Origin of the sequence: uncultured Ellagibacter sp. (assembly GCF_934643285.1) — a bacterium.
Classification (GTDB): Bacteria; Actinomycetota; Coriobacteriia; order Coriobacteriales; family Eggerthellaceae; genus Ellagibacter.
Window position 1 is genome coordinate 1 of record NZ_CAKUBT010000002.1, and the last position, 115,343, is coordinate 115,343.

Genomic DNA, 115,343 nt, shown 5'->3' on the forward strand with positions numbered 1-115,343 from the left:
CGCTTCCGCACTCGCAACCTTGCCCATGAGAACCTCTTTTCGCCATATATTGCAATACGCAGTATATGGCGATTCGCAATATATGGCAACATCGCTTGCATTTTTGCCCATGATTTCGAAAAATGACGGCGATAAGCGCACGTACGGAGAAAGCCTACGCTACAATCAGGGGAAACACGGTCACGCCACGTTACCCACAAACGCAGCCTAAACGAAACGAGGACCCCATGACCGACCTACGGATGAAAATCATCTCCATCGCGTGCGCGCTCGCACTTGTTGCCGGGTGCATGCCCGCTGTGGCGTTTGCGCAGGAAGAAAGCGCGACCGCCCCGTCCCCTGCGCCCACCCGCATCCCCATCGACAGGCAGGCATTTGCCCAGGCAGAAGATGAGGGCGTCACCCTGCAAAGCGTCAACCTCAACGCGACCGTCGCACCGCACGACGCGTTCTCCGACGAATTCCTCTACTTCACGAAATACGAGAGCGGCAACAGGCTCACAAGCGGCGAGGGCTACGACATGCTCCTCTCCGCGGGCGACAATTACCACGCCATGGGCTGCTACCAGTTCGACAACCGCTACGGCCTGCAGGATTTCCTCGTCGCCTGTTACAACTACAGCCCGACACGCTACTCCATGTTTGCGTGGTTGAAGGACGCAAGCGTGGACATCTCGAACGTGAAACTCTACGACTCGAACAAGAAGGCCTTAACCGACACGGGCAAGAGGCTGAACGATTCGTGGTCCGCTGCCTACCAAGCGAATCCCGAGGAATTCTCGCGCCTGCAGGACGGCTGGTTCTATCAGGAATACGTCGAATACGCGCTGCGCCTGTGCAACAACAACGCGCACAACTTCAATATGGACAACCGAAGCGATTGCGTGAAAGGCCTGGTCAGCGGCATTTGCAACCTGTTTGGATCGGGCGGCATGCAGTTCTTCGTCGGCGGCACGCTCTACGGGAAACACTACGACGGTGCGGGTCTCTCCGGCACGATGAGCGACCGAGAGTTCGTCACCACGCTGTGCAACTACATCGTCGACCACGTGGCGGAATTTCCCTACGTAAACAGCCAGTACGTGTCCAGCTACCAGAATCGCTACCGAAACGAGCTCGCCGACTGTCTCGCCTACCTCGACAGCAAGCCTGAGCCCAGCAACCCGACGCCGACGCCCGGCGGCTCCACCACCCCGACACCCGAGCCCAACAAGTCGTTCAGCGATCTGGAAGACGGCGCCTGGTACCTGCAGGCCGTCGAGTACGTGTCGAGCCGCGGCATCATGAAAGGCTACGATAACGGCACGTTCGGGCCCAACGACACGCTTTCGCGCGGGCAGCTCATCACTATGCTGTGGCGCCTTCAGGGTTCCCCGCAGGCGGACATGTCTACGACAGCGTTCGCCGACGTCGACTACGACAGCTATTACGGGGACGCCATCCGATGGGCGCGCGCGACCGAGATTGTGAAGGGCTATGGCGACAGCAACGACTTTCGCCCCGACGCATCCATCACGCGCGAGGAAATCGCCGTCATGTTGGCGAACTTTGCCAAGCGGATGGACGGGAAGAATCCCACGAGCGACGGCGTGAAGCTTGGGCAGTTCCCCGACGCCAACGCGGTCGATTCGTGGGCAAAAACGGCCCTGAGCTGGACTGTCGACAAGGGAATCATCTCAGGCAAGATCGACGCGAACAACAAGGCATGGCTTAACCCGATCGACAACGCGACGCGCGCGGAGGCGGCGACCATCCTCATGCGCTACCTGCAAAACCGCTAGAAGGCGATAGCGGGCTCACCTGCTACGTGCTGGACCTGGGACAACGCAAGCGCCGCAAGGCCGAGCCCCTCATCGGCAGCAGGGAGCGAATCCAACCCGGATACAAAAAGCGGGCGACCATCCCAATCGCCCGCTTCGCTTCCAGCTATAAGGTTGTTCCGCTAGGAAGGAAAGCCCCCCTAGCACGCCATCTGGATTTCGGGTTCGCCGTCCCCGAAGAGCAGCTCGCGCTCGGGACCGGAAAGCGCCGCACGCGCCTGGTCGCGCAGGTTGTTCATGCCCGAAAGGAACTGGCGATACATGACAAGGGTCAGGTAGCGACCCTTCGTCGTCAGCGTGAGCTCGTCGTCGTTGTCGATTGCGAACGACCTGTTCGCGCGCATGAACGCCAGCTCGATCGGCAGCGCCAGCTCAAGCGGCTCGCCGAATTCGCGCTCGAACGCGCGCTTGTCGAGATGCAGCTGGTAGAGATGCAGAAGGAAGTAGTAACGCTCCAAATCGCGCTTCGCCATGACCGACTTGCCCATGATGGACATGTGCCCCGCCTGGATGGCGTCGTTGTATTCCTGCAGGCTGAACGAGTTCACGTACAGGCAGCCGTTCAAGTGCGTGATCGAGCCCGAACCAATCGCCGGGTACTCGTTGTAGGATACCTGCAGCTCCTCGAACGGCAGCTCGACGTCCTTTTTCCCCTGGTCATTCAGGCGCGTGAATGTCCAGATGGTATCGCGCTCGAAGAACGGGTGGTCTCCGCCGGCAAGCACGCCGTCGAGAATCTGATAGTAGCGGTACTCGCGGTTGTAATCCATGCGCCCGAGCGTCTCGACCATCTTGCGCGTGGTTGCGGACGAGATGTAGAGCGGCGAGAACGTGGTCTGGCGCGCGCCGCATTCGACGATCTTCTCCAAGTCGCTGAAGAGAATGTCCTCGGTTTGCGAGGGGAAGTTGAAGATCATGTCCACGTTGAGCGAGTCGAAATACGGAACCGCCTCGCCGATGCGCTCGAAGATTTCCTCGCCCGAACCGTACTTGTGGTAGCGGTCCATCTGCTTGAGCAGGTCGTTGTTGAAACTCTGCACGCCGACGGACAGACGCTGGACGCGACCCTTCAGCTCGTTGAGCCACGGCTGCACGAGATGGTTGGGGTTGGTCTCCGACGACACTTCCTTGATGCTGAAGTTGTCGCGCGCAAGGTCGATCGTCTTGCACAGCTCGTCGAGCATGATGGTCGGCGTGCCGCCGCCGATGTAGAGGCTCTCGAAGTCGTAGCCCAAGTCCTTGAGCATCATCATTTCCTTGCGCATGTTCTCAAAATACGGACGCGCAACGGACTCGCGGAACGGATAGCGATTGAAGCTGCAATATGGGCAAAGCACCTGGCAAAACGGCACGTGCATGTAGAGCATGTACTTCTCGCCGGGCTTCGGGCCGGGGAAGAACTTCTCGTCGGTCGGATGCAGGTCAAGGTGCTGCTTGGCGATGCCTTTGACCAGGTTAGTGAGCACTCGTTCGGATAACATGGGTCCCCTTCGTGACTTTCTCGAAATCAACGCCACATGGTAGCGCTTTTGCACCCCCAAACGAGCAGGAACTATTCGCTTTCTACGGGAACTGCAAGAAGGGGGCCACGCTGCAAGCGGCAAGGCAAGCGAGAAGGCGAGCAGGCAAGGCGGCGCCTCTTATGAGAGGGCGGCCGCCAGCTCACTGCGCGAGGAGAACGGCATCTCTCTGTTGCCCGCCACGCGGGCGATCGCGACAACGGTCCCCTTCCAGGTCGGCTCGCCGCCTTCCCCACCAGCCGCCTTGTACTCGTCAGTCTGCACGACGTAGCGGCAGTCGAACTCTTCCGACTTCGGCATCTCCTTCAGATTGAAGCCGTATTCCATATCCTTCAGGATGCCCTCCATGACGCTCGGCGCCGCCGCCGCGGACCCGAGCGACACGAGGCCGCGCTCCTTGTTGAAGACCGCCGTCGGCGACACGTAGATGGTGCGCAACCGCTTCTCGCGCTGGCGCTCGAGGCGATTGACTCCCACGATAACCGCGACGATAACCACCAGCCAGATGATGGAAATCACCAGGTCAAGCGGGCTGTCAACCCGATTAAAGCCCAGGAAAAACCACAACCACAGAAGGAATACGTCTATCAGCACGGCAATGGCGAGGCCGATCCAGTTGCTCTTCTTCATTACTTGCCACTTCCTTCCTTGGCGCCCGACAAAACCGCGTCCATCTCCTTGTCGAGAGCGGCGGTCATGCGGCGGCGGCGCAGCAAGACGACCGCACCGTAAACCAGCGTTGCAATGGTGCCGAGAAGCATGAGCCAATGCACCCAGCAGCTCGTCGGCTGCTCAGCGGCCGGCGCGTTCTCGAAGCTCTGCTTTCCTTCCGACTGAGCGTCGTTTCCGGAAGTTGCCTTGTCGGCGCTCTTCGGCGTAGTGGTCGCCTTCGAATCGGTTGCCGTGGAGTCGGAACCCATATCGCTCGGCGTCGTCGAGCCCGACGGCGTCACATCGGAAGAATTCGTCGGGCCATTCGGCGTCGACGGATTCTTGCCGGGGCCGGGCGTCGGCTCATCCGTGCCAGGGCCAGGTGCCGGCGGCGTGTACGCGATAACTGTAAGCGTGCCGTTCACCTGGGTAATCTCGTAGTTGTCGAGGCTCGTGTTCGCGCCAGCTTTTACGGTGAAGGTGTTGTCGGAGGCGCCAACCGCCGTCTGCTCGCCCGTAAAGTCGTAGCCGAAGCTCTCGCCTTCGACGAGCGACCCAGCCGTCACCATTGCCTCGTGCTTGGTGAGCGCGGCACCGTCATACACCTTGGAATCCGTCGCGGAAGTTACCGTCACGGGACGCTTGGTCACGATGAGCGGGGCCTTCCCGCACGTCACATTGGCGAACTGGGCGGTGACGTCCTCGCCGGCGGCATTCTTGATCACAATGGTGGAAGCGTCGATCTCGGCCAAAAGCTCGCCGGCGTCCGTGATGGTGCCCTTGGTCGCGGCCTCGAGCGTGAAGCCCGCAGGCAGACCGTCGACATCGATACCAGCGCTGGTCAGCGGCTTGCCGTCGTAGACCTTGCTGCCGTCGCGCGGCGTGACGGTGATTGCCACCTGGCTCGGAGTGACCTCGAGGGTACCGATGGCGCCCTCCACGACGTTGTAGTTCGATTCCTTAGCAGTGCCGTCCCACGCGATGGCGTAGGAATTGGCGCTCGCGCCCACAAGCGTCTGGCTGCCGGTGGCGGCGAAGCTGGCGGTCTCGCCGTTCACGAAGCCCGAAATCTCCCCCGGGGCCGTGAGCGCCGTGCCATCGTAGGGCTTCGACGCGCCGTGCGTAGTGACAGTGAGGGTCGCGGGGGTAATCACAAGCTGCCCGTCCTCCACCTCGAAGCTGACGTTCGAGAAGTTCTTGCCGGCGTAGCCGAAGTCGCCCGCTTTAAGGCCCATGGGGTAGCTGCCCGCGTCGGTGCCCGCAGCCTTCGCCGTGCCCGCGAACGAGATGTCGCCCGCGTCGAAGCCGGCGGGGGCGTCGGCGCTCGCGGCGCCGCCGACCACGTAGGAGACGGTGTAGCCCTCGACGCCGTGCTCCGTGCCGTCGTAGGTGGAGGAGCCGCGGTTCCCGACGACCTTGACGACGACCTGCTGGGAGTTCGCGGTCACCTTGAGCTTGCCGCACTTCGCGGTCACCAGGTAGTCATCCCCGCTCGTCCCCTCGTTGAACGAGAAGAAGAAGGTGTTGTCGCTCTCGCCGGCGTCGGTCTGCGAGCCCGTGACGGTGATGGTCACGCCCTCGCCGTCGACGAAGCCGGCCCCTTCGCCCTTGGGCGTGACGCTGACGGCACCGTTAGTGAGCGGCGTGCCGTCGTAAGTCTTGTCCGCGCCCCCGGACTCCAGCGTGACGAGGCGCTTCGTGATGGCGACGTTCTCAGAGCCCGTCGCGTACTCGCCGGCCGCGTAGTTGGCCCCCGTCGCGCGGAGCGCAACGGCCAGATGGCCGAAATGCGTCAACGAGACCTTCGAGGGGTCGCTCACCCAGTTCACGCCGTCGACGCTGTATTCGACCGAGAGCTCGTTGCCGTGCTTGTCCCAGGCGCGCGCATGGTAGGCGGAAAGGGGCTCGCCCTCGTAGACCTTCTGCACGTTGTGGACGTCCCACGTGACGGCGTCCTTATCGATCGCGCCGGGGACGATGTGCAGCTGCCCGTCTTCAATCGCAAAGACCACGTTCGAGAAGTTGGCGCTCCTGTTCTCGAAGTCGCTGGGGAGCAGGCCCATGTCGTAGTCGCCGGCGTCGGTAGCGGTGACGCTTCTATGCGCGGCGTCGCCCACAAAGGCGAAGTCGCCCTTCTCGTAGAGAGAGGAGGAGATCCCTACGACCTTGTAGCCCTCGGCAGTCTTAGCCTCGCCGTCGTAGGGGAACGTCGCGCTGTTCTCCCTGATGGTGACGACGACCCTCTCGGCGTTGGCGGTCACCTTGAGCTTACCCTTGCTCAAAGTGATCCGGTAGTTGGTGAGCTTGGTGGAACCAGCCGCCGCAAACCCCGCGATGGTGCTCTCGCTCTCTCCGAAGTTGAGCTGCGACCCGCCGTAGGTCACGCCCTCGACGCCGTCGTCCCCGACGAAGCCGGAGGCCTCGAACTCGCTCGCCACAAGCGACGTGCCGTCGTAGGGCTTGCTCGCGTCCTTGGGCTTGATGGTCACCTCAGCTGGGTCGATGACGAGCGAGCCGTCCTTGATCTCTACGTCGAACTCGCCCGTCACGTCGTTGCCCGCCGCATCGGTCACCTTGGCGGTGCCGGTGATGTTGTTGGTGTAGGTGCCCGCATCGGTCGCGGAAGGATCCTCGGTGGAGAGGCCGGAGACCGTGTATGTCTTTCCGCCGACCACGAACTCCGTAGTCTTGAGGCCCACGGCGGAATGGATCTCGCCGTCGTAGGTCACCGACGTCGAGTTAGCCTCGACCGTGATGGTCTCGGTCGCTCCGCGCGAGGTCACGTTGAGCGTGCCCTTCTCAGTACGGATCTCGTAGTTGCCGGCCTTGGTGTTCTCCTGGTAGTCCCACCCGACGATGGAGCTCTCGCTCGTCCCCGGCGCGGTCTGCGAGCCGGAGAACACGGGGTTGGAGATGCCCTGGCCTGCGAGGAACTGGTCGGGCGAGCTCTCGGCGACCTCCCACTCGCTCGCCTCGAGCGCCTCGCCGTTGTAGACCCGGGAGGCGTCCTTGGGCTTGATGATCAGAGCGCGCTTCGAGATGTCGAGGTGGCCGTCCTCCACCTCGAAGCTGACGTTCGAGAAGTTCTTGCCGGCGTAGCCGAAGTCGCCCGCCTTAAGGCCCATGGGGTAGCCGCCCGCGTCGGTGCCCGCAGCCTTCGCCGCGCCCGCGAACGAGATGTCGCCCGCGTCGAAGCCGGCGGGGGCGTCGGCGCTCGCGGCGCCGCCGACCACGTAGGAGACGGCATAGCCCTCGACGCTATGCTCCGTGCCGTCATACTTCTCGCCGCCTGTGTTTCCCTTGATTTTGACGATTACCTGCTGGGAGTTCGGGCTGATCACGAGCTTGCCGTCATTCGTCTTCGCAACGATGAACTTGCCGTCAGCGCTCACCGTGCCGACCGCTCCCGCAGCGAAGGTATACGGATAGTCGCCCGCATCGGTTCCCTTGCCGCCCAGGAGCGTAATGCCCGCAAACGCGGCGTCCGCAACATCGCAGGTGTAACCCTTGACGCGCTGCGACTCGCCCGTGTATTCCCTCGTCGCGGAATTCGCCGTGAGGGTCACATTCTGGTAATAGTAGACGTTGATGACGGTGCTGCCGTCGAGTTCGACAGTTGCAGTTGCTGTCTGACCAGGCACTACGGTATATCCGTCGATAGCCTTCGCAAGGTTGGAGGCCGCAACCTCGCTTCCCCACGGGGCGCTCAGCGTCTCGGAGTCGGCAACCTTCTGCTCGGTGCCGTTGAGGAAATAGTTCACCTGATAGTTGGCAGCGTCCTTCTCGTAGTAGAAGACGATTTCGGGCGTCTCGCCTTCGACGAGCGTCGCTTCCCTAGACGCCTGCGTCGGATCGACCAGGTGATAGCCTTCGATGTCGCTCTTCGCGTTTGCCATCACGACATCGCCGGCGTGCCCGTAGAGCATGTCAGCAGGGGAAAGCTCCTTGTCAGTGCCCTTCTCCAGGTATTTCACCTTGCAGGCGGGCAATTCGTTCCACGTCGCCGTAAGCGTAACGTTGTTGTCGGGCATGGTGAAGCTCGCGCCGCTTTCAAGCGTCGTCACGCCATCGAGACCCGAAACAGTCCAGCCAGCGAATTCGTGCCCCACGCGAGTAGGCTCGGCTTTCACCGTCTGCGTCGAGCCCTCTTGGGCAGCATGCACGAGAGCGTCGCTGTTGTTCCAGCTTCCACCCGCCAAATCGTAGATGACCTGGCGCCCCGAAAGATACTTGGCGTAGAAGTTGACGTTCCCGTCTATCGTGTAGGGAAGCTCCACCTGCTGAGTTAAGGCCTGGTCGGTATACCACCCATTGAAGGTATATTCGATGCCGCCAACCTTCTTGGAAGGCGGAAGGCTCACGTCAGGAAAGTCGGCGATGTCGGTGGTATCGCCCTCGCGATACGTCAGCTTCGAGGCGACAAGCTGGAATCCCTCGCCCGGCGTCGTCGGGTCGTCAACGTAATAGCGAGCGTTGAAGAGGTTGCGGCATGTGATGGACACGGAGCAGTCGACATGGTAGCCATCGTTGTTGTTCGTCAGCTTATACGGCTTGATGCTGATGGATTCCACGTCATCATCGGTCACCGTGACGCCCGGCAGCATCCCCTCGATTACCGATTTGTACGCCTTGAAGATCTTGTTCCAATCGCTGCTTCCGCGAGCAACCTGGTATTCGTCCCCCGTTGATTCGTCGGGCCAGGTGATCACACGATCGGAAACGCGATCGAAAATGGCTGTATCACCGTTATCTTTTGGGAAATTGCTGCTGTTGAGCCCGGTGAGGTTCACGCTGCCGCTACCGAGGCTGGTCCACTGAGTTGTACTGGTGGAATCGAGCGATCCGTTGGGGTTGTTCAGGTAATAGAAGAGGGCGCTATGGGTTGCAGCCGTGGGAGAAGTGACCGTCACGTCGTGTGTCGCCGCAAGCGTGGTGTTGCCGTCCGGGCTCGTATAGCTCAGCGTGACTGTTGCGGCGCCTTGGCGGACGCCCGTCACCATTCCGCTTTGGTCGACCGTGAGGATGTTGTCATTGTTCGAGGACCAGACGTAAGCCCCCTCAGCATTTGCGGGGCTCGTCGTTCCCGTCAGTTGTGCGGTTGAGAACTGGGCAACAGTGTCGGAGCCGGTGATGGAAAGAGACTGCGCAACCGTGGCGTCCGAGGCGGCGAAAGGATCAGCAGCCCCCTTGCTGGTTGTGCTACTAGTGGTTGAGGGGGGGTGTTGGGATTGCCGCTATCGCCCGCAGCGTCGGATTCCACGCCCGCAAGGGCAGGGGAAGAGCTCCCGGCAGATTCATCGTTTGCACGAGAGGCGGTGTCGGCCCCTTCGCCGGTCGATGCCGCGCGACCTGCGGAGTCGCCAACCAGCTGATAGCTCCCTCCAGCGTTGGCCGCGCCATCTTCCGCATACACCTCGGCAGGATTCACGGCAGGCCAGCCGAAACCCAACAAGACGGCAGACAGCACGACAGAGACAACCTTGTTGCCCCATGATGTGCAATTGGCCGAGCTTTCAGCCTCTCTCATGTGCTTTATCGTGTTATTCATGTTCCTCACCCCGTCAGCCTTCGCTTCTAATGAAGCTTACGGCCTAACTATCTCCGCAATTTCAGCTGGTCATATTTGCCTCTCGTCATAGGCAAGTCCCTTGAAATAGAGGGACATTTCCAACTACGGATTTACGAATTCAATATACTAGCACTTTTTGGGTATTTGCAGGATGACAATATCGTAAATAGTTACCTCAATATATTGTTCGCTATTTATCACCACCTGCTGTTTCATTGATTCGCGCCTAGCTATTTGATAAGACAACGAGGTGATTCACCATACCCATTGCTTCAATTCGACGTAATAGAATATGGGTGGGGGTGGCAAATCGGTTTCAAAAGCATCTTTGCTGCAAGGCTCGCTCGACGCCCTCGTGCCGAATATGGGACAATGGCAACCAATGAAGGCCGCTCGGAACGGAGGCGACGATGGCAAAACACATGACGAGAAGGGCATTTGTGACGACAGCGTGCACAGCCGTGGCCGCAACGGCACTCGGCTGCAGTGCCTCGAACGACGCCAAAGCCACGTGGACCTGGACGCAAGACGATGACCTGCCCGTATTGTGCATGCAGGTTTCAGGCGGCGCCATCGTTGCCATGCCAGGTGCAGGATGGAAGCCGCAAGACGGCTGGATCCAGGTGCAACTTTCGGGAGGGTCGATTCCCGGGAAAGAAATCGAGTCGATTACCCAAGAAGGATCGACCCTCGTTGTAAAGCTGAAAAAGCCGACGAGCGATATCGAGACCATGGACCTGCGCCTCACCGAGTATCGAGTCGAAGGCGGCGACGTCTCGAGCGTCGAGTCGGTCGACATCATCGACAAGGGCGAGCGCCACGAAGCCCAGCTCGGGGTTGACGATTAGCGTTAAGCCCAATCGCGCTCGATCATTTCCCACTTCGCATCGCGCGAGCGCTCGACCAGGGAAATCTCCTCGTCGCTAAGAGCACGGAAGCGGCCTTGGCTCTTCAGATAATCGCGCACGCTCGCGAACTCGCGGGGCTTGCGGTTGAGCGTGAACTTCCCGCCAGGGACGCCGCTCTCCTGCTCGCCCTCATATTCTGCGAGATACCACAGCCCGCAATCGACCACATCGCGGGCGAGGTCGACCATCTTCGACTCGGGGGCACCCCACCCCGTCGGGCACGGCGCGATCACGTGGATGAACCGCGTACCGTGGATACCCTTCGCGCGCTCGAGCTTTTTCAGGAAGTCGTTCATATACCCGACGCTCGCCGTTGCGGCATAGGGAAGCCCGTGAGCTGCGATGATCTCGAACACGTTCTTCTTCTGCGTGAGGCATCCGTGGGCGTTCTTCCCTGCGGGGGTCGTTGTGGTCTTAGCGCCGAAGGGGGTGAGCGAGCTTTTCTGGATGCCCGTGTTCATGTACGCCTCGTTGTCGTAGCAGATATAGAGGACGTCGTCGTTGCGGTCGATCGCGCCCGAAAGCGCCTGGATGCCGATGTCTGCCGTGCCGCCGTCGCCCGCAAAGCCGACGACCGTGCAATCGTCGGGCTTCTTCCCCTGTGCCCGCAAACCGGCCTCAATGCCCGTGAGCACAGCCGCCGTGGCCGCAAAAGGCGTGATCATCGCATTGTTCGCAAAGCACAGCTGGGGAAAGTTGAAGCCGACAGCGCTCATGCATCCCGCGGGCAGTGCCGCCACCGCGTTCGGGCCGAGGACCTTCAGCGCTGCGCGGACCGCAAGCGAGCCGCCGCAGCCAGCGCATGCCTTATGCCCGAAAAACAGCTCGTCAGCAGGCATGTTCTTCGCATTCATCGCCATTATCGCGCACCTTCTTCGCAATCGTCGCAGCATACAGGCTGGCTTGCAACGGGAAAGTCTATCCCAAGGAAGCTCACGCGGCCGAGTCCAACTCCCTGGCCGGTAGAAGCATCGTCGCAGCTCCGCCCGGCGGCAGCATCATCGCGCCCTCGCTCGCCCGCACTATCGAGCAGCGCGTCGAACATGGCGTCCATCTGGGCACTCGTGATGTCGTCACCGCCGAGGCCGCCGATGAAGTTGAACGTCGGCATCGTGCACCCCGCTTGCTGGAGCGCAGAATTCACGTTGGTGAACACTGTGCCCTCGGCCCCGAAGGAGATATCCTTCTCCAGCACGCCGACCGCCGCTGCGCCCGCAAGCGCCTCGGCGATAAGCTTCGCCGGGAAGGGGCGCATGTAGCGGATGCGCAGAAGGCCCACGCGCTTGCCCTGCTTGCGCAGCCTTGCGACCGACTCGCGCGCAAGCCCCGCGATCGAGCCCAGCGTCACGAGCACGACTTCAGCATCATCGCAGCTCACCGCTTCGATGGGGCCCGTATACGCACGGCCGAAGCATTCCGCAAAGCGCGCTTCCACGCGATCGATCGTCTCGAACGCGCCGAGCATGTCTCTGTGCTCATAGTACTTGAAATAACGGTTGTAGTCGGGGCCGGCAGAATACCCGATGTTCTTCGGATGCTCGAAGTCGAAGCAGTTCGTCGCCTGATACGGCGGCAAGAACGCATCGGCGTCTTCCTCGGCGGGCACATCGACCGTCTCGTAGGTATGCGTGAGCGCGAACCCGTCGAGGTTCACCATGAACGGAGTGAGCACCGCGGGGTCTTCAGCCACCGCATATGCCATAAGCGCCAGGTCAAGCGCCTCCTGGTTGTTTTCCGCATACGCCTGGATCCACCCATGGTCGAGCAGCGCCAGCGAATCGCGCTGATCGCCGTAGATGTTCCACGGGAGCGCCGTTGCGCGGTTCGCGTTCATCATCACGATGGGAAAACGACCACCCGCCGCATAGGTGAGCACCTCGGCCATGTAGAGAAGGCCCTGGCTCGAGGTCGCCGTGAACGTGCGCGCGCCCGTGGCCGATGCGCCCATCGCGCAGGAAAGAGCAGAGTGCTCGGATTCCACGTGTACGTATTCGGCGTTGAGCGAGCCTTCTTCCACCATCTCGGAAAGTCGTTCGACCACGACGGTCTGCGGCGTGATGGGGTAAGCGGAAATCACCTGCGGTTTCGCGAGTCGGACGCCTTCGGCGAAGGCCTCGTCGCCTGAAAGGAAACGCTTCATCGCTCATCACCCTCGCTTTCGGGAACCATGGCAAGCGCGCCGAAGCGGCACACCTCGACGCACACGCCGCACCCCTTGCAGAAATCGTAATCGATGGCCACGGCTGCCGCGCCCGCCGCATCGGTCGCCTGCCGCACAGGACGGAAGATGCAGCCATCGGGGCAGTACAGGTAACACTGCAGACAGCCCGTGCATTTCCCGGCATCGAGCACCGGACGCATATTGCGCCAGCCTGAGTTCTTCGCCACGAGGTAACCGCCGTCGTAGCAGGTAGTATGGGCGAAGTCGGCGGGATCGAGCGCAGCGGTTTGCAGCGTGGGAATGAGCGCCTCGCCGCGGGAAGCGGGCGCAAGAGCAGACTCCCCCTCGGCCGTTTCACGTGAAACAGAGTCGCTGACCTGGGATTCGGGGGACTCGTCGGTATTTACGACCACTCTCGCTGCGCAGGTTTTCCCCGCCGCCTCAAGCGCCGCATCGACTACGCGCTTGTTCTTCTCGTGCAGCTTCGCGGGCATATAGCCCTCGATGGCTCGCTTCACGTCGTCGGCGCTCACGTAGTCGCACACCGAGCACAGCGCACCGAGAAGCGCCGTGTTGGGAATCGGCCGACCAAGAATCTCTTGCGAGATGCCGTTCGCATCGATGGCAACAATGCGTGGATCGCCGAACGAGCGCACCGAGTTCACGATGACTTTCCCATCAGGAAGCAGCTCGTCCTCCCAACCTTCGCCAAGCAGCGTATCGTCGAGGTAAATTACGTAGTTCGCCCTGCTCACAGCACTACGATCGCCAATCGGCTCGCGCGACATCTTGGTGAACGCGCGCATGGGGGCGCCTCGGCGCTCGGGACCGAACGAGGGGAACGCCAGCGCATAGGAGCCATCGACGAACGAGGACGCCGCACCCAAAAGCCGTGCCGCCGTGAAGGCCCCCTGCCCGCCGCGACCGTGCCAAAGCACTTCGATCATGTAAAACTCGCCTTCTTGTTAGTTTGTGAGATGAGCATCAGTATAGGCGAACCAGGCCGCACCTGCGTGGTTTCGACGATTCAATACGAGCAAGGCAGAATCGAGAGGGGTTTTGGTGACTTCATTTTGACGCCACGGCATCTCTGGGCGGACCGTCGTCAGGGAAATAACGAGGGCGCCGACAACGTCGACGCCCTTGAACGAGACCCCGCATCAGCGAGAAGAAAGCTCACACCACCCGCGGTTCGCTCTACTATTCGCCTGCTTGCCTGCCTATTCTCCCGTGCGCTTGGCCGACCCGCCCGCAAAAGAGGGGTCCATCGCCACGGCGTCGAGGCGGGCCATCACGACGTCTTCGATCTCAGGAGAATATGGCGCGTTGTCGCCTTCGCCTGCAAAGCGCGTGCGGATGTAGCTGCCGCACTCGTCGCACGTGCCGATGCGATGGCCCTCATCGCCCTCGATGTTGAAGTAGTGCAGGTTTCCCTGGTTGCGCGTACCGCAGCGTGGGCAGCGGATGCGATCGAATTCCCAGCTCGTTCCGCACTGCGCGCACCACAAGGTCTTGTTGCGGCCGTCGCCCGAGCCGCCTTCGCCCACGCGTGCGAGCGCCGCATCGCCACCGCATGCGGGGCAGTGCATCTGATGGTCGTAGAACACCTTCGCCTTCTTGCGGGCACGGGCCACCGCTTCGGCCGGGCCCTCGAGCTGCCAACGAAGCGCGAGCGACGCGAACAGCTGACCCATCTGTGCCTGAAGCTCGGTCATACCGCCGTCCACCAGCTGCTCGGCGAATGCGGCCAGATACTCCATCGGCCTCTTGCCCGCCAGGGCGACATCGCTTGCAGCAATGGCATCATCCCAATTGACGCCCGTAAGCGCAGCAGCCATCTCGTCGTCGAACCCGCCCAGCTCGGCAGCCCGGGCGATCACTGCGGACATTCCGCGAGCAAGCGCTTCGGCGTCGATTTCCACAGAGGCGTTCGAGAACACGGGAATCTCCGCCTCAGAAAGCGCGGCCACGCGCTCCGCAGGAGGCGCCTCATAGCCCGCAGCAGTCTGCCCCGCCGCGTCGGCGCCATCGAGCGCCGCCCACAGGCTCATGAAGAAATCGATGCGCGAGACTTCGACCTCATCGAGCGTTTTCCCATAATGCTCCGCCGCAAGCTTGGCAGCCTTGTTGTTCATGTTCACGCCTTTCTCGTCGATCGTATTTGCCTGCCTCGCCCCAACCCAAGCGTTTGGCGCGAGGCGGGCAAATAGCGAGCCGTTTATCTCCACAGAGAACGGGGACCCACCCGAGATTATCGGATGGGTCCACCGAATCAAGCTTTCCACCAGCCACAACGGCTAACAGAATCAGTTACTTGGCTGCAGGCTTCTCAACCACGTTCTTGCCCTCGGTGATCTCCTTGCGAGCCCAGTGACCCCAGTGGTAGATCGCGTCGGACTCGGAAACCATGCCGTTGCCGAACATGAGCTTGTGGGTGCCGCGATAGGGCTGGAAGATGCCCGCACCCAGGAAGATGTGAGCCAAGCCGAACACGGCGATCATCAGGAAGCCGAAGTCATGCAGGAACAGCAGGACGCCATGAGCCGTCGTGCCGAGGGCAAGACCCAGCTCGCCGATGAGCAGGATAACGCCGGTAACAGCCATGAGCAGGCCGAACAGCCAAAGCATGCCGTCGGCGAAGCGCTGTCCGGACTTCACCTCGTCCTGATCGGGCATGTGAATCCACTTTGCCAGGAACAAGTAGGGGAAGAACAGCGCCATCCACTTCTTGTCGTCGGAGGTCCACTTCGCGAAGAGGTTCTTAAAGATGTGGCCAACACCCTTCGGCGAGGCGATAGCGCTGAACAGCGGAACCACGACGAAGATGATCCCGCACACACGGTGCACCATGCGGAAGACGAACACGACGTCGGAGCCCACCATCTGGGCCAGAGGCGGAATGAACACGAAGCAACCGCTCAGGCACAAAAGGATGCAGGCGATAACTGCGATGCCATGCGTCAAACGAGCCTGCAGCGAGTGGCGCTTGATGTAGCGCTCGGTTCCAGCGGCTTCGCGATCTTTGAGGAACTGCTTGTCAGCGGCAAGCTGCTCAGGAGAAACGTTCACTGCTTCGTTACTCATCGCTGCCTCCCTTCCCGATGCCGAATGGATGATTCTCAAGGATGTGCTCCTTGATGGACTTCTCGTCCTGAGCGTCGCCATGCTTGACGACGTCGCCGGTGATCAGGCTGACGGTGTCCTCGGTCTCGGGGTTGTACACGAGCTTGTCGCGCTTGTAGCCCACGCCCAGAGCGAACATCGCCGCGAGGCCCACAACCGTGAGGCCGGTGACGACGCCCGTGACGGGCTTCATAACGCGGGTCATGCCCACCGTTGCCGGAGCGGACGGGTTGGCCGGAAGACCCGTGGCCTCGCGCCCGTACTTCAGCACGGAAATCACATGCAGACCGCCCATCTCGTTGGCGCCGTAGATCTCGGCGTCCTCGTAGCCGCGGCCCTTCAAGATCTCAAGGCGCTCCTGGGCAAGCTCGAGCATCTCGTCGCGCGGCCCGAAGCGAAGCGCGTTGGGCTGGCAGGTGGAGACGCAGGCCGGGTCCATGCCCTGAGCCACGCGATCCGGGCAGCCGGTGCACTTGTTAACGTAGTCGCGGATGCCCTCGGTGCGGTAGCGCGGCACGTCGAACGGGCACACGCCTTCGCAGTAATGGCAGCCGACGCACTTGGAGTCATCGACGTGGACGAATCCGGTGTCCTCGTCCTTCGTGATGGCACCAGCAGGGCACACCGTGGCGCAAGGGGCCTCGGTGCAGTGCTGGCAGGAACGACGGTTGAAGATCCAGTCGACGGGCTTCTGCCCGCGAACCGCATCGCGCTCCTGGAACGTCTGAATCAGGCGCGTGTTGCCGTTCAGGTCTGCCGGGTTCTGAAGCGAACCGGAGAACTTGTTCTCGTTGGTGCCGATCGGGGACGGCAGGTTATTCCACACCTTGCAGGCAACCTGGCAGCCCTTGCAGTTCGTGCACAGGGAGGTGTCGTAAAGAATAGCCATTTCAGTCATGTCTTACCCCCTCCTTATGCTTTCTCGATGTTGACGAGGAACGCCTTGTACTCGGGCACCATGGTGTTCGGGTCGCCGACGTTCGGGGTCAGGTCGTTTACGGTGTCGCCCGTGCCGTACAGGTGCGTCCAGCCGAAGTGGTGCGTGAGGCCCACCTGATGCTGCGTCTTGCCGTGAATCGTGAACGGCTTCAGGCGCTTGGTGACGTAGGCATCGACCACGACGGAGCCGCGCTTGTTCCACACGCGAACCTTGTCGCCGGGCTTGATGCCCTTCTCAGCGGCGAACTCTTCGGACATCTCGCAGAACTGCGACGGCATAGCCTCCACGAGCGCCGGGCAGGAGCGGCTCTGGCCGCCTGTCTGCCAATGCTCGGTGACGGAGTACGTGGTCGCAATGATCGGGTACTCGTCGGTTCCGCCATGGGCGGTGGACTCGTATTCCGTGAACTTGATCATCGGGTTGTTCTGCGAACCGTTGAGCGCGTTGTCGAACGGGCTCTCGAACGGCTCGTAGTGCTCGGGCATCGGGCCGTCTTCCATACCGTAGGATTCCAGGCGCGCGTTCTGTTCCCACAGCATGAAGAACGTGTTGTTGTTCGGCGGAACCTGCTGACCGTTCTTGGCGGACACGAAGTCGCCCTGGTCGACCAGATCCCACTTGCTGCCGTCCCACTCCATGAGCTTCTTGTCGGGGTTCCACGGCTTGCCCTTGGTGTCGCAGGAGTTGCGGTTGTACAGGATACGACGGTTGGAAGGCCAGCTGAACGCCCAGTTGGAGTTCAGGCCAAGACCCGACTTGTCGTTGTTGTCGCGGCGACCGATCGGCTGCTGGGCCGGATCGAGCGGCGCGTCGTTGTTGTTGTAGAAGCCCGAGTAGATCCACATCGCGCAGGAGGTGGAGCCGTCGGCGCCGAGCTCGGAGTAGCCCTTGAGCAGGTCGACCTTGCCCGCCTTGAAGTCGGAATTGGCCGTACGGTAGCCGTTGAGCGCCCAGGAAACCGGACGGAAGTCGATCTTGCCGTTGACGTAGTAATCCCACTTCGTGTTGAGGATCGGGTCGGGGTTCGCACCGCCTTCCTCCTTGTACAGACGGCAGATTTCCGTCCACAGGAGGTCGCACATCTCGAGGTCAGGCTTGGCCTGGTCCCACGGCTCGACTGCCTGGTAGCGCCACTGCAGCCAACGACCGGAGTTCAGGATGGTGCCCGGCTTCTCGTAGATGAGCGCGCAGGGAAGGAAGTACACCGTCGTCTGGATCTCGGACGGGTTCATGTCCGGAGCCTTCCAGAAGGCCGCCGACTCGGTTTCGACCTGGTCGGCCACGACGAGCCAATCGAGGTTCGCCATCGAGCGGCGCACGTTGCCGGCGTTCGGGGCCGAGTGGCAGGGGTTCATGCCCCAGTTGAAGTAGCCCTTGATGACGCCCTGCTTCATGAGCTCGAACGTGGAGATATGCGTGTAGTCCTGGTCGCCCTTCTCGGAGGGAACCTTCGGCCACCAGTCATAGCCGTAGTCGTTCTCGACGGTTGCAGCATCGCCGAACCACTCCTTGAGGGAGGACACGATGAACTTCGGCTTGTTGGTGTAGTAGCCGGCGGAATACGTCTGGGATTCCAGCCACTTGCGCAAGCTGGAACGATCGGTGGTGTTTGCCCACTTCAGGTAAGCGGGATGCTCGTTCACCATCATGCCCATGTCGGTTGCACCCTGAACGTTGGGCTCGCCGCGCAGAGCGTTCACACCGCCGCCGGGGATGCCGATGTTGCCGAGGAGCAGCTGCATAACGCACATGGCGCGCGTGTTCTGGGCGCCATAGGAGTGCTGCGTCTGGCCCAGTGCGTAGAGCACCATGCCGGCACGGCCGGGCTTTGCGGTGGAACCGTAGGTGGAGTACACCAGCTCGAGCGTTTCCTTGTCCATGCCGCAGATGTCGCACACGGCGTCGAGGGTGTAGCGCTCGTAGTGCTTCTTCACCTGCTGGTAGACGCACATCGGGTCCTGAAGCGTCATGTCGCGCTTGGGGAGGGTGAGCGTCGGCGTGGTGAACTCGGGAACGCCGTCCTTCTTAACCCAGGCGTAGTCGCCCGAGGCGGAGGTGTCCCAGTTCTCTTCCTTCTCGGTCTGATAATGCCAAGAATGGTTGGAGTAGGTCTTGGTCTTCTCGTCCCAACCGGAGTAAAGGCCGGTTTCGGGGTCGAAGTCGAACTCGGGGTCGAGCAGGTAAGACGCGTTGGTGTAGTTGAGCAGGTACTCGTAGTTGTAGTCGCCCATCTCACCAGTGGCGAGGTACTTCTCGAGATTCGAATCGATCAGGTTCTCGATGATCCAGTGATACATGCCGCCGTAGAAGGCGATGTCCGTGCCCGAGCGGATGGGGCAGTAGATATCCGCCTGCTCAGCAGTACGGGTATAGCGGGGATCGACGACGATCCACTTCGCTCCGCGGTCGTGGGCCTTGCCAAGCCACAGCGAGCTGACCGGGTGGTTCTCAACGGAGTTGGAACCGCAGTGGAGGATGACGTCGGTGTTTTGGAAGTCGCACCAGTGGCTCGTCATAGAGCCGCGACCAAATGATGCTGCCAGACCGGCAACGGTGGGGCTGTGTCAAACACGCGCCTGATTGTCGATGGCGATCACGCCGAGCGATCGCATCATCTTGAGGATCAGGTATTCCTCCTCGGAGTTTTCTTGGCTACCGCCCAGGCTGGCAATTGCCGGGGTGCGGTTCACGGTGAGGCCGTTCTTGTCGGTTTCCTCAAACGTGGCGTCGCGCGTGTCTTTAACCTTGCGCGCGATTTCCTTGACGGCGTCCTCCCAGGTGATGTCTTCCCACTCGGAAGCACCGGGGCGGCGCACCATAGGCTTAGTAACGCGATCGGGGTTCTTGATGACCTCGCGCGTTTCCGGATCCACAATGTTGCGGAGCTGGAACATGGCCGCGCCCTTCGGGCACAAGCCACCTTGGTTGATGGGATGGTCGGGGTCACCTTCGAGATTGATCAGCTCGCCGTCGCGCACCGAAAGAAGCGAACCGCATCCGCCTGCGCAATAGCAGCAGATGTTGGTGTACTCTTCAGTGTTCACGAGCTTCCAGTCGCTGTTCGACTCAACAGCCAAAGCAGGCGACTGCTGCGTCAACTGGAACGCCATGCTCGTCGCGAACGCTGCGCCGGTGGCTTTCATGAAGCCCCTGCGTGTCAGGTTCATAATCTCGTCTCTCCTTCCAAATTCTCGTCTTCCCTCGTCTATACCGCGTCAGGGCATACGCTGCCCTTTCGTCAATTGCTCATGGTACGAGACTTGTCGACACAAATTCAACAAATGAGACCGCAAAAGGACTATTTGGCGGGGGAACGGCCTTTCCTTTGTAAACTGATACTTGACCTGGGATAACGCATCTTTCTCTCCAACATTTTCAAAGGAAGCTCAGAAAGTATTTTTTGCAATGTGAAGGTTTTGTAAGATATTGTTGAATTGACCTGCACTATCCTATTCGAGAATAGCCCGCTTTATGGACAGGTTGAATCTGGCACGGAAATGGGTTGATTTTCCCTCTTTCATCAACCTTGAGGAATGATGCGCGCAAATTCCCCGCGACGATGCCTTCCCAATTGCGAAATGGCAGGGCTTTCGAATAGACGACGCCTCCCCCGGCGACGTCGGGTGGAAAGGAGCGGAGCGGCATCGGAGGGAAGGCAAGGACGCCGTCGTCCCGCACGGCGCTGGTATACTGAATTCGACTCGAAAGGAGATTGCCCATGAGTGAGAAGGAAAAAGTTGCGCTAACGAAGCTCACCAGCAAGGGCGGTTGAGCGGCGAAGTGGGGTCCGGGTGACCTCGAAGATGCGCTGCACTGCCTCTCGCCGGCAATCGATTTGCCCGACAAGGACAAACTTCTCCTCGGGTTCGAGACGAGCGACGACGCGGCGGTGTGGGAAATCAATAAAACGACGGCAGCCGTGCTCACGGTCGATTTCTTCACGCCCGTCGTGGACGACCCGTACGAGTTCGGGCGCGTTGCGGCGGCGAACGCGCTCTCCGACGTGTTCGCGATGGGGGCCCGCCCCCACGTGGCCTTAAACCTGCTCGCGCTCGACAGCGAGCTCGGCGCCGAGGTCGCGGGGGAGATTTTGCGCGGCGGCGCCGACGCCGCGCATGCGGCGGGGGCGTTCGTGGCGGGCGGCCACACGATCGATGATGAGGAACCGAAATACGGCCTGTGCGTGTTCGGCACCGTCGATCCGAGCAAGATCGTGCGCAACGGCGGCGCGATTGCGGGAGACGTCCTCTATCTCACCAAGCGCATCGGCACGGGCATCATGAGCGCCGCCGTGAAAAACGAGCTCATCAGCCAAGAGGAGTTCCGCCCCGCCGTCGAGTCGATGATGGAACTCAACATCGCAGGCGGCGAGGCCATGGTTGCGGCGGGCGTCCACGCGGCGACCGACGTGACGGGATTCGGACTGGCGGGACACCTTCACGAGATGCTCGAAGCGTCAAACGTGGCGGCCGAGCTGGACTTCGGCGCCATTCCCACCTTCGATCGCGTATGGGAGCTCTCGTGCGCGTACTGCCGTCCCAATCGAGCGTTTTCCATCATGGACCTCGCGGAAGAATACGTGCGGCAGGGCACGCTCGACGACGACGAGTTCGACAACCGCATGGGAGTGATCTGCGACCCGCAAACCTCGGGCGGCATTTTGGCAGCCATCCCTCCTGACCGGGCAGAGGTGTTCGAGCGGGAATTCGAGCGGCGCGCAGGGCGCGCGGCGTGGAAGATCGGCCGCATCGTCGATGGCGAGGCGGGCACGATCTCGTTCGGCGACGGAGCGCTGTAGTTTTACTTGCGAGACCGTGCGGCTCGGAGCATCTGCGCGGCACGGTCTATCTGGCTCGCGGCAAAGTCGATTTCGGCCGTCGTGTTGTAGAATGCCGGCGACAGTCGCGCCACGCTGCTCGTTCCCAGCCAATCGAGCACGGGCTGTGCGCAGTTGTGGCCGCTGCGCAGGGCGACACCGCGCGCGTCGATAAGCGTGCACAGATCGAGCGGGTGCACCCCGTCGATCGTGAACGAGACGAGACCCGCGCGCTCCTTCGGCGAGCCCGCGATATGAAGTCCCTCGATTTCCCCGAGAGCGCTAACTGCATGGTTGACCAGGTCGGACTCATACGCTGCAATCTCCTCGCGACCCAAAGCGCACAGGTAGTCGCATGCCGTACCGAGCGCGATCGCACCGACGTAGTTCGGTGTGCCCGCCTCTAGGCGCAGGGGAAGCTCTTCCCAGGTGGTCTGCGCTTGCGTCACCTTCCCCACCATCTCGCCGCCGAAATCGCGGGGAGCGAGCATCTCGAGCGCCTCGCGCGTGCCGCAAAGCGCACCGATGCCCGTGCCGGCCATCATCTTGTGGCCGGAAAAAGCCAGGTAGTCGACGCCCAAATCCACGATATCGACCGCGCCATGGCGCATGATCTGCGCGCCGTCGAGCACGAACAAGGCGCCCGCATCATGGGCCATCTTGGCAAGCCTCTTCACGGGGGTCACGGTGCCGAGCACGTTCGAGCACCCCGTCATCGCGACAATCTTCACCTTGCCGTCGGCGAGCAGCTCCGCATAACGTGTCTCATCGAGGTCGCCCTCGGCGGTGAGCCCGGCGACGCGGAAATCGGCGCCCGCGGCAAAACACGCCTGCTGCCAGGGAACATAGTTGGAGTGGTGTTCCATGAGGCTCACCGCGACGGCATCATCGGGCCCGAGCACGTGAGCCAGGCCGCGGGCAACCATGTTCAAGCCGTCGGTTGTGCCGCGTGTGAACACCACGCACGACGAATCGGCCGCGCCGACGAAGCGAGCGACCGTTTCCCGCGCGCGCTCAAGCGCGTCGGTCGAGGCGTGCGCAAGATAGTGCATGCCGCGATGAACGTTGGCGTTGCTCGTGTGATAGTGGTTCTCAATCGCGCGAAGCACCTGGTCAGACACTTGCGTTGTCGCAGAATTGTCCAGGTACACGAGCGGGCACCCGTGTACCTGCGTCTGAAGAATAGGAAAATCCTCGCGAACCTTCGCTACATCGAACATTGCCGCCCCCTTGCTGCCTTCACCTCGCGCGCCGCGCCGTCGCGCTTGAAACGTCGTCCGCGCGCATCGCCCCCTATGCTACACCTACTCGCGGCGCAGGCTCGGGTCGTCCTTCGCATCGAAGAGCGCATCGGCGAGCTGCGTGATGGTCTCGAGGTTGGCCGACTCCTCGGGAGTGAAACGCACGTTCAGCGCACGCTGCAATGTAAGGGACAGAAGCACCTTCTTGATGTCGGTCGAGCTCTGGTTGGTGCACGTGGTCGAGCCTTCCGCGAGCTTCACGCTCTTGTCGTTTTGGCGCAAAAGCTTCTCGACGCTCTCGTCGGCGAGCTTCAAGATGTCCTCCGTGCCCAAAGCCTGCACCTCGTCTTCGGTCAGGAAGAACTTCGCGAGCGTGTAGTTGCGCACCTCCTGGCGGAATCCCTCGCGATCGAGCAAGCCCGATGTGATCTTATCCTGCGCGACCTGCGCGTCCTTTGCCGCGATATCGAGGCGGTCTTTCAGCGTCATCGTGCTAGCCATGATGAGGTTCCTCCTTATCGGAAAGCGCCTTGCGCGCGAATTCTTTGACCGTGGTGGCGATTGCGGAAACGCCCGCCTGCCGCTTCGCGTCGAAGATATAGGCAAGCTCCGTCTCTTCCACGAAACGCACGGGGCACTCGATAATCGCCTGCGCATCTTGTCCCGAGAACATTTGCTGGAACAGATAGATCACACCACGCACCATGAGCGTGTCGCTGTCGCCTTCAAGCGCGAAGCCCTCGCCCGGCGCCACGCCCACCCATGAGGGGTAGAGCCACACCTGAGACTGGCACCCCTCCACAAGCGCTTCTTTCACTTTGCGCTCCTCGGGAAGTTCCTCGAGCTGCGCCGATAGCCGCAAAAGGTAGTCGAACTGCTCGAACGTGTCACCAGCGGCGACGAAGCCGTCGATAAATTCCTGCTGAATCTCGTCAGGAGCCTTCACGTTCCCCATCCCCTTTCTCGCCGACCCGAGCCCCGAACTCGGGAAAGAACAAGCCCGCGACGTCGATTGCGGCGCCGCGGGCTTGGCGTTCGGCGCGTGATACGCCTTCTCGTTGGCTTGACTTATGCCTGGACGATTTCCAGACCGAGCAGCTCGCCGAGCTCGATGATCTGCTCTTCGAAGTCACCGTAGATGAGCGGCATGTGGTTGCCGATGGCAGCCTGCTTCTTGAAGAAGTCCTTGGAGTCCTTCACCTGGAAGAACACGCCCATGGAGCAGTTGGTCTGATCGTAGCCCATGGAAGTGAGGACCTTGCCCTTGGCGACGAAGAGCTTCTCGACGGTCGGGTCGACACGGCACATCGTGATCGTCTGGCCGGCGTCCTCTTCGAACTTGTAGCGCAGGGTCGCGCCGAAGCCGGAGCGGGCGAACGGGCGGATAGCGTAGGGGCGATAGGGCTCGTCGAAGGATTCCCAACGACGGTTCGGCACGGAGTGGAAGGTCAGAACGACGTTGGGGACGTCGCCGAGCTCTTCCATCTTCTGGTCGACATGCTCGGGCGTGAAGAACAGCGCCTTGGGGAGCTGAGCTCGCACGCCGTGGCGCACCGGGCTCGTGAAGCAGTTGCCCATGTAGGACGGACGGCGGCCGATGGCCTGCAGCATCAGCTTGGAAACCACGGCGCCCAGGTCGTACTCGCACGCGGAGGGGATGCCCTGCTCGTTGTTGAGCGAGTGGTTCAGGCACATCGTGAACTTCTTCTCGTTCAAACGGCGGGTTGCGCACAGGTCGGGGCAGGGTGCGGTGAAGCAGTTGCACTCGTAGGAATCGAGGAACTTCTTGATGCCGTAGTTGGCCTCGACGGACTTCTTGACCATGTCGCGCGTCATGTCGCACTCGACAGCACCGTTGATAAGCTCATCGGTTTCCTTGTCGATGATCTTCTCGTCCTCGGCGGTGAGGTTCAGGCCCTTGCGGCCCGGCGTGCAGTGGTTCGACATCGGGTCGTCGTAGGAAATCTGGTCGAGCAGCTCGTGGGCGGAGACGTAGCGGATGCGCGTGCCGAGCTTCGCGGTGATCTTCTCGGGATCGATGATGGAATCGGGAGCGCTCGGAGAAACGGTGCTCGTCATGCGGGTCGCCGCGAGGATCTTCGAGTCCTTCATGACCTTGCGGGCGCGCAGGACGGTCATGTACTCGGTGGCGTCCTCCCAATCCTCGAAGGAGTAGAACTCAAGGCCGCGTGAGAGGAACTCGGCGGACGTGATGGCGGAGGCGCAGCATGCCTGGGTGATAGCGCACGGCTTGCCGACGCGCTGCGCGAACTCGAGAGCCAGGTCGTACGGACGGCTTGCATAACCGATGAAGTACAGGTCGACGTCCTCGCTTCCCTCGGCGAGCTTGTCGATCATCTCGTCTTTGGTGAGGAAGTTCTCGTCGCGCTCGACCTTGACGGGCTCGAGCAGGTTGACGACGTTCTCCGGCATAGCGGCCTGGAGCTGGGCATACCAACCCTTGAACTTCTCGGCGGCCATATGGAGGTCGAATTCCTTCTCAAGCTGGATGCCCTCGCCGAAGCGGCACGGTCCCTCGAACACGTACTCGTGGTACAGCGTCAAGAAAATCGGCTTCACGTTGAGACGAATTTCCTCATGTTTTTTGATGGCCATGATGACTATCCTTTCCCCTGTTCTGCGGCACTCTCTCCCGTGCCGTGCTGACATCGAGAAGAGTACGGCGCGCCGCAGCGTAAATCATGGGGCTGGAATCACCGTCTTCGATGAATTCTATTGTGCATTTTGCATAAACTCGATGTCGTCGAAACGGTATGCGAAGAGCAACGAGAAGCGAAGGGAGGGATCGGACGTGTCGATGCCATACATGCTCTCGATGCGGTCGATGCGATACTTCACATTGTTGCGATGCATGTGGAGTTTCTCGGCAACGATGTTCGCCCGTCGCTCGCACATGAGGTACTCGTAGAGGAACTGATAGTTGCCAGTGCCCCGCTCGGCGTCGTCTTTCGCGATAGAACGAACGACGACGCTCGCGTAGGTTGAATTCAAAAGCGGCAGGTCATCTCCCATTTTGTCGGCGATAAAGGCGATTTGGGCTCGATCGAACGAGAAGATACGGCTCCAGTTGAACGAAATCGGCAGCTTATGAGCGCCCGGCTTGGCCTTCGCCCCAAGCCGTGCAGCCTCGCGCGCCTGTCGATAGGCAATGGAAGCCTTAGCGAGGTTTGTGAACTTGGAGCTGCGTCCGCAGATAAGGTCCATTTTCTCCATGAGCTCGTTGATGCGCGATGAGATGGATTTATGCCCCCTTGGGCACGAACCGACCTCGCAATGCAGCGCGCACTGCGGAGAGAGGCAGTTGAAGCACAGCACCGTAACGCAGCCGTCAAATAGGACAACTTTCGCCGGTGCCACCATCGTGACCAGGTCGGAAAGAAGCCGCGAGGGAGACATATCCTCGGTGACGGGAATCGTGAACAGGCAAAACCGCGCTTCTGGTGGAATACCCACGAGCTTACATCGCTCGCGAATGATAGCCTCGTTGCTCTCGCGGCCCAAAAGCAGATCATGAAGGAACGTGTCGACCGCGTTACCCGAGGGTTTGTCTTCCGGGTATTCGTGCTCGGCAATGCGTTTGACCCTCGAGAGGAAAAGGTCGAACGTATCGTAGAGATAGTCGCAGGGGGGAAGCTCGTTGCACATCATAACGACGATGAGACTGAAGGTCGTCTTGGTTTTAAACGACTTTACGATTGTGACGTATTTGCAGATGGAGAGCGTATCGTTGACGATGAAGCCGTCCTCTTTCGCCCATGGCTTGAAGCGCTTGTGCAGCTGGAACTTCCGGATGTTCTCCTCGGTATGGTAGCCGTGCTCGATCAGCTCCATCGTAATCGGATCGTCACAGGGAGTTCCTTTGGTGTAGGCCAAAAGCTTGAGAGCCGGATCCACTACGACGACGTTGTTGCGCAGCATCTTCTCGCTCACGTCCATAAGCTCTTGAAGCCCGCCGCCGCGGCCGAGCACCGCGTCCATATCGCGCTCCCACATCCCGAATCGATAGAAGATTTCGAGCAACGCGTTGAATACCTGGAGCGTTCCCTCTCCCCCCGTGACGGAAAGCACGGCGGTCTGGTCGGGCTTGGTCGCGTGATGGTCCACGAAAGCTGCGTGGCGGCCGTAGCCTCGGACGCTTTCGCAGTCTTCGCTCGTCGAGCAAACGTAGAGGATATCGTCCCCCGCAATCGACGATTCCCCCAGATAAAGACGGGCATTTTCGAAATCAAGACTCCCGTCAGACGAGATTGAGACGTTCCCCATAGCCTCAAGTTCGCGCTTCATGATGTTCAGCGAAACACCCATGACCTACTCCCCTCAGATAAAGCCATTGTGCCGTATCCCATAATGGCCTATCTCCCGTCCGATTGCTTTAGTCGAAAGCCAGGCTTTTCGATAATCTTATTATGCAAAATGCACAATAAGATTTCGCCCTCATCGTGCACGCCTTGCAAGAAGCACAACAAGTTCCATTTCTTTCGTATGCCCCATGCCCACTGACACATGTACGCGAGGTCTATAAGCTAAACCCGAGCGAGAGACCATCCCCTCCGCTCTCAAAAAGCCCCTTCTTCCCTCGAATTTCAACGAAGGGGCAGCATCGCTGGGGCGGGTGTTCTTTATCCCAAAACCTGCCCCTCCGAAAAGCTTACCCCGTCTGCAAAGGCGGTTGACATACATCACGGGAAACCGGGCGCATAAGGGGATAGCGCCCAATCTAAGGAGGAGAACCATGCCAAGAATCAACACTGCCATTCGTTCCGTCTGGGGGGTGTCCGAGATAGGCTTCTCAATAGCCGCAACGCTCGAGACGACGTTCTTCCTGTTCTTTTTGACCGACGTCGCCCAGCTGCCGCTGGCCATCTCGGGCATCATCGCCACCGGCGCGTCCGCCGTCGACACCATCTCCGCGCTGCTCGCGGGCGTCTTCATCGACAAGTTCCACTTCAAGAAGGGCAAGTACCGCCCCTGGCTGCTCATCGCCCCGACCATCGCCATGGTCTTCTTCATCCTGTGCTTCACCAAGATCGGCGGTGACGTCACAGCCGCCATTATCATCTCGATCGGCTACGTCGGGAGCCACTTCTGCTGGAACATCACCTACGCGGGCGTCCGCTCCATGACCAATGTCCTGACTGACGACCCCTCCGAGCGCGCCTTCCTGTCCGGCCGCCTCGGCGCCGGCGCATCCCTGGGCCGCGTCATCTCCGCCAAGCTGGTCCCGCTGATCACCACCAGCCTGACGGCGCTCGTCAGCGGCGTGTACGCCTACAGCATCTGCGCCGCGATCGTGTCCGTCATCTACATGATCGCCATGTACATCAGCTTCGGCGTCACCTCCGGCTACGACACCGAGACGAAGTCCGAGGGCAAGAAGATCTCCTTCAAGGCCATGGGCAAGAACATCGTCACCAACCCCAACCTGATCGGCGTCGTGCTCCACGACATCCTGCGCATGATCGCCTTCTACACCGTCGCGGCCGGCACCGCCTACTACGCCAAGGTCGTCCTGGGCGACGCCGCGGCCGCCGGCACCGTCCTCATGGTCTTCTTCATCGGCTGCTTCGTCGGCTCCTTCATCGCCGCCCGCGTCGCCAAGAAGATCGGCACCAAGAACACCACGCTGATCGGCGTCGGCGGCTGGGCCGTCATCTGCGGCATCTGCTTCTTCGTCCAGCCCGGCTTCGTCGCCCTCAACGCGCTGCTCTTCGTCTCCCAGGTGCTCTTCGGCCTCGCCTACGGCCTGTCCGCCAACCTCTACTCCATGTGCGCGACCTGGAGCCACTGGAAGTCCGGTGAGAACACCACCGGCACGACCATGTCCATCATGACCGTCGCCGTCAAGCTCGGCGTCACCCTGCGCGCCATGATCCTGCCCGCCGCCCTCGCGGCCGTCGGCTACGTCTCCAGCTCCACCGTCTTCGACGCAGCCGCCGTCGCGGGCATCAACCAGGTCTACTTCCTGCTGCCCTTCGCGCTGCTGCTCATCTCCCTCGTGCCCCTCGTCTTCCTGTTCAAGATCAAGGACGCAGACGTCGTCCGCATGAACGAGGAGATTGCCCAGAAGGCATAGGGGAAAGAACCGAAAATTGCCGAGGTTTCTTGCCTCAGCATGCAAAGAAGGGGCCGAACGATTTCGGCCCCTTCTTGTTGTTCGACTACGAGAGCTTCGTGTACCCTGTCGCCTCGTAGAGCGTTGCGCATTTCGCGGCATCGCCCGTTACGGTATCGGCGACGAAGGCTTGCGCCTCTGCCGCACCTTCCGCCTTGAACTTAAGCGACATGCCGCACCCCGCGCTGATCTCGCGCGGAGTCGGGATGAGCGCAAAAGAGGCGCCCGCCGCCTTGAAGGCTGCTTGCGCCGCCATCGCGGCATGCGTCGAGTCGAAGGCGAGCACGAATGGTTGCGCGTCCGCCATCTGAGTTTCCCCCCATTACAGCGTGATGGTCTTCGCGGACTCACGCATACGCTCGAGGATGTCGTACATGTTGGAAACCTCGCCGACGGAAAGCTCATCGGCAATGCCGAAAAAGTTCAGGCACGTGCCGCACACGAGTACTTCGGTGCCCTGCTCTTCGAGCTTTTTCACCGCCTCGATGACCTGCTCCTCTCCCGGTGCTACCAGCTTCACGCCAGCGTTCATGAACAGAAGCGACGTCGGCGGATCGCCCGCCTCGGAAAGCGTGTAGAGAGCCATCTTCATAAGGTTGCGACCGAGCTCGAGATCGCCGTCGCCCACGAAATCCTTGCCGACGAACACGGAATATCCGCAACCGCCCGTGGTCGAGCACGCGCTTCCCGCCTCGGAAATGACGGCAGGAGCCTCGGTGCCGTCGCCCTCGCCGAAGGTAATGAGCCAGCCGCCCTCGATCTCGTCAACCGACGTGGCCATGCTCTTCTTCTTTCCGAGACGCGTGAGGTTTTTCACGGCCGTCTCGTTATCGACCTGGATAGCGAGCTCCGTTGCGCCCGCGTCGAGCTCCTTTTTCGCCATGACGAGAGGCATAGGGCATTGCTTGCCAAAACCGTCGAGGATTTTCATGGGGAATCCTTCCTTGCTGAGGCCCGTACATACGGGCACGGTAAATTGCGCTTGTTTCACGTGAAACAAGCTTCCAAGCAGGCGAAAATGCAGAATGTCGCGCGGCGGCAGAATCGCGCGGCGAAAAATCGCTCTGTCAAGGATGAGTATAACGCAGAAACGCACAGGGTGCCCATCTGACGGACGCGATGGCCGCAATCGCGTCCGAGGGCGACGGAAAAGCCGCCCACTGTTACAATTTGAGTCACCGTTTCTCGCACGAAAGGCGCATTCATGACTTCGCAGTCCCCGCACGATAAGCTCCGCTCGCTTCCTCAGGTTGAGGAAGTCCTCCACGATGCCTCGCTCGAGGCCCTCACCGAAAGCGTTCCCCGAGACTTGGTATGCGACGCTGTGCGCGCAAGCATCGACGAAGCGCGGCAAACTATCCTTGCAGGAAGCGACGCCGACACGTCCGTTCCGAGCATCGTGCGCGCGACCCGCATGAGGCTTCTCGCGCTGAACCGTCCCTCTTTGCGACGCGTCGTGAACGCAAGCGGCGTCATCATCCACACAAACCTTGGGAGAAGCGTTCTCGCGCCCGCCGCCGTGCAAGCGGTAAACGAGGTCGCAAGCGGATATTCAACGCTGGAGTACGACACCGACGCGATGGCGCGCGGCTCGCGGCACGCTCACTGCGAGCAGCTCATCTGCACGCTCACCGGAGCTGAGGCCGCAATCGCCGTGAACAACAACGCCGCAGCGGTAATGATGGTGCTCTCCGAATTTGCCGCAGGTCACGAGGCTATCGTCTCGCGCGGCGAGCTCGTCGAAATTGGCGGGTCGTTTCGCATCCCCGACATCATGGCGCAATCGCACGCCACCATGGTGGAGGTCGGTGCCACAAACAAGACGCACCTCTCCGACTACATGCGAGCGGTCACGCCTGACACGGCCATGGTCTTGAAGGTGCATCCCTCTAACTACCGCCTGATCGGTTTCACAGAATCGGTCGCCATCTCAGAACTGCGCGCGCTTGCCGACGAAGAGAACGCCGCGCGCGAGCAGACAGGCGAAACGAACGGCGGCAAGCTTCTCGTCTACGAGGACCAGGGATCAGGCGCGTTCATGCGCTTGACCTGCTTCGGCGACTACGCCGAGCCCACCGTCGCCGAGTCGTTGCAAGCTGGAGCAGATCTCGTGTCGTTCTCAGGCGACAAGCTGCTTGGCGGCCCCCAGGCAGGCATCATAGTCGGTGCGAAGCCGCTGATCGCGCGCCTGAAGAAGAATCCGCTCGCCCGCGCGCTGCGGCTCGACAAGATGACGCTCGCGGCGCTCGAGGCCACGTTGCGCCTCTATCTGAACCCCGAGAATGCGCGCCGCGAGGTTCCCACCCTGCGCATGCTCACCGAAACCGCTGATGAGGTTCGCGTCCGCACCAAGAAGCTTGCGAGCATGCTGAAGAAAGCGCTTCCCGCCGACGCCTGCGAGGTTTCCATCGTCGAGGAGATTTCCCGCGCGGGCGGCGGAGCCCTTCCCATGTGCGACATCCCCACCCATTGCGCGCAGGTCAAGTTCTTGCGAGGTGACGCGCTCTCATGCGATCGCCACCTTGTTTCGGAGCGCCCCGTTCCCGTTGTGGGGCGCTTGAAGAAAGACACACTACTCTTCGATGGGCGCACTGTGCTCGACGAGGGAGAGATGCAGGAAATCGTGCGCGCCTGCACCGAGTATTTCGAAGGGATCGACCGATGAAGAACCACGACCTCGTCCTGGGAACCGCAGGGCACATCGACCACGGCAAGTCCTCGCTTATCCTCGCGTTGACGGGCACCGATCCCGATCGCCTCTCGGAGGAGAAGCAACGAGGAATCACCATCGAGCTTGGCTTCGCGCGCCTTTCCCTCGACGACGGCACCACCTTAGGCGTAGTCGACGTCCCCGGCCATGAGAAGTTCGTCCGCCAGATGATCTCGGGCTCGACTGGCATCGACATGGCGCTTCTGTGCATCGCAGCAGATGACGGCGTCATGCCGCAAACGACCGAGCACTTGGCCGTGCTGGAGCTGCTGCGCATCCCTACGCTCGTTGTCGCGCTCACAAAGACCGACCTCGTTGACGGCGAATGGGTCGAATTCATGATCGACGAGGTGAAAGGCCGCCTTGCGGGCGGGCCCTACGAGAGCGCCGAAATCGTTCCCGTCTCGAGCCGCACGGGAGAGGGACTCGACGATCTGAAAGCGGCGCTCAGCCGTGCAGCGAAAGTGACGAAGCGCCAAAAAGCATCCGACACTGCTCGCCTACCGATCGACCGCGTCTTCACGATCAAAGGTGCAGGCACGGTCATCACGGGAACGCTCTGGAGCGGTGCCGTTTCCACAGGCGACGAACTTGAAGTGCTCCCAAGCGGACGCATATCCCGCGTGAGGAGCATCCAAATCCACGGGGAAAGCGTCGAGCGCGCCGAGGCTGGGCACCGTGTGGCGCTCAACCTGAACGCTCTTTCTACCGACGAGGTACGCCCGGGTGATTTCCTCGCCACACCCCATACCGTCACCGCGACCGACCGCTTCGACGCCGATTTCACCTTCCTCGGCCTCCCCTCGTCCGATAAGCCCCTCGAAAGCGGGGCGCGCGTCCACGTTTCCCACGGAACACGCGAGGTCATAGGGCGAATCCTTCGCATCGGCGGCGGCCAGCCCATCGAGCGGGGCGAGCGCGTCTACGCGCAGATTCGCCTTGACGAGGAGCTTCCCGTATCTTGGCAAGACCATTTCATCGTGCGGTCGTACTCCCCCGTGCACGTCATCGGCGGCGGCGTCGTGCTCCGCGCGCACCCTAAGCGCTCGACCACGGAGACTCCCGAGAAGATCGCGCTCCTCGATGCCTTGCGCGACGGAGACGGCGATCGGGCGGCGGAATGCGCATTCAACCTCGAGAAGGCGCCGGTAACGTGCGAGGGCATCGTCCATGCAGCAGGATGCACTCGAAAGGCGGCGCAGAGTGCACTCGAGTTGCTCGAGAAATCGCGCAAAGCCGTCCGCCTCTCATCCAGCCAGGCAGGGGCAGTTGAGTATTTCACCACGCCGCGCTATGTACAGAAGATGCGATCAGCGATTGAAAACGCCCTGCTCGCCTTCCATAACGAGAACCCGACATCGACCGGCATATCAAAGGAAGCGCTGCGTCAGAAAGCAGCCGCCCGCCTTTCCGCCGATTGCTTCGACGCTCTCTTAGCCGATGCGCAAGCCACCAAGCACGCTGTTGTCAACGGCGGCGAGGTTTGCCATCCCCAGGCGGGAGCTGGAGCTCAGGCGCTGGAGAAGCAAGCCGCAGAAGCCCTGCTTGCCGCACTTCGCGAGGCTGGTGAGTCGCCTGCGGCTCTCGATGAGATCTTCTCGAGCTGCAAGATCGAGCCTGCTCTCGGCCGACGCGCCATGGCTTCCCTCGAGAAAGCAGGCGAAGCGATGCGCGTCACGAAAGAGCTCGCTTTCGCTGCTGAAACGCTCTCCCAATTTGAGCAGGCGGTTCGCACATGCCTCGCCAACGGGGCCTCAGCGAGCGCCGCGGAGCTGAGGGATGCCATGGGCACCACCCGAAAGTACGCCATCCCCCTGTTGGAATACTTCGACGGCAAGGGCATCACCCGCCGCTCAGGCGACGAGCGCGTACTGACAGGAAGATAACGCAGCGCGCCCAGCGAGAAAAACGGCACCGCACCTCACTGCGTGGCGAGCGCCCGACAAGCAAGCAAGAAGCGTCTCTTCCGAGAAACAAGCTTGCGCCGACAAACGCCCATCCACTAGCGAAAAGGCCTCAGACGGATTATTCCGCCTGAGGCCTTCACCGTTATGCGCGCCGCTTTCCCTTAGAGGGATGCAACATAGCGCTCGAGATTCTTCTTCAGTCGACCGAGGAAGCTTTCGCCCAGAGTGGAAAGCTCGGCATCTGCCTTCGTGATATACCCGAGATGGATTGTCACGTCCGTCTCGAGAGGAACGGTCGTCAGCGCCGGGCCGTCTGCGATGCCAACGAGAATACCGCTCGTCACCGTATAGCCATTGAGGGCTACACAGAGCTCGGAGAGCGAGGCGCGGTCGGTCGTCGCGATCTTCTTTGCGCATGCAGGGTCGCACACCGCTTCTTCCGCGAATTCAGCAGGCGCGTCTTTTCCCTGGTCAAAGTAGATATACGGCCAATCAGCAAGGTCGCCCAACGAAAGCGACTTCGCGTTCGACATCGGATGACTCGAGGGCAGGGCCACGCGCGGCGCCGACTGCACGAGCTCGGTATACTCCACGCCCGCCGTCTTGAACGCCTCGTCGAGAGCGGCATCCGAAGCGGACGTCTTGAGCAGAATGCCCAGTTCGCTCACTCCTTGCGCGACATCGTCGATGACGCCCTGCGTCGTGCGGTCGCGCAACGCGTAGGAATACTCATCGCCGCCTGCCGCAAGCACGGTGTGCGCGAACGTCTGCACATCGAAGAGGTAGTGCTGACCTGAAACCGAAAACGTTTTCGACATAGCCTTCTCCTTACTTCTGCGTACGCTCATCAACGAAACGGCTCGCTTTGTGTGCGGAAGACGTACCGAGCTTGCCCGCGTCGTACACGATCACCTTAGCAGGTCGCACGCCGCAATGGGCCTTCAATGCCGCCTCGACGCGCTTCGCAACCTCGGCATACGGCTCTTCGCTGCCAAACGCACGCTCGACCGAGACCTCGTAACGGGTCGTGTAGTTCTCATCGTAGACGCGAATGGAGTACTCGCCGGTAAGGCCCTTCGACGCACGGACGACGTATTCCACGTCGGAGGGGAACACGTTCACAGCGCCGACGATGAACATCTCGTCCTTGCGGCCGGTCACATGGATACGGGCAAGGGTGCGCCCGCATTCGCACTTGTCGGTGCTCACATATCCGATGTCGCCCGAGCGGAAGCGGATCATCGGGCGTGCCTTCTTCATGAGCGTCGTGTAGGTAAGCTCGCCGACGCTGCCCGGCTCGAGCACCTCACCGGTCGTTGGATCGACGGTTTCCACGAGAATCTGGTCCTCGACGATATGCAGGCCGTCTTTCGCCTCGCACATCGCAGCGCATGCACCGTAGATGTCGGACAGGCCGAAGAAGTCGACGACCTTAGCGCCCCACAAATCCTCAATCGCCTCGCGCGTCGACGAGATGGAGCCGCCTGGCTCGCCTGCGACGATGATAGTGTGGATGCTGAAGTCCTCGCGCGGGTCGAACCCTTTCTCCTTCGCCTTCTCGCCAAGCGCCCAAGCATAAGAGGGGGACGTCCAGATGACGGTCGGCTGATACTGCTTCAGCACGAACAGCAAGCGGTCGGAAGGAACCGCACCCACCCAGATGGCGAGCGCGCCGAGCTCCTGTGCGCCCATGACGTCGGGGCCGCCGACGTAGAGCGCGAAGTTCAGCCCGTGCACATAGCGGTCGTTCGGACGCATACCCGCCTGCCAGAAAAGGCGCGCTTCGGTCGATTGCCACAGGTCGAAGTCCTCCTGCGTGAAGGGGCTCACCGTGGGAACGCCAGTCGAACCGGAAGAGGTCGCCATGAACACGACGTCTTCCTCGGGAACGGAGCACATCTCGCCGAAGAAGCTACCAACGTGCTGCGTCTCGCGCTCCGTCTTCTTATCGATGAAGGGGAACTTCTCAATGTCGGCGAGCGAGGTGATATCCTCGGGCTTCACGCCTGTCTCATCGAAAGAGCGCTTGTAGTACACCGTGTTCTCGTATGCGTACTTCACCATCGCCTGCAAGCGTTCGAGCTGGAGTTTTTCTAACTCAGGACGCGGCATGCACTCGATTTCGGGATCGTAGTATTTCTGATCGTAAGGTATGTTCTTCTTCGCCATGCATATACTCCTCATTGTTGCTCATGGGTGCTTGATAATAAAACCACTCGAACTTGCTCGAGGCAAGCATTTGAATTGGACTTTCTTTTGAGTACTAGTTATCTTTCCAATCGATAGTTGCGTATAATGCAATTACAATATCAAATTCTGATTGAACCGAACTTCCCAGGAAAGCGAATTATGACTTTACAACAGCTTCGTTACCTCATAGCTATCGCGGAATATGGGTCCATCAATGCTGCGGCTCAAAATCTCTACGCCTCGCAGTCCAACCTCTCCACGGCGATCAAGGAGCTTGAGGCTGAACTCGGAATCACCATATTCACCCGCAGCAATCGTGGCGTCACCCTCACCAATGACGGAACCGAGCTGCTCGGCTATGCGCGTCAGGTTATCCAACAGGCCGACATGCTCTCCGAGCGCTACGCAAAAGGGTCTTCGAGCCATGCGCGCCTGACAGTTTCGACGCAGCACTATGCCTTCAGCGTGCAAGCCTTTGTCGAAGTTGCCGAAATGTACACAGGAGACGAGTACGAGTTCACCTTGAGAGAATGCCGAACTGGCGAGATTATCGACGACGTGCGTACCTTCCGTAGCGAGATTGGAATCCTGTTCCGCGATAGCTTCAACTCACGTGTGCTCGACAAAGCCTTTGCTGATGCAAACGTCGTCTTCACGCCTCTCTTTGATGCGCTGGTTCATGTGTTCGTCGGCGAGCATCATCCACTTGCGAAGGCAAAAATCCTCACGCTTGACGATCTGGAAGATTATCCGCGCTATTCCTTTGAGCAGGGTACGGAAAACTCCTTCTATTACGCCGAAGAGCCATTCAACCAGATTCCCCATAAGAAGGAGATCCGTTTCTCCGACCGCGGAACGTTGACGAACCTCCTTACCAATCATATCGGCTACACGTTGTCTACCGGCGTCCTCTCCTCCGAGATGCACACGGGCATCGTGTCCATCCCACTTGATACCCGTGGCCTTCCCGGCAGCAACGGGACGATGCAGGTCGGATACATTATCCATAGCCAGATGAAACGCAGCCAGCTTCTCGAGGATTATATTTCGATGCTCGAGAACGTCATGAGGGACAATCCGTTCGTCCACCCCTACAAGCACTAAAAAAGGCGATGTTTCACGTGAAACATCGCCTCTCGCAAGCTGAGCGCATTCGGGTTATTTAACAGCGCCAATGCGGCAGATCTTGCCCCCGCAGTCAGGGCAGGTTCCCTTCATGATGGGCTTACCGTTTTTGGTAACACCCTCAACCGGGTTCTGCATTTCCTTCTTCGCCTTGCACTTGACGCAATATGCTTCGATGGCCATTCCTATAAACCTCTCTATCGAATCGATATGGGTGGAACCAAAAGCCCGTTTCACCTCAAACGTTCGAAATTATACAGGAAGCAGACAATCTATCTCTAAGAAATCCTACTCCCCTTAGATATTCTTTAGCATTTCCACAACGAACTCGACATTCTTGGAAAGATTGTCCGATTTCACCACGTCAATCGTATCATCTTTCTGACCGAAGAACGCAGGCTTAATCCCGTCCATGCCAGCGAGATGCATAGCCTGAAAACCTTGCTGTGCGGCGTATGCGCCAGACCCCTCGCCCCACGGGATAGTCGCACCGCCCACGTGCGCGCCCGTTGCCTGAGCCGCCTTCTTCACGTAGCGCTTCATACGAGAAGAGACGGATACCTTGCGCAGCGTGCCCTCGCTCTCGATAAGCGACAGCGACCCTGCACCCATCGCCTCGAGATCCACGATGATCGCACCACGCAGCTCATCGGCGTGGTCGGCGAGAAACGCTTTCATGCCGTTATGGCCGGAAAGCTCGCAGCCAAGAGCGACGAACCAGACTTCCGTCGTAATCTCGGGGTTATGGAAGTGGTAAATGCGCTCCTCGTCTTCTTCGGGCTCCACAGGCTCCGGCATCATATCTGGCGTCACGATTTCCTCTTCGGAGCGAACGTTTGCATTGCCCATCGAGATGCGCGAGAAGGCGCCTCCGTTCCAACGGCTGCGGCCACCACGGCGCGCGCCATCGTCAGACGCCGGCTCAAAAGCGGTCGTCTTGTCCTCGTAGAAGCTGTTGTCCTCGTCGTAGTAATCGTCGTCGTACTCGTCCTGTGAATATTCCCCGTAGCCAGCCTGCGCAGCTGCATCAGCCTCGTAAGACGCAGACTCGTCGCGGAAGCTCTCCCAACCACCTCGGTCGGCCCCCACAGTGCGAGCATCGAAGGAATCATCGACGTCGAGCCATTCCTGCGGCGTCATGGGAGTGTCTTCTTGCTTCTTCTTGCGGCTAAAGCGGTCGAAGAACTTGCGAACGCGAGACTTCGGCATCTCAACGTACCCAGGGCCCGCGAATGCACCTGTCTCGGTGACAGTGCCGTCGTACGCCGAATCATCAGCATCGTCGACATAGATGTCTTCGTCGGCGACATTCTCGAAAAGCTCCTCATCGACAGGGGCGAAAGAGCCTGTCGCGCTCGCAGGTGCAAAAGATCCGATCTGATTGATCGCGACCGTCGCGTCATCGGACGTTTCCTCGGCAGTTTCATTCTCTTGGGGTGCCTCCGCCGGCTTTTCAAGCGTGATTGAGCCGGAAAGCGACGGGAGAGAGCCTCTCAGGCTCGAGATCGACATAGACGAAGGATGAGTCGGAGCGACTTCCGTTTGGCCCTGAGAAGAGCTCTCAATGGACGGAATTTGAGCACGAAGTCTCTCAACAGGCGATTTTTTTCCCTTTGAGGCGTCTGCAAGAGGCGCGCGCTGCTTCTTCAGCTCGGCGACCGGCTTCAAATCTTCTGCCGTTATCGCCTCGAGCGTCGGTGCCTGCGCAGCGCGGCTTGCTTCCGCGGCCAAAGGAGCCACGAACGGCGCAGGGGCTTCCGCCGCCGCCTGGGCAGCCGCCTCCTCGCGCAAGCCGGTCACGTCGATCGGCGTCATCGCGCACGTAGCGTATTCCTCGGTCGAGGCGGGCGCGGGCGAGTCTGCAGCTCCAGCCTGAACGTTCGACATCGACGCTGCGTCCTGTACGGGAACAACAGGAGGAATCGCCGCTGCGGAAACGCGCTGCTCGCCAGCGGGAGAATCAGCGGGCTGTGCCGGCACTTCATTGTTAGCAATCGGAGTTGCCTCTGCGGAAACCGGCTCGACAGCGAGGGGCGCCGAGGTATCGACAGGCTTCGTCCATTCGGGCATAGACCAATCGGGGATTGCCTGATCTCTCTCCCCCGCGATGGACACGCGCTCCTGTTCGATCACCGCGAAGGTAGTATCTCCACCCTCACTCTCGAAGCCCGGCGCCTTCACTTCCATTATGGAATCGCGCATAGCAGCCAATCGCTGCTCAGTCTCGGACACAACCGCCTCGTTCGCTTCCTGGAAATGAACTCTGCTCGCGCTCACCGCGGCATCGAGCGCATCGGCATAGCGAGAACGATGGACCGGCTTGTCGTCATTCTTGGGACGCTTGGCCTTTTCCTGAGCGCGCGCAAACCACGCAGGAACGCTCGACCCGTCATCTTCAACCACCATCTCGGCGGCTGCAGGAGCCTCTTGTTGAGAAGTTTCGGTATATGCCGCCTCATACGGGGAATCGAACTGCGACATCTCCTTGTCAAGATACCCCTCGATGGGGGAACCCTGAGCTGCAGGGGCGGGACGCGATGCCGCCAACGCAGCCTCAGCGGCATCAGCTTGCGCCGCGATCTGCTCCTGAAGAGCAGCGGCAGCTTCGGCGGGTTTCGGAGCGAAGGCAGCCGAGGTGTCCTCGCGAAGCGCCTGCATGTCCTCATCGCTCGGCTTGCCGACCGGCTCGTCTTTCACTTGTACGAGATTCTCGGAAATGTCGAACACAGGGGCGGCTCCTGGCACGGGCTTTCCGGAAATCGCCGCGATTGCCGCCTTCGCCTGAGCAAGGCGAGCCTCTGCCGAACCCGCAGGTGCTTGAGGCGCCTCGTAAACCACGGAGGCTCCGTCGGGGACCACGCCAGCGACGCGAGCCGCTTCCTCTCCATGGATTACCGGGTCCTCTTCATAGTTCTCAACAGCAGACGTAGGGCTGCCAACACGAGCAGCGGTCTCCATGAGCACAGCAACACCCGATGCATTGCAATTGGCACCAGCGCTATATCCAGCCGTACGGTGCGCGAGCGCGAAGATTCCCGGAGCAATCGCAATAATCGCGGCAATCACCGTGATGATCGAGATAACGACAACGGGAGCACCCGACGCATTACCGAGAGCCACCCCGCGAATGAGAAGCAAAATCGCAGTAACCACAGCAGCAACAGGTGCACAAAGCTTGATTATCGGAAGAATCCCCAGAAGAGGCTCGTTCAACTCAGCCTGAACCTTACCGCTGTCGTAATGGGAAACAATCACTATCTTTCGATGGGAAGACTTCATGTCGGCGGAGGCGGGCTCGTACTTTGCCACTACATTCTGACTCACGCCTTTACCGAGCATGCGAGAGAGGACTGGCTTGCCAAGCGATTCAGCGAGCATAAGACCCCCGCTTACCAGAGCAAGGAAGAATGCGAGAATCCCAATAGCGGGAACCGCAAGACCCAAAACCACTGCAACGAGCAAGATGCCTGCACAAATGAGTGACGGCGTCTCCGTGTTGGAGGCTATGGCGAAGTCCTCGATTTCTGCTGCGAGGCCCGCTTCCTTCTGAAGATAGTCGGCGATATAGAGCGCCGCCTGCTGCTCCTCTTCGGTACCGCCAGGTCGCGGCCCGATTTCCTCGGAGAGATATGACACATGGTCGATGATATCCGGCATAGGATGCCCTTTCACTTTCCTTTTGTATGAAGGCATATATGCTGCATACTATACGCTATTTATTGAAGGTGCCCAAATAATCACGGATAAAAGCATCTGCGCTCTGCGCTTGTGAACGGGCATTTTCATACATTTCTCGACTCGACGCCGTTTTGCTATTAAACGCGTCTACTACGAGCTCGTCTGGATCCTCCGAAAGCTTCTCTGCGAGTTCGCCCGCCTGTTTCTCCGCGTTGTTGTAAGCGTCGTTATGCTCGGTCGCCGCTTGCGTGTCGCGGTTGATGAGCGCATCATTCGACTCGATGGCATAGCCTTGCGCTTCGAGTCTCTTATCGATGTAGCTCATATATGCACTCAAATCCAACTGTGGGAAGAGCTGCTCGGCATTCTGCAGCGCATTCTTCGCCTTCGAAAAGGATTCTATCGCCTGCTGGGACTTCTCTGTCGACGCTTGCATATCGGCCGACGTTGCCGACGAGGCGATATCCGCCGCCTCTCGAGCCAACCCATCGGCAGCGAGAACCAACTGCCACCCTTTCGTTGCCTCTTGCCTCGCCTGAAGAACACTCACCGTGTCGTCAATTATGGCAGCGCCGCTTGTCAGCATCTGGCGACGAGCCGTTATTGTGTCAACCACCTTGGAATCGGGGGTATTGCTCGCATCGGAACTGCTACTTATTGCTACTTGACCTACCGCTTCCTCTGCCTCATTAAGCTCATCGATGCAGGTCGACTTCCCATCCTGCACCTTTTTCTGGACATCAAGCGTATCGTCTAGCGAAAGGGAGGTGACGTCACTGTTCGCCAAATCGACGACGACGGCATCGATTTCTGCCAACAGCTCGTCGGTCCCGGACAGCTCAGAAATGGCGCTGCTCAAGACCCCTTTGTACGTCTGCTGATCTTGATAGGTGCCGAAGCCCCACCACGTCAACCCTCCAGCCACCGCAAGCAGGGCTACGGTAAGCGCGAACGATACGATCAACCGCCCGCGCTTGCGCGCACGCTTGCGCGATGCAACTTCAGCATCGAACGATCGAGGTTCACGCGCGCTGTGCGACCCACGAGCTGCTCCACTCACTCTTTTCTGCTCGAGACGACGTTGTCTGCGCTCGAATCGATTTTGGGAGCGCGCCGAGGAAGGTGACACTTCCCGCTGCGTCAGCGCAAGCCCCTCGTCTTTCGATGGCGTCGATATGCTCTTTCTCTTCCCAGGAAGCGTGAAAAGGGAAATCGTCCCGAAGGGGCTCGAGTTCCCTTCGCCATCGAGCGAATTTTTGGCCGCATCGAGAACACTGAAGGAAATCTCGTTCGAGGTTCCCTCCGTGTTTCTCTTGATGTGCGCCGCTTTCGCGACTTTGTCGATTCGCTTAGCCATGGCAATGTTTCACGTGAAACATCTACTCGTTTGCTGCCGCAAGTCGAGCGATGATTTCGTCGGTTGTGCACACTTCTATCGTTTTGCTCGGAAGCGAGCGGAGGAATACCTTCCCATAGCCCTTCGTTATCAAGCGCTTGTCAGCCAAGATGAGAACGCCCTTATCGGAAGCTTTTCTGATGAGCCTTCCAGCCGCCTGCTTCGTCTCGAGAACCGCCTGAGGCAGTGAATAATGGCTCCATGCGTGGTCATCACGCGTAGCTCTTTCACACGAAAGCGGGTCAGTCGGCTTTGAAAACGGCAGCTTGGGAATAATCACGCCGCGAAGGGTCGAGCCCGGCGCGTCAAAACCTTCCCAAAAGCTTTTTAACGCAAAGAGCGAAAGATGCCTGTCCTTGATAAAGTCGTCGCGAAGTCCCTTAACGGATACTCCCCATTTTTGGCAAACGAGCCGCAGATCCTCTTCCTTGAGGACGGGTTGAACGACGTCAAAGCACTTCTCCATTTCGCGCCGGTTGGTGAACAACGTCAACATCGACCCCTGCTGCGCGATATGAGTACCCACCAAAAGCCGCTCGAGCGCGTCAAGGTAATGGGGGTCGGATGGCTCCGGGATATCGCTTGCCACGTATATTGTCATGTTCTTATCGAAGTCATAGCTCGAATCGAGCTGGCAGGTATGTGCGCGCGTTCCCTCGCCCGCGTTCAGACCCATCGCATTCTCGAAAGAAGTGAAGTCCCCGTCAATGGATAAGGTAGCGGATGCGTAAACAACTGACTTTGTCTGAGAGTACAGCTTATCTTCAAGGGCCTTGCCCACATTGACGACGAGAGCCTCCAGCTTATCGTTTTGCTTGTCCTTCTTACGGCACAGCTCAGCAGCATAGGCGTAGCTATCGGACTTCTCGCCGAAAATCACCTCAATTGATCCCACGAGGTCCTTCAGATCCATTGCAACCGAAGCAATTTCACGCTGGGGCTCCGCAGCTCCCTCGATGCTCTCAAGGTAGCCGACAAGCTCCTGGCTGCAGGTGATCGCCTTTTCCGCGCTTACCTGCATAGCCTTTGCAAGCGTTCGCAGCGAACCGAACGTCTCCGAAGCCCGAATGTCATCGTTGAGCCACAACTCCGTGCGGTCGTAGCTTCGGCTGCGCTTATTCGGGTCAAAATACAGCAAGTCCTTAATATGGGGAACGAACTCGTGAGCCGCCGCAGCAAACATGTCGCCAACAGACTTCGCCTTACCAACCAATCCCTCGAAAAGCGTCGCCCCATCGTTTTTAAGCGAGGAACTCAGCTTCTTTTCGGCGCGGGCGTAGACATTACGACTCTCTCCGCTGGCAACTTTTTGCGCAAGGCGAATAACATCCTCCGCTGCGATTTCCAACGAGAAGGCGCGGCGAGCTTCCGCCTCGGCACCGTGAGCCTCATCGAGGATCCAATGGCGAACAGGTGGAAGAAGGCCATTATCGGCGGCCGCATCGCAGAACAACAGCGTGTGGTTCGTTACCACAACATCTGCCGTCTCCGCAAAACGACGCGCACCGTGAACAAAGCACGTCGTTCCGTAGAAGGGACATTTGCGACGGAGACAATCATGACTTGTAGTGGTCACCGCACGGCGGGGCACCACGCGATAGTCCATCTTCAAGCTGTCCATATCGTCGTAATCAGTCTGATCAATGAACGACAGCAAGGCTCCCAGAGAAGGAGCCTGGGAGTACTTCGTACCCTGGACGTCGACCATTTTGACGCCCTCTTTGACGAAGCGGTTGACTTTTCGCAGGCACGGGTAATGGGAAAAACCCTTCAGCGGGGCATACGTGATATCGCCAAGCGATTGGGCAAGCGCAGGAAGCTCATGATAGACCAGCTGGTCGAGCAAAGCGTTTGTCTTTGTCGCAACGCCGATAGCGATATTGTTCGCCTTTGCCATGAGAACCGCAGGAACCAGATACGCCATAGACTTTCCAACGCCGGTACCCGCCTCAACTACGAGGTTCTCGGATGCTTCGAACGCCGCACGAACTTCTTGAGCCATCGTGAGCTGCTCTTCACGGGGCTCAAAATCGTCATAGAGCTTTCCCACGATTCCCGTCGGGGAGAACGCTTGCGCAATGTCCTCCGCTGTCGGATACTCCATCGACTGAACCATCTTCGCATCGATACGCGGCTTCCGCTCATACGAAGTCATGCTTTCGTGACGGAGTTCCTTAAGGGAAAACGACTTTGCTTTCGGCTGGGCAAAATGCTGGAACACCACTGCTGTGTTCCATTGCTCCACCGATGCGAGAAGCGCGATGCATTTCACCAAGGCCGGCGGCATCTCATGCACAGCTGCGAGCAGGATTCGAAACAGCGCGCACGTAGCTGCAACATCGTCATCCGCGCGGTGTGTTGACGTTGGTGCCCCAAAGGCCTTCACCAAGTCGATAAGGCGATGCGACCTCATACGGGGAAGGGCGATGCGCGCCAGATCGAGCGAGTCAATCCAAATGTTGTCCAAAAGCGGGTATCCACTCGGATGGCGAGTCGTAAACGTGCGGTCAAACTCAGCGTTGTGGGCGACCATCTTCGCATCCCGCGCAAACTCGACAAGCCCCGCGAGTGCCTCATCCGGCGAAGGTGCGTCCGCTACATCTTCATCATGGATGTTCGTCAAATGAGCAACATCATCGGGAATCGCTTTCCCCGGATTAACGAACGTCACATACCAATCAACGACCTCACCGTGTTCCATGCGCGCTGCGGCAATCTGCGTAAGCTCGTCATGGTTAAAAGAGAAGCCCGTGGTTTCGGTGTCAATTACCACGATGTTCTCGTCAAGATCGCCGAAGTCGGACTCTTTGGCCAAACCAGATAAGCGGCGGTAACGCTCACGAACTCGCTCGGGGGTTCCGTCGCTGATATATGCATCGAGATTGCTATTCATGAAACTTCTCTCGTTATTCCTCTCAATTGTTTCACGTGAAACACTCGTCAATTATAAGATAATGTTTCACGTGAAACATTATCCAGCGAAGGAAGCGCACATGGAACGTTATTTCGGCTCTTATCAGAAAATCGAGCCTTCATCGAAGAAAGAGGGCGCTCTCCTTCTCAGCGCCGACAACATTATCGGCGATTCCTATGAAATCATCTTCGATGGTGATACAGCCTGGGTTAAGAATCGTTTCGGGGCGCGAGTAGGTCATTTTACCATCGATTTCTCCCGACAGCTTCGCGTCTTGAACGCTCGCGGGTGGAAATTCACCGCATTGCTCTCACTTGTCGCGTTCACACAGGAACCGGAGCCAGGCACATACTGGGCTGAAATGGCCGTACTCTGCTTCGAGCCTCAATATGAGTCTTCAATCACGGAGTTCTCCAAGAGCATCTCGTCTATGCTCGCTGAGGGAATTCGCCCCGAGATCAATCTTGGCGAACAAGCCATATCGAAGGTCATCGAGTCGAACGGCACCTGGAAGCCTGACATGCGCAGCAGAAGGCCTAAAAGCGAAAACGGCACCGTCGTGATGAAAAGCCAGCGAAAAATAAGCGAATCGCTCATCGAGAAAGGCCGTGCGGGAAACATCGGCTGCTACATCGTCAGCATTGCTTTCATCATCGTTGCCATCGCGGTAATTATCTTCGCCATCAAAACGTTGCTCTTCTAGCCCCTCACCGCAAACAGCGCAGTGCGAACGGAATCACACTGCGCTGTCTCATGTTTGATCAACGATCCCTCTGAAGCCCCGAGACCCTTTATCGGCCGCTCCGTTCAAGCGCATACCCAATCAACATCGTGCACAGCTGGGGGAAGGGAATGCCCGCCGCTGCCGCAGCATCGGGGAGAAGCGAAGTCTCCGTCATGCCAGGGATCGTGTTGGTCTCAAGCGCCCACGGCTTGCCCTCGCCATCGAGGATGAAATCCGTACGGGAAACACCCTCGCACGAAAGTGCCTTATGCGCAGCGACGGCTTCCCTCTTAATCGTCTCCGCATCCTCTTCCGAAAGCTCCGCGGGGCAGATATGCTTCGAACCACCAGCAGCATACTTCGATTCAAAATCGTAAAATTCGCCCTTTTGGGCAATGATTTCGATAACAGGAAGCGCGCGCGGCTTGTCATTGCCAATGACCGCGACAGTGAACTCACGCCCTTGCACAAACTTCTCAACCACAATTTCACTGTCATGCTCGAATGCTTCGGCAATAGCCCTCTCCAGAGCTTCGCGAGTATCAACGATCGAAATCCCGATTGAGCTACCCTCGGTTGCAGGCTTAACCACCACATGGGTGCCGATTTGGGCAATAATGGAATCGATATCAAGCGAATCGTTGGATGAAATAGTCATCGAGGGAGCCGTGGGAACGCCTGCGAGACGATAAAATTCCTTGGAACGCGCCTTGTTGATAGCCGTCGCACTCGACCATACGCCCGGCCCGATATAAGGAAGGCCAATTGTCTCCAGGAAGCCCTGAATCACGCCGTCTTCCCCTTTGCGACCATGCAGGCATAGAAACGCGACATCGAAGTTGCCATCAATCAGAGCAATCAAATCTTCTTTCTTGGCAGGATCGAAGCATTGGACAGGAAACCCCGCCTCTTGCAATGCCGCAAGGGCACCTTTTCCTGACGCAAGCGAAATTTCCCGTTCTCCGCTCGTGCCGCCGGAAAGCAATGCAACGCGGCATGTTGACGTATCGAAAGCGCTCGGCATGATATCTCCCCTTCATCGCGCGTTAATCTCTCGTTTCAGTATAGCAATGACTTATAATGCCACTTATGAATACAGACATCAAAACATACGATATGCAGGGTCTTCAACAAGCTATGAAAGAGCTGGGTCAACCTGCATTCCGCGCAAAGCAAATCTACGAGTGGCTCTGGTACAAGCATGTCGACTCGTTTGACAAGATGACGAACCTCTCGCTCGCGTTGCGGGAGGAGCTTGCAAGCCGATTTTCGTTGTCTACACCCAAACTTGTTGACAAGCAGGAGTCTATCGACGGAACGCGAAAGTACGTGCTCGAGCTTTCCGACGGTGCACTTGTCGAGACAGTTGGAATTCCTGCCGATGCCTCGCGCGAACGGCTCACCGTATGCTTCTCGACACAGGTTGGCTGCCCTATGGAGTGCGTCTTCTGTGCTACAGGCCACGAAGGGTTCACCCGCAACCTCACCATTGGCGAAATCGTCGATCAAGTCTACTTTGTAGAAGAAGACTTCGGGCGCCGCGTATCAAACGTCGTCGGCATGGGGCAAGGAGAGCCCTTTCTTAACTACGACAACGTGCTCGCCGCGCTGCGCATCATGAACGATAAGAAGGGCCTCAATATTGGCGCGCGTCGCATTGCGGTATCGACGTGTGGCATGCTCGACGGCATTAAACAATTCTCGAATGAGCCCGAGCAATTCACGCTGGCAGTGTCTCTCCATTCCGCGATTCAGCCGATTCGCAATGAAATCATGCCGCATGTTGCGCGCCAATCTCTGAAAAGCCTACGTTCTTCTCTCGAACGCTACATCGAGAAAACAAATCGCCGCGTGACCTTCGAATATCTCCTTATCCAAGATGTCAACGACACCCAAGAGGATCTTGACGCCCTCATCAAATACTGCAGAGGGCTGCTTTGCCACGTGAATATCCTCCCTATGAACGATATCGAGGGCAGCTATTTTGTGGCGACTCCCCAAAAGACGGTCAAGCACTGGCTCGACTCACTCGAGAAGCACCACATCGAGGCAACGCTTCGTTCGTCGCGAGGTTCCGATATCGCCGGCGCTTGCGGACAGCTGAAAAACAAGCAGATCAACCAATAGTCGAGTGAGGAACCCATTCCTTCACTCGCAAGTTTCTTCTGGCTGATAGAAATGTTTACTAAGGTCGTCGACAGTAGTCGGCGGCCTTTTATTTACCCTTCGTTCTTTATGCGAAACCTAAAAGCTTCGCATTAAAACTGATGTTCACCCAAAACCGAGAAACCCCAAGCCTTGCTTTTGAATAATAGCCATGAGGAAGCAAAAGTGCATGAAAAATGAGACTTCGCTGAATTGTTCTTTAGTTGAGTTGAAAATACGTTGTCAGGTAGCGAAATTTCAAGGGTTTATCTACCGACAAGAAGGAGTGTGGAGCTCATGAGATCTATCACCAAGACCATCGTAATCGCCGCCTCGACAATCGCCCTCTGCTTCGGCCTTACCGCCTGCGGCGGGGGCCAGTCCACCTCAAGCGACAATTCCTCATCGAACAACAGCGCCGCATCGAGTGAAAAAACGGCTCCGACCACGCAGGAAGAGAGCAAGGCAGTCGACTTCTACATGTTCAAGGGCGAGATGCCCGAAGGCTACGGGCTGACGGGTCCCAACGGCAACAGCTCCCCACTCAACATTGTCGAATTCCGCAATATCGAGAACCCTGACAAGATCGTTGACGTCGAAATCGATGAAGGTACCGCTCAAGAGCAGTTCGACAAGGCTGCAGCAAAAGACAAATACACGGCAGGCGACGATGTCAAACTGGGCAAATACACGTGGAAGACGCTCAATTTCACCTGGAACAAACAACCGAGCGTAGTTCTTTACACGGATATCGCCGAGGGGCTGTACGCTGAGGTAACCCTGTACGAGACGACGCTCGACGATGCCGCCATCAAGGCCTTCCTCGAGGGTGTCGAATTTGCAACGGATTATGACGCTGCTCATAAGGCTGGCATGGACACGACCGTCGAGAAGTTTGCAGCCGACAACAACCTCACGCTTTGGGAAGCCAAGTAACAAACTCCCAAATCGCTTCTCCCGACAAGGTCGAACCTTGATCTTGCAGGGAGAACAATAGAAGGTAAAGTTTATGAGAGGTCACCGAGATAATTCGGCGGCCTCTCTTTTTTATAACCTAAAAATTACACTTTCCAATAACTTGGGATAAAAATGAAGCTCCCTCGTTTAACCTAAGAGACGAGGGAGCTTTTTTCGACTCCATGTTCAGATGAGAGACTTATCTCGCCTTACATGTCGCGAGAAGAGGTCATTTCCTTGAAGATACGCTCAAGATCTTCTTCATCCTTGAACTCGATCTCAATCTTATTCTTACCTTTCACTGTCTTGACACGCACGTTGGTCCCGAACGTGCGGCGCAGTGATTTGGCAACCGATTTGAACGCGGCAGGCGTCGGCGTGCGCGGCGTCGACTCGGCTGAATCCTTCTTACCCGAAAGCAGGCGGGCGATTGCCTCCGTCTCGCGAACCGACAGCTTCTCATCGACAAGCTTTTGCGTCAGCTTCTCGCGCCCCTCCTTCGAGGGAATGGAGAGAATGGCACGCGCGTGACCAGCAGTGATTTTCTCTTCGAACAGCAGCTGCTGGGCGCGCTCGGGAAGGTCGAGCAAACGAAGCGCGTTAGCAACCGTGGAACGACCCTTGGACATCACCTGCGCGACCTCGGATTGCGTCATGTTGCGACGTTCCATAAGACGACGATACCCATACGCTTCCTCAATGGGGTTCAGATTCGAGCGCTGGATGTTTTCGATGAGCGCGAGCTCGAGCGAGTTATCGTCGTCAGCCTCTTTGATGCAAATGGGAATCTTCTTAAGGCCTGCCATCTTGCATGCCTGCCAACGACGCTCGCCAGCGATAATCTCATACGTGTCCGAGCCTGTTTTCCTCACAAGAATTGGCTGCAAGAGACCGTGAGCCTCGATAGAGGATGAAAGCTCCTGAAGTTCTTCCTTCTTGAATTGAGTTCGAGGCTGATCGGGGTTCGGGCGGACCGAGTCGATGGGAACCTCGTTCGTAATTTTTTCCACGACGCGCGGAGAGGGCTCATGGGGAACAACCTCGCTCGCAGCTGCAACAGCGGGAGCCTGAACGGCAGCGCGGCGCTGGACAACTCCCTTGATGTGGATGTTGTCTTCAGGATAGGTCTCGTTAATTTCCTCGCGTTCGAGCACTTCCTCTTCCTCCAACCGACGCTGGGAGGGAGCGGGAATCTGAGCCGGACGAGCTGTAGGAACTGGAGCCGGGGTTGCCTTAACGGTATCCTCATACGAGCCAAGAAGAGCATCTAATCCGCGACCTAAGCCGCCTTTCGTGGATTTAGCCACGGGAAATCACTTCCTTCGCTAGATCGATATAAGACTGGGCACCTTTGCCCGTCGGGTCATACTGCGTAATCGGCTGCCCAAAGCTGGGGGCCTCGGAAAGTTTCACTGTACGCGGAATGGAGGTTTCGAAGACAATCTTTCCAAAATAACGACGTACCTCGTCGGAAACCTGCCGCGAAAGCGTCGTACGGTTGTCTGACATCGTAAGAAGGACACCGTAGATATCGAGCGACGGATTGAGGCGCGATTTGACACGTTTCATCGAATCGAGAAGTTTTGTCACACCTTCCAATGCATAGAACTCGCACTGAATGGGAATAAGTAGCTTGTCGGCAGCAACGAGCGCATTGATCGTAAGCAAGCCAAGCGAAGGCGGACAGTCGATGAATACATAGTCGTAGCGCCCGCGCATCGGACCGATAGCATCTTTCAATCGATTCTCGCGAGCCATCTCCGATACCAGCTCAACTTCGGCGCCTGCCAAATTGATTGTTGCCGGAACGACATCGAGCCCCTTCGACACATCGGGGATGATGATATCGGTCAGAGGAATGTCGTTAAGAAGTGCATCGTAAATGCAACGGGAAACCCTGTTCTTCTCAACACCTAAACCACTAGAGGAGTTGCCCTGCGGGTCAAGGTCGATAAGAAGAACCTGCTTTCCCATCTCCCCAAGAGCAGCCGAAAGATTGATAGCCGTCGTTGATTTTCCGACGCCGCCCTTTTGATTGATGATCGCAATAACCTTGGTCTGCCCCACAACGTGGGTCACTGCCTTCTTTTCGGCGTAGGTTTTCACGGGCACAGTGCGGGACTGGTCTTCGATTTGAGGAGCAGGCTCCCTTTCAATCACCTGGTACTCCTCTTCCACCGTTTTCTCTTCGTTGTCCACGGCAGGAACCGACTCAACAATCGGTTCTTTAACTTCAGTGACAGCCTGAGCTTCTTTTCTTTCACGTTTTAGACTATCGAACCAACCCACCTATGGCCCCCTTTCTTGAACTTCGATTAAGTATAGATGTTTCACGTGAAACATCCTGCAACGATTCTGCGAGAATCGATTATTTCAAGGGACGTTTTTGGGCCAAACCCGTTTTGCGGGGTAATTTCACTTCAGCGTCCTTGAACTTCCGCATCACGAACATACAACGAGTCGTTTCACCATCCGACAACGTGAACGTATCTTCATGAATACACTTCAACCCGAGCTTATCCTCAAGAGAGAGCGCATGACTCCGCTCTTCGTCGGAAAGATGAGATTTATAGCATATAAGCAATCCACCCTCGAAAAGAAGCGGAGAGGCAAGCTCCATCAAAGAAGGAAGCTGCGAGAGGGCGCGTGCCGTTGCGACGGCAAAATGAGAAGGCATCTCTCGACCCAGATCCTCGATGCGGCCCGCATAGGTGGAAACGTTACCGATACCCAACTTGTCCACAATCCCTTGGATGATTGCAGTCTTCTTCTTGACCGAGTCGACGAGCAAGGTGTCGCGACCTGTTTTCACTGCAAGCGGCACCCCAGGGAATCCCCCGCCAGTGCCCAAATCGACATAAGGCCCATCAGGGGCCTCGTTTACGTAGTTCAACCCCGAAAGCGAATCTTCGACATGCAAGATCTCCGCACTTTCACGGGATACGATACGGGTGAGGTTGGTGGTCTCGTTCGCTACAAGTACCTCATCAAGGTAACGTTCGATGACGTCCATTTTTGCTCCTTATAACAAAAAAGCCGGGATGCTTCTCTTCGAAACATCCCGGCCTCAAGTGAGTTTAACGCGGAACGACTACCACATGCCGGGCGCTTCCTTCGCCCTCGGAAGCGGTATCGACGCGATCGTCGTCTCGAAGCGCGATGTGAACGATACGGCGCTCGTAGGGAGTCATCGGTCGCATCTTCACGCTGCGATGTTGGCTTGCGGCCTTATTAGCAGTGGAGCGCGCGATAGACTCGAGCTTCTCGCGTTGACGGCTTTTGTATCCCTCGACGTCGACGATGACAGGATAGCGAAAGCCCATCGAACGGACGGTGATAGCGGAAACGACGAACTGCAAGGCGTCGAGCGTGCGGCCATGTCGGCCGATCAGCACTGCAAGATCATCGCCGGTGATATCGAGGATAAGCTCTCCTTCGTCACCTTCATATTCATCGATCGTCACTTCGCCAACGTTGAAATATTTCAGGATGTCCTGCAAAGCGGCAATAGCGGTATCGGCGATAGCGTCGAGCTCTTCTTCCGTGACTTCGATCTGATCTTCACTCATAGCTACTCCTCATGTTTCACGTGAAACAATTAACGCTTCTTAGTGGGACGAGGCTTCTTCACCTTGCGGGTAACGTCGATTTTCACCGGCGCAACCTCGGCGACAGCCTCTTCCTCAGCGTCCTTCTTCTTCAGGAAATGCATCGTGAGCTGCTGCTGAATAACGGCGAAGACCGAAGAAGCGCCCCAGAACAAAAGCACGCCTGCGGGAGCGGACCAGGAAATCCAGAGCATGAACAGCGACATAATGCCGGACATCATGAGCATCTGGCGTTTCTGATTCTGATCCTTGCTATTCTTCTGCTGAAGGAGCATAGGAGCAAAGGTGACAAACGCGAAGACGAGCATAAGGATGAGGTAGGGAATAAAGGCAAGAACGCCCTCGCCCATCGCCGTTGCCGGATTCTTCGTCAGGTCAGGTACGAGATGGTAGAACTGATACGTCATGCCTTCGGGCATACGGTCGACCATGCTGTAGAGCACCTGATACAGCGCGATGAAGACAGGCATCTGAATGAGCATCGGGAGGCAGCCAGCAAGCGGATTGAACTTGGTCTCCGCATAAAGGCGCTGCATCTCCTCGCGCTGGCGAACAGGATCGTCGGCGAACTTCGTCTGAATCTCCTGAAGCAGCGGCTGAACCTTCTGCATAGCGAAGTTTGCAGTCGTCGACTTGTGAACGAGCGGAGCAACAATGATGCGGAAGATAATGGTGATGATGATAATCGCCATACCCCAGTCGCCCACGCCATTGTAGAAGAACTGGATGACATCGAAGACCCAGTCCTTAATGACTTCCCACATAGCATTCCCTTCTATATACCAAAGGGAACCCTACGGAACAGGATCGTATCCGTAAGGTCCTCCCGGACGGCACTTCAAGATGCGCTTCGCAGTGAGGACAAACCCCTTTTTGAAGCCGTAGCGATGAAACGCAATCAGAGCGTACTCCGAACACGTCGGCGTGAATCGGCAGCAGGAAGGGAACAACGGCGAAATGGCAGCACGATAGAACTTAATAAGGAGAAGAGCCAGCTTGACCGGCAGCCCCTTCAACGTACTGCGCATATCGACCATGGCTAATCCCCTTTGGCGACCAATTCTGATCCTTCGACTACCTTGGCGCATGCCGTTAGCACTTTACTATAAGAAGCGCGGGTGACGGGCGACTTTGCGAGAAATATCACATCATAGCCCGCCCAAGGGCCTTGCAGATCACGACAAATAGCGCGCATGCGGCGCTTCGCTGAATTGCGCCACACCGCGTTGCCGTGCTTTTTCCCTGCAATAAAAGCAACACGACCCCTTAGGTCGTGTTGCACTGCCCCCTCTGTTTTCTGCGAGATGTAGACTATCGTGAGAAAAGGAGTATGAATCCGCTTTCCTCGCGAGAACATCTCGGAGATCTCTGCGCTGGATTTAATGATATCCAACGAAAAGCCTCGCTACACGCAGAGACGCTTGCGCCCCTTGTTGCGGCGAGCCTTGAGCACGGCACGGCCGCCCTTGGTTGCCATGCGAGAACGGAAGCCGTGGCACTTAGCACGCTTGCGCTTGTTCGGCTGATACGTACGTTTCATATCTCTATCCCTTTCATGATCTGTTAATTCAAGCTGGATGCAGAGTAACTTCTGAATTATATAACACAGAAGCCATCGAAGAACAGTGCTTTTTAGAAAGATTTCACACTAAGCTGGCCTTTCGCTTAGCCGCACGTCCTCACGCGGAATGATGTCCTTCTTATTCTTCTCCCTATTTTCTTTGTATATATGTTTCTCTTTGTAATGATAATAAGCGCGGGGGGTTGGTGAAAAAGAAGTATTTTCCCAGGTGGAAGCGCTTTTCTCATCCATTTTCCTCGGTAGAGAGCGTGTTCTTCTTTCCAACGTGAATTATCGCTTTCGTTATCACTCCACCGCAAACCGTCGGTTTTCTACTGCTTCTTCCCCGATTCTTGAATAGGTTTTCAAGCATGGGCCGAAGCTGCCCGCCGTCCGTCATGAGTCCCCGCGGTTACTTGCCTTCCCCTATCTGCTCTCGAAAGCCCCTATTCCCCTCGCTATTAACACCATTTTCAGGGGTTTGAGCAGGCAAAAGGGGAATGGTGGATTGTTCTACAGATCGCGAATGATCATCTTCAGCGCTTCGATTTCTTCGTTCATATCGCGGCTTTCCTTGAGCTGCTTCTCGACGTCGCTTACCGAGTACAGCACGGTCGTGTGATCCCGATTGAACTTCTTGCCGATGTCGTTGAAGGGCAAATCAAGCATCTGGCGGCAGAGGTACATTGCGATTTTCCTTGCGTAGGTGATATGACGTGGCCTTTTCTTCCCCACCATATCGCTGTGGCTGATTTTGTAATAGTTTTCCACCTCGCGTTGAATGTCGGCGACGGCAAGCCTTTTCGAGGGGCCGCCGGAGAAGTGGCTCTCGAGCACGCCGCGCACGTCGTCGAGCGTCAGGTCGGAGTTGTGGGTGAACGCCATCTGATAGATGATCTTGGTGACGGCGCTTTTCAGTTCGCGGATATTCGAGCTGGAGTTCTCGGCGATGTACATCTGAATATCACTCGAGATGGAGAACGACGGGTCCCCTTCGCTTTCGCGGTACTCCTCGATGAAGCTCTTCACGATGCCGAGCTTGGTTTCGATTTCGGGTGGCTGGATGTCGAAGGTTCCGCCGGAGTTGAATCGGGTGATGTAGCGCTCGTCGATATCAATGTTTTTAGGTGCGCGGTCGGCTGAAAGAACAACCTGTTTTCCCTGGTCAGTCATTTTGTTGAATATTTGGAACACGATATCGAGCGTCTGTTTCTTGCCCTGGAAGTATTGCACGTCGTCGATGAGCAGCACGTCGGATTCCTCGTAGCGCTGTTTGAAGTTGCGGTAGCTCGATTTTTCCTTGTCATGCGCCACCGAGGCTTCCATATAATCCGAGAGCAGCTCTGCGGAATCGACGTAGGTCACCTTCAGCTGCGGTCGCGTCTCGTTGATGTAGTTTTGGATCGCGCGCAAAAGGTGCGTTTTCCCCAGCCCGCTCTTGCCGTAGATGAAAAGCGGATTGAGGTGCATCTTGCCGGGGGTTTCCGCAACATCGACGGCCATCGAGTAGGCCATTCGGTTGGAATCGCCGATGACGAAGTTCTCGAAAGTGAGGGAAGCTGGTCCCTCCGCGCGTTTGTGAGGCGTCGCGGGCGCCGGCGGCTGTTCCTCTGAGGAGTGCCCGACCGAGGGCGACTCGAAATGATCGTCGAATGCCGCCCGCCGTTCTTGCTCTGGTTGAGGTTGTACGGTTTGAGGAAGGTCAACCGAAGGAAAGGAAGGGATGATTGCCGGTGAGTATTCGTGCACAGGGACAACGGCCGCACTTGGGGGCATTGTCCCCGCGTTCGCCGGAGCACTCTGAGGTTCGCGGGTGGTTGGCTGAGGGTTTGACGGCGCCACCGCGGGTGCAGCCGGTGCGGAGTCTACAGCGAGGATGACGTTGAAAGGCACGTGAAAAAGGTCATTCAGCGCCTGTTTGATAATTTCGAGATAATGCTGCTCGACCCACGACTTGATGAAGTCGTTATCGGCTGTAAGCATCAGAAAACCCTCGCTCATCGCCTGGGGAACGAGACGCGAGAAAAAGGCGTTGACCTGCGAAGAGTCGACATTGTCGTACGTTTTCACCTGTTCGCAAATGTTGTTCCAATTATGGTTGAGTTCAGAGCTGTCCATATGAGTCTCCCGAGCCTATTCGAAGTATCTGTAATTGTATACAAAAAAGTGCCGCGCGTGGCCGTTTCGCGCGCGGCATGCGAAGGTAATTCAGATGAAGCGCAGGCTACATCGTCTCGGCGATTTCCATGCCGAATGCCGTGAGCGTGCGCTTCTTCTGCCCGGGAACCATCTCGATGAGACCTTCCTCCTGGAGCTTCTTGAGCGTGGTGTAAACGGTTGCTTGAGGTGTGCTCGTGAGCCTGACGAGGTCGGTCACGCCAAGCGGACCTTCGGCGAGCAGAGCGTTGAGGAAGGCCTTCTCGCGTGGATTGAGGGCGGGTGTCGCATACGAGCGGGGCTGCGGCTGGGCGTAAGACTGCTGGTAAGTGTTAATAACTGGCTGCATGACCTGGGGCGTTACTTGTTGCAGGTAAGGTTGGGCAGGCATCTGCGCATATGCGGGGACAACCTGGGGAACGTACCCTTGCTGTGGATAATACGGGGACACCGGTTGCTGTACGGGTTGTTGCATAGGCTGTTGCACGGGTTGTATGGGTTGGACGGCGCCGGGATCGATTCGTTCTGCGACGAATTGGTCCTCCTTGGGCGCGTATTTGCCCACGGGGAGCTCCCCTTCCCCACGCTCTTCAGTATCGCCGGCACCCGTCTCGCCATTCATGCTGATGGTGACGACGGTCCCCTGCCCGATGTTGTCGTCGATCGAGATGGAACCATGGGTAAAGTCCAAATAATCGCACACAATCGGAAGGCCCGACCCGACGCCGCGGATGTAGCCCTTCATCGGCTCGACCGCTGAAGAAAATCCTGGCAACTGGGCTTTCTTCTTATCGCTAATGCCCGGCCCCTGATCGGCGAATCGAATGGTATTGCCGCCATCGAGGATGGACACGATGATCTCGGTGAAGCGAGCGTGGATGAAGTTTTCCGATACTTCGCGCACGACGGTATAGGGGATAGACCCCCCCGCTTGTTTCGCTTGATTGTAGATAGTCGACGCGAGCGCCTCGATGTAGTCGGGCGTGGATGCCGGCATTATCTCGGTCACGCGTGGAGCGCTGCGCAGATCGTCGTAAAGTGCGATTCGAGCAACCGACGTCACGAAGGTGTAGTCGTAGGATTCTTCTCCTTCAGGCTGGGTCGTCGGATCGTCATGTGGGGTGTTGTTCATTTTTTCCAAAACCGTGTTCCATTTATTCAGCGTTTTCAGTTTTATTTAGACGAATTGTAGCCTTTTTTCAACAATGAAAGAAGTCCACCTGCCTCTTTCTTGGTTGAGAAAGAAAGAAATTCACTTTCAGTTGAAAGAATTAGGGAAATCTACGAGGTGCTTTCAGACTTTTCAACAATTCATTCAATAAATGTTGAAAACTCTGAAAAAGCACGGTGGAAAACGAAAAGTTGAGAAAGCGGATTGTTAAAATATTCATTGACTTGAGGAGAAAATTGGTTTCGCCTGATGAAAGGCGCGCGTAAAATCAAAACCCCAGGTGAGTGATTTTTAATCCTTTAAAGAGTATGGTTGAGAATGTTCTCCTTGAGTTGAAGAATTAATATATTACCTGGTCAACATCTTGTTCTATTATAAAACCCCAGGTCGTAATCGCTAAGAAATTGAAGATAGGGAACTATATAAAAATAAGGTAAAAGACGGCTTTTCCACAGCTCTTTATGCATGAATGCCCGTTTTTCAACATTTTCCACAAAGGGAAGAGCCTCGTCTGGTGGAAAACGATGCATGAGAAGGAATTGTGGATAAAAATGAAGGGGAATAGTCGTTTTTTCACCTTTCAGCGAGGTGAAAAAGAGAATCGAGTGAAAGAGAGCTTTGAATTTTCGGATGCTTTCACTTGAGGATTATCCGTTCCTGTTCGAGCCTGTATAATGACGCGCAGCAGAAAAGAAAGAGAGAAGGTTTCCTTGAAATTCAGCATCAGCAAAAGCGAACTCCAGAATGCCCTCGCAATTGTTATCAAAGGTGTATCCACCCGCTCGACCCTTCCCGTTCTCTCCGGCATCTTGCTCGAAGCGACGGGTGACTCGCTCGTTCTCCAGGCGACCGACCTTGAGCTTTCCATCCAGTATTCAACGGCGGCGCTCGTGGAAGAGGAGGGAAAGGCGGTTGTTCCTGGCAAACTGTTCTCTGATATCGTGAAAAACCTGCCCGACGCTGCGGTCCACGTAGAGGCCGACGAGGAGAACGCGCTTATCACCTGCGATAGTTCCTCGTTCTCGATCAAGGCGCTCAACTACGAGGATTTTCCCGGCTTCCCCCATGTGGAGGCCTCGCAGCGCATAGAGGTCCCCTTCACGAAATTTGCCGCGATGGTGAAAAAGGTTGCGCGCGCCGTTTCGAAAGATGAAAGCCGTGCGATTCTCACCGGCGCTCTGGTAACGCTCGAGGAAAATCACTTCAAGATGGTTGCGACCGACTCGTATCGTTTGGCCTTGGCCGAGGTTGAGCTTTCCGATTCCGCTGCCGATGAATTCGAGGCGGTGATTTCCGGCTCGTTTTTGCAGGATATCGCGTCCTTGCCGAAAACCGAGTCCAACGTTCAGATTGCGCTTGCCGAGAATCAGATACTTGTCAGCTGTGAGGGCACCGTTTTCATCAACCGTCGAATCGAGGGCAATTTCCCCAATTACAAGCAGCTGCTTTCGGGGAAGCATGGGACGCGCGCGAAAATCGACGTCAGCCACCTCGTCGCGGCGGTGAAGAGAACGTCTCTTCTTGGTTCTTCTTCCACGCCGATTAAATTTGACTTGAACGCGGCATCTCAGACGGTTCAGCTGTCCGCCGCTTCCCAGGATGTCGGATCCGCTCAGGAGACGCTTTCCTGCTCCATCGAGGGTGACGACGCGGAAATCGCCTTCAACTTCGCCTATGTGCTCGACGGCCTTTCGTCGGTGTCGAGCGACTCGGTGTATCTGGAGGTGGGGACCTCCCGCGAACCGGGCATCTTCAAGGCGGAAGCTCCTGAGAACTTCCTGTATCTCGTCATGCCGGTGCGCATCTCGTGACGCTGTCCATCGAGCATATAGGGTTCACCAACTTTCGTAATTATGAGCGCTTCGAGCTGAACAATATCGGGGCGCTCACCTTGTTCGTGGGGCCGAATGCGGTTGGGAAGACGAACATCGTCGAGGGTATTCAGCTTATGACGGCGCTCTCCTCGTTTCGGCATCCGCTTATTGACCAGGTGATAAAGCATGGGGAAAGCTATGCCCGCACCGAGGCGCGCGTAACGGGAGACGAACGGGTTCTCGATATCGTCATGCTGCTGGAAAGCCATAAGCGGAAGTACACGTTGAATGGTAAAGCGAGGCGGCCTGCTGATTTGAAGGGACTTATCCCTTCCGTGTCTTTCACGCCAGATGATCTTGACTTGGTGAAAGGATCAATGAGCGTCCGACGCACCGCGATTGACGCTTTGGGATCGCAACTCTCGCCGAATCATTACCTTATCAAGAAAGATTACGAGAAGGTCATCCGCTATAAGAATAGGCTCCTGAAGGAAGAAGCCCAGGCGGCGCTCATCGACAGCATCAACGAGACGCTGGTAACCTGCGGCGCGCAGCTTGCGTGCTATCGTTCGGCGCTGTTCGCGAAGCTTGCGCCGGAGATTTCTCGTCGTTACGCCGACATCGCTCAAGGTGAGGAGCTGCAAGTGACGTATGCTCCTTCCTGGATGACCCCTGTTTCACGTGAAACACCGTGTGGGGTTGCTTCGTTTTCTCGAGATGAGGCCCGTGATGCGCTCGCTTCCGCCCTTGAAGCGCGCCGCGGCGAGGAGCTCGCCCGCCGAAAGAGCGTCGTTGGGCCTCACTCCGACGAGATCGGCTTCTATATCGAGGGAAAGAATGCGGGAAACTATGGAAGTCAGGGGCAGCAACGCTCTATTGTCCTTGCTTGCAAGCTTGCCGAGGCATCGATTATCGAGGATATGCTCAGTCAGAAGCCGGTGCTCCTTCTCGATGATGTGATGAGCGAGCTCGACGAGCACAGAAGGCACGCGTTGGTGGAATTCATCTCGGGAGATATGCAGACGTTTATCACGACGGCTAATCTCGCCTATTTCGATGATTCCCTTCTCAGGAATGCTCGTGTTGTGCAGTTGGGTGAGGAGGCGATACGTGGCTAGGATTGGGAAAGAGATGGCGCGGCTGTTCAGCTCGCTGCCGACTGACGAAAAGACGCTCATCGCTCGCCGGGCCGCCGAGGTTCGCACGATGTGGAAAGATGCGATCGAGTATGTATACAAGGAGAATGCTCCCTACGTCCTCGATCATGTGAACGGTGTCTATATAAAAGAAGAAGAAGGAATCCGCTCGCTGTATGTGTATATGGACGACGGGAATTTTCGTTCGGATGTCCACTGCCGGCAGCATCTGATTATGCTTCGGCTCCATGAACGCTTCGGTGAGAGGATAGATGAGTTCAAAACCTACCCTTCCCGATTCGACATGCGCAAGCGTCATCCTTATAGAGATGAGTGCGAAACGAAGTCTGAAAGTTCCCGCTCAGTTCCACTTTCCCCTGAGGAAAAAACCGAAGTTGAGCAGATGGTGTCATCTGTGGAGAACCCTTCGCTCAGGCGCGCGCTGGAAAAGGCGATGATAACCGACAGGGAATGGAAGAAGGGTGAAAGGACATAAATGGCGAAAAAATGCAGAATCATCCGTTAGAAGGCCTTAGAAACCGCTCAAACGCTTCGTTTTATTCTTCTATGGTACAATAGGTCAGTTCGCGTTCTGCGCGAAGCATCTTCCAAACGTACCGAAAAGGAGCATGTCAGTGGTTAACAAACCCGATCATTACGATGGTTCTGACATTCAAGTCCTCGAAGGTCTCGAAGCGGTGCGCAAGCGCCCTGGTATGTATATCGGCTCTACGGGCCCGCGCGGCCTGCATCATCTGGTGTACGAGGTCGTCGACAACGCCGTCGACGAAGCGCTTGCCGGCTATTGCGACTCCATCGAGGTATGGATTCATCCCGATAACTCGATCACGGTAGCCGACAACGGCCGCGGTATCCCGGTGGACATGCATCCGAAGGAGAAGATTCCGACGGTTGAGGTCGTTCTGACGATTCTCCATGCTGGCGGCAAGTTCGGCGGCGAAGGGTATAAGGTTTCGGGCGGCTTGCACGGCGTCGGCGTGTCCGTCGTCAATGCGCTTTCCTCGCGCGTCGAAGTCAATGTGAAGCGCGACGGCAAGGAATATGAAATCGATTTCGACCACGGCCACACGAAGACGAAGCTCCATGAGATTGGTGCAGCGGACCACACGGGAACGAAGGTCACGTTCTGGCCTGACCCCGAGATCTTCGCGGAAACCACGGTGTACGATTACGACACGCTCGCGGCGCGCTTCCGTGAGATGGCATTTTTGAACAAGGGTCTCAAAATCACGATGCACGATGAGCGCGAGAATCCGAGCGAGGTTGTCTCCGGGAAGGCGGCCGAGCCGCGCACCGAAGTGTTCCATTTCATGGGCGGCATCATCGACTTCGTCAAGTACCTGAACAAGGGCAAGGAAACGCTTAACGAGCCCATTTACTTCTCGGCCGAAAATGCCGACGGAACGGTGGAAGTGGCCATGCAGTGGTCGACATCCTATTCGACGAACTCCGTCATGGCTTTCGCCAACAACATCAACACGCACGAGGGTGGTACGCATCTTGACGGCTTCAAGCAGGCCGTGACGCGCACGATCAACGACTATGCGCGCAGCAAGGGTATCCTGAAGGAGAAGGATTCCAATCTTTCGGGTGACGATACGCGCGAGGGTTTGGCGGCAATCATTTCCGTGAAGCTGCATGATCCGCAGTTCGAGGGGCAGACGAAAACGAAGCTCGGCAACACCGAGATCCGTCCGCTCGTGCAGAACGCTGTGACCCAGGGTCTCGCCGAGTATCTGGAGGAGAACCCCTCCCCCGCTAAGAAGATCATCGGAAAGGCGACGCAGGCGCTGAAAGCCCGCGAGGCTGCTCGCAAGGCGCGCGAGATGACGCGCCGCAAGAACGTCCTCGACTCGTTTGCGCTGCCTGGCAAGCTTGCCGACTGTTCTTCGAAGAAGGCGGAAGATTCCGAAATTTTCATCGTAGAGGGCGATTCCGCAGGTGGCAGCGCCAAGCAGGCGCGCGACCGCAAGACGCAGGCAATTCTGCCGCTTCGCGGTAAGATTTTAAACGTTGAGCGCGCGGGTCTTCACCGCTCGCTTTCAAGCGAGACGATTAGCTCACTCATCACGGCAATCGGTACGAACATTGGAGAAGATTTCGACGCCGACCAGGCTCGCTACCACCGCATCATCATCATGACCGATGCCGATGTCGACGGCGCGCACATCCGCATCCTGCTGCTCACGTTCTTCTACCGCTATATGCCCGAGCTCATCAATCGCGGTTACGTCTACATTGCCTGCCCGCCGATTTTCGGCGTGAAGAAGAAAAATTCGCGTTCTACGAAGATTGAGCGCTACATCTACGACGAGAACGCGCTTTCGGAGACGCTCGCCGAAATGGGTGGTTCGGAAAAGTTCGACGTCCAGCGATACAAGGGTTTGGGCGAGATGGATCCCGAGCAGCTGTGGGAAACCACGATGGAGCCCGCGACGCGCACGCTTCTGCAGGTTAATATCGACGACGCCGCCGAAGCCGAGCGCACGGTAAGTGAGCTTATGGGCGATCAGGTGGAACCGCGCAAGGAGTTCATCCAGAAGCATGCCCGCGACGTTCGCTTCCTTGATATCTAGGGCATCGTGCCTTACGGTGATTGAGCCTGAAATCTCGAAAGGATTCTAATGGCAGAAAATAACGACATGACCCCGCCGGAGGGGGAGCAGCCAGAGCGCGACGACGCGTTCAACGAGATGCTTTCCCGTGCCGAGCAGGACGCTGAGACCGAGAAAGGGGAAGAGGAATCGCAGGAAGATTCCGCCACTCCCGCCGTCGGCTCTGCAGTATCCGAAGAGCAGCTCGCGCAGTCGATGCTCGTCGACATGCCGACCGCCCACGGAGAGATCATCGAGGGCGCAAACGGTGGCGAAGGCACGACTGTTCGCAGTGCCTACCTGGGCAAAGAGATGCAGGCGTCGTTCCTGGAATATTCTATGAGCGTTATCGTCTCGCGAGCGCTTCCCGATGTGCGCGACGGCTTGAAGCCCGTTCATCGCCGCATCCTCTATGCGATGAACGAGTCCGGTTATACGCCGAACCGCCCGCATATGAAGTCGGCGCGTACCGTCGGCGACGTCATCGGCAAGTACCATCCACACGGCGACTCCGCAGTGTATGACACGATGGTGCGTCTTGCTCAGCCCTTCTCGATGCGCGTTCCTTTGGTTGACGGCCATGGCAACTTCGGTTCGATCGACGGTGACTCCGCAGCAGCAATGCGCTACACCGAGGCGCGCCTCGACAAGGCCGCTATGGAGCTTCTGCGCGACCTCGACAAGGAGACGGTTGATTTCCAACCGAACTACGATGAGAGCCTCGAGGAGCCGAAGGTTCTTCCCGCGCGCTTCCCGAACCTGCTGGTCAACGGCTCGAACGGCATTGCGGTTGGCATGGCGACGAACATCCCGCCGCACAACCTCGGCGAGACAATCGACGCGACCTGCATGATGCTCGACAACCCCGATATCACGACCGAAGAGCTCATGATCGCGCTCCCCGGACCTGATTTCCCCACCGGCGGCATCATCATGGGGAAGAAGGGCATTCTCGATGCGTATGAGACGGGCCGCGGCTCGCTCACCGTGCGCGCGAAGTGCACGATCGAGGATCGCAAGAACGGCAAGTCGTCGATCGTGGTCAGCGAGATTCCCTACCAGGTGAACCGCAAGCGCCTGCTCGAGAAGCTCGGCGAGCTCGTGCGCGACAAGAAGCTGCCTGAGATTTCCAACATTCACGACGCTGCGGACCGTCATGGCATCGACATCGTGATCGACTTGAAACAGAATGCGTTGCCCCAGGTCGTGCTGAACAAGCTGTACAAACACACGCAGCTGCAGGTGGGTTTCGGCGTGATCATGTTGGCGCTCGTCGACGGCGTGCCCCGCGTGCTTTCCTTGAAGGAGATGCTCTTCTACTACATCGAGCATCAGAAGGAAGTCATCGAGCGCAGGACGCGCTTCGAATTGAAGAAGGCCGAGGAACGCGCCCATATCCTCGATGGCTACATCATCGCGCTTGACAACATCGACGAGGTCATCCATATCATCCGCTCGTCCCAGACCGACAAAGAGGCGGGAGCGCGCCTGACTGAGCGTTTCGGGCTCTCCAAGAAGCAGACCGACGCTATCCTGGAGATGCGCCTGCGCCGTCTAACCGGCTTGGAGCGCGAGAAGATCGAGCAGGAGCTGGCCGACCTCCGCGAGAAGATCGCGTACTACAAGCGCGTGCTCGAGGACGAGGGCCTGCTCAAGCAGATCATCAAAGACGAGCTGCAGGAAATCAAAAAGAAGTTCGGCACCCCGCGCAAGACGCAGCTTTCGGGCGACGCGAAGGATATCGACGTCGAGGATCTGATTGCTGAGGAAAACGTGGTCGTCACCATGACGAAGGCGGGCTACGTGAAGCGCCTTCCCGTGACCACCTATCGACAGCAGAAGCGCGGCGGCAAGGGCATGCAGGGCGTGAGCTTGAAGGACAATGACTACGTCGAGCACTTGTTCGTCGCTTCGACGCATTCCTATATGCTGTTCTTCTCGACCGCGGGCAAGGTATATCGCCTGAAGGTATACGAGCTTCCCGAGGCATCGCGCCACGCTCGCGGCACTGCAATCGTGAACCTGCTGCCCCTGCAAAAGGGCGAGACGATTTCCGCCGTCATTGCGACGAAGGACTTCCCAGAGGACGAATATCTCATGTTCGCCACCGAGCAGGGCATGGTGAAGAAGACCTCGATGGACCTCTATGATCGCACACGCCATGACGGACTCATCGCCATCAACCTGAAAGAGGGCGACCAGCTGATCAGCGTTCGCCGGGTGGCAGTCGGTGAGAAGGTCATCATGGTCTCGAGCGCCGGCAAGGCCATCATGTGGAGCGAGGGCGAAGTGCGCGCCATGGGCCGCGACACGATGGGCGTGAAGGGTATGACGGTGCCTGCTGACGCGCATGTGCTCGGCATGGAGATTGCCAAGCCGGGAAGCGACCTGTTCGTCATCACTGAGAAGGGTTACGGTAAGCGCACCTCAATCGACGAGTATCCCGAGCACCATCGCGGCGGCCAGGGCGTGTTCACCATCACGATGACCGACAAGAAGGGTTTGCTGTCGGTGATGAAGATCGTGAAACCCAACGACGAAATCATGATCATCTCCGAGGAGGGCGTCGTCGTTCGCACTCCGGTGAGCGGAATCTCCGAGCTCGGACGCTCGACGCAAGGCGTTCGCGTGATGAATGTCGCGGACAAGGATCGCGTGACGGCTGTCGCCATCTCGAGCACTGGCAAGAAGAAGCGCGACCAGAAGGCCGAGGGAGACGACGTCGACGAAATCGACGAGATTGAGCTGGCCGATGAAGGGGAACTTGGCGAAGACGATCTTGACTAGGTGCACACGCTGCGCTCAAGTGGTATAAGGCATCAACGAAGGGGTGTAACGGCCAGCGGGTCGTTACACCCCTTCTTTCGTTTGACGCTCGCGACCTGGGCCTCTATCGCCTCTGTGGCGGGGGCGTGCCCACCCCTTCCGCGTTTACGCTTGGAAGTCTTCAGGTGAGATGTTCTCAAGGAAGCTATGGAATTCCTCAATCTCGCTTTCGGATGCGTCTTCCCTGATGATGTAAGGGTAGCTTCCTTTATCGAGGGTTTTCTCGTCGATGTAGATGGGTGCATCTTCGCGTATGGCCAGCGCGATGGCGTCGCTCGGCCGGGCGTCGAGCTCGATCATCCGGTCGCCTTGCTTTAAGTAGAGCTTCGCGAAGAAAGTCGTTCCCTTCACATCGTTGATGACGGCGTGATCGATTCGCGCGTCGAGGTTAGTGAGCGCATCGAGCATAAGGTCGTGCGTGAGGGGCCTTGGGGTTCTCATGTGCTCGACGGCCATGCCGAGTTGCATGGCTTCAGCAGGCCCGACCCATACCGGCACGATGCGTGATTTCGTTCGCTGATGCTCCTCAATTGGCTCCATGACCAGGGCTGCTGGTTGCATCGAATTCAAAACGATGAGGGTGAGAACTTTCAAAGGGATCATGCCGGCTCCTCAATAAAAAACTTTTTTCAAATTCTAGCAGATTATGGGTTGACGATATCTGGTCGTCGGGTTACTATAATTAGGCACTTTTCAAGGGCCCGTAGCTCAGTTGGTTAGAGCGCACGCCTGATAAGCGTGAGGTCGCTGGTTCAAATCCATTCGGGCCCACCATGATTTGCGATAAACGCTCCACCGTGAGCCGAGTTAGCCGGTGGAGCGTTTATTAATATCATGAGGTAAAAGTCATTCGGGGAATTAGCTCAGCTGGGAGAGCGCGGGCTTTGCAAGCCTGAGGTCAGGGGTTCGATCCCCCTATTCTCCACCATGAATTCAGTCGCCGGTCATTCAATCGACCGGCGATTTTTGTATTCCCAAGTTTAAGGGGAGCGAACCCCGCGAGGGTTCGACAGCCTTATGTGCTTTATGCAAAACCAAACTCCAATTGACGGTGACCGACCGATATATGCTTCTTACAAGGGGCTTTCATGTTATTTCCTCCTCGCGTTGTACAATGAAGCGTCATGATTGAAGGAGGAAGATGAACCGCAACGAGGCACTGCGCCTGCTGGGGCTTTCTGCGGACGCCACGTCCGAGGAAGTGAAGGCAGCATACCGCGAGACGGCTCAGATTCTGCATCCGGATCGGTTTGCTTCGAACAAGAAGCTCCAGGAGCGGGCCACCGAGCAATTCAAAAACCTTCAAGAAGCATATGAGGTGCTGACAAGCGGGAAGGGGTCCTCCGCGCGTGCTCGTGGAACGGTCGCCTCTTCCGCCGAGGAAGCGGAAATCAACGCTCGCCTTGCAGGCATCTCCGCCGCGCGCAAACAGCTGCTCACGCAGCGCGACGTCGCTCTCGACGAGCGCCGCAGCGGTTTCGCGATGGCAGGTATCGGCGCTTTGGTGGCGTTCGCGTTCGGGCGCAAGCTTGGCGTGCTCGCTGTTGTCGCGAGCATCGGCGTGGCGTGTGCGGTGTGGGGCATTGTGAAAGTGGTGAGCGCGCAGAAAACCGCGAGCATCCTCAACGATCACCTCGACGAGCTCGCCGCCGAGAAGAAGCAGCTCCTCGCGCGTCTTGACGAGATAGGGTAAGGAAGAAGATGCGTCTTCCCTTCGGGGGTTTCACGTGAAACAGTCGAAGAGAAGACGCAAACAAGCAGGTAGATTGTAGAAAAAGGAACACAGGTGAAACAAGAGAACATTCGCAACATCGCCATCATCGCTCACGTCGACCACGGCAAGACGACCCTCGTCGACAAGCTTCTGCGCGCGACCGATGCCTTCCGCGAGAATCAGAAGGTCGAGGAGCGCGTGCTCGACTCCAACGACCAGGAGCGCGAGCGCGGCATCACCATTCTGGCGAAGAACATCTCCATTGAGTACAAGGGCGTGAAGATCAACGTCATCGACACTCCGGGCCATGCCGACTTCGGCGGCGAGGTCGAGCGCGTGCTCAAGATGGCTGACGGCACGCTGCTTCTCGTCGACGCGTTCGAAGGCCCCATGCCCCAGACGCGCTTCGTGCTGCGCCATGCTATCCAGGCGGGCCTTTCGATCATGATTGTTGTGAACAAGATCGACCGCCCCGGTGCCGATCCCGAGAAGGCTTACAACGACTGCCTCGACTTGATGGCGGACCTCGGCGCGAACGACGAGCAGCTCGAGTTCGCGATGGAGCACGTGGTGTACGCGAGCGCCATGAACGGCTTCGCACGCCTTGACCCCGCCGATGACAACGACAACATGTACCCGCTGCTCGACATGATTCTCGACGACATGCCCGCTCCTGAGGTCGATCCCGACGGTCCGCTCGCCATGCAGTGCGTGACGATCGATCACTCCGAGTACGTCGGACGCATCGGCATCGGCCGCGTATATTCCGGATCGATCCACACGGGCGACACCATCCTCGTCGTGAAGAACGATGGCAGCGAGTCGACCGCGACGGTTCGCCAGCTGTTCACCTTCGACTACCTCGGCCGCAAGGAATGCGACGTCGTTGAAGCGGGCGACATCGGAGCTGTCGTCGGCATCGAGCGCACCGACATCGGCGACGTCTACACCGACCCCGAGAACCCCATCGCCCTCGACCCGATCGAGATCGATCCGCCGACGCTGTCCATCGTGTTCGAGCCGTCGACGTCTCCGCTCGTCGGCCGCGAAGGCGATATCGTCGGCGCCCGCCAGCTCAAAGAGCGCCTCATGCTCGAGCGCGAGAACAACGTGACGATGAAGATTGAGGAGCTCGAGGACAAATCCGGCATCGAAGTTTCCGGCCGCGGCATTCTCCATCTTTCCGTCCTGATGGAGACGATGCGCCGCGAGGGATTCGAACTGCAGGTCGGCCGCCCGCGCGTCCTGTTCAAGAAGGACGAGAATGGCAACAAGATTGAGCCGATCGAGCAGGCTGTGGTCGAGTGTCCCGAAGAGTACTCGGGCAAGGTTATCGAGATCTTCGGCACCGCTGGCGGCACGATGGTGTCTCTTGACGCGTCGGGCCTGGTCACGCACCTTGAGTTCAAAATCCCGACCCGCGGCATCATGGGCCTTAAGAATCGCATCCTCAATGTCACCCACGGCGACGGCGTGTTCTACCACACGTTCCTGGAATATGGCCCCTACGCGGGCGACATCGGAGGTCGCAAGAACGGCGCGATGATCTCCATGAGCACCGACAAGGCGGTCGCCTACGCGCTTGGCACGCTGCAGGAGCGCGGCACGCTGTTCGTCGCTCCCGGCGACGCGTGCTATGAGGGCATGATCGTCGGCGAGAGCGCTCGCCCGGGTGACATGGTGGTGAACGTCGCGAAGACGAAGAACCTGGGCAACCAGCGCTCCTCCACTTCCGACATCTCCGTGCAGCTTACGCCTCCGCGCACCTTCACGCTCGAAGAGGCGCTCGAGTACATCACCGATGACGAACTCGTCGAGATCACGCCGCAGAACGTGCGCATGAGAAAGCGCCTCCTCTCCGCGGTCGACCGCAAGAAGGCAGCCAAGAAATAGGGGGAATTCCGCCGGCCGCGAGGTCGGCGGAATGGTTTTTGAGTCAGGCGGGACTATGTCGAAGAAACTGTTGATGGGCAACGAAGCATTCGCCCACGCCGCCCTCGAGGCGGGGGTGCGGGTTGTCGCGGGATACCCCGGGACGCCGTCGTCTGAGCTGATCGAGACCGTCGCGAAGCTGCATACGGCTGGCAAAGCTCACGGCGTTCACGTGGAATGGTCGACGAACGAGAAGGCGGCGCTCGAGCTTCTTGCGGGCGCGTCGTACTGCGGCGCACGCACGCTGTTCACCTGCAAGCAGGTTGGGCTGAACGTTGCCTCCGACGCGCTGATGAGCCTGAACTACGTCGGGATCAAGGGCGGCTGCGTGCTCTTCGTTGCCGACGACCCAGGCCCCATCTCCTCCCAGACGGAGCAGGACACCCGCCGTTTCGGGGCGTTCTCGAAGGTTCCTGTGCTCGACCCCGCCACTCCCGAGCAGGGCTTCGCGATGATGAAGGCCGCGTTCGACCTTTCCGAGAAGTATCGGACGCCCGTCATCGTTCGCCCGACGACGCGTATCTGCCATGCGTCGACGTTTTTTGAGGTGGAAGACGAAACCTATGCGAAGCCGATTCCCGAAGAAGGCTTCGAGCGCAGTTCCCGCTGGGTCATCTTCCCTCGCCGTGCCTTTGAGGGCCATGGGGAAATCAACGAGCGCCTCGTCAGCATCGCGAAGGATTATGCGCAAGATGAGCCCTTTGCGAGCTTCAACCCGCAGGAGCAGGGCGGCGACGCGAGCATGTCGCCGCGCCTTGGCGTTGCTGCCGGTGGCGTGTCGGCGTCCTATGTTCGTGAAGCCCTTCGCCAGATAGAGGCGCTTTGTGGGGAGCAGGGCATACAGATGCCCGCCTACCGCTTCTGGCAGGTAGGGACGCCGCACCCCTTCCCCACCGCGGCTGCCGATGAGTTCACCTGCGGCCTGGACCGCGTCATCGTTTTCGAGGAGCTCGACCATGTGATCGAGGACGAGCTTGCCATGCGCGCGGGCCGCACTCATGCGAGCTACGAGGTGCTTGGCAAACTGACGGGAGACACGCGCGATCGCGGGGAAAACGACGTTGATGATGCGATCGCACGTCTGACCAGCTTCTTCGGCCTCTCCGATTCTTTGGGCGAGTCCCTGAAAGTGTCGGCTTCCTTCGACGAGCCCTTGCCTGTCCGCCCGCCGGTACTGTGCGCCGGGTGTCCCCACAGGGGAAGCTTCTACGCGGTGAAGCGCGCGTTGGGGAAGACCCCTGCCGTGCTCTGCGGCGATATCGGATGCTACACGCTCGGCAACGCGAAGCCGCTCGATGCGGTCGATACGTGCCTGTGCATGGGTGCGGGAATCACCATGGCTCAGGGATTCTCCGTCGTGGAGTCCGATAAGAAGCAGCTTGCCTTCGTCGGCGACTCGACGTTCTTCGCGAGCGGCCTCACGGGCATCGCGAACGCGGTTTACAACGGCCACGACATCACTGTTTGCGTGCTCGATAACGCGACGACCGCCATGACGGGGTCGCAGCCCCACCCGGGGACCGGTGTGACGCTTATGGGCCCGCATCGCAAGCCCATCAGCATCGAGGCGGTGCTTCAGGCGCTCGGTGTGGAATGCATCGTTCATGCCGACCCGCTCGATCTGGAAGGCTCGATCGACGCGGCGAAGCGCGCAATCGACTTCGAGGGCCCTTCGGCCATCTTGTTCGAGTCTCCTTGCGTTCAGCTGGTGAAACCGAAAGCGCCTGTGGGCGTCAACGCCGACACGTGCACGGGATGCAAGAAGTGCATCACCGAAATCGGCTGCCCTGGCCTGGGGTTTGACCAAACTCGCCGCGGCGCGAAGAGCAAAGACCGCGGCCAAGCGTTCGTCGATGCCTCGCTGTGCAACGGGTGCGGCCTTTGCGTCCGGGTGTGCCCTTTCAAGGCGATCGAGTTGCCCGGCGACGCGGAGGAGAAGGGGGCGCCCCATGCGTAACGTGCTTTTGACCGGCGTCGGCGGGCAGGGGACGGTTCTCGCCGCGAAGGTGCTCGCCCAGGCGGCCCAGGCGAAGGGGTGGCAGGTTCGTACCGCCGAGACGATTGGCATGGCCCAGCGCGGCGGCAGTGTGGTCTCCCATGTTCGGATGGGCGACGATGGGGAGGAAGTAATCGCCCCGCTCGTTGCGAAGGGCACCGCCGACATGATCATCGCCTTCGAGCCGGCCGAGGCCGCGCGCGTGCTTCCCTATCTTGCGCCCGACGGCGTGATGGTGAGCGCGACCACGTCCATCCAGCCTATCACGGCGGCCCTTTCGTCCGAGCCGTACCTCGCCGAGACGACGATCGCCTCGCTGGGAAAGCGCCTCAATGGGTGCGCCGACGCGCCCGCCCGCTTCATCCTTGTTGATGACGAAGCTGTGCTGTCCCAGGTGGGAAACAGGAAGGCACTCAATACCGTGCTTCTTGCCTTCGCACTGAAAACGGGACATCTGCCGCTTTCGCTCGACGACTTGCGCGACGCGATTCGCGTATGCGTAAAACCTCGTTTCGTCGAGCTGAACCTTGCGGCGATCGACCTGGTGGAAAGCAAGGAGTAATCGCATGTCTCGCCCCTTCACTCGCCGTGCGTTCATCGCCTCCCTTGCTTGCGCGACTTCGGCTGCCGCCGCCAGCGTCATGACCGCGTGCTCGAAGACGGGCAAGGGCGCAAGCGCCGAGCAGGCGGCTACGTTTCCCGACGTGATTCCCCTGAGGGAGGGGCAAGAGGAGGCCGCGTACAATTCGTCGCTTCTCCAGCAGGCGATTGACGACGCCTCGAAGAAGAGTGGCTCGGTGCATCTGGGTCCGGGAACGTTCTATTTTGCGTGGACGAAAGCTACCGATGAGGGCAATTGCGTCGTCGAGATGCGTGACAACGTCGAGGTACGGGGAAGCGGCAAGGATGCGACAATTCTCAAGCCGCTCGGCCGCTATGCCATGACCGGTGAGGCTCCTCACGGTATCGACATGTTCTACTACGACGGGTTCGACGACCGCCGCTACCTCGACAACGCCTCGTTCTACGACTTCACCATCGACGGCGAGAGCACGCAGGGGTCGCTTCGTGGGTACAACGCCTCGGGCAAGGGGTTTTTCTTCAAGCTGTTCCGCGGCTGCACATGGGAACGTGTCGAGGTGCGCAATACCGATGGTACGGGCTTCGGCGCCGATTATCCTGTCGACTGCGTGATGCGCGATTGCACGGCGATCGGTTGCGGAAAGAACGCCACGGCGGATTCCTACGGTGCATCAGGATTTGGCGTGGGCGTGGGGCTTTCCGAGGACGAATCGATGGTCATCGAGAACTGCACATCGTCGGCGAACACGAAGTTTGGGTTCTTCTTCGAGCATCAATCCCTCTATCGCCTGAAAGGCGTTGGAGCGCGCCGCGCGAAGGGCTTTCAGGTTACGAACTGCACGGCCTGGGGAAACCTGATCAACTTCGGCGGCAATCGCGCGTACGACGTTGTATACGATTATTGCGTGTCTGACCAGCCTAAGAAGTCGGGCGACGAGCTGTATACTGACTATGCCTTCACCTTCGTCGAGCATTCTGTTCGCATTCTGGTTCGAAACGCCACGGTCGACCAGATGTATACCGACGTGCTGGCGGACCCTTCCAGTTCCGCGGCCATAGAGTGGGCCCTTTCGCGCAATGTGGCGCATGTGGGGGCGAGCGGCAACAATGAGTTCCGCCCCGAAAACAGTATCACTCGTGCGGAAGCGGCTGAGTTTTTCTGGCGTTATGCCGGGCGCCCGGGCATGTTGCCCCTACGTTACGATTACTTTGACGACCCCTCGAGTGACGTCAGCGCTGATTCGTTTTGTGCTGACGCGGTGCGGTGGCTGGAAGACGATGAAATTGCGGCGGGGAACAACTTCCGCGCCGAAGACGAGATAACCATTCAGGAAATCTGCTCGGCCATGCTGCGCTATGCCTATCTTGTAGAAGATGCGTCGAGCGAAGCGTCGCGGGCGCTCGCGCTTTCAGACGAGGAAACCAAGTGGAGCACCCCCTCGAAGCCTTCTTCCCAGGAAGAGGAGAAAGTTGCCCTCGATTGGGCCTGCGAACAGGGGATTGTCACCAAGGCAGAAGCGGTCGACCCAAAGGCGAGCTTTACGCGCGCCAGGATGATGGGCATGCTGCAAGCCCTCGACAACGCGAAAGCGACAACCGCGAAGTAACAGGCGCTACTTCGCGGTTGTCGCGCGCAAGGTTCGTACGGAGCGGCGGTTGGGCGCGTGGCCCGAAGGATCATTCGCGATCGCACCCCGACCCCTCCCTCGACCAAAACGGCCCTTGCCCTTGAAATCGCGTGCCGTTCGCCTACAATGGGCTTATGACGAACTCAGCCGACATCCTCTTTTCCGTAGCCGCGCGCAACGCGTTGGCTGGTCGATGGCTCTAGCTTCAAGACTCGTGAGCGAGCCTTAAGGCATTCTGGGCTATTTTCGCAACGATCTTGAAGCGCCTCTCAGTTTTGCAGCATTCGCTGCGCCGCAATGCATTTCGGTCGCGTCACAATGCGACCATGTCATGAGAAGAGGACCATCATGCAAATGACCGACGAGCAACTCAAGCTGATTACCACGAAGCTTTCCACTATCAAGGAGTGCTCTCCTTTCTACGCCGAGAAGTTCAAGGACATCGATCCCGCTGACGTGCGCACGCAGGAGGACTTCGAGAAGCTTCCCTTCTCGGAAAAGGACGACCTTCGCCGCGTATATCCGCTTGGGCTTCAGGCGGTTCCCGATGAGGAAGTCGTGCGCATCCACAGCTCTTCGGGCACGACGGGCACGCCGGTCATCATCCCCTACACCGCCCAGGACGTGACCGATTGGGCAATCCAGTTTGAGCGCTGCTACCGAACTGCGGGCATCACCAATCTCGACCGCATCCAGATTACCCCAGGCTACGGTCTGTGGACCGCGGGCATCGGCTTCCAGCTTGGCTGCGAGCGCTTGGGCGCCATGGCGATTCCTATGGGGCCCGGCAACACCGAGAAGCAGCTTAAGATGATGCAGGACTTGCATTCCACGGTCATCACCGGCACGTCGAGCTACGCGCTTCTGCTCGCCGAGGAAATCTCCAAGCGCGGCCTGCGCGACAAGCTCGACCTGAAGAAGGGCGTCATCGGCTCCGAGCGCTGGGGCGAGAAGATGCGTCACCGCATCGCGAACGAGCTGGGCATCGAAATCTTCGACATCTACGGCCTAACCGAGATTTACGGCCCGGGCATCGGCATCTCCTGCGAGGCGCATCACGGTATGCATGTCTGGGAAGACTTCGTGTACGTGGAGATCGTCGACCCGAAGACGGGCGAGGTGCTGCCCGACGGCGAGGTGGGAGAAATCGTGCTCACCACGTTGCGCAAGCAGGGCGCGCCGCTCATCCGCTACCGTACGCACGACCTTTCACGCATCATCCCCGGCGCCTGCACCTGCGAGTACGGCAGTCATCACCCGCGTATCGACACCATCGTCGGTCGCACCGACGACATGGTGAAGGTGAGGGGGTGCAACATGTTCCCCGCGCAGATCGAGGAAGTCATCAACTTTACGGAGGGCACCTCGTCCGAGTACCAGATGATGATCGAGGCGATCAACGGCCGCGACGTCATCACGCTTCTGTTCGAGACTACGCTCACGGGCGAGGACCGCGAGAAGTGCGAGCGCGAGCTTGAGGCAATCTTCAAGGCGAAGATCGGCTGCACTCCCGAGGCGAAGGGTGTGCCCATCGGCGAGTTGCCGCGTAGCGAGAAGAAGACCAAGCGCATCTTCGACAGCCGTTACTAGGCTTACACTTGGCCGCTTAAGTCGTTTTTCTAGAAGGAGACCCTTGCCGTCCGCCGACGGCGAGCGGCAAGGGTTCTCCCATTTACAGCGCGCTTTCCCCCATTCGCCGCGCAGAATTCGGCTGTTTTGTGAAGCGCTCGAATCTACTTTTTTCTTTGGTATGTTAATTAGCGAAATCCAAACTAATTGAAGAGAGAGATTCACGCACATGACTGACTTGAGCATGCCTTCAAGCAGTGTGCGCCTTGGCGCCGCTGTTCCTGTTTCCGCACCCGATATTGACAAAAATGCGACAGGTGATGTTTCTGTTGCAAAAGCCCCCACGAAAAAACGACCGCTTCACAAGCAGCTCACTTTTGCGCTGCTCATGACGGGCGGCATGGTAACGCTTATGAGCCTGTACAACACCGCGTTGCACACCTGGTTCAACTTCACCCTTTTCGACTGGCTTTCCGGAATGTTTCTTCGCTGGCCTATCGCATTTGTTGCTTCCCTTACGATTGGCGACGTCGTTGCGAAGCGCGTGCTGATGCCGCTTGTTCGGAAAAAAGCGTCTCCTACTGGATGGATCGCCTCACATATCACCCCGTTTTGCAAGGTAAATGCAATGGTTCCCTTCATGACGTTCTTTGCATCTCTGCTGTCTGCCGGTATCTCGCAAGACTTGCTGCCGCTGTGGGCTTTCACGTACGTGACAACTCTCCCGGCTGCTCTTACCGCAAATGTGGCGCTTGTCGGCCCCGTAGCAAGGAAGATGTATAGTCTGGTGTTTGGCGAGAAGTTTTGATGCTGCGTGACTGTCCCCGCGCGCGGCAGAGAGGGGACCGCGCGCTCGCGGACGAATCTCGTTCGAAAAGGTAGGATTTCGATTTTCCCGCCTTTCCGAGCGCTATAGTGTGATAGAGTAGCCGCATGAATTTCGGTGAGGGACATATTGCGCACACTGTTGCATCGGCTGCGACCGATGTCTTTTCTGCACCCCTCTACTACTATTATTCCTATCGATATCTCTAGCACACGAGGCCTGGCTCGTTGCGCGCATGGGCGCGCAGGTTGACAAGAAAAGTCTCGCGTCGTGTGCGCCTTCCATGTTTTCCCTGTTCAAACTCGGTATGGGAAACGTTTCACGTGAAACCATTTGAGAATCGTTAGGAAACAGCAATGATTGCAAAACTATGCATGGTGCTCATTTTCATCGGCGTTGCCGTGGGCGTGGGCATCTACTGCCGCCGCTCGACGGCAAGCGTTGACGGTTTCGTGCTCGGCGGGCGAAGCGTCGGCCCCTGGATGAGCGCCTTTGCATTCGGCACGAGCTACTTCTCGGCTGTCGTCTTCGTCGGTTACGCCGGTCAGTTCGGGTGGAAATACGGCATCGCCGCATTCTGGGCGGGAATCACCAACGCGATTCTCGGCAGCCTGCTTGCTTGGTGGGTGCTCGGCCCGCGCACGCGCGAGATGACGCATCGCCTGGGCGCTACCACGATGCCGGAATTCTTCGGCCTCCGCTACGACTCGAAGGCCCTGCGCGTTGCCGCCGCGGCCATCATTTTCGTCTTTCTCATCCCCTACACAGCGAGCGTCTACAACGGCCTGTCTCGTTTGTTCGGCATGGCGTTCGGCCTGCCCTACGAGTGGTGCGTTATCGGCATGGCCGTTGTGACTTGCATCTACGTCGTAGTTGGCGGCTACATGGCCACGGTGATGAACGACTTTCTGCAGGGAATCGTCATGCTGGTCGGCATCATCGCCGTCATCGTGGCCGTTCTGTTCAACAACGGCGGCTTCATGCCCGCGATCACCGAGCTTTCGCAGATGTCCTCCGATTTGGCGCCTGACATGGCGGGCCCGTTCGTGAGCATGTTCGGTCCCGACCCGCTGAACCTTCTGGGCGTGTGCATTCTTACGAGTCTTGGCACTTGGGGACTTCCCCAGATGGTGCAGAAGTTCTACGCCATCAAGAGCGGCCCCGCGGTGAAACAGGGTGCTATCATCTCGACGCTGTTCGCCTTCGTGGTTGCGGGCGGCAGCTACTTCTTGGGCGGGTTTGGTCGCCTGTACTCTGGCCAGGTCGAGATGGGTGCGAACGGCCAGCCTATCTACGACTCGATCATCCCCACGATGCTCTCTACCCTGCCCGATCTGCTCATCGGCATCGTCATCGTGCTCGTGCTTTCCGCTTCCATGTCGACCTTGTCCTCGCTCGTGCTCACGTCCTCTTCGACGCTGACACTTGATGTGCTCAAGGGTAACGTCGTGAAGAATATGAGCGAGAAGGGTCAGCTCTCAACGATGCGCGTGCTCATCATCGTGTTCATCGTGATCTCGGCGGCGCTCGCACTCGTGCAGTACCACTCCTCGATCACGTTCATCGCGCAGCTCATGGGCATCTCGTGGGGCGCGCTCGCCGGCGCGTTCCTTGGTCCCTTCCTGTGGGGCCTCTACTGGGGCCGCGTGTCGAAGGCCGCCGTATGGGCGAGCTTCATCGTGGGCGTGGGCCTCACGACTGGCAACATGATCTTGGGATTCGTGGGCACGCCGCTTATCGCGAGCCCCATCAACTGCGGCGCCATCGCGATGATTCTCTCGCTTGTCATCGTGCCGCTGGTGAGCCTCGTCACCAAGCCGGTGCCCCTCAACGTGAACCCGCCGAGCGCGGAGGGTGCAATCGATCGCGAGTACGTCCGCGAACTGCATCTGCAAAAGGAAAGGGAAGCGAAAGCGGCTTCTGCGGAATAGCTGGCCTGGTTTCACGGCCGATTGAGAAGGGCTTCGCACGAGTTGTTAATTACGCAAGAGGAGACCGACAAGCAAGCGGTCTCCTCTTGCGTTTAGGCGATGATGATCTTCGGCAAGGCGAGGTCGTGCGGCTCGGTCGGGACTGCCTCGACCTCTTGTTCCCGAAAGGCGATGCCGCACACGACGGCGTCACTTCGAAGCTCGCGCAGGAAGCGGTCGTAGTTGCCGCCGCCGTAGCCGAGGCGCATGTTGCCCGCATCGAAGGCGACCATCGGAACGACAACGGCGTCGATTTCTCGTGGGCCGCATGGCGTACAGCCGGCAAGCGAGGGGTCGTCGGGGGCAATGACTCGCGCGGGTTTGTCGAAGAAGGCGCGCCGCGTGCCGTCAAGGGGGACATCCCAAAACGTCATGCGGGCCTTGACGTCGCCGCCTCTTCGCACCATGACGGGAAAGACGCAGGTCCACCCATGCAAGAGGGCGCTTTTCGCGAACGGAGCGATGTCGACCTCGCTTCCCAGCGCGTGGTAGACGGCAATACGAGCCCCGGGTGCAACGATGCGGCCGAAGTATCGCTCGAGTTCTTCGCACGCTTTTTTGCTGCGAGCGATGCGCTCATCGGCAGGGATGGCGTTGCGCCGCGCGATGACGAGGCTCCTGATTTCTGCTTTCGTGTTCATGCCTGCAAGTATAGAGTGCCCGCAAACCTTGTTTCATTCTCCGAAAAAAACGCACATGTGGGCCGCGCCGACGAAAAATCAAGGCATACTGAAACGGCCTGCAATTATGCAGGGGAAGTATCCGCCCACAACGAAGGGGTTCCTGTGGAAGGTTTCGACCTTATCAGTACGGGCGCTTGGTCAATCGTGCCGCCGCTTTTGGCGCTCGGGCTCGCGCTCATCACTAAGGAAGTGTACTCGTCGCTCACCATCGGCGTACTTATGGGCATGGTGATCTACCAGTTCACTCTCGCGGGGGTTGGCGTCGATCAGTTCATCGCGGCGTTCACCATGGTTCCACGAATGATGGCGACGCAGATCGCCGAAAACGGAGCACTGCTGCTATTCCTTGCCTTATTAGGCGCGCTCACGGTGGTCATCGCGATCGCCGGCGGCTCGCGCGCCTACGCCGAGTGGGTGTCGAAGCACGTGAAGAACGCGCGCCTCGCGTCGGTGCTCACGGCGGTTCTCGGCATCCTCATCTTCGTGGACGACTACTTCAACTGCCTGACGGTCGGCGCGGTCATGCGTCCCATCACCGACCGCTTCCATATCAGCCGCGAGAAACTCTCGTGGATCATTGACTCCACGGCGGCGCCTGTGTGCATCATCGCGCCGGTCTCCTCTTGGGCGGTTGCCGTGGGCGGCTATTTGGGAGAAGACGGCTTCTCGACGTTTGTGCAGTCTATCCCCTATAACTTCTACGCCCTGCTCACGATTTTCTTCGTGTTCTTCATGCTGATCACGAAGCTCGATTACGGCTCGATGCGTGCGGCCGAGGAAGCCTGCGCCCAGGGGCACGATGTCGACGACATCCCGCGCGAGGGAAGCGCCCTTGCGGCGGTTTCGGCGACCCGCCTTTCCGAGAAGAACGTGGAAGCGTACGAAGGTGACCATCCGGGTGTGCCGTCGGTCGTGACCGAGGAGGCCGACATCGACGACGCGGCATCGGGCGCCATCGACGAGTACAAGGGGCTCAACATCTCCGAGAACGGTCGCGTGTTCGACTTGATCGTTCCCATCGTCGTGCTGATTGTGTTCTCGATTCTGGGCATGATGTACGCGGGCGGCTTCTTCGAGGGCGTCGACTTCGCTACCGCCGTCGGCGAGGACCCGGTGACGGGCCTGTGCATCGGCTCTTGCGTGGCGCTTGTCGTCGCGGCTGCGATGTTCCTTCCGCGCAAGCTCACGACACTCGAGGGTTTTGTTGAAGGCATCTCCGAAGGCGTGCGCTCGATGGTCGGTGCGATCATGATCCTCGTTCTGGCATGGAGCTTGGGCGGCCTGTGCCGTCACATGCTGGGCACGGGCGAGTTCGTGAGCGGCGTGCTGAACGGGCTTGGCGTGGGGCTTACCCTCCTGCCTGCGATTATTTTCCTGGTGGCGGCGTTCATCGGCTTCGCCATGGGCACCTCCTGGGGCACGATCGCGCTCATCCTCCCCATCGTGATCGGCGTGTTCCCCACCGACGACCCGCTGTTCCTCGTGGCAGTCGGCTCGACGCTTGCGGGCGCAGTCTATGGCGACCATATCTCGCCGATATCCGATACGACGATCCTCTCCTCTGCGGGCGCGAAGTGCAACCACCTGCGTCACGTTGCCACGCAGATTCCCTACGCAACGCTCGTCATGGTTACGTGCTTCATCGGCTACATCGTGGCTGGTTTCACGGGCAATCCGTGGATTTCTCTCGCGCTTGGCGCGGTCATCATCGTCGTTGCCGTGATTACGCTTCACAAGCTGAATTTCGGCGTGAAGAAGGGCGAGACGGCATAGCTTCTCATTGGCAAATAGCGGCTTGAGGGACCCACGTCCCGAGTGCTATGTGAGAATGGCGGCTTCCGAGAAGAGGCCGCCATTTTGCGCTCGAGAACCGCTTCTTTAGAATAATTCTATTTCAAGATATTAAAAAACGCGAATAGACCTATTCGTAAAATAATCCTTCTGAACGATATAGCAGTGCAATGGCAATTGCGCTGCCAGCCCTTCCCGATTAGTGGGATTCGCTTCCTGCGGGCGGCACGCGCTATTCGATGCCGAGCACCTGCATCACGAGGAGCGCGACGGTGAGCACGGTCACGATGGCGACCGTCACCCAGATGAGAATCTGCGAGAGGCGGCTCGACTTGAAGGCACCCATGATGTGCTTGTCCGAGGCGATGATGGCCATGAACACGAGGAGCACGGGCAGGATGATGCCGTTTACGAACTGGGCCGTGAGCATGATTCCCATGAGGTTGACGTTCGGGATAAGCACGACCACGGCGCCGATGATGATAACGAACGTGAAGATGCTCTTGAACATGGGCGCCTCGCGCCACTTGAACGATACGCCCGCTTCCCAGCCGAATGCCTCGCAGATGACGAAGGCCGTGGTGAGGGGCAGGACGCAGGCTGCAAGGAACGAGGCTGCGACCAGGCCGATGGCGAAGAGAGCCTCAGCGTACTGCCCGGCGAACGGGGCGAGCGCACGTGCTGCCGCCTCGGCGCTGTCGACCTCGATGCCTTGCGGGTAGAGCACAGCTCCCGTGGTCACGATGATGAACCAGGCGACGAGACAGGCGGCGATGGTTCCCGATACGGCGTCGATTTTCTGCTCGAAGAGCTCGTTGGTCGTGGTGCCCTTCTCGACGACGTTGCTTTGCGTGAAGAACATCATCCATGGGGCGATCGTCGTGCCGATCATCGCGATGACGAGCGATATCCAGCTTACGCCGCCGGTGATTTGCGGAACGACGGTCGAGGTGAGGGCGTCGTTCCAGTCGGGCCCGGCGAGCACCGCCGCGATGATGTAGGTCACAAAGACGAACGACAGCGCGAGGAACACGTTTTGCACGCGCTTGTAACTGCCGCCGACGATGAGCAGCCAGACCGTCACCACAGCGATCGGAACGGAGATGTACTTCGAGACGCCGAACATCTCCATGCCCGATGCAATGCCGGCGAACTCGGAGAACGTGGTGGCAACATTGCCGACGAGCAGGGCGAACATGGCCAGTGCCGCGAGGCGAATGCCGAATCGTTCGCGGATGAGCGCAGCAAAGCCCTTGCCGGTGGTCGCGCCCATGCGGCTTGCGGTCGTTTGCACCACGATGAGCAGGATGCACATGATGGGGATGACCCACAACGTCGTGAAGCCGAATTTCGCGCCCGCCGTGGAATACGTCGAGATGCCGCCCGCGTCGTTGCCCGCCATGGCGGTGACGATGCCAGGGCCCATCGCGGCGAGGATGAGCAGCAGCCGATTTTTCTTCTTGCCGTCCTGGCCGTCGGTTTCCAAAGCGGTCGTCTTGTCGGGGAGCGCTGCCCCTGTCGCCTTCTTCTGCTTGCCGCTGACGCCGAAGGCCTTGCCGGGGATGGGGGCAAGGGTCTTTGCCGCGCCCTTCGCGGCGTCCGCTTTCTTCTTTCCGAACACCATGGCTTATCTCCAGGAGTAACCGATGATTTGGAACAGCACGAGCGTGTAGAGTACCAAAAAGAGGATAGCCGCTGCGGTGGCTCCCAGGCCGAGCAGGACGCTCTTCTTCGTCTTGTCGCCGCTCACGTCGTCTTCGATAGCATCCCACGCGTCGTCGGTGGTGACGATGCCCAAAAGCTTGCCGCGCTCGTCGACGACGGGCATTGCGGGGAGGTCGTACTTGAAGACGTCCGCCGCCACGTCGTCTTCCGTCTCGTCGGGCGAGGCGGTGATGAGATCGGTGTACATGATGTCGTGCATGACCTTGCTGTCGTCGGTTAGGACGAGGGTGCGCAGCGACAGCACGCCGACGAGCTTGTCGTACTCGTCGAGCACGTAGACGTAGTGAACCGTCGGGTGCTCTTCGGGCAGCTCGCGCAGCACTTCAATCGTCTCGCGGACGGTGAAGGTTTCCGGCACGGCGACGAACTGGGTGGTCATCATGCCGCCCGCGGTGCCGTCCTTGTACCCTAAAAGTCGGCGAATCTCGGCGGCGTCTTCTACGCCCATCAGGCGTAAGAGCGCTTCTGCCTTCTCGTATGACAGGTCGCGGACGATGTCGACAGCGTCGTCGGGGTCCATGTTGCCGAGGACGTTTGCGGCCTTGGCGTCGTCGAGGTCCTCGATGAAGTCGGCCTGGTACTCGTCTTCCATCTCGGAGATGGCTTCGGTCGCCTGGCTCTCATCGAGGTGCTTGAAGACGTTCGCGCGCTGCTGCGGATCGAGCTGCTCCAAGATGTCGGCGACGTCGGCGGGATGCAGCTCGTCGAGGCGCTTGTGCGTGACGGACAGCTGCACTTCCGAGAGGTCTCGGTCGAGCAGGTCCATATAGTTCCAGGCGATGATGCGCTCGTCGATCTGCTTGTGGAAGGTTTTCGCGACGGAGACGACGGCGCGCTCGAGCCAGGGGGCAAGCCCTCGCAGGATGCCGCGAATGCCCACTTCAGCGCCGAGGAGTCGCAACTGCGTGCCCGACTGCGAGAGCTTGAGGTCGTTTACGCGCACGACCTTAAGCCCCTGGGTGTCGACGATTTGGCGATCCATGAGGTCGCGCGCGAGAAGTACCTCGTCAGGCTGCAGGTAGCTGAAGCGGATGTCGGGCGAATCGACGGAAAGCTTGATGCCCTCGTCGTCGAACTCGTCGACGTACTTCCGCCAGGAAATCATGAAGGGCACTTTGCCCGGCCCTTGGAAGGCGAGGCTTGTGATGCGGGGGAAGACCTCGCCAGTTGAGATCGCGAGGTCGGAGATCGTGCCGATTTTCTCGCCGGCGGAATCCACAACGGGCTTCCCCAGCATTTGGGATAGATAAAGCATGGCGCTCCCTTACGTTCTGATGCGCCGTTAGGCCGTGCTTTGGAATCGTACCACTCGGGGGAATTTTCCCAGGTAAAATCTTTGTCAGGCCTGGCGCATTGCAGTCGACCCTCGACTGCCGACGCGGGGAGCCGAAGGGTTACATACTGTGAGGCTTATGTTTTCGAACCTTCAAGTACGGACCTTTCCTCCAACAATAAAAAAACCGCACGTGTTGGTGGCCCAATCGTTGCGGAGTAATAAGCTGAAATGGTGCGCCATGAGGGATTCGAACCCCCGGCGTACTGATTCGTAGTCAGTCCCTCTATCCAGCTGAGGTAATGGCGCACTTCTAAACAGCAACGGATATTATGCCAGTGGATGAGGAAGGTGTCAACAACTTTTTTCAAAAAATGGAGGCGAAATCGAATCGCCTGCTCGTGAGGCCGTTTCGTCTTACTTATTACCGCTGCATTTTCTGGTGCGCCCCTTCTTCTTATTGCGTCCAGGTTACATTCTCGCGCAGATTTGCCGAATCCCGGGAGCGATGGGTGGTCAAGCGTTGCAAGGCGTTATCATGGTGAAACGAGAATGAAAGGTGACGCGCATGAACGACGAGCGTATCGATCTCTATAAGCACTTCGAGAGAATCAATTACATCGACCCATCCTATTACGAGAAGTTCCGCGTGAAGCGAGGCTTGCGCAATGCCGACGGCACCGGCGTGCTCGCGGGCATGACGAACATCTCGAACGTGCACGGCTATCTGCTCTCCGACGGTGACAAGCTGTCGGACGAGGGCTCGCTGCGCCTGCGCGGTTACGAGATCACCGACCTGCTCGGCGAGGAAAGCTCCACGACGCGCTTCAGCTTCGAGGAGGTAGCCTACTTGCTCCTTCTCGGCGAGCTGCCCACGCGAGACCAACTCGACACCTTTATCGCCGCGATCGATGCGCAGCGCGAGCTGCCCGACGGCTTCACCGCATCGATGATCCTGAAGGACACCCCGCCTGACATCATGAACGTGCTGGCCCGCTCGATTCTTCTTCTGTATGCCTACGATCCCGACGCGGAGGACCGCTCTCCCGAGCACGAGATCAACACGGCAATTTCCCTCATGTCGCGCGTGCCGCGCATGATGGTCCTTACCTATTACGCCCAGCAGGCGCGCTACCACAACGGCTCCATGATCATGCATCGCTTCATCCCCGGCCAGTCGACGGCCGAGACCATCCTGTCGATGCTTCGTCCCAATCGCGAGTTCACGCCGGAAGAGGCGCGCATGCTCGACATCATGCTGTGCCTGCATGCCGAGCACGGCGGCGGCAACAATTCCACGTTCACCACGCGCGTGATGTCCTCGGCCGACACCGATCCCTACTCGGTGTACGCGGCGGCTATCTGCTCTCTTAAGGGAAAGAAGCATGGCGGTGCGAATCACCAGGTCAGAGCAATGCAGGCCGACATCAAGCAGCATGTGTCGAATTGGGAAGACGACGACGAGGTCGCCGATTACCTGGCGAAGATCGTGAACAAGCAGGCCTACGACAAGTCGGGCCTGGTTTACGGCATGGGGCATGCGGTGTACACGCTGTCCGACCCGCGCGCCATGATTTGCAAGAAGTATGCGAAGAAGCTCGCCGAGGGAACGGAATTCGAGGCGGAATACCGTCTCCTCGAGAGCATCGAGCGCCTGGCGCCTGAGGTGATTCTGCGCGAGCGCGGCACGAAGAAGGACATGTGTGCGAACATCGATATGTATTCTGGCTTCGTGTACTCCATGATGGGGATTCCCGAAGACCTGTACACCCCCCTGTTCGCCTGCGCCCGCATGGCGGGTTGGGCTGCTCACCGTTTCGAGGAGATCGTTGCGGGTAAGCGCATCATCCGCCCGGCATACAAGAGCACGCGCAGCGGAAGCCGTCCGTACACGCCGATCTCCGAGCGCTAGTTTTTGTTGGTAAGGGCGCTATAATGCCCTTACCAGGAGGAGTTGGAAGAGGGAGAGGAGGTGCGCATGCCGCCGAAATTTCCGAAGGGCAATGTGCGGCTTATGACCGACGAGGACCTCGACGGGTTCACGCTCGATCAGCTGAAGTGCCGAGCTTGCAGTGGCTATGGAAACTGTGGTTACAAGCAGATGAACATCTACAACGGCAAGGCCGTTTCCATCTGCCAAATGCGCAAGAAGAAGCTGCAGTGTGAACGCGACGGCGTTCCCTTTGAGATGTAGCCTCACAGATGGGCCTCGCGACAAGCGGGGCTCATCTGCGTTGACGGCATAAAAAACGCCCGAGGGCATCGGGCGTGTGTTGACCTGGCGGAGGAAGTAGGATTTCGCGTCCGCTCCGCGGCCGCAGCCCCTCCCTCGCAAGCTCGGTCGGGCGAATTCCTAAAAACGCTTCACTGGAGCGTTTTTGCCCTGCGGGCCGGAATTCCACCTCATCGGTTCAAATCCTTCTCACGGAAATGAAAAACGCCCGAGGGCATCGGGCGTGTGTTGACTTGGCGGAGGAAGTAGGATTTGAACCCACGGAACCTTGCGGCTCAACAGTTTTCAAGACTGCCGCCTTCAACCACTCGGCCATTCCTCCAGTGAGACCAGATTATATCAGGTGCTTGATTGTCGCGGCGCCATCTGTCGGAATTCTTCAAGTCTCCTTTGTGCGCACGTCCCGACGGTGCCTCGTCTTGCGCCCGTCGCGCTCGTTCCAACCCCCGTCCAAGCGCAAGCTCCCTATTCATAGCAGTTCAATATGTCCGTTCGGCAAATTTTGCTTTACGCGGCTAAAGTTCGTTGTATCGTGCAAGATGCGTATATGAATTCGCGCCAGTATTTATGAGGAGCAAACGATGACCGTCGAGAAAAAAGACCTGGATTGGGGCAGCCTCGATTTCGGCTACCATAAGACCGACTACAGCTTTGAAGCGCATTGGAAAGATGGCGAATGGGATGAGGGCGGCCTGACCACCGATCACGACCTGCACCTTTCCGAGTGCGCGGGCATTTTCCACTATTGCCAGGAGGTCTTCGAGGGTCTGAAGGCCTACACCACCGAGGACGGCTCGATCGTCTGCTTCCGCCCCGACATGAACGCCGAGCGCATGTTCGCCTCTGCCGAGCGTCTCGAGATGCCCGGCTTCCCGAAGGACAAGTTCATCGAGGCCGTGAAGGCTGTCGTCAGCGCGAACGCCGCTTGGGTTCCGCCGTTCGGTTCGGGCGCTACGCTCTATGTGCGTCCGTTCATGATCGGTTCGGGCGAGGTCATCGGCGTTGCCCCCGCTCCCGAGTACGCCTTCCGCATCCTGGTCACGCCGGTCGGCCCGTACTTCAAAGGCGGCTTGAAGCCGATCAAGCTGCGCGTCTCCGAGTACGACCGCGCCGCACCGCATGGCACGGGCAACATCAAGGCGGGCTTGAACTATGCCATGTCGCTGCGCCCGACGATGGAGGCGCATCGCGGCGGTTATGCCGAGAACCTCTATCTCGACTCCGAGTCGCGCACCTACGTTGAGGAAACGGGCGGCGCAAACGTGCTGTTCGTGAAGGAGGACGGCACGCTCGTGGTGCCGAAGTCCCACACCGATTCCATCCTGCCTTCCATCACGCGTCGCAGCCTTGTTCAGGTTGCGAAGGATTTGGGCATGACGGTCGACGAGCGCTATGTCACCTGGGAAGAAGTTGCCGGCGGCGAGTTCGTTGAGTGCGGCCTGTGCGGCACTGCGGCGGTCATCTCCCCAGTCGGCCAGATCGACAACAAGGTCAACGGCGCCGACCAGGAAGTTGTCTTCCCCGCTGGTTGCACCGAGATTGGCCCGGTGATGAAGAAGCTTCGCGAAACGCTCACGGGCATCCAGGACGGCGCCCTCGAGGACAAGCACGGCTGGGTCTGCAAGATCGGCTAGCGCGCAACGGACGCGAACACGCTTCGGATTCAACTAATTGCAAGATGAAAGGCCTGATGGGTAATGCCGTCAGGCCTTTTGATGAAAGGTTGCTTCCGCGATGGCGTCGCTTTCGTCATCGCTGTTCGCGCCACTTGTTGCTGGCACCTTCGCCGCTCGAGCTTACTCGCCGCTGGCATCTTTTGCGCTCGCGCTCCTCGTTGCCTCGCTGGGCTACTCCTCGCGGCTCTCCTTTGCTTGCGCGCCGTTTTGCGACTCCTCGATGAAACGCGCGGTCAGGCCGGTGCGCGTTTGGGTGCCCGTCTTCTTGTACAGCGAAGTGAGATGATGTTGAACGGTTCGCAGCCCGACGCCCAGCTCTGCTGCGACGTGCTTGAGCGGCCGCTCATCCGAGACCACTGCAGCGAGAACGTCGCTTTCCCGCTTCGTGAGGCCATACGACTCGCAAAATGCCGCAAGAGTCTCCTCGGGGCTTCGAGGAGGAGCCATCTCGGGGGGTTCTTGGTCGGTATCAACCGCGCTCTCATGATCGGGCGTTTCTTCGGAGCCTGCCGACTTTTTGGAATACGATGAGACGCGCTCTTCATAGTCGGGGGCGAGCATCCCTGCGCGCGTCATCAAGATGAGAACAGCCGCGAACAGCACAAAGGCGAGCGAAGTGAGCGCCTGGTCATTGGCTTGCGCGAGGGCGGCCGAAGGAATCGTGACGACCAGCGCGACAACGTTGCTGATAACCTTCCCCATTCCCGCCCAAAGTTGGGGAACTCTCATATAAGCCGCGAGCCAGATGAACAGTGATAAGTAGAAAACAGCGAAGATCCCCGATCCTGCGTAGAACACAACGCGGCAGACCGTGATATTCAAGCCCGACCCCGCGGCGAGCGCTGCGGCCATTGCGAGGAATGCGACGCAAAGAACCACCGTTCCCATATGGCGACGGCGATCAATGTCGAAGAAGACGCCTGCAGCGACTCCGCAGATCGCAACAACAAGCCGCGGCCAGACTTCGGCGTACTGGTTGACCCAGGGGGTTCCGAGTGAAGTTACGCTGTTGAGGACGTTAAACAGCACCGCGAGCAGAATAGTAAGCGCGACAAGCTGGATAGCGAACCTTCGCGGTTCCTGAAGATTGGGCGGTGCGGCGGCTTCCTGAAGATCGAGAATCTTGCGAGGGTATATCGGGTTGCCCACGCTGTCGACTACTGTTCCTTCGCGGGGGGCTTGAAGCGACGGCCAACCGAAGAGCGCCACGAGCGAGAAGGCGATGATACCAAGGCCTAAAAAGGCTGCGTCGCCCGCTCTTCCCAGTGGAATGTGGAAGCAAATCAGATGAAGGAGAATCCCTGCGGCATGAGCGAGCGCGACGCACGTGGTCAGGCGATCGCTTCGCGCAAGCATCATCGCCACGCCAAAATAAGCACCGCCGCCGAGGACGCCCATAATGAAAAACGAGAGGTAACCAGCCCCGACAATCGCGATAGGCGAGGAGACCGTCGCTGCAACGATGAGGCTTGCAACCCAGAGGATGGCGAAAACGAGAGCCACTCCCCGCCGTTTTCTTCGAGAAAGCTTCAAGCTGTAGAGCGGATAGCAGAGGAATCCCAAGGCATTGAGGCCCATTATCGGGACAATTGTTGTAACGAACCCAGGCTCAAGCGAAAAGGACGACATGCTCGAGAGGTAAAACGAATTGCTCTCGAGAAAAATGAAGTAGAAAAGCGCGAGCGAAACCATCGCGACAAAGGTATTTTTCGCAATGGCGTTCATAAAAAGTCTTTTCCGATTCTTGATTGAACAGTTTTCCTCTGACCGTCATTATACAGGTTGAAAATGGGGTAGGTGATTGCGATATCGTGAACGACCCTTTCAAGGGGGACATTTTGGCCGAGTCGCCGAAATCGCCGCAAATTGGGATGCTTCGCGTCCTATTCCTTTTCGAAAATGCGGACCGTCGATGCGAATAGACGGGTAAAACTCACAAAGGGGGTTTCGTATATACGAAACCCCCTTTGCGCATCTACGAACGTTACCCTCTCGCTTGCTTCCCCTCATGATGGAAGGGTAGGAGTGCGCAAGTCGATGCGCGTATACGAGGAGAGGAGAAATGAATGGAGACGGGAATAGGAAGGGTGCCGTTTCTGGCGCGAGACAGTATCGAGCACATGAAGACCCCGAGACAAGTGGGACGGAGGTTTCATCATGAAACGCACCAAGATTCGTAACATCTTACTTTCAGCGCTTCTCGCGCTGACTGTCGGCATGCCGACACTCTCGTTCGCCGATGAAGGCGCTTCTGCGGGATCGGGCGCGTCGGGCGCAGGAACCACGCCCTATGCCGCAGGTGATAAGGACACAGTGGCCGACCCCAACACAGCAAGCTCGTGGAGGGACTGGGGTCTGGACTATTCGACTCAGAGTGTCGGCCGCATCTGGACCGACAAGACGGTGTCGACTGAGGACGTTGTCCTGACGGGGGCGGACGGGACGATGACGATCGCGAAGAGCCCCGAGGCGGACTTCCTCACGGCGTTCTCGGCGCTTTCGTCCACATCGAACTTGAAGTCGAAGATCGCGCAGCCGCTCGATATCGTGCTGGTGCTCGACGCTTCGGGTTCGATGGACGATCCTATGGGCAATGGCGACAGCACGAAGAGGATCGCCGCGCTCAAGGTTGCGGCGAACTCGTTCATCGACGAGATCGCGAAGCAGAACGCGAACATAAGCGACCCCGCCCAGCAGCATCAGGTTTCGCTCGTGAAGTTCTCGGGGGATAAAAGCAATCAGGTTGGTAACGGTACCTATCGCAAGGGCGGGTACACCTACAACTTCAGCCAGGTGATGAAGAACCTGACCTCGTGCGTCGGCTCGTCGGCGGACGACTTGAAGTCGACTGTCAATGCCATCAGCCCCGCCGGTTCGACGCGGGCCGACTATGGGTTGGAGCTTGCGGCTGGCCAGAAGTCGGGTCGCGAGAACGCCAAGAAGATTGTGGTGTTCTTCACCGACGGTTCGCCAACGAGCAGCAGCGGTTTCGAAGACGGAGTGGCGGGCGATGCCGTCTCCGCTGCCAAGTCGATGAAGGACGCGGGGGCGACCATTTACTCCGTCGGCATCTTCAGCGGTGCGAATCCCGTGGCCGATCCCGCGAACAGCGGAACCAGTGACGAAAACAAATTCATGCATGCCGTTTCGAGCAACTATCCTACGGCAAGCTATTCATGGCAGAATGGCCAATGGCCTTGGGAGTCCGGCCGATGGGTCTGGAACTTCGGAGCGCGTGCTGCCGATTCCGATTTCTACAAAGCGGCTTCGAACGCGGCCGACCTGAAGACCCTCTTCGACGAGATTTCCCAGGAGATCACAAGCTCGACGGGCCTTCCCACCGAAGTGCAGCAGGGCTATGACCCCTCGACTTCGGGGTACATCACCTTCACCGACCAGCTCGGCGACTACATGAAGGTCGATTCGTTCACGACGATCGTGTTCGCGAAGCAGCTGTTCCAAAATCCGGTGAAATCGACGAGCGGAAAAGTCGACACGTACACGTTCTCGGGCGAAGCGGGCAACGTGCTCTATCCTTCGGGCAATTTGAGCTCGATCGTCATCACGGTGACCAAGTCGGATAATCTCGCGACGGGCGACCTCGTCGAAGTGAAAATTCCGGCATCGCTCATTCCGCTGCGTCATTTCCAGGTTGACGAATCGGCTGGTACGGGCCATGTCGACATGACGTTCCCTATTCGCGTGTTCTTCGAGTCGAGCGTGAAGGAGGGCATGGAGAGCGCGTTGGCCAACCCCGATGTGACGCTTGCCGCCTACATCGAGGCAAACACGACTGACGACGGCGTGGCGTTCTATGCGAACAAGTGGAACGGTGGGGAAGACGGCGACGTTACGGCGACGTTCACCCCCGCAAAGTCCAACAGCTATTACTACATGACAGAGGAAACGCCGATCTACACGGATAAGGAGTGCACGGTGCCGGCCAAGGGCGCATTGAGCGCGGACGGCACCTATTACTACAAACGCAGTTGGTACGAGATTGGCAACGGGAAGGCGACGCTGCAGTCGGGCGCTATTCAGTTCTCGAGCAATATTCCCGAATCGTGGCTTGGCTATATCGGCACTGACGCTTCCGGCAACGCGGTGTTCAAGGCGGGTACTCCGCGCTTCACCTACATCAACGAGCTGCGTACGCCCAAGGGAGCTAACCTGACGACGACAGCGAAGACGGTGCTCAATCCTGTGTGGTCGGGCAGCAATGTCGCCTGCCATCTGGGCAATAACGGAAAACTTGTCATCGAGAAACCGGGCACGCTGGCTATCTCCAAGTCGCTGGTCGTCCCCGAGGGCTACAATCGTGCCGATTTTGTCAACGACACGTTCACGTTCGACATCGAGATTGACAAGGCGGAGGGGCAGAAATTCCCCGCCGAGGTCCGCGATGCGAACAGCGAGCTGGTGGGCGACGCGTTCACCATCACGTTTGACAACAACGGCAAGGCGACGCATTCGCTCAAGGACGGCGAGACGCTCTATATTCGTGGCTTGAGCGGGGGTTGGGAGTACCTGGTCAGCGAGCAGCCGACGACTGGTTTCGATCAGATAGCTCCTGCGGAAAACAACGACCCACAAGCTGCGACGGGAGCGATTGCTACTGGTACACAGGCGAAGGTTGAGTTCACCAACGCGTATCGCCCGAGCGGCACGCTCGATGGCGGCGATGCCCTTGCCGTCAAGAAGGTGTTGACCGGTCGTAGCTGGACCGACAACGACGCCTTCCGTTTCATCCTTACCCCCACGACCGACAACGCTCCGATGCCGCTTGACGAGAATGGCGAACCTGTTGGCGCGCTTACCCTCACCAAGCAGGACCTGGCTGACGGCGGTTATGCGGCTGGCACGTTCGGCAACATCACGTACACGAAGCCCGGCACGTACGTCTATGAGATCAGCGAGGATCAGACCGTGGGCGCCGGAGCTGGCATGTCCTTGTCGCAGGCGCGCTATCGCGTGGTCGTAACGGTGACCGATGTGCTTGCAGGGCAGGGCGATAACGCCATCCATCAGGGCATACTGAATGTGTCGAGCATCATGGTGCAGATCAACGACGACGACGGCGCAAGCATCCAATCCGATGACGGCGTCGATGCCGCAACGTTCACCAACGAGTTCGCCGCGAGGGAAGCGAAGTGGAATCCCGCGGTGAAGAAGGAATACACCGACAACTCGGGTGCGAATCCCCTTGCGCGCGGTATGTTCAACTTCCTCATCGAGCCGGTCACGGATCACGCTCCGATGCCCGCAAACCCGATCGGTGCGGTTAACGCCGACGGCAGCGTGACGTTCGGGGACATCGTCTTCACGGGCGATATGATCGGCGAGTCGTTTGAGTATCGCATCACCGAGTTGGTGCCGGATGGTGCTGGCAACTGGATCAACGTTGCCGACGCTGACGCGTCCCAGCTGCAGACTGGGATGGTCTACGATGAGTCCACGTGGGTCGTCAGGGTAGACATTACGAGCGAGGTAGTCGACAACGAGCAGGTCGTGGTGTGGACGGCGAGCTACCGGCTTGCCGACGCGGCGCAAGGCTCTCAGGCCGAGTCGTTCGCAACCTTCCGCAATTCCTACACGCCCAAATCCGCGAGCGTTCCCGCTGCCGATTTTGCGGCGGGCACCAAGATCCTCACCGGTCGCGACATGCTCCCGAACGAGACCTTCGGGTTCGTGCTGCTCCCCGCCGATGACGCGACGCAGTCTGCCATCGCGAACGGCGCTGTTCGTCTGACGAGCACCGATGCGATCGCGCTGCGAGGAACGAACGGCCAAGCGGCCAACTTCTCCTTCGGCGATGCGACGTTCACCAAGCCGGGTACGTACACCTTCATGGTGCGCGAGAACTCGTGGAACAGCCAGCGGATCCCTGATGATGGCACCCAGGGCATGACGTTCGATCGCCATACCGCCACAATCGTGGTGACGGTGACCGACAACAACGGCGTGCTTGCGGCAACGCGTACGGTCGAGAACTCGCTCGACTTTACCAACCGTTATACGGCGGAAGGCGACTACGCCGGACTCGTCCTGAGCAAGACACTCAACGGCCGCGATATGGGCCAAGGCGAATTCACTTTCCACATCGCTGGCACCAATGACGCTGCTGCGGCGCTGCTCGGCGGCGACGGTACGCGCACGTTCGTGAATTCCGAGCCCCGTGCCGCGGGCGTCGCTTACGAGGCGACCCTGCTCACCGACCTGCGCTTCACGCAGGACGACGCGGGCAAGACGTTCACCTTCGATGTGTACGAGAACGTGCCTTCCGTTGGGGCGCCTGGCATGACGTATGACAAGACGATTCATAGCGTTGCGATCAACGTTGCTTCCGACAACGCGGGCGCGCTCGTGATCACGACTACGGTCGATGGCGCGACTGGCAACAAGGTCTCTTTCACGAACGCCTATGTGGCTGACCCCGCGGTGTTCGATACTCAGGCGGGATTCGGGCTGTACAAGGTACTCGAGGGGCGCGACTGGGAAGCCAATGACGCATTCAGCTTCCTTCTCGAGCCGCTGACCATGGGCGCTCCGCTGCCGGGCGATACCATCGTGACGGTTGACGCCGATATGGTCGACCCTGCTACGGGCCATGCCCCGATTTCGTTCGGGGACATTACTTATAACCAGGTTGGCGTCTACAAGTACCGCGTGACCGAGGCGAACGCTGGGCACATTATCGGTGGCATTAAGTACTCGAGCAACGTTGCTGAGTTTACGGTGACAGTAACCGACCTTGACGAAAACGGCGTCCATACGGGCAAGCTTGTGGCGACAGCCCAGCTCACGACCACGCCCAACACGCGCGAGTTTACGAACGTCGCCGGTTTTGAGTATGACGACAATCAGATTCCCGTGAACGCGTTCAAGCGCTTCGTCAACAACTCCGCGGTCGAAATGCCGGATATGACGGGGCTGTTCACCTTCACGTTGACCGCTGCGGAGGCGAACGCTCCGATGCCGACGGCGACGACGGTGCACAACGGTGCCGACGGGTCGGTCGACTTCGGCGTAATCACGTTTGGCGCGAGCCTGTTCGACAACGGTCCTATCGTGATCAACAGCGCCCCTGCTGCTAAGTCTGCTGCGAACGAGGCGAGCGCAGCTGGCGAGGCGGTAGCGAGCGATGTCCCTGCGGCTGACGCTGCGGCGGCATCTGAGGCCGGCGCTTCGGGCGCCGATGCGGGCGATGCTGCCAAGGGCGAGGGAAGCGCACCTGCCGACGCGGGAGCTGCTCCTGCTGCTGACGCCACGGCGGCTCCTGCGGCAAAGCCTGCGAGCGATGGCCCGACGACCGACAATCCGACGGTTGATGCCAACACGCTCGTGTTCCACTACACCATCACCGAGAAGGCGGGCGGACATGCCGACGTGGCGAACGACCCGAACCCCGCTTTCACCTTCGAAGTTACGGTGACCAGGGATAACGCTGGCAACGTCACGGCACGCGTGACCAACGTGCAGGATTACGTGAAGGGCACGCCGCTGCGCACCTTCACCAACACGTATACCTACACGCCGCCGGTCATCCCCGATCCTGACCCGATCTTCGCGGCTCCTGTGGCGAAGAAGATTCTCGAGGGCCGTGCGCTCATCGCGGGCGAGTTCTCCTTCGAGCTGCTCGAGAACGGCAAGGTCGTCTCTACGGGTACGAACGATGCTGACGGGAACGTGGTGTTCTCGGACATCGAGTTCACCGAGGCGGGCACGCATATCTATACGATGCGCGAGATTGGTGCGGGCACCACGGCTGCCGGTGTCACCTATGACGCGACGACATACCAGGTCACGGCCGATGTTGTGGAGATTGACAACGAGCTGAGGGTTGACTTTGCCATCGATGGCGCCGATGGGGCGGTCTTCAAGAACGCCTATAAGGCCAAGGGCACGACGGTGATCATCGGCGCGACGAAGACCCTCGAGGGTCGTACGCTCGCGGCGGGTGAGTTCACCTTCAAGCTGACGGGCGCCGACGGTCGCACGTACGAGGCGAAGAACGCCGCTGACGGCCGCATCGAGTTCCCCGCGATCGACTTCGACAAGGTCGGAACGTACGACTTCACGCTGGTCGAGATGAACGACGGGCAAACCGGCATCACCTACGACGGCCGCTCGTACAAGGTGACCGTTGTTGTGACCGATGACGGCAAGGGCAATCTGGTCGCGAATGTGACCTGGCCTAACGGAACGCCTCCGACGTTCAAGAACACGTACACGAAGCCTGTTCCTGCAGTAACTCCGGGCACGCCCGGCAAGCCCCCTGCGCGCTTCGCGAAGACGGGTGACACAGCGATGCCCATCGCATGTGTGGCAGCCCTGGCGATTCTCGCGGCGGGCGCTGTCGGCGCTGTGGCGTTCGGTGCGCTTCGCAAAAGGGAGAAGGGGGATAAGAGGCAGTAACTGATCGACTATGAGCCCCGATGCGGCCGCAGCACCCCAGCATCGCGAATCGATCACGCGATGTAGGGCCTCTCGATCGAGGCCCGTGTGGCCGCGGGGCACCCTTTGGCCCCGACTATAAGGTAGTGCGCAGGTTCTTTCCTTTCCTCGTAACGCGTGCGCAACGCCTTTGGCCGGGGCCTTGTTGTGCCTTATAATGGGCGCATGAACGACGAAGATTACATGAGGCTTGCCATCGCGGAGGCTCGACGTGCGGAATCGCTTGGCGAGGTGCCTATCGGCGCTGTGGTGGTCTACGAGCCGATAGACCGAGGGACGAGGCGCCCCTTGGCTGAGCCGCGCGTGATTTCCCGAGCGTGCAACTTACGGGAGACGACGAAGAACCCCGCAGGCCATGCAGAGTTTCTTGCCATGCAGGAAGCGGCGCGCGCGCTCGATGCGTGGCGCCTTTCGGATTGCACGGTGTACGTGACGCTCGAGCCCTGCATCATGTGCGCGGGGCTGATGCATCAGTCGCGCATTGCCCGCTGCGTTTTCGGAGCTCCCGACCCGAAGGCTGGGGCTGTTGGAACGCTCTATCAGGTCAATGCCGACGAGCGCTTGAACCATACATTCGAGGTGACGCCGGGGGTTCTTGCCGACGAGTGCTCGGCGCTCCTGAAGGAATTTTTCGCGAACAAGAGGAAGAAATGATTGACGAAACCGCTTGCAATGAAGAGGCTGTCCTGGCTGAGGGCGGCTTGCCTGGGGGGACCGGCACTGGGGTGACGGTCGCCGATGTGCGCGCCGATGCGGCTGTTGCGGGTGGCTCAGCTGCCGAGGCCTCCGCCGAGAACGTTTCACGTGAAACGCTCGCCCCTGAGCAGGGAGAATGCATGAGTCGTCAGCGTGCCTCGCTCGAGATCCCGGTCGATATGATCTCCATCGCGCGCACGGCGCAGATCGAGGGCGCGGGTCTTAAGCTTGTGGCGCCGGCGAAGGTGAACCTGTTTCTGGGCATCGGCGATCGCCGTGATAGCGGATACCACGATGTATCGACCGTCCTTCATGCCGTGGCGCTTCACGATATCCTATACATGAAGCGTGCCGACATCGTTGCCGCGCGCGCGGCGCTCGAATCCGCCGAAGAAGGCGCGCCAACGAACACGGCGAGCGCTGGCCCTGCGGGCAATATTCTCATTTCGATCAGCTGCGATGCGCGCGGGGGAGTGGCTCCCCTCAACGTTTCTGTGCGCGAGAACATCGTGTACAAGGCGATTGACCTGCTCGCTCGTAAGGCTGATATCTCTTACGACGACGCGATTAACGTTCGCATCGAGAAAAACATCCCGCACGAGGGCGGGTTAGGTGGCGGCTCCTCCGACGCGGCGGCGGCGCTTGTCGGCGCAGCTCGCTTGTGGGGCATCCCCGAGGACGACCCTCTGATTGAGGAGGCTGCGCACGAGCTCGGCAGCGACGTTGCGTTCTTCCTCCATGGAGGTTGCGCGTGCTTCACCGGCACGGGCGAGCTGTTCGACCATGAGCTCGAAGCGATGAAAAAGCCGCTTGTGCTGGTCAAGCCCGAGTCGGGTGTGTCGACCGCTGAGGCGTACCGCACCTTCGATGGGAATCCCCAAAAGGTTGACAAGGATGCGGCTGCCGCTGCCGAGGCGGCGCAGACAGCGTGCGACGTTCCCCTGGTGAACAACTTGTCGCCTGCAGCCGAAAGCGTGCTTCCCGAGCTTGCCGACGTTCGCGCTTGGCTGCATCGCCAAGCGGGGGTCGAGGCGTCGCTTCTTTGCGGCAGCGGGTCGACCACTTTCGCCGTGTGCCGCGATTTCAACGTGGCGTGCTCGGTTGCCGCGGCGGCTCAATCGCGCGGTTGGTGGGCGAGAACAACCATGTTCGGCTCGCTTAAGGCGGCCGTCGTGCCCGATCAGAGTTAGGCGCGCCCATGCCCCTGTTAGCTCGACTTTCGCGAATCGTTCCGCTGATCATCGTGCTTGCGCTCGTAGCGGGCGTGGTGTATGTGGTCGCGATGTTTCTGTATTCCCCGACGAAGGCGAAAGAGATTCTCATCAAGCTGTTCACGTTCCTGATGAGCGTGCTCTCGGCGTTTTTTGCGCTGGCGTCGCTGTATGCGCTGTTCGAGGGGAACATCGACGTTCTCGAGCTCACAGCAAGCTTCCTGGCGACGACGCTCATCGGCCTTGCCGTGACGCTTTTGTGCCGACGCACGTTTATCAAGAACAACCCGAATTACCGCAAGAAGCCCGAGAAGGCCTCCGGCTTCAAATGGTGGAGATTCAGGAAATAGACCGCTCGTGCTGTTCGCGCCGTCCGTGGGCGCTGTCCCGCTTGCGTTTTCCGCGCGGAGCTTTCTGGGCTCTTCTTATGTGAATTCTCTCTCGCTGATTCGCTTTCCAGCTAAAAAAGCCCCCGCGGTTGCGGGGGCCGTGCAATTCGTGGCGGAGAAGTAGGGATTCGAACCCTAGATGCCCTTTTGGGGCATACTCACTTAGCAGGCGAGCACCTTCGGCCTCTCGGTCACTTCTCCACTTATAATAGGTGCGGTTTGCTATGATACCGTGAACGGGAAAAAGATGCAAGGAGCACTACGGTGAGAAACAGAAAGGATGCGCGGCGAACGGCTTGCCTGCGCCTTATGCGGATGAATGCGAACAGATCGCGCGCTGTGATGCGCCCGATCATTCGTGCTGCCGCCCCGACGTGCTCGGCCGATTGCGCTGCTGCCGTGACGCGTCGGACCACTCCTTTGGCTGCCCCGACGCGCCCGATCGCTCGCACTATCGCCCCGATGCGCCCAGCGGTTTCCCTCGCCGCCGTACTCGCGGCTTGTCTTCTCGTGCTCGCTGTCGCTTTGATGGCGGCATTGCCTCGCGTTGCATTCGCTGCCGGTTCGTACTCGAGCCCGAAAACCGACATCACCATGCAGGTGGAAACGGATGGATCGTACCGGGTCATCGAGTACCGCGTCCTCGATTTCCAGGGCGATTCGGCATATGTCGGCTGGTCGTTCACCAGCCTTGCCGAAACGGCGAGCGTGCAGATCAACGGCATGCGCCTTGCTCAAGCCGACGCCGACGGGAACGTCGAGGGTGACTGGAAGACGCTTTCGAGCACCTCGTTTTCCGATAAATGGCTCGCAGGGGGCGCCTCCAGCGGGGCAACATATGCTTACGACAATGCGAAGAACACGCTCTATGCTTTCCCTCAGGTGACCGATTCCCGCGTAATCGTGGAACTCGACTACTCCATCACGAATGCGGTTCTCGCCTACAAGGATATCTCCGAGGCGTACTGGACCTACGTCTCTCTCGATTGGCCGGTGGTCTCGGAAAACGTCACGGCGACAATTACGCTTCCCGTCGCTCAAGGGGAGACCGTCATCCCGAACGACACGGTGCGAGCGTGGGGGCATGGTCCCCAAAACGGTACGGTCTCGGTTGATTCGGCGGGAACGGTCGTGCTCCACGACGACGTGGTGAACCCTGGCCAGTACGCAACGGCCCACGTGCTGTTCCCTGCATCGTGGCTCACGCATCTCGACGGCAAGAAGATGCTCGCGAATCGTGCGACGGCGCGACTCGATTACGCGATTGCCGAGGAAAAGGTGTGGACCGATTCTTGGAGTTTCCAGCAGGAAGCTCTTTTCGCGACCTTTGCCCTGATAGCTGTCGCGTGCGCGGCGATTCTGGCTGCGGCGGCGATCGCCTATGCCCGCTGGGGCCGAGAATACCCGTCTGATTTCTCGGGGAAGTACTATCGGGAAGTTCCCGAAGAGGGTTTGGAGCCTGCGGTGGCAGGGCGTCTTTGGCGCTGGAACCACGATGACATGCGCGACTTCACGGCGACGGTGATGAGGCTTGCGCATAAGGGCGTGCTGTGCATCGAGGCGAGCGATCCCTCCAAAGACGCAGCTCCCACCTGGTATCTCTCGGTTGCCTTCGGAGCGCCGACGGGAAGCCTCAGCGCGCTTGAGTCTTCCGCGCTGGAGATTCTCATGGGACACAGCGCTCTCGGCGATTCCCGCTCGCTCAGCCAGCTGAAGCAACGCGCAGTCGATCAGCCTGAGGCTTTTATCGAGTCGATGAGCGCATGGCAGGCCTCGCTTGGCAAGGCGTGCGAGGAGCGCAATTTCTTCGAGGCTGCGGGCAAGCGCGCGCAAAAGGTATTCCTCATCGTCGCCGGCGTGACTGCTGTCGCGGGGGTCGCCATTGCGATCATCACGATAAACCCGATTCCCGCCGTGCTTGCGCTTCCGACCGCCATGGTGACGACGCTCGTCGCGAACTACCTTCCGAGGCGCACTGAGAGCGGCAACAACCTGATTGCGCGTTGCAAGGGGCTTCGCAATTGGATGCGCGACCTGGAGAAACTCGACGAGTCCGTATCTCTTTCCCCGTCGCAATGGGGAGAGCTTCTGCCTTTCGCCTATGAGTTTGGCGTGGCTGACGAGGCGGTGTCGTTCCATGACGCGCCCCAGCCGGCTGTTTGGCAGACGTGGTACGAGACGAAATCCCAAACCGCGTTGGCGCGCGTGCGGCGCCTTGCTGCGGCCCCGGCGATTAACGAGTGTTTGAAAGACTCGCTTCAGGCGGCGCATACCGCAATCGCGAAGCGCGAGGATTCCCAGGCGACGGGCGGCGGGTTCGGCAGGAAATAGCGGGGTCTTAAGGCGTCATGCGGGCCAACCGCCCGTATGCGGCGGTTCTCAGCCCTGACTCGAAGGAAGAAGAATATCATCCATGGCAAATATCCCATCTTGGGTCTATAAGCTCCTCATCGTTCTCGCGACGATTATCTGGGGTTTCAGCTTCGTCGTCATGAAAGACGTCGTGGCTGTGTTGCCCCCGGCGTGGCTTTTGGGCATGCGCTTTCTCTTTGCGGGCGCGTTGCTGCTCGTGATACTGCGCAAGCGCGTCATGCGGTTCTGCTTGCGCAAGGTCGTGACCTACGGGTTCATTCTCGGGGTGCTCGACTTCACCGCCTTCTGGCTGCAGACGGTGGGGCTCAAATACACCACGCCGGGCATCAACGCGTTTCTGACCGCGACGTATTGCGTGCTTGTGCCGTTCGCCTGGTGGCTCATCGCGCGTAAGCGCCCGACCGCGTTCAATATCGTTGCGGCGGTCGTGGCTGTGTGCGGCATTTGGCTTGTGTCGGTGAGCTCGTCGGGCGAGACGCTCTCCATCGGTTTCGGTGAGGCGATGACGCTTGGCTGCGCGGTCGCATTCGCGGCGCACATCGTCGCCGTCTCGAAATTCGCGCAGAAATGCGACGCGCTTGTTTTGACGGTGTTTCAGTTCATCGCGGAAGGCGCGCTCGGAATCGTCTTTGGCGCTGCGACCGAAACCTTCCCGGGTATCGCGGCGTTCACCCCTGAAATCATCGGGCAGATGCTGTTCCTCGCGGTGTTCGCGTCCGTCGTTGCGTTCGGCATCCAGAACGTGTCGCTCGCGCATGTGCCACCCACCCAGGCGTCGCTTCTCTTGAGTCTGGAATCGGTGTTTGGCGTGGTGTCTTCCATCCTGTTGTATGGCGAGCAGATGACGTTGCGCCTTGTGGTGGGCTTTGTGCTGATCTTTGCTGCTATAGTGATCAGCGAGACATTACCGTTGAAGGAGAAGCCATGTCGGAGAAAAACAACATCGTCCTGATCGGCATGCCGGGTGCCGGCAAGTCAACTTTGGGCATCGTGCTCGCGAAGATTGTCGGTTACGACTTTATCGATGCCGACCTGGTGATTCAGAACCAGTGCGACAAGACGCTGCAAAAGCTGCTCGACGCATGCGGCCCGGAAGGGTTCATCGCCGTTGAGAATCAGGTTCTCTCCGATTTGAAGGCCGAGCGTTCGGTCATCGCGACGGGTGGTTCTGCGGTCTATTCCGACGAGGCAATGAAGCATCTTTCCGAGATCGGCCACGTGGTTTACCTGCAGATTTCCTACGACGAGCTGAAAAGCCGCCTGTCCGATTTGCAGGAGCGCGGCGTAGTTTTGAAGAATGGCGTCGGCATGAGCCTGCATGAGCTCTTCGACGAGCGCAAGCCGCTCTACGAGAAGTATGCGGAGGTCACGGTGAACGTTGACGACCTCACGATCACGGCTGCCGCGCGCAAGGTGGCAAGCGCTCTGAAGGGTCTCGTCCCCGAGGCGTAAAGGGCACAAGAGATAACGTTTGGCAAGCAAGAGGCGCGGGCTCGTCCCGCGCTTTTTGCGTGCGGCATCCCTTACGCGATTCCTCCGCCATCGCGCAGGCGGCGCAGCTTGTGGACTTCTCGCGCGACGAAGACGCTGGTCACGCATACCGAAAGCGCGTCGGACACCGGAGCGCTTATGATGACGCCCTCAAGTCCCGTCGTGCCGAAGAGCGCTGTCAGCACGGGCGGTAGCAGCAGGTACAAAGGGATGAGGAAGAGCACCTGGCGTGTGAGCTCGAGAATCGCGGCCTTCATCGGCTGGCCGCTCGATTGGAAGTAACTCGATCCCACAATCTGGAATCCAACAGGTGCGAAGAAAATCACGTACACGTGCAGTGCGTACACGGCGAAATTCTCCAGGTCGCCCGAAACGCCGAACAGCTCCACGATCGGCGCGGGAATGGCCTCCGCAATCAGGAAGAACGCTCCGCCGATGCATACGCCGGTGATGCTTGCCCACTTCAGCGTGTCGAGCACGCGCTGCCACAGCTTCGCGCCGTAGTTGAACCCGATGATGGGTTGCGCTCCCATGATCAGGCCGATGAGCGGCGTGAACGCAAACATCGCCGCCTTTTGCGCCACACCGATCGCCGCGAGTGCGGCCGTGGTGCCGATGGGGTCGGTCGACCCGTACAGGCTCACCACGTGGTTCAGCACGATGCCGACGAACATGGAGGCAACCTGCATCACAAACGACGCGATGCCCATCGTGAGGATATTCCCCATGAGCTTCACATCGGGCACGCAGCAACGAAGGCGCAGCTTGAAAGCGGCGTTTTTGCTCATGGTGAAGTGCCAAACGACGGGCACCATGCCGCATGCCTGGCCGAGAATCGTGGCCGATGCGCTGCCTGCGACGCCGAACCCCAGCACGATGACGAACAGGTAGTTGAAGATGATGCACGTCACCGTGCCGAAGATCATGGTGCCGAGTGCGAGGTTGGGCCTTCCCGCAGTGCGCAGGAAGTTGTTGAGCCCCATGCCGAGTGATTGGAAGATGAAGCCGAAGCAGATGATTTGCACGAAAGTCTTCGTGAGGTCCCAAAGCTCATCGGTCGTGCCGATACCCGCGAGGATGGGGTCGATGAGGAGCCCCGACGCCACCGCGATGATGACGGCGATGCCCACAAGCAGCGTGGCTGAGTTCCCGAGCGTGCGCTCGACCTGGTCTTTCTCTCCCTTTCCCAACTGAATCGCCGCGAGAGCGTTGCCGCCTTGGCCGGCGATCATCGAGAAGCCCATAAGAAGGGTCATCACGGGGAAGGCGAGAGTGGTCACCGCCACGCCAGAACCGTCGGGCAGCGCCTGTCCCAAAAAGATCGTGTCGACCACGTTGTAGAGCGTGTTGAACACCATGCTCACGATGGCGGGGATAGAGAACTCGAGGAGCAGCTTTCCGACGCGCTCGGTTCCCAAGCGGTCGGTGCGGTTATCGGGCGGTGCCGGGCTGTCTGACATGGGGCTAAGCCTAACTATGCGCAAACCGCGCGGCGCGACACCGCGGGCTGTTCGATTATCGATGCACGCGCAAGTATAGAAAGCGAGAAGGCGGGTTGACAAGCCTAATCGGCCAATCAACCCGCCTTCGCGGCAAGGGAAACGATAAGCGTCGGGCGATCGTGCCCCGTCGGGCGATTGCGCCCCGCTAGGCGCAACCTACGCCGTTGCCTCCTCGGCTTTCCAGTCGTCGGAGGTGTCGCGCGGCGCAAGGTTGTCCTCGTCGCCTGCGGCCTCGTCGAGGCGCTTGAAGTAGTCCTTCGTCTCCTTCACAACCACGCCGGACAGCACAATCAGGGCGATCATGTTCGGGATAGCCATGCAGGCGTTGAAGATGTCGGCGATGGTCCACACGGCGGAAACGGTCATGTAGGGGCCGATGAACACGGCGAGGATGTAGAGCCAGCGGTACGTCTTCACGGCCTTCTTCGAACCGCCGGAGAGGTACTCCAGGCAGCGCTCGCCGTAGTAGTCCCAGCCGAGGATGGTGGTGAAGCCGAAGAGCGCCAGGCACACCATCAGGACAAACGACACGGCTTCGGCGGGAATGAAGGGCAGGCCCATCTGGAACGCCGCGGTGGTGACGGCGGCGCCTTCAAGCCCGGGGATCTGGTAGGCGCCGGTCATGACAAGCGCGAGGCCGGTCATGGAGCACACGATGATGGTGTCGAGGAAGGTGCCGGTCATCGAAACGAGACCCTGGCGCACTGGCTCTTTCGTCTGCGCAGCCGCGGCGGCGATAGGCGCGGAGCCCAGGCCTGCCTCGTTGGAGAAGATGCCGCGCGCGATGCCCTTCTGCATGGCGATGATGATCGCGCCGAGCGCACCGCCTGCGGCAGCGCGCAGGCCGAAGGCGCTTTGGACGATGGTGACGAGCGCGTCGGGCAGCGCCGTGATGTTCAGCACGATGAGGATGAGCGAGAACGCCACGTAGATCACGACCATCACGGGAATGACCCTCTCGGAAACGCTCGCGATGCGCTTCAGGCCGCCGATGACGACGAGGCCGACAACGATCGCGACAAGAAGCGACCCGATCACGGTGGCGATGGAGTAGTCCATGCCAAGGATGCTCACGGTTGCGGACTTGTTGGGGTCAAAGAAGCCGGTGATTGCGGAGTTGATAGAGTTGACCTGCGTAAACGTACCAATACCGAACAGGCCGACGCACATGCCGAAGAACGCGAAGATCTTCGCGAGCCACTTCCAGGAAATCTGGGGCAGGCGCTTTCCCATGCCGCGCTCGATGTAGTAGAACGGGCCGCCGAGCACGTGGCCGTCCTTGTCGATGCTGCGGAACTTTACCGCGAGCAGGCCCTCGGAGTATTTGGTCGCCATGCCGAACAAGGCGGCAACCCACATCCAGAACATGGCGCCCGGGCCGCCAGCGACGACTGCGGTCGCCACGCCGACGATGTTGCCGGTGCCGATGGTCGCGGAAAGAGCGGTGCACAGAGCGCCGAACGACGACACCTCGCCGGTCGCGTCCTCGCCTTTCTCGTTTTTCAGCATGTAGCGCAGGGCGCGCGGCAGCTTGCTGAACTGCAGACCGCGCAGGCGCACGGTCAGAAGAATGCCGCCGAACAGGATGAGCACCATCAAGGGCACGCCCCAGATGAAGTCGTCGATGGCATTGAGCACGTTGTTGAACGCGCTGAAGAAGTCTTCCACTGTTCCTCCTCGATATCCGTTACGTTTCGCAACTTCAAGCGGCCCTCGAAAAGGCCGTGGAGGACTCGCGCGTTCCGAGTTTTAACGCGCGCGACAAGCGGTATGGGCGCAACAAAAGGAAAGGGAAAAGCGAAATGCGACACGCAGATGCGACAAGCAGTAAGCTTTTCTCTGTCCTTTTGCCTGAGAGTTTCAACGAAAAGCCTGTGAACAGGTGTTTCGCCTTGCCCCTTCGGCACCCAGCTTGCCTGGGATTCTCCAGAGGCCCCTTCGGCGCCCTGTTTCCCGAAGAATCCAGAGCGAGTCATAAGGGGTGACGCTTTGAAATTGTGGAGCCATTGTAAGCACATCGCTCCACCACGCGCAAGTGCTTTTTTGGGGAATTGGAAAAATACTGATGCGAAAGGTAGGTATTAGGAAGCTAAAAGCCGAAAACCGCAGGCAGGAAAGTGGCGCCCCTGAGAGGACTCGAACCTCCGACGCACGGTTTAGGAAACCGACGCTCTATCCGCTGAGCTACAGGGGCGCATAATGCGGCAGTGCCGATTCTACCAGAAAGTCGGCCGAAGCTCGCATTAAGCTGCGCATCCCGCGCAAGGCCTTCGCATTCATGTCCCTGGGGCCATTGGGGTGCCGAGAAACGCGCACCCGCGCAAGGCCTTCGCATTCATGTCCCTGGGGCCATTGGGGTGCCGAGAAACGCGCACCCGCGCAAGGCCTTCGCATTCTACGGCGGGCCTTCGCTTGTTCGCAAAGTGGGAGGTTCGATGGTGCCTGGTGAGCCAGCTTGAAGATAATGGCTCGCCAGGCTCCATCTTGGAGAAAGAATTGGCCCAGGGGAGAGGGGAGCTCCCGCTGGGCCCAAGGAGGGGATTTGCGACGCTTATGGATGCGTCGCTTCTGCTTTTCTAGGGGTATGAAAGCAGTGCAGTGAGGAAGGAGGGGAGCCTTCTCAGCTGCTGACGTCATTATATGAAGGGATGCCAGAAAAAAACGCGCTCCGGGGCGGAACGGCGCGATATGGGCGGTGAAGTGCGGTAACGTTTCCGCTCACCCCGAAAAGCGTGCCGCTCGCCCCTTGGTGAGAATAATAGCACTCATCTATTATTATTTGTTGAGAATAGCGTTGAAGCCGACCATGCCGAGCTTTCGGGGTCGCTGTTCTGGCATGCTTGTTTTCGGGGTCGCTCCATCCGCCGGTGCTCCCACGCTATGTGAGATGTGAGGCACGGAGCCCTCGAGACTCGCCCTTCTGCGCGCATACGCTATGATGGGGAAAACGAGAAAGGATGCCCCATGCCCGACATTGCTCTTCGCTTCGACAAAGATATGCTCGTCGTTTCCGCCCCTGTTTCCGCTGCGCTTGCGCGCCAGGGCGTCGACGTCGATCGCGACCTCGAGCTGATGACCGTCCTCGAGCCCGATTCGATTCAGGAAGCGATGCGGTTGGAGTCCATGGCCGGGGCCCAATGTCTTGTAACGAGCACCGCGGGAATCGCGCCTGCTCGAATGGCGCAGGTTGGAATGGAGGATCGCGCCCATGATGTGGCTCGCGCCTCGCTCGAGCTGTTGCGGCCACTGAAACCGCAGCATGTTCTTGTGGAAATCGGGCCGTGCGGCTTGCCGCTTGACGCATCGAGCAAGGCGTCGCTCAACGAGAACCGCGACCAATACGCCCGTGCCGCGCGCCTGTTCGAAGGCGAGCAGTTTGACGCCTTCTTCTTGAACGGGTTCACCACGGCAAGCGACCTTTTGTGCGCGCTCATGGGTGTGCGTCAGGTGAGCGACATGCCCGCGTTCGCGTCGATCGATGTGCTTGCTGACGGAACGCTTGCGAGTGGGCGCGGGACCCTCGAAGAGGCGTGCGCGATCATGGGCGAATATGGCGCTTCGGTGGCGGGCTTTTCCACGGCGTGCGCGATCGAGGGCGCATGCGCACTCGCGAAGCGTGTCGAAGCAGCCTGTGAACTGCCAATTCTCGTACAGCTGGCGGTTGTTGAGCACAAGCCGAAGCAAGGCGGCCCCACGGACGCGAACCCGTACTACTGCCCTGACGCCGTCGTCGATGCCGCCGTGCGCCTGCGAGCCTCGGGCGTTCAGTTCTTGCGCGCGACCGGCGCCGCAACCCCCGCCTATACAGGAGCGCTCGCCGCTACGACGTCGGGGCTTGATGTCGCGGCGTGCCGCGCGGCGGATGCGTCCCCAGCCGTCGAGGAGCCTTCTTCAAGTGACGATGCGCGAAGTGAAGGGGAGCCCCAGGTGGCATCTGCAACCGACGAGCAGATGAGCGCGCTGGCAGATGCGCTGCGCGAGAAAGTCGCCGCGGCCTTTAGCGAGGGCGGGGAGGCGTAGGCGCCATGTCCTCTCGAGAGAAGAGCCCCTATTACGGCGCATTGCAGCAGGTGGTTGACTCCCTGTTTGCGGATTTGACGGAAGAGGAGCGCATCGCCGATATGGCCGGCATCCCCGGCGCGCGCAAGGTGCGCAGGCTCGATGTGATTATGGCGGCCGAGGCGGTCGATCTGCCCGATGACCTGCGCGAAATCGTGAACCTGCTGCCTCCGAGCACCTTCACGCGCCGCCGTTTGTGCGATCAATTGAACTCCGCTGTCGGAGGGCATGCCTGGGGACAGAAGTACGGCACCGTCGAATAAGCGGGGTGGTCGCGGGCGGCATACACATCGCTCTGGAAGGTAGGCCAAAGGGCCATCGGATGAAACCGTCGGTCGCTCTTATTTCCGGAAAGCGGAACGATGCGTCATTCGGGATGCTGCTCGGGACGTTTTCCGGGATACTGCCTGGGATGCCCCGCCTGCCCCACTCGTCTTGAAAACAGAGTGATGCGTCATTCGAGAGTGCAGTCTCCGTCCGCCCCTTTTTCTCGGAAATCAGGGTGCGAGGGACAGAAAATGGCGATATGTGAGCCTCTGCGTTCGGGAGTGATTGCTCGCCTTGCTTTCGGAGGTATCCCCCCAGGTCAGAATTTCTGGAAAGAAGCTAGCTATTCGATTCCACTCACATATCGCTGCTTTTTGTCCACGACGATGCGATTCCGAGTAAGAAGACGTTCGCAGCAGGCGGTCGCGGGCGGCGGGATGGAGCAAAACCCTTAGTTGGTGGTCAACTGGACGAGTTGTGCGACGTTTTCTTTCGCTCGATTACAGCTGGGAGAATTTGTGACCAGGCCTTTTGTTGCTACGGGGCTTCTAGGGCGCGTTCGCTTCGCGAAAAAGCGCTCCCGTTTGGCCTTCCGGGCGCGCACAACTCGTCCAGTTGACCACGAACTCGGCCTAGTGCTCGCGAGCTATCGTGGACATTTGTTGTCGATGGCGTGAATGCGCATATGATAGTAAATCAGTAGCATATAATTCGCAGAAATCACGGATCGGGTCAACATGTGGCGGATGAGGCTTGGCTGGTTCCGACTACTGGGACGGGCTGGTTCGACCGCTAAGAGGTGCCGACCCCGACCGCGAGGATTAGGCTGGTCCCGACTGCTCGGTGATAGGCTGAATCGGTGATGGCCAGTGGGTGGGTCGGTCGGTTCACGGGTTGATCAACCTCGACCCGTGGCAAGGCAAAACGATAGAGGGGGAGTTTATGATTCGAACGGTTATCCATATTGACGAGGACAAATGCACAGGTTGCGGCCTGTGCGCGAACGCGTGCCACGAAGGCGCGATCGGCATCGTCGATGGCAAGGCGAAGCTTTTGCGCGACGATTTTTGCGATGGCATGGGCGATTGCCTGCCCTCGTGTCCGACGGGTGCCATCACGTTCGTCGAACGTGAGGCGCTTCCCTATGATGAGGCTGCCGTGGTCGCAGCTCAGACGGCGAAAGCTCACGCCGTGCATACGGGGCAGGGCGGTTCCGGCGACCTTGGCGGGGGTTGCCCCGGCTCGCGCGCCCAAATGCTCCACACTCCCGAAAAGACGCAGGCATCTCCCGAAGCCGAGGTACCAAGCCAGCTTGCCCAATGGCCGTGCCAGATAAAGCTCATGCCCCTGCAATCTCCTTACTACCAGGGAGCTGACCTGCTCATCGCCGCTGATTGCACGGCGTTTTCCTACGCATCGTTCCATGACCGCTACATGCGCGGTCGGGTCACGATCATCGGCTGCCCCAAACTCGATGCGGTCGATTACACCGAGAAGCTGTCGGCCATCATCGCGATGAACGACATTCGCTCGGTCACCGTTTGCCGCATGGAGGTGCCGTGCTGCGGCGGGCTGCAGCGTGCCGCGGAGGGCGCTCTCGACGCCAGCGGCAAGAAGCTTCCCTTCGAGGTGGTCACCTTCTCCGTGCGCGGCGAGGTTCTCTAAGGGAACTCGCCAATGGGGAAACCGCAGCTGGCACGTGCTTGAATGATTCCTCCGCACAGTTGAGAATCGGCCTGCGCCAGTCTTGCATTGGCTGCCGGTCTCGTGCTGATAGCATCTCGCGTACGGCACCTGCCGCGTGCGAAGCGAGAGCCCCCGTGCAACCCGAACGCCTGAGTCGGCGTGTGCGCTACCCTCTGCCTGCTTGCGCCCCGAGCTTGTTCGTTTCGACGGCTCGGGGCGTTTTTTCATTTCGCATGATGAGGCGTGGTATCATCTGTGGAAATAGGCATGCGAAAGACGGAGGTGGGCGCATTGCCAAATTCGCCCTTGTTGATGATGGCGATTTTGATCGTGATGGCAATTGCCGTCGTCGTGGTGATTGCGATGACGCTCAAGCTTAATCAGGAAGTTCGCAATCTGGCCGAAGATGTGGAAATCGATCGGCAGAATCTCGCTAAGCTGAACCATGAGGTGGGAAAACGTTTGGGAGCGCCGCGCCCTCGCGGACAGCAGCGGCCGTCGGGCGCCAGCATGCCCCCGCAGGGGCGGCCTCAGGCTGCTGCTCAGCAGGCAGCGCGCGCAGCAGGCGGCCCCGTTGCGACTTCCGTTCCCGTGGACGTAGAGGCTGTTTCTCACGGCTCTGCAGCGGGCGTACCGGCTGATGCTGTTCAAGGGTACATTCCTGGAAGCTATCGTGTTCCGGTTCGTGGCGCCGAGGGCCCGTCGGCTGCGACGGCGTCTGCTCGTGAAACGGCTCGGGCGGAGGCGGCGCAAAGTTCTCGGGCAGCGCAAACGAAGCCGCGCCAGTCAACTCTTGCTGAGCGTCGGGCAGAGCGGAGAGCTCGTGCGGAGCGTCGCGCTGCCATGGCGGACTACACTCCGGCGCGCGCCGAGCGTCGGGCGAACATCGCTGTCCCTCGTGGTGAGGAAAAGGGCTCTTGGCCTGGTGAGACGGGGCCGCAATCGCGTGTGCGCACTCAAGCAGCCGCAGCGAGAGAAACTTCTTCCCAAGCGTCACGCTCCACTCGCAATGCAGCCGCTCAAGCATATGATGCGCAGGGTGCGCCATCGCGGGCAAGCGGTTCCCGAGAGGTGTCAGCATCCCGTGTTTCGCCTGATGGTGCGCGTGCGGGCGAGGGTGCACCCGTGAGAGGTCGCCATGGTGCCGAGGCGTCGAGGGTCGCTCAGCGCCAGCGCGCCGACCGAGAGGCCCAGCGCGCCGCTCTCGAGGCCCAGCGCCTCGTCGAGCAGCAGCGAGCGGCTCGAGCGCAGCGCGAAGATGAGATCCGCCGCCGTGCCGAACGTCAAGCTGCGCGGGCAATGGCAGAAAAAGAGCAAAATCCCCTTGCGCGCAGCAAAGAAGTGGAGTAACATAATCAACCGCTTCAATACCTGAGGCAGATGTGCGGGCGTGGCGGAATTGGCAGACGCGTACGGTTCAGGTCCGTATGGGGGCAACCCCATGAAGGTTCAAGTCCTTTCGCCCGCACCATTTTGAACACTCGCCAGCCTTTCTCGGCTGGCTTTTTATTTCCTGCATTTTACTCAGATATAACGAGCATCCAACAAGGCTTTGACGTGCATGCGGGAACATGGTTGCATCTGCCGATGACGAATGACGGAAAGCGAACGCCATGCTCGTAGAGAAGAAAAGTGTCGAAACCCGAGAGGTCGTTGAGGCCGCAGAGCGCTTGCTTGCGGAAAGCGCGGCGCCTCGAAAAGCTGCAAGGGGTGTGAAGAGGACGTGTGAGCCTCTGTATTCCTCATGTGCTGCTCGCGATGGTCTCGGCGTCCTGGCTCATCATACGGCCTGTGAAGGAAACGAACCTGCAGCGCCGCTTGTTCGCGTGCGCAAGTTCACCTTGCGTCTCGGCGCATTTACCTCGTTGGAAGACGTCTCTTTCGATATCGCGAAAGGCAAGGTCACGGCGCTTTGCGGCCCGCGAGGATGCGGTATCGAGGCCATGCTTGACGCACTGGGAGCCACGCTTCCCGGCGCTCGGACTGTCGACATGGGCGGCTCGATCGAGCTTTGCGGGCATGATGCTTATCGCACGCTCGGTGCTGAGCGCGCCCGCGAGAAGGTTGCCCGCGTGTTTTTCGGCGGCTCCTTCGAGCTACAGAGCGTTCGCAACGCCATCGCGTTTTCCATTCGCCAGAGAGGTATCCACGACAGGGCTGCGATTGCCGCCGAGATCGATCGCGTGCTGCGCTCGCTTGACGCGGAAAGGCGTTTGGGCGATCACCTCGATCGCGCGGTAAGCTCGCTTCCCGCACTTGAGAGGCGTCTTGTCGCCATCGCCCGTGCGCTTGCGAAGCGTCCCCTCGTACTGCTCGTCTCGGAACCTGCAACGGGACTTGACCAGGTGGATTCCTTTACAATGAGCCAGGCTTTGCAATCGGTTGCGCGCAAGACGGAATGTGCTGTGGTGCTCGCGACGTCTGACCCGCGCTTTGCGAGGATTTGCGCTGATGAAGGCGTCGCCCTCGTGCAGGGTCGCACTGTCGAGGCAGGACCCCTTCCCCAGCTCAGTTCCGCAAGCGCGGATTATCGGACGCGGGCGTTCTTCGAAGGTCGAATCGCATAACAGGTGCCCTTTTCTCATGCGGGGCGGAGTTTCGGAACCGCCCCGCTTCCCATCTTTACGCATCCATGACAAAGCTTCGACGCGCGCTTGACGCATTGGCGCGATGATGAATACACGTTATATAAGCAATGCGGTGCGCGCCAGTGCGCGGGCCGTTGAACAGGATACGCGAATGATTTACTACGTCGAAGATGACACAAACATTAGAGACCTTACCGTCTATGCCCTCAAGCAGGCAGGATTCGAAGCCGCCGGATTCACGTGCGGTCGCGATTTCTTCAAGGCCTGTGACGAGAAGGCGCCCGATTTGGTGCTGCTCGATATCATGCTCCCCGAAATGGGCGGTCTTGAGATTCTCCGCGAGTTGCGCAGTTTGCCGTCGACGAAGAACATCCCTGTTATGATGCTCACAGCGAAAGGCACCGAATTCGACAAGGTGTGCGGGCTCGACGCGGGCGCCGACGATTACCTGGCGAAGCCGTTCGGCATGATGGAGCTGGTATCTCGCGTAAACGCGCTGCTGCGTCGCGCGCAGGCGCCGGCCGTGAGCGCCGACGACACGCTCGTTAACGGGCCGATCGAGCTGGTCTCGTCCGCCCATACGGTGAGCGTCGGGGGAAGCCCCGTGTCACTGACGCTCAAGGAGTTCGACCTGCTGCGCGCGCTGATGCGCAGCGAGGGCAGGGTGCTTTCGCGCGGCAGATTGCTTGAGGACGTGTGGGGAGTGACTTACGTGGGCGAAACGCGCACGGTTGATGTGCATATTCAAACGCTGAGGCAGAAGCTCAATGCCGCCTCGTCGGGCGCCGATGAGCTCATCCGCACGGTTCGCGGCGTCGGATACACGATGAAGAGCGCATCATGAGCCCGACCCATAACAACGTGAAAAGCCTGTCGAACCGCATCTTCCGCAGCGTACTAACCTTCACGCTGATCGTCCTGTTCGTCTTCGGCACCGTCATGTCGGCGATCTTCTACATCACCTACGAGCGCGATGCGGAGGGCGACCTGTCCTCTGCGGCGCAAAACGTCGCGGCATCGCTGGGCAGCCTCGACTCGCAGGCGTGCGAGCAGGCCCTTTCGCAGCAGCTCTCCGACGCCTTCCGCTATACGCTTATCGACACGGACGGCACGGTGCTCTACGACAGCGTGGCCGATGCTTCGGCGATGGAAAACCACGCCGACCGTCCTGAGGTGCGCGAAGCCGACGAGCATGGGCGCGGGGAGGTGTCCCGCTACTCGAGCACGCTTGGCACCGTGACGCTGTATTCTGCGGTGAAGCTCCAGAACGGGGACGTCGTGCGCCTGTCCGAGACGCGCGAGTCCCTGGTCGCGTTCTTCGGCGGCATGATGGGGCCGATCGCGCTTACGCTTCTCGTGGCGATTATGCTCGTGTTCCTGCTGTCGCAACGGCTGACGTCGCGCATTATGCAGCCGATCGATGTGCTTGACTTTGCCAACCCGCTCGAGAACGAGATTTACGAGGAAATGGACCCGCTACTCGAGCGAATCGACGACCAGCAGCGACAGCTTCGCGAGCAGAACAAGGATCTCGCGCGTGCTGAGACGATGCGACGCGACTTCTCGAGCAACGTGAGCCACGAGATGAAGACGCCGCTTCAAGTGATCTCGGGGTATGCCGAGCTCATGAAGAACGACATGGTCGATCCCGCTGACCGCCAGAAGTTCGCGGGGCTCATCTACGACGAGGCGCAATCGATGCGCGCGCTGATTGACGAGGTACTGACGCTCTCGCGGCTTGATGAGACGTCCTTCGATGGCGAGTCCGCGACGCTTATCGATATGCTGGAAGCCTCCAAGCGCGTGGCGGGGCGGCTTTCGAGCTTTGCTCACGACCGCGGCGTGTCGGTTGAGGTGAGCGGAGACTCGGCGTGCATCGCCGGCTCCGAGACGTTGGTCGAGGAGATGCTGTATAACCTGGTAGAGAATGGGATTCGCTACAACCATGAAGGTGGAAGCGTGAGCGTTTCGGTTCGGCTGGAGCTTCCTACTTCGGCGGAGCAGGCTGACGACATCCGTGCGCTGCCTGCGGGGGAGCGCGGCCGCATGCGAGCCGTCGTGCGCGTGAGCGATACTGGCCCGGGCATTCCGGAGGACAAGCAGGAGAAGATCTTCGAGCGCTTCTATCGCTTGGAGAAAAGCCGTTCGAAGGAGACCGGCGGCACGGGACTTGGGCTTGCGATCGTCAAGCATGCCGTGATGTACCACAAGGGCAGCGTTCGGGTGGAAAGCGAAGAGGGCAAAGGTACCGTGTTCATCCTGAGGATACCTACGGCCTAGATTGGGGTGCCTTGAAACGGCACGCTCTTTTTTCATCAAACTATGGAACCCGCGGCATGTCAAGACTTTAATTGAACGCCATCGTCCTTATACTGAAGGTAGGTTCCGCTCCCGCAGTCATACATGCGGTGGACCGACGTTTTATATGCAGGGAGCTCAAGATAGCCTGTGGAACGGAGATTCGTGTCCGTTGATGCGAAAGCCGGAAAGCTGGCTGCGAGCACCCACCTTTCGAGGTGGGTTCACCCTGGACTTGTCGGGGGCGGAGCTTTTTTGCGCTCTAGGGGCGGTTGCCCAGTTTGACGCATGCCTTCCGAGGATTAGTTTCTCGGCCTTGAACGAGAAAGGGCCCCGCAGTGCGAGGCCCTTTGTTGATTCTAATTGTTGCCGTTCGATTGGCTTCCCGATCCGCCATTGCCAGATCCGCCGCCCGACGAGCCGCCCGAAGAAGAGGGGCCGGTCGAAATGACCAGGTGCACCGTCTTGCCCGGCTCGAGCGAGCTTCCGCCGTCAGGGGTTTGGCTGATGACGTTGCCCTGCTTGACCGAATCGCTGCTCTGGTACTCGGTGGATACCCTGAACCCAGCGTTGTCGAGTGTGGTCTGCGCGCTGCCCTCGGATTTGCCGACCACGTTGGGCACCTCGGAGGACTTCTTGCCGGAGCTCACCGTGATGGAGACGGTGCTGCCCTTCTCGAGGCTCTCGTCGGAAGTCGGCGACTGGCGAATGACGTTGCCCTGCTTGACGTCGGAGCTTGCCTCCTCGGAAACGGACACCTCGAAGCCGGCGTTCTTCAGTGCGGCCATCGCATCGCTTTGTGACTTGCCGACCACATTGGGCACCGCGACCTTTTCGGAACCGAGCGAGAGCACATAGGTGATAACGGAGCCCTTCGCCGCCTTGTCGCCCGCCTTCAAATCCTGCGAGGAGATCTTGCCCTTCTCGACTTTGTCGTCGTAGGCAGGCGTGCCCGCCTTCATCGTGAGGCCCACCTTATCGCAAAGCTGTTGTGCCTCGTCAGGCGTCTTGTTTGTCAAATCGGGCACAGTGACCTGCTCGGTGCCTTGCGAGATGTTCAGGTTGATCTTCGTTCCCGCGGGCTTTTTCGTTCCCGCTGCGGGATCCTGGCTCACAACGCTGCCAGCCGCGACGCTGTCGTCGTGCACGGCGTTGGTGGTGCCCACTTCGAAGCCAGCCTTCTCGATAATGGTCGTGGCCTCTTCAAGCGTTTTG

At 59.0% G+C, this 115,343-nt stretch carries 84 protein-coding genes, 7 tRNA genes and 1 riboswitch (1 of these 92 running past the window's edge); of the genes, 44 read left to right on the top strand and 47 right to left on the bottom strand.

The genetic code is table 11. From position 1 onward, the window contains the following. On the top strand, positions 1-211 hold a 211-nt coding region (locus Q0I65_RS01520), incomplete at its 5' end, for a hypothetical protein (protein ID WP_296059027.1). 16 nt (positions 212-227) lie between these two features. Continuing rightward, a complete protein-coding gene (locus tag Q0I65_RS01525) occupies positions 228-1,781 on the top strand; it encodes an S-layer homology domain-containing protein (protein WP_296059029.1) in 1,554 nt (517 codons plus the stop codon). A 179-nt stretch (positions 1,782-1,960) separates the two neighbouring features. Here Q0I65_RS01525 and Q0I65_RS01530 read toward each other — a convergent pair whose 3' ends face one another. From Q0I65_RS01530 to Q0I65_RS01540, 3 genes are all read right to left on the bottom strand, one after another. Then, positions 1,961-3,301 carry a coproporphyrinogen III oxidase family protein gene (locus Q0I65_RS01530; protein ID WP_296059031.1) on the bottom strand — a complete coding sequence of 447 codons (1,341 nt, stop codon included), beginning with the start codon at positions 3,299-3,301 and terminating at the stop codon, positions 1,961-1,963. Between the two features lie 159 nt (positions 3,302-3,460). After that, the gene (locus Q0I65_RS01535) at positions 3,461-3,970 is read right to left on the bottom strand and encodes a hypothetical protein (RefSeq protein ID WP_296059033.1); all 510 of its coding nucleotides are present in this window, start codon (positions 3,968-3,970) and stop codon (positions 3,461-3,463) included. After that, positions 3,970-9,123 (bottom strand): InlB B-repeat-containing protein, encoded by a 5,154-nt coding sequence (locus tag Q0I65_RS01540; protein WP_296059541.1) that lies wholly within the window; start codon positions 9,121-9,123, stop codon positions 3,970-3,972. The genes Q0I65_RS01535 and Q0I65_RS01540 overlap by 1 nt, the downstream gene beginning before the upstream one ends. Before the next feature lie 847 nt (positions 9,124-9,970). Between Q0I65_RS01540 and Q0I65_RS01545 the strand changes: the two genes are divergently transcribed. Beyond that, on the top strand, positions 9,971-10,408 hold the full coding sequence (locus tag Q0I65_RS01545; protein ID WP_296059036.1) for a hypothetical protein: 438 nt from the start codon (positions 9,971-9,973) through the stop codon (positions 10,406-10,408). 2 nt (positions 10,409-10,410) lie between these two features. On the opposite strand, the gene Q0I65_RS01550 is transcribed toward Q0I65_RS01545, so the two are convergent. The 7 genes from Q0I65_RS01550 to Q0I65_RS01580 form a co-directional block, all read right to left on the bottom strand. Beyond that, positions 10,411-11,328 (bottom strand): thiamine pyrophosphate-dependent enzyme, encoded by a 918-nt coding sequence (locus Q0I65_RS01550; RefSeq protein WP_296059038.1) that lies wholly within the window; start codon positions 11,326-11,328, stop codon positions 10,411-10,413. After that, positions 11,328-12,608 carry a pyruvate ferredoxin oxidoreductase gene (porA, locus tag Q0I65_RS01555; RefSeq protein ID WP_296059040.1) on the bottom strand — a complete coding sequence of 427 codons (1,281 nt, stop codon included), beginning with the start codon at positions 12,606-12,608 and terminating at the stop codon, positions 11,328-11,330. The genes Q0I65_RS01550 and porA overlap by 1 nt, the downstream gene beginning before the upstream one ends. Next, positions 12,605-13,576, bottom strand: coding sequence for a 2-oxoacid:acceptor oxidoreductase family protein (locus Q0I65_RS01560; RefSeq protein WP_296059042.1), 972 nt, complete (start codon positions 13,574-13,576; stop codon positions 12,605-12,607). The genes porA and Q0I65_RS01560 overlap by 4 nt, the downstream gene beginning before the upstream one ends. 273 nt (positions 13,577-13,849) lie before the next feature. Next, positions 13,850-14,764: a formate dehydrogenase accessory protein FdhE gene (locus tag Q0I65_RS01565; RefSeq protein ID WP_296059044.1), complete on the bottom strand. Its 915-nt coding sequence runs from the start codon at positions 14,762-14,764 to the stop codon at positions 13,850-13,852. A 175-nt stretch (positions 14,765-14,939) separates the two neighbouring features. Further along, complete coding sequence (locus Q0I65_RS01570; protein WP_296059046.1) at positions 14,940-15,713, bottom strand: cytochrome b/b6 domain-containing protein; 774 nt, start codon at positions 15,711-15,713, stop codon at positions 14,940-14,942. Continuing rightward, on the bottom strand, positions 15,706-16,650 hold the full coding sequence (locus Q0I65_RS01575; RefSeq protein WP_296059048.1) for a 4Fe-4S dicluster domain-containing protein: 945 nt from the start codon (positions 16,648-16,650) through the stop codon (positions 15,706-15,708). The genes Q0I65_RS01570 and Q0I65_RS01575 overlap by 8 nt, the downstream gene beginning before the upstream one ends. Before the next feature lie 14 nt (positions 16,651-16,664). After that, positions 16,665-19,859 (bottom strand): molybdopterin-dependent oxidoreductase, encoded by a 3,195-nt coding sequence (locus Q0I65_RS01580; RefSeq protein ID WP_366513197.1) that lies wholly within the window; start codon positions 19,857-19,859, stop codon positions 16,665-16,667. 551 nt (positions 19,860-20,410) lie between these two features. Here Q0I65_RS01580 and selD point away from each other — a divergent pair. Next, entirely contained in the window at positions 20,411-21,490 is a 1,080-nt protein-coding gene (selD, locus tag Q0I65_RS01590; protein WP_296059054.1) for a selenide, water dikinase SelD, read from the top strand. A gap of 2 nt (positions 21,491-21,492) precedes the next feature. Here selD and Q0I65_RS01595 read toward each other — a convergent pair whose 3' ends face one another. From Q0I65_RS01595 to Q0I65_RS01615, 5 genes are all read right to left on the bottom strand, one after another. Beyond that, positions 21,493-22,728: a cysteine desulfurase gene (locus Q0I65_RS01595; protein ID WP_296059056.1), complete on the bottom strand. Its 1,236-nt coding sequence runs from the start codon at positions 22,726-22,728 to the stop codon at positions 21,493-21,495. Positions 22,729-22,812: 84 nt separating this feature from the next. Then, entirely contained in the window at positions 22,813-23,250 is a 438-nt protein-coding gene (locus Q0I65_RS01600; protein WP_296059057.1) for a hypothetical protein, read from the bottom strand. Continuing rightward, positions 23,243-23,704, bottom strand: coding sequence for a SufE family protein (locus Q0I65_RS01605; protein ID WP_296059059.1), 462 nt, complete (start codon positions 23,702-23,704; stop codon positions 23,243-23,245). The genes Q0I65_RS01600 and Q0I65_RS01605 overlap by 8 nt, the downstream gene beginning before the upstream one ends. 113 nt (positions 23,705-23,817) lie before the next feature. Beyond that, positions 23,818-25,365 (bottom strand): hypothetical protein, encoded by a 1,548-nt coding sequence (locus Q0I65_RS01610; protein WP_296059061.1) that lies wholly within the window; start codon positions 25,363-25,365, stop codon positions 23,818-23,820. Positions 25,366-25,482: 117 nt separating this feature from the next. Next, on the bottom strand, positions 25,483-27,075 hold the full coding sequence (locus Q0I65_RS01615; protein ID WP_296059064.1) for a helix-turn-helix domain-containing protein: 1,593 nt from the start codon (positions 27,073-27,075) through the stop codon (positions 25,483-25,485). A 427-nt stretch (positions 27,076-27,502) separates the two neighbouring features. On the opposite strand from Q0I65_RS01615, the gene Q0I65_RS01620 reads away from it, so the two are divergent. Then, positions 27,503-28,843, top strand: a complete 1,341-nt coding sequence (locus tag Q0I65_RS01620) for an MFS transporter (protein WP_296059066.1) — start codon at positions 27,503-27,505, stop codon at positions 28,841-28,843. Positions 28,844-28,928: 85 nt separating this feature from the next. Here the strand turns inward: Q0I65_RS01620 and Q0I65_RS01625 are convergent, their stop codons facing one another. After that, complete coding sequence (locus tag Q0I65_RS01625) at positions 28,929-29,189, bottom strand: DUF3343 domain-containing protein (RefSeq protein ID WP_296059068.1); 261 nt, start codon at positions 29,187-29,189, stop codon at positions 28,929-28,931. 15 nt (positions 29,190-29,204) lie between these two features. Continuing rightward, a complete protein-coding gene (gene yedF / locus Q0I65_RS01630) occupies positions 29,205-29,813 on the bottom strand; it encodes a sulfurtransferase-like selenium metabolism protein YedF (protein ID WP_296059070.1) in 609 nt (202 codons plus the stop codon). A gap of 273 nt (positions 29,814-30,086) precedes the next feature. Here yedF and selA point away from each other — a divergent pair, with 273 nt between their 5' ends. Continuing rightward, entirely contained in the window at positions 30,087-31,547 is a 1,461-nt protein-coding gene (gene selA / locus Q0I65_RS01635; RefSeq protein WP_296059071.1) for an L-seryl-tRNA(Sec) selenium transferase, read from the top strand. Continuing rightward, positions 31,544-33,478: a selenocysteine-specific translation elongation factor gene (gene selB, locus Q0I65_RS01640; protein ID WP_296059073.1), complete on the top strand. Its 1,935-nt coding sequence runs from the start codon at positions 31,544-31,546 to the stop codon at positions 33,476-33,478. Before selA ends, selB begins: the two co-directional genes overlap by 4 nt. Positions 33,479-33,660: 182 nt before the next feature. Here selB and Q0I65_RS01645 read toward each other — a convergent pair whose 3' ends face one another. Together Q0I65_RS01645 and Q0I65_RS01650 are read right to left on the bottom strand one after the other, a co-directional pair. Beyond that, on the bottom strand, positions 33,661-34,317 hold the full coding sequence (locus tag Q0I65_RS01645) for a LysR substrate-binding domain-containing protein (protein ID WP_296059075.1): 657 nt from the start codon (positions 34,315-34,317) through the stop codon (positions 33,661-33,663). 10 nt (positions 34,318-34,327) lie between these two features. After that, on the bottom strand, positions 34,328-35,668 hold the full coding sequence (locus Q0I65_RS01650; protein WP_296059077.1) for an AMP-binding protein: 1,341 nt from the start codon (positions 35,666-35,668) through the stop codon (positions 34,328-34,330). Between the two features lie 180 nt (positions 35,669-35,848). Between Q0I65_RS01650 and Q0I65_RS01655 the strand changes: the two genes are divergently transcribed. Next, entirely contained in the window at positions 35,849-36,793 is a 945-nt protein-coding gene (locus Q0I65_RS01655) for a LysR family transcriptional regulator (protein WP_296059079.1), read from the top strand. Positions 36,794-36,847: 54 nt separating this feature from the next. Here Q0I65_RS01655 and Q0I65_RS01660 read toward each other — a convergent pair whose 3' ends face one another. The 4 genes from Q0I65_RS01660 to Q0I65_RS01675 form a co-directional block, all read right to left on the bottom strand. After that, a complete protein-coding gene (locus Q0I65_RS01660) occupies positions 36,848-36,997 on the bottom strand; it encodes a DUF5679 domain-containing protein (protein WP_170264504.1) in 150 nt (49 codons plus the stop codon). A 114-nt stretch (positions 36,998-37,111) separates the two neighbouring features. Next, positions 37,112-40,471: an aminopeptidase gene (locus tag Q0I65_RS01665; protein WP_296059083.1), complete on the bottom strand. Its 3,360-nt coding sequence runs from the start codon at positions 40,469-40,471 to the stop codon at positions 37,112-37,114. 55 nt (positions 40,472-40,526) lie between these two features. Beyond that, on the bottom strand, positions 40,527-41,849 hold the full coding sequence (locus Q0I65_RS01670) for a hypothetical protein (protein WP_296059085.1): 1,323 nt from the start codon (positions 41,847-41,849) through the stop codon (positions 40,527-40,529). Positions 41,850-41,871: 22 nt separating this feature from the next. Continuing rightward, on the bottom strand, positions 41,872-44,781 hold the full coding sequence (locus Q0I65_RS01675) for a helicase C-terminal domain-containing protein (RefSeq protein ID WP_296059086.1): 2,910 nt from the start codon (positions 44,779-44,781) through the stop codon (positions 41,872-41,874). On the opposite strand from Q0I65_RS01675, the gene Q0I65_RS01680 reads away from it, so the two are divergent. Then, the gene (locus tag Q0I65_RS01680; RefSeq protein WP_296059088.1) at positions 44,780-45,505 is read left to right on the top strand and encodes a hypothetical protein; all 726 of its coding nucleotides are present in this window, start codon (positions 44,780-44,782) and stop codon (positions 45,503-45,505) included. The two genes, Q0I65_RS01675 and Q0I65_RS01680, sit on opposite strands and share 2 nt — an antisense overlap. 88 nt (positions 45,506-45,593) lie before the next feature. Here Q0I65_RS01680 and Q0I65_RS01685 read toward each other — a convergent pair whose 3' ends face one another. Further along, complete coding sequence (locus Q0I65_RS01685) at positions 45,594-46,550, bottom strand: D-alanine--D-alanine ligase (protein ID WP_296059090.1); 957 nt, start codon at positions 46,548-46,550, stop codon at positions 45,594-45,596. 65 nt (positions 46,551-46,615) lie between these two features. On the opposite strand from Q0I65_RS01685, the gene rlmN reads away from it, so the two are divergent. Together rlmN and Q0I65_RS01695 are read left to right on the top strand one after the other, a co-directional pair. Further along, on the top strand, positions 46,616-47,653 hold the full coding sequence (gene rlmN, locus Q0I65_RS01690; protein ID WP_296059092.1) for a 23S rRNA (adenine(2503)-C(2))-methyltransferase RlmN: 1,038 nt from the start codon (positions 46,616-46,618) through the stop codon (positions 47,651-47,653). 315 nt (positions 47,654-47,968) lie between these two features. Then, entirely contained in the window at positions 47,969-48,607 is a 639-nt protein-coding gene (locus Q0I65_RS01695; RefSeq protein WP_296059094.1) for a hypothetical protein, read from the top strand. A 230-nt stretch (positions 48,608-48,837) separates the two neighbouring features. Here the strand turns inward: Q0I65_RS01695 and Q0I65_RS01700 are convergent, their stop codons facing one another. The 10 genes from Q0I65_RS01700 to Q0I65_RS01745 form a co-directional block, all read right to left on the bottom strand. Then, positions 48,838-49,782: a ParB/RepB/Spo0J family partition protein gene (locus Q0I65_RS01700; RefSeq protein ID WP_296059096.1), complete on the bottom strand. Its 945-nt coding sequence runs from the start codon at positions 49,780-49,782 to the stop codon at positions 48,838-48,840. Between the two features lie 145 nt (positions 49,783-49,927). After that, positions 49,928-50,917 carry an AAA family ATPase gene (locus Q0I65_RS01705; RefSeq protein WP_366513198.1) on the bottom strand — a complete coding sequence of 330 codons (990 nt, stop codon included), beginning with the start codon at positions 50,915-50,917 and terminating at the stop codon, positions 49,928-49,930. Positions 50,918-50,996: 79 nt separating this feature from the next. Further along, positions 50,997-51,641, bottom strand: a complete 645-nt coding sequence (gene rsmG, locus Q0I65_RS01710) for a 16S rRNA (guanine(527)-N(7))-methyltransferase RsmG (RefSeq protein WP_296059098.1) — start codon at positions 51,639-51,641, stop codon at positions 50,997-50,999. Positions 51,642-51,705: 64 nt separating this feature from the next. Next, positions 51,706-52,197, bottom strand: a complete 492-nt coding sequence (locus tag Q0I65_RS01715) for a R3H domain-containing nucleic acid-binding protein (protein WP_296059100.1) — start codon at positions 52,195-52,197, stop codon at positions 51,706-51,708. Positions 52,198-52,226: 29 nt separating this feature from the next. Next, entirely contained in the window at positions 52,227-53,000 is a 774-nt protein-coding gene (locus tag Q0I65_RS01720; RefSeq protein WP_296059102.1) for a YidC/Oxa1 family membrane protein insertase, read from the bottom strand. Between the two features lie 30 nt (positions 53,001-53,030). After that, positions 53,031-53,264 (bottom strand): membrane protein insertion efficiency factor YidD, encoded by a 234-nt coding sequence (gene yidD / locus Q0I65_RS01725; RefSeq protein WP_296059551.1) that lies wholly within the window; start codon positions 53,262-53,264, stop codon positions 53,031-53,033. 11 nt (positions 53,265-53,275) lie between these two features. Next, positions 53,276-53,629, bottom strand: a complete 354-nt coding sequence (rnpA, locus tag Q0I65_RS01730) for a ribonuclease P protein component (protein ID WP_296059103.1) — start codon at positions 53,627-53,629, stop codon at positions 53,276-53,278. Between the two features lie 12 nt (positions 53,630-53,641). Beyond that, positions 53,642-53,776 (bottom strand): 50S ribosomal protein L34, encoded by a 135-nt coding sequence (gene rpmH, locus Q0I65_RS01735; RefSeq protein ID WP_158049978.1) that lies wholly within the window; start codon positions 53,774-53,776, stop codon positions 53,642-53,644. A 534-nt stretch (positions 53,777-54,310) separates the two neighbouring features. Then, on the bottom strand, positions 54,311-55,915 hold the full coding sequence (dnaA, locus tag Q0I65_RS01740) for a chromosomal replication initiator protein DnaA (protein WP_296059107.1): 1,605 nt from the start codon (positions 55,913-55,915) through the stop codon (positions 54,311-54,313). Positions 55,916-56,021: 106 nt separating this feature from the next. Beyond that, a complete protein-coding gene (locus Q0I65_RS01745) occupies positions 56,022-57,086 on the bottom strand; it encodes an ATP-binding protein (protein ID WP_296059109.1) in 1,065 nt (354 codons plus the stop codon). Between the two features lie 749 nt (positions 57,087-57,835). On the opposite strand from Q0I65_RS01745, the gene dnaN reads away from it, so the two are divergent. From dnaN to gyrA, 5 genes are all read left to right on the top strand, one after another. Next, positions 57,836-58,936, top strand: a complete 1,101-nt coding sequence (dnaN, locus tag Q0I65_RS01750; RefSeq protein WP_296059112.1) for a DNA polymerase III subunit beta — start codon at positions 57,836-57,838, stop codon at positions 58,934-58,936. Continuing rightward, positions 58,933-60,057: a DNA replication and repair protein RecF gene (recF, locus tag Q0I65_RS01755; protein ID WP_296059114.1), complete on the top strand. Its 1,125-nt coding sequence runs from the start codon at positions 58,933-58,935 to the stop codon at positions 60,055-60,057. The genes dnaN and recF overlap by 4 nt, the downstream gene beginning before the upstream one ends. Continuing rightward, complete coding sequence (locus Q0I65_RS01760; protein WP_296059116.1) at positions 60,050-60,571, top strand: hypothetical protein; 522 nt, start codon at positions 60,050-60,052, stop codon at positions 60,569-60,571. Before recF ends, Q0I65_RS01760 begins: the two co-directional genes overlap by 8 nt. 133 nt (positions 60,572-60,704) lie before the next feature. Continuing rightward, positions 60,705-62,672 carry a DNA topoisomerase (ATP-hydrolyzing) subunit B gene (gene gyrB, locus Q0I65_RS01765; RefSeq protein ID WP_296059118.1) on the top strand — a complete coding sequence of 656 codons (1,968 nt, stop codon included), beginning with the start codon at positions 60,705-60,707 and terminating at the stop codon, positions 62,670-62,672. A gap of 48 nt (positions 62,673-62,720) precedes the next feature. Then, complete coding sequence (gene gyrA / locus Q0I65_RS01770; protein WP_296059120.1) at positions 62,721-65,477, top strand: DNA gyrase subunit A; 2,757 nt, start codon at positions 62,721-62,723, stop codon at positions 65,475-65,477. Positions 65,478-65,621: 144 nt separating this feature from the next. Here gyrA and Q0I65_RS01775 read toward each other — a convergent pair whose 3' ends face one another. Further along, entirely contained in the window at positions 65,622-66,119 is a 498-nt protein-coding gene (locus tag Q0I65_RS01775) for a bifunctional nuclease family protein (RefSeq protein WP_296059122.1), read from the bottom strand. A gap of 94 nt (positions 66,120-66,213) precedes the next feature. Here Q0I65_RS01775 and Q0I65_RS01780 point away from each other — a divergent pair. The 10 genes from Q0I65_RS01780 (at position 66,214) to Q0I65_RS01825 (ending at position 77,694) form a co-directional block, all read left to right on the top strand. Then, positions 66,214-66,290, top strand: a tRNA-Ile gene (locus tag Q0I65_RS01780). Between the two features lie 78 nt (positions 66,291-66,368). Then, positions 66,369-66,444, top strand: a tRNA-Ala gene (locus tag Q0I65_RS01785). A gap of 213 nt (positions 66,445-66,657) precedes the next feature. Next, a complete protein-coding gene (locus tag Q0I65_RS01790; protein ID WP_296059124.1) occupies positions 66,658-67,209 on the top strand; it encodes a DnaJ domain-containing protein in 552 nt (183 codons plus the stop codon). A 93-nt stretch (positions 67,210-67,302) separates the two neighbouring features. Further along, positions 67,303-69,123 carry a translational GTPase TypA gene (typA, locus tag Q0I65_RS01795; protein WP_296059126.1) on the top strand — a complete coding sequence of 607 codons (1,821 nt, stop codon included), beginning with the start codon at positions 67,303-67,305 and terminating at the stop codon, positions 69,121-69,123. Between the two features lie 55 nt (positions 69,124-69,178). Further along, positions 69,179-71,119, top strand: coding sequence for a thiamine pyrophosphate-dependent enzyme (locus Q0I65_RS01800; RefSeq protein WP_296059128.1), 1,941 nt, complete (start codon positions 69,179-69,181; stop codon positions 71,117-71,119). Then, entirely contained in the window at positions 71,112-71,720 is a 609-nt protein-coding gene (locus Q0I65_RS01805) for an indolepyruvate oxidoreductase subunit beta (protein WP_296059130.1), read from the top strand. Before Q0I65_RS01800 ends, Q0I65_RS01805 begins: the two co-directional genes overlap by 8 nt. A 4-nt stretch (positions 71,721-71,724) precedes the next feature. Further along, positions 71,725-73,347, top strand: a complete 1,623-nt coding sequence (locus tag Q0I65_RS01810; protein WP_296059131.1) for an S-layer homology domain-containing protein — start codon at positions 71,725-71,727, stop codon at positions 73,345-73,347. A gap of 369 nt (positions 73,348-73,716) precedes the next feature. Continuing rightward, entirely contained in the window at positions 73,717-74,958 is a 1,242-nt protein-coding gene (locus Q0I65_RS01815) for a phenylacetate--CoA ligase (RefSeq protein WP_296059133.1), read from the top strand. A 208-nt stretch (positions 74,959-75,166) separates the two neighbouring features. Beyond that, positions 75,167-75,745 carry a DUF2798 domain-containing protein gene (locus Q0I65_RS01820; RefSeq protein ID WP_296059135.1) on the top strand — a complete coding sequence of 193 codons (579 nt, stop codon included), beginning with the start codon at positions 75,167-75,169 and terminating at the stop codon, positions 75,743-75,745. A 374-nt stretch (positions 75,746-76,119) separates the two neighbouring features. After that, positions 76,120-77,694 carry a sodium:solute symporter family protein gene (locus Q0I65_RS01825; protein WP_296059137.1) on the top strand — a complete coding sequence of 525 codons (1,575 nt, stop codon included), beginning with the start codon at positions 76,120-76,122 and terminating at the stop codon, positions 77,692-77,694. Positions 77,695-77,786: 92 nt separating this feature from the next. Here Q0I65_RS01825 and Q0I65_RS01830 read toward each other — a convergent pair whose 3' ends face one another. After that, positions 77,787-78,374 carry a 5-formyltetrahydrofolate cyclo-ligase gene (locus tag Q0I65_RS01830; protein WP_296059139.1) on the bottom strand — a complete coding sequence of 196 codons (588 nt, stop codon included), beginning with the start codon at positions 78,372-78,374 and terminating at the stop codon, positions 77,787-77,789. 144 nt (positions 78,375-78,518) lie between these two features. On the opposite strand from Q0I65_RS01830, the gene Q0I65_RS01835 reads away from it, so the two are divergent. Then, entirely contained in the window at positions 78,519-80,189 is a 1,671-nt protein-coding gene (locus Q0I65_RS01835) for a Na+/H+ antiporter NhaC family protein (protein WP_296059141.1), read from the top strand. A 250-nt stretch (positions 80,190-80,439) separates the two neighbouring features. On the opposite strand, the gene Q0I65_RS01840 is transcribed toward Q0I65_RS01835, so the two are convergent. The 3 genes from Q0I65_RS01840 to Q0I65_RS01850 all read right to left on the bottom strand — a co-directional run bounded on the left by Q0I65_RS01840 (position 80,440) and on the right by Q0I65_RS01850 (position 83,514). Further along, a complete protein-coding gene (locus Q0I65_RS01840; RefSeq protein ID WP_296059143.1) occupies positions 80,440-81,831 on the bottom strand; it encodes a divalent metal cation transporter in 1,392 nt (463 codons plus the stop codon). A 3-nt stretch (positions 81,832-81,834) separates the two neighbouring features. Beyond that, a complete protein-coding gene (locus tag Q0I65_RS01845; RefSeq protein WP_296059145.1) occupies positions 81,835-83,187 on the bottom strand; it encodes a CBS domain-containing protein in 1,353 nt (450 codons plus the stop codon). A 250-nt stretch (positions 83,188-83,437) separates the two neighbouring features. After that, positions 83,438-83,514, bottom strand: a tRNA-Arg gene (locus Q0I65_RS01850). Between the two features lie 259 nt (positions 83,515-83,773). Here Q0I65_RS01850 and Q0I65_RS01855 point away from each other — a divergent pair. Beyond that, positions 83,774-85,117: a citrate/2-methylcitrate synthase gene (locus Q0I65_RS01855; protein WP_296059147.1), complete on the top strand. Its 1,344-nt coding sequence runs from the start codon at positions 83,774-83,776 to the stop codon at positions 85,115-85,117. Positions 85,118-85,183: 66 nt separating this feature from the next. Beyond that, positions 85,184-85,399, top strand: coding sequence for a hypothetical protein (locus Q0I65_RS01860; RefSeq protein ID WP_158049958.1), 216 nt, complete (start codon positions 85,184-85,186; stop codon positions 85,397-85,399). A gap of 273 nt (positions 85,400-85,672) precedes the next feature. Here the strand turns inward: Q0I65_RS01860 and Q0I65_RS01865 are convergent. After that, positions 85,673-85,760 (bottom strand) — tRNA-Ser (locus Q0I65_RS01865). Between the two features lie 259 nt (positions 85,761-86,019). Here Q0I65_RS01865 and Q0I65_RS01870 point away from each other — a divergent pair. Next, positions 86,020-87,072, top strand: a complete 1,053-nt coding sequence (locus Q0I65_RS01870) for a branched-chain amino acid aminotransferase (protein ID WP_296059151.1) — start codon at positions 86,020-86,022, stop codon at positions 87,070-87,072. Positions 87,073-87,285: 213 nt separating this feature from the next. On the opposite strand, the gene Q0I65_RS01875 is transcribed toward Q0I65_RS01870, so the two are convergent. Then, complete coding sequence (locus Q0I65_RS01875) at positions 87,286-88,617, bottom strand: helix-turn-helix transcriptional regulator (RefSeq protein ID WP_296059153.1); 1,332 nt, start codon at positions 88,615-88,617, stop codon at positions 87,286-87,288. Between the two features lie 654 nt (positions 88,618-89,271). Between Q0I65_RS01875 and Q0I65_RS01880 the strand changes: the two genes are divergently transcribed. The 4 genes from Q0I65_RS01880 (at position 89,272) to Q0I65_RS01895 (ending at position 97,825) form a co-directional block, all read left to right on the top strand. After that, positions 89,272-95,529, top strand: a complete 6,258-nt coding sequence (locus tag Q0I65_RS01880) for an FctA domain-containing protein (RefSeq protein ID WP_296059155.1) — start codon at positions 89,272-89,274, stop codon at positions 95,527-95,529. 204 nt (positions 95,530-95,733) lie between these two features. Next, entirely contained in the window at positions 95,734-96,222 is a 489-nt protein-coding gene (locus Q0I65_RS01885; protein WP_296059157.1) for a nucleoside deaminase, read from the top strand. Continuing rightward, positions 96,219-97,454, top strand: a complete 1,236-nt coding sequence (locus Q0I65_RS01890; protein ID WP_296059159.1) for a 4-(cytidine 5'-diphospho)-2-C-methyl-D-erythritol kinase — start codon at positions 96,219-96,221, stop codon at positions 97,452-97,454. The genes Q0I65_RS01885 and Q0I65_RS01890 overlap by 4 nt, the downstream gene beginning before the upstream one ends. A gap of 8 nt (positions 97,455-97,462) precedes the next feature. Next, entirely contained in the window at positions 97,463-97,825 is a 363-nt protein-coding gene (locus tag Q0I65_RS01895; RefSeq protein WP_296059161.1) for a guanylate cyclase, read from the top strand. A gap of 149 nt (positions 97,826-97,974) precedes the next feature. Here Q0I65_RS01895 and Q0I65_RS01900 read toward each other — a convergent pair. Next, positions 97,975-98,065: transfer RNA gene (locus Q0I65_RS01900), tRNA-Ser, on the bottom strand. A gap of 141 nt (positions 98,066-98,206) precedes the next feature. Here Q0I65_RS01900 and Q0I65_RS01905 point away from each other — a divergent pair. The 3 genes from Q0I65_RS01905 (at position 98,207) to Q0I65_RS01915 (ending at position 101,689) form a co-directional block, all read left to right on the top strand. After that, positions 98,207-100,195: a DUF2207 domain-containing protein gene (locus Q0I65_RS01905; RefSeq protein ID WP_296059554.1), complete on the top strand. Its 1,989-nt coding sequence runs from the start codon at positions 98,207-98,209 to the stop codon at positions 100,193-100,195. Positions 100,196-100,277: 82 nt separating this feature from the next. Further along, on the top strand, positions 100,278-101,189 hold the full coding sequence (locus Q0I65_RS01910) for a DMT family transporter (protein ID WP_296059163.1): 912 nt from the start codon (positions 100,278-100,280) through the stop codon (positions 101,187-101,189). Beyond that, positions 101,162-101,689 carry a shikimate kinase gene (locus tag Q0I65_RS01915; RefSeq protein WP_158050416.1) on the top strand — a complete coding sequence of 176 codons (528 nt, stop codon included), beginning with the start codon at positions 101,162-101,164 and terminating at the stop codon, positions 101,687-101,689. The genes Q0I65_RS01910 and Q0I65_RS01915 overlap by 28 nt, the downstream gene beginning before the upstream one ends. 71 nt (positions 101,690-101,760) lie before the next feature. Here Q0I65_RS01915 and Q0I65_RS01920 read toward each other — a convergent pair whose 3' ends face one another. The 3 genes from Q0I65_RS01920 to Q0I65_RS01930 form a co-directional block, all read right to left on the bottom strand. After that, positions 101,761-103,188 carry an MATE family efflux transporter gene (locus Q0I65_RS01920; RefSeq protein ID WP_296059168.1) on the bottom strand — a complete coding sequence of 476 codons (1,428 nt, stop codon included), beginning with the start codon at positions 103,186-103,188 and terminating at the stop codon, positions 101,761-101,763. A 198-nt stretch (positions 103,189-103,386) separates the two neighbouring features. Then, positions 103,387-104,898, bottom strand: coding sequence for a sodium:alanine symporter family protein (locus Q0I65_RS01925; RefSeq protein WP_296059170.1), 1,512 nt, complete (start codon positions 104,896-104,898; stop codon positions 103,387-103,389). A 161-nt stretch (positions 104,899-105,059) separates the two neighbouring features. After that, a riboswitch (glycine riboswitch) is annotated at positions 105,060-105,170 on the bottom strand. 178 nt (positions 105,171-105,348) lie between these two features. Beyond that, positions 105,349-105,424: transfer RNA gene (locus Q0I65_RS01930), tRNA-Arg, on the bottom strand. Positions 105,425-106,194: 770 nt separating this feature from the next. Here Q0I65_RS01930 and Q0I65_RS01935 point away from each other — a divergent pair. The 3 genes from Q0I65_RS01935 (at position 106,195) to Q0I65_RS01945 (ending at position 109,221) form a co-directional block, all read left to right on the top strand. Next, complete coding sequence (locus tag Q0I65_RS01935) at positions 106,195-107,250, top strand: homocysteine S-methyltransferase family protein (protein WP_296059172.1); 1,056 nt, start codon at positions 106,195-106,197, stop codon at positions 107,248-107,250. A gap of 5 nt (positions 107,251-107,255) precedes the next feature. Next, the gene (locus tag Q0I65_RS01940) at positions 107,256-107,552 is read left to right on the top strand and encodes a hypothetical protein (RefSeq protein ID WP_296059173.1); all 297 of its coding nucleotides are present in this window, start codon (positions 107,256-107,258) and stop codon (positions 107,550-107,552) included. 946 nt (positions 107,553-108,498) lie between these two features. Beyond that, positions 108,499-109,221 (top strand): 4Fe-4S dicluster domain-containing protein, encoded by a 723-nt coding sequence (locus tag Q0I65_RS01945; protein ID WP_296059175.1) that lies wholly within the window; start codon positions 108,499-108,501, stop codon positions 109,219-109,221. 1,095 nt (positions 109,222-110,316) lie between these two features. Here the strand turns inward: Q0I65_RS01945 and Q0I65_RS01950 are convergent. Continuing rightward, complete coding sequence (locus Q0I65_RS01950) at positions 110,317-110,559, bottom strand: hypothetical protein (RefSeq protein WP_296059177.1); 243 nt, start codon at positions 110,557-110,559, stop codon at positions 110,317-110,319. A 67-nt stretch (positions 110,560-110,626) separates the two neighbouring features. Here Q0I65_RS01950 and Q0I65_RS01955 point away from each other — a divergent pair. The 4 genes from Q0I65_RS01955 to Q0I65_RS01970 all read left to right on the top strand — a co-directional run bounded on the left by Q0I65_RS01955 (position 110,627) and on the right by Q0I65_RS01970 (position 114,110). Beyond that, positions 110,627-110,713, top strand: a tRNA-Leu gene (locus tag Q0I65_RS01955). A 241-nt stretch (positions 110,714-110,954) separates the two neighbouring features. Further along, positions 110,955-111,809: an ABC transporter ATP-binding protein gene (locus Q0I65_RS01960; protein WP_296059178.1), complete on the top strand. Its 855-nt coding sequence runs from the start codon at positions 110,955-110,957 to the stop codon at positions 111,807-111,809. Between the two features lie 172 nt (positions 111,810-111,981). Next, the gene (locus Q0I65_RS01965) at positions 111,982-112,674 is read left to right on the top strand and encodes a response regulator transcription factor (RefSeq protein WP_296059179.1); all 693 of its coding nucleotides are present in this window, start codon (positions 111,982-111,984) and stop codon (positions 112,672-112,674) included. Beyond that, a complete protein-coding gene (locus Q0I65_RS01970) occupies positions 112,671-114,110 on the top strand; it encodes an ATP-binding protein (protein ID WP_296059181.1) in 1,440 nt (479 codons plus the stop codon). Before Q0I65_RS01965 ends, Q0I65_RS01970 begins: the two co-directional genes overlap by 4 nt. A gap of 377 nt (positions 114,111-114,487) precedes the next feature. Here the strand turns inward: Q0I65_RS01970 and pknB are convergent, their stop codons facing one another. Continuing rightward, positions 114,488-115,343, bottom strand: partial view of a Stk1 family PASTA domain-containing Ser/Thr kinase gene (gene pknB / locus Q0I65_RS01975; protein WP_366513199.1) — the final stretch only. It continues 1,142 nt past the right edge of the window; the window shows 856 of its 1,998 coding nt (coding positions 1,143-1,998); the start codon falls outside the window, past its right edge — the gene reads right to left on this strand; its stop codon occupies positions 114,488-114,490.

Coding starts and splice junctions, on each gene's coding strand:
- Q0I65_RS01525 (WP_296059029.1), top strand. CDS start 228: ATGACCGACCTACGGATGAAAATCATCTCCATCGCGTGCGCGCTCGCA.
- Q0I65_RS01530 (WP_296059031.1), bottom strand. CDS start 3,301: ATGTTATCCGAACGAGTGCTCACTAACCTGGTCAAAGGCATCGCCAAG.
- Q0I65_RS01535 (WP_296059033.1), bottom strand. CDS start 3,970: ATGAAGAAGAGCAACTGGATCGGCCTCGCCATTGCCGTGCTGATAGAC.
- Q0I65_RS01545 (WP_296059036.1), top strand. CDS start 9,971: ATGGCAAAACACATGACGAGAAGGGCATTTGTGACGACAGCGTGCACA.
- Q0I65_RS01550 (WP_296059038.1), bottom strand. CDS start 11,328: ATGGCGATGAATGCGAAGAACATGCCTGCTGACGAGCTGTTTTTCGGG.
- porA (WP_296059040.1), bottom strand. CDS start 12,608: ATGAAGCGTTTCCTTTCAGGCGACGAGGCCTTCGCCGAAGGCGTCCGA.
- Q0I65_RS01560 (WP_296059042.1), bottom strand. CDS start 13,576: ATGATCGAAGTGCTTTGGCACGGTCGCGGCGGGCAGGGGGCCTTCACG.
- Q0I65_RS01565 (WP_296059044.1), bottom strand. CDS start 14,764: ATGAACAACAAGGCTGCCAAGCTTGCGGCGGAGCATTATGGGAAAACG.
- Q0I65_RS01570 (WP_296059046.1), bottom strand. CDS start 15,713: ATGAGTAACGAAGCAGTGAACGTTTCTCCTGAGCAGCTTGCCGCTGAC.
- Q0I65_RS01575 (WP_296059048.1), bottom strand. CDS start 16,650: ATGACTGAAATGGCTATTCTTTACGACACCTCCCTGTGCACGAACTGC.
- Q0I65_RS01595 (WP_296059056.1), bottom strand. CDS start 22,728: ATGTTCGATGTAGCGAAGGTTCGCGAGGATTTTCCTATTCTTCAGACG.
- Q0I65_RS01600 (WP_296059057.1), bottom strand. CDS start 23,250: ATGGCTAGCACGATGACGCTGAAAGACCGCCTCGATATCGCGGCAAAG.
- Q0I65_RS01605 (WP_296059059.1), bottom strand. CDS start 23,704: ATGGGGAACGTGAAGGCTCCTGACGAGATTCAGCAGGAATTTATCGAC.
- Q0I65_RS01610 (WP_296059061.1), bottom strand. CDS start 25,365: ATGGCCATCAAAAAACATGAGGAAATTCGTCTCAACGTGAAGCCGATT.
- Q0I65_RS01615 (WP_296059064.1), bottom strand. CDS start 27,075: ATGGGTGTTTCGCTGAACATCATGAAGCGCGAACTTGAGGCTATGGGG.
- Q0I65_RS01620 (WP_296059066.1), top strand. CDS start 27,503: ATGCCAAGAATCAACACTGCCATTCGTTCCGTCTGGGGGGTGTCCGAG.
- Q0I65_RS01625 (WP_296059068.1), bottom strand. CDS start 29,189: ATGGCGGACGCGCAACCATTCGTGCTCGCCTTCGACTCGACGCATGCC.
- yedF (WP_296059070.1), bottom strand. CDS start 29,813: ATGAAAATCCTCGACGGTTTTGGCAAGCAATGCCCTATGCCTCTCGTC.
- selA (WP_296059071.1), top strand. CDS start 30,087: ATGACTTCGCAGTCCCCGCACGATAAGCTCCGCTCGCTTCCTCAGGTT.
- selB (WP_296059073.1), top strand. CDS start 31,544: ATGAAGAACCACGACCTCGTCCTGGGAACCGCAGGGCACATCGACCAC.
- Q0I65_RS01645 (WP_296059075.1), bottom strand. CDS start 34,317: ATGTCGAAAACGTTTTCGGTTTCAGGTCAGCACTACCTCTTCGATGTG.
- Q0I65_RS01650 (WP_296059077.1), bottom strand. CDS start 35,668: ATGGCGAAGAAGAACATACCTTACGATCAGAAATACTACGATCCCGAA.
- Q0I65_RS01655 (WP_296059079.1), top strand. CDS start 35,849: ATGACTTTACAACAGCTTCGTTACCTCATAGCTATCGCGGAATATGGG.
- Q0I65_RS01660 (WP_170264504.1), bottom strand. CDS start 36,997: ATGGCCATCGAAGCATATTGCGTCAAGTGCAAGGCGAAGAAGGAAATG.
- Q0I65_RS01665 (WP_296059083.1), bottom strand. CDS start 40,471: ATGCCGGATATCATCGACCATGTGTCATATCTCTCCGAGGAAATCGGG.
- Q0I65_RS01670 (WP_296059085.1), bottom strand. CDS start 41,849: ATGGCTAAGCGAATCGACAAAGTCGCGAAAGCGGCGCACATCAAGAGA.
- Q0I65_RS01680 (WP_296059088.1), top strand. CDS start 44,780: ATGAAACTTCTCTCGTTATTCCTCTCAATTGTTTCACGTGAAACACTC.
- Q0I65_RS01675 (WP_296059086.1), bottom strand. CDS start 44,781: ATGAATAGCAATCTCGATGCATATATCAGCGACGGAACCCCCGAGCGA.
- Q0I65_RS01685 (WP_296059090.1), bottom strand. CDS start 46,550: ATGCCGAGCGCTTTCGATACGTCAACATGCCGCGTTGCATTGCTTTCC.
- rlmN (WP_296059092.1), top strand. CDS start 46,616: ATGAATACAGACATCAAAACATACGATATGCAGGGTCTTCAACAAGCT.
- Q0I65_RS01695 (WP_296059094.1), top strand. CDS start 47,969: ATGAGATCTATCACCAAGACCATCGTAATCGCCGCCTCGACAATCGCC.
- rsmG (WP_296059098.1), bottom strand. CDS start 51,641: ATGGACGTCATCGAACGTTACCTTGATGAGGTACTTGTAGCGAACGAG.
- Q0I65_RS01715 (WP_296059100.1), bottom strand. CDS start 52,197: ATGAGTGAAGATCAGATCGAAGTCACGGAAGAAGAGCTCGACGCTATC.
- Q0I65_RS01720 (WP_296059102.1), bottom strand. CDS start 53,000: ATGTGGGAAGTCATTAAGGACTGGGTCTTCGATGTCATCCAGTTCTTC.
- yidD (WP_296059551.1), bottom strand. CDS start 53,264: ATGCGCAGTACGTTGAAGGGGCTGCCGGTCAAGCTGGCTCTTCTCCTT.
- rpmH (WP_158049978.1), bottom strand. CDS start 53,776: ATGAAACGTACGTATCAGCCGAACAAGCGCAAGCGTGCTAAGTGCCAC.
- dnaA (WP_296059107.1), bottom strand. CDS start 55,915: ATGGACAGCTCTGAACTCAACCATAATTGGAACAACATTTGCGAACAG.
- Q0I65_RS01745 (WP_296059109.1), bottom strand. CDS start 57,086: ATGAACAACACCCCACATGACGATCCGACGACCCAGCCTGAAGGAGAA.
- gyrB (WP_296059118.1), top strand. CDS start 60,705: ATGTCAGTGGTTAACAAACCCGATCATTACGATGGTTCTGACATTCAA.
- gyrA (WP_296059120.1), top strand. CDS start 62,721: ATGGCAGAAAATAACGACATGACCCCGCCGGAGGGGGAGCAGCCAGAG.
- Q0I65_RS01775 (WP_296059122.1), bottom strand. CDS start 66,119: ATGATCCCTTTGAAAGTTCTCACCCTCATCGTTTTGAATTCGATGCAA.
- Q0I65_RS01790 (WP_296059124.1), top strand. CDS start 66,658: ATGAACCGCAACGAGGCACTGCGCCTGCTGGGGCTTTCTGCGGACGCC.
- Q0I65_RS01800 (WP_296059128.1), top strand. CDS start 69,179: ATGTCGAAGAAACTGTTGATGGGCAACGAAGCATTCGCCCACGCCGCC.
- Q0I65_RS01805 (WP_296059130.1), top strand. CDS start 71,112: ATGCGTAACGTGCTTTTGACCGGCGTCGGCGGGCAGGGGACGGTTCTC.
- Q0I65_RS01810 (WP_296059131.1), top strand. CDS start 71,725: ATGTCTCGCCCCTTCACTCGCCGTGCGTTCATCGCCTCCCTTGCTTGC.
- Q0I65_RS01815 (WP_296059133.1), top strand. CDS start 73,717: ATGCAAATGACCGACGAGCAACTCAAGCTGATTACCACGAAGCTTTCC.
- Q0I65_RS01820 (WP_296059135.1), top strand. CDS start 75,167: ATGACTGACTTGAGCATGCCTTCAAGCAGTGTGCGCCTTGGCGCCGCT.
- Q0I65_RS01825 (WP_296059137.1), top strand. CDS start 76,120: ATGATTGCAAAACTATGCATGGTGCTCATTTTCATCGGCGTTGCCGTG.
- Q0I65_RS01830 (WP_296059139.1), bottom strand. CDS start 78,374: ATGAACACGAAAGCAGAAATCAGGAGCCTCGTCATCGCGCGGCGCAAC.
- Q0I65_RS01840 (WP_296059143.1), bottom strand. CDS start 81,831: ATGGTGTTCGGAAAGAAGAAAGCGGACGCCGCGAAGGGCGCGGCAAAG.
- Q0I65_RS01845 (WP_296059145.1), bottom strand. CDS start 83,187: ATGCTTTATCTATCCCAAATGCTGGGGAAGCCCGTTGTGGATTCCGCC.
- Q0I65_RS01855 (WP_296059147.1), top strand. CDS start 83,774: ATGAACGACGAGCGTATCGATCTCTATAAGCACTTCGAGAGAATCAAT.
- Q0I65_RS01860 (WP_158049958.1), top strand. CDS start 85,184: ATGCCGCCGAAATTTCCGAAGGGCAATGTGCGGCTTATGACCGACGAG.
- Q0I65_RS01870 (WP_296059151.1), top strand. CDS start 86,020: ATGACCGTCGAGAAAAAAGACCTGGATTGGGGCAGCCTCGATTTCGGC.
- Q0I65_RS01880 (WP_296059155.1), top strand. CDS start 89,272: ATGAAACGCACCAAGATTCGTAACATCTTACTTTCAGCGCTTCTCGCG.
- Q0I65_RS01885 (WP_296059157.1), top strand. CDS start 95,734: ATGAACGACGAAGATTACATGAGGCTTGCCATCGCGGAGGCTCGACGT.
- Q0I65_RS01890 (WP_296059159.1), top strand. CDS start 96,219: ATGATTGACGAAACCGCTTGCAATGAAGAGGCTGTCCTGGCTGAGGGC.
- Q0I65_RS01895 (WP_296059161.1), top strand. CDS start 97,463: ATGCCCCTGTTAGCTCGACTTTCGCGAATCGTTCCGCTGATCATCGTG.
- Q0I65_RS01905 (WP_296059554.1), top strand. CDS start 98,207: ATGCGCCCGATCATTCGTGCTGCCGCCCCGACGTGCTCGGCCGATTGC.
- Q0I65_RS01910 (WP_296059163.1), top strand. CDS start 100,278: ATGGCAAATATCCCATCTTGGGTCTATAAGCTCCTCATCGTTCTCGCG.
- Q0I65_RS01915 (WP_158050416.1), top strand. CDS start 101,162: ATGTCGGAGAAAAACAACATCGTCCTGATCGGCATGCCGGGTGCCGGC.
- Q0I65_RS01920 (WP_296059168.1), bottom strand. CDS start 103,188: ATGTCAGACAGCCCGGCACCGCCCGATAACCGCACCGACCGCTTGGGA.
- Q0I65_RS01935 (WP_296059172.1), top strand. CDS start 106,195: ATGCCCGACATTGCTCTTCGCTTCGACAAAGATATGCTCGTCGTTTCC.
- Q0I65_RS01940 (WP_296059173.1), top strand. CDS start 107,256: ATGTCCTCTCGAGAGAAGAGCCCCTATTACGGCGCATTGCAGCAGGTG.
- Q0I65_RS01945 (WP_296059175.1), top strand. CDS start 108,499: ATGATTCGAACGGTTATCCATATTGACGAGGACAAATGCACAGGTTGC.
- Q0I65_RS01965 (WP_296059179.1), top strand. CDS start 111,982: ATGATTTACTACGTCGAAGATGACACAAACATTAGAGACCTTACCGTC.
- Q0I65_RS01970 (WP_296059181.1), top strand. CDS start 112,671: ATGAGCCCGACCCATAACAACGTGAAAAGCCTGTCGAACCGCATCTTC.